The organism is Pseudoxanthomonas sp. PXM01 (assembly GCF_014851815.1).
Lineage (GTDB): Bacteria > Pseudomonadota > Gammaproteobacteria > Xanthomonadales > Xanthomonadaceae > Pseudoxanthomonas_A.
The window spans coordinates 1,351,331-1,463,658 of sequence record NZ_JACVAJ010000002.1 but is presented as its reverse complement, the minus strand read 5'-3'; the positions used below and the strand labels follow the sequence as shown (position 1 = coordinate 1,463,658).

Sequence of the window (112,328 nt, the reverse complement as noted above, 5' to 3'; positions counted from 1 at the left end):
TCCGGCGACAAGGACATGGCCCAACTGGTGCGGCCGCACGTCGTGCTGGTCAACACGATGAGCGGCAGCCGGCTGGATTCGGACGAAGCGGTGATCGAGAAGTTCGGTGTGCGCGCCGACCAGATCATAGACTACCTGGCGTTGATGGGCGACGCGGTGGACAACATTCCCGGCGTGCCCAAATGCGGGCCCAAGACCGCAGCCAAGTGGCTGGCCGAGTTCGATACGCTCGATGGCGTCATCGCCAATGCCGACAAGATCGGCGGCAAGATCGGAGAAAGCCTGCGCGAGGCGTTGCCCCGCTTGCCGCTCAATCGCGAGCTGACCACGATCAAGACGGACGTGGTGCTGGATCAGGCGATTACCGATCTTCAGCTCAGGGAGCGCCATGTCGATCAGCTGCGGGAGCTGTACGCGCGCTATGGTTTCAAGCAGGCACTGAAGGAGCTCGACGGCGGTGCGATCGATTCGTCGGTGATCGCCGAGAAGGAGCCGGGCCATGCGCGCGGTACCGGCCGGGTGGCCACGGCCGCGGTGGACGAGGGTGCGATAGATCCCGCGCTGGGCGTGGCCGGCGAGTACACGGCAGTGACGGAGCGGGCCCAGCTCGACGGACTGGTGGCTCGCCTGCAGCAGGCCGACGAGTTCGCCTTTGACACCGAAACCGACAGCCTGGATCCGATGCAGGCCACCCTGGTCGGCCTGAGCTTCTCTACCGAGCCGGGCCAGGCCGTGTACATACCGGTCGGACACGACTATCCGGGCGCCCCGCCACAACTCGACCGCGACGACGTCCTTGCGGCGCTCACGCCGGCGCTGGCGGACCCCGCCAAGCGCAAGCTGGGCCAGCACGGCAAGTACGACCTGCATGTACTGCGCCGCCACGGTGTGGACGTGCAGGGCTACGCGGACGACACGATGCTGGAGAGCTTCGTACTGAACTCGGGCAGCAACCGCCACGACATGGATAGCCTGGCCAAGCGTTTCCTCGGCTACGACACGATCAAGTACGAAGCGGTAGCCGGCAAGGGCGCCAAGCAGATCCCGTTCTCGCAGGTGGCAGTCGACGATGCCATCCGCTATGCGGCCGAGGATGCCGACATCACGCTGCGACTGCACCGCGCCATCGCACCGAAGCTGGCGGCCGAGCCGGGTCTCGAAAGCGTATACCGCGACATCGAGATGCCGCTGGTGCCAGTGCTGGCGCGCGTCGAAGCCAACGGCGTCAAGATCGATGGCGACGAACTGCGCCGGCAGAGCGCCGACCTGTCCAAGCGCATGCTGGCCGCACAGCAGACGGCCACCGAGCTGGCTGGCCGCACCTTCAACCTCGACTCGCCGAAGCAGCTTCAAGCGCTTCTGTTCGACGAGCTGAAGCTGCCGGCGCTGGTGAAGACGCCGACCGGCCAACCGAGCACCAACGAGGAGGCGCTGGAAGCGATCGCCGATCAGCATGAGCTGCCGCGCGTGATCCTCGAGTACCGCGGCCTGGCCAAGTTGCGCAGTACCTATACCGACAAACTGCCGGAGATGGTCAATCCCACCACCGGCCGCGTGCACACCAGTTATCACCAGGCGGGTGCGGCGACCGGGCGGCTGTCGTCGACCGATCCCAACCTGCAGAACATCCCGATCCGCACCGACGATGGCCGGCGGATCCGCAAGGCGTTCGTCGCGCCCGCGGGCCGCAAGCTGGTCGCCTGCGACTACTCGCAGATCGAGCTGCGCATCATGGCGCACCTGTCGCAGGATCCCGGCCTGGTGCGTGCGTTCGAATCCGGCGCCGACATCCACAAGGCCACTGCGGCGGAAGTCTTCGGCAGGGCGCTGGAGGACGTCACCGGCAACGAGCGTCGCGCGGCGAAGGCCATCAACTTCGGCCTGATGTACGGCATGAGCGCCTTCGGCCTCGCGCGCCAGCTGGGCATCGCGCGTGGAGAAGCGCAGGACTACATCGCGCTCTACTTCAGCCGGTACCCTGGCGTGCGCGATTACATGGAGAGCACCCGCCAGCAGGCGCGCGAGCACGGCTACGTTGAGACCGTGTTCGGCCGCCGCCTGTACCTGGAATACATCAACAAGGGGACGCAGGGACAGCGTGCCGGTGCCGAGCGCGCGGCGATCAACGCGCCGATGCAGGGCACGGCGGCGGACATCATCAAGCGCGCGATGATAGGCGTCGATGCGTGGCTGGCCGGCCACCGCGAACGCGCAATGATGATCCTGCAGGTGCACGACGAACTGGTGTTCGAAGCCGAGGTCGATTTCGTGCCGACGTTGCTGAAAGAGGCGACGGCCCGGATGGCCGCCGCGGCGCAACTGAGCGTTCCGCTGGTGGTCGACAGCGGCGTCGGCGACAACTGGGAAGAGGCCCATTGAGCGGGCCTGAAAACGGTTTCCCTTCCGGAACATAGACTTGCGGAAGGTTCAGGAAAACCCTGTCAGGTATATTTGTATACCGAGCAGTTCAATAAAATGAATTCCTCCTGAATCTTACGGTTTTTTAACCGGAATCTTCACGAACCATCCATGTGCGGAGTGGTCATATAGCCCGTGACAGATGCAACGTCTGTCACTGATCTCTCCCATCCCCTGGAGCGATCTCCCCCGGAGCGACGACCCCTCCCCAGGTCCCGCTCCCCTGGCCCCGCCGATCTCCCCCTGGTCTGCGGGGCTTTTTATTGCCTGTCGTTTGCCGCGGTGCGTGCGCTACCGTGCGCGCATTGCTCTCCGTGGGGTAGCGCATGAACGCGACGTTTGCCGAGATGTTCGAGCTGGCCATGCCCTGGTGGGCCTTCGTGCTCCGGGCCTGCGTGGTGTACTTCATCCTGCTGGCGATGATCCGCATGACGGGCAAGCGCACGATGGGCCAGTTCACGCCCTTCGACATGCTGCTGGTCGTGTTGTTGGGCAATGCCGTGCAGAACGCGCTGCTGGGCGAGGACACGTCGGTCGGCGGCGGCCTGTTGCTCGCAGCCACCCTGATCGCGCTGAACTGGCTCGTCGGTCTGGTGTCGGCGCGGTCGCCGAAGGTGGAGCGCTGGGTGGAAGGTTCGCCGGTACTGCTCGCGCGCGAAGGCCAGGTCTATCGCGACGTGCTGCGCCGCGAGTTGATCAGCCGCGAAGATTTCGAGAAGGCCATGCGCGAGGCAGGCTGCCTGGACATGGCCGACATCCGACTGGCCGTGTTGGAGAACAACGGGCATATCACGGTGGTCCCGCGACAGTCCTAGCCGCCCTCCGGTCGACCTCAGGCCAGTTCGGTCAGCCAGTCGCGCGGACGCAGGTAGTCCGCGAGCCGCTGTTCGTCGCTGCCTGCCTCGGGCGCATAGCCGTACTCCCAGCGCACCAGGGGAGGCAGGCTCATCAGGATGGACTCGGCGCGTCCGCCGCTCTGCAGGCCGAACAGCGTGCCGCGGTCGTAGACCAGGTTGAACTCGACGTAGCGCCCACGGCGATAGAGCTGGAACTGCCGCTCCTGCTCGCCGTACGGCGCGTCCTTACGACGCGCGACGATCGGCAGGTACGCATCCAGGAAGCCGTCGCCCACCGCGCGCAGATAGGCGAAGTCGCGGTCGAAGTCCTCGCTCAGGTCGTCGAAGAACAGGCCACCGACGCCGCGCGTCTCATTGCGGTGCTTGAGAAAGAAGTACTCGTCGCACCAGCGCTTGTGCGCGTCATAGCGCGCCTGACCGCCGAATGGCGCGCAGAGATCCCGTGCGATCCGGTGCCAGTGATGGACGTCCTCATCGATTGGGTAGAAGGGCGTCAGGTCGAAGCCGCCGCCGAACCACCATGCCACGGTCTCGCCGTCGCGCTCGGCGCGGAAATGGCGGACGTTGGCGTGCGTGGTCGGCAGGTGGGGGTTGCGGGGGTGGAAGACCAGCGACACGCCGATGGCGCGCCAGGACGCGCCGGCCAGCTCCGGGCGATGTGCGGAAGCGGAGGGCGGCAGCCGGTCGCCGGACACATCGGAGAATCCGATGCCGGCCTGCTCGAACACCGCGCCATCGCGCAGCACGCGCGTGCGGCCGCCGCCTCGGATCGGCGATGCGTCGCCCGGTGGACGCACCCAGGCATCTTCGTGGAAGCGCGCGCTGCCGTCAGCGGTTTCGATGGCGGCGCAGATGCGGTCCTGCAGGTCGGTCAGATAATCGCGGACGGGCGTGATGTCGTTCATGCCGACATTCTAGCGGGGCGAGCGGGGCATCCCGAATTCCGACCGCACGGTAGGCTTGCACAATTGCCAGACCACCAGGCCGTGCAGCACTGCGAACACGATCGCGGTCGCCCAAAGCGTGGCCAGCGTCAGCACCCGCAGCGCGGCGAGTTCGGTCCGCAACTGCTCCGTCTCGGGCTGGTGCGGCAGGGCCTGCACCAGGGCAAACGCGGCATCCATCGCCGCAATGCCGGCGAAATTGGCTGCTGCGCCCATGACCATGAACAGCACGAAGCCCCACCAGCCCCATGCGTGGCGGCGTAGCAGCCCGACCGACACCGCCAGGAACGCAATGCAGATCGCCAGGAAGGCGACGGCGATCGTCGTCAGGTGCGTGAGCACCCACACCACGGGCGCAGGAACCGACTGCGCCGACAGGAAGCCGAGGACCGCATCGATGTCCACATGGCCCAGCAGGAGCACCGCCGCGATGACCTGCATCGCGGCGTAGAGTGCAGCGAAGACGCCGATCACGATCGACACCTTCGCCGTGACGGTGACGAAGGCCGAACCTAGGGTGCTGGCCTGGATGGAGGCCATCGTCCTACTTCAGGTTCTGCTCGAACAGCTTGAGGACGCGCTTGTATTCGTCCAGCCACGAGTCCGAACGCGTGAAGCCATGGCGCTCCAGCGGATACGCCGCCAGCTCCCAGTTGTCCTTGCGCAGTTCGATCAGCTTCTGCGTCAGCACCACCGAATCCTTGAAGAACACGTTGTCGTCGATCATGCCGTGCGCGATCAGCAGGTGGTCCTGCAGGCCGGCGGCGTACTCGATGGGCGACGAGGCGCGGTAGGCCTCGGGATCCAGCTCGGGCGTGTTGAGGATGTTGCTGGTGTATTCGTGGTTGTACTGCGTCCAGTCCACGACCGGACGCAGCGCCGCGCCCGCCTTGAACTTGCCGGGTTCGCGGAACAGCGCCATGAACGTCATGAAGCCACCGTAGCTGCCGCCGTAGATGCCGGCGCGGTCGCGGTCGCCCTGCTTCTGCTCGACCAGCCAGTCGAGGCCGTCCAGGTAGTCCTCGAGTTCCGGGTGGCCCATGTTGCGGTAGATCGCCGTACGCCAGTCGCGGCCGTAGCCTTCGCTGGCGCGGAAGTCCAGGTCGAGCACGATGTAGCCGCGCTCCACCAGCAGGTGATGGAACATCTGCTCGCGGAAGTAGTTGGGATAGCGCGCGGTGACGTTCTGCAGGTAGCCGGCGCCGTGCACGAACATCACGATGGGGTAGCGCTTGCCCGGCTCCATCGTCTTCGGGCCGTAGTACTTGCCCCACACCACACCCGCACCATGCTTCGACGGCACCTGCACGTACTGCGGCTCGACCCACTCGCGCGCCTTGAACGCGGCGCTGCGGGTATCCGTCAGCTGCTTCGCGTCGCCACCGTCGATGCCCAGCACCGACAGCTGCACCGGCGTGTAGCTGCGCGAGTGGCGGACCAGCAACTGGCGCCCGTCGGGCGACGTGCTGAAGCTCTCCACGCCGTCCAGCGAAGTCACTTCGCGCAACGCATTGTTGGCCAGGTCGAGTTTGCAGACCTCGTAGTCGCCCGGCCAGTCGCGGTTGCACAGAAACAGGAAGCCGTTGCCGTCCGGCGTGATCTCCGGCTCGGAGACTTCCCACTTGCCGGAGGTGCGCGCACGGAACTTCTCTGTGCCGGTCGCGGTGTAGAGATGCGAGTAGCCCGACTCTTCCGACAGCAGCCACAGCGTGCGGTTGTCCGGCAGCCAGCCGAATTCGTTGAAGCCCCAGTTGATCCAGGCGGCATCGGTCAGGCGATGGCGTGGCTGCAGGCGTGCGCCCGGCAGGTCGACCGTGGCAATCCAGCGATCCTTGTTGTCCACCGCATGGAGCTGTACGGCGACCTGCGTGCCGTCGTTGGTCCAGGCCATGGCGTCACCCTCGCGGCCACCTTCCACGCGCACGTCGCGGTTGCCCTTCAGCGGATCCTTGCCGGCGGCCTTGCGTAGCGCAGCCAGCGGGTCCTTGTCGATGCCGGGCAGCGGATCGAAGGCGAGCGGCTTCACGCTGCCATCGGCCAGGTCCACGCGCCATAGCGCATGCGGCAGGGGCGCATTGCGGCCCACGCGGGTGCGGACGTCCTGGAATTCCTCGTAGCCGGACTCGGTCACGTACTTGGGCATCTTGCCGCCCTGTCCGGCATCGGCGCCCTTCCTGCGCGTCACCACCAGCAGCCAGCGCCCGTTTGGCGACAGCGAGCTGGATTCGATTTCCACCTCCGTGCCCAGGTAGACCGGTGCCGGTGCCCGGGTGGGATCGGCCTTGCGCCAGGCTTCGGCCTGCTTCTGCGCGGCTTCGCGCAGGGCGCGGTCATCGGCGAGCGTGCGGATCGTGCGCAGCTGCTGCTCGCGCAGGGCGTCGGCCTTCGGCGGTGCCAGCGGATCGCGCTCGGTCTTGAGTTCGGCAACGGTCGACGTGCCGCCGCCTGCGCTCCAGCGATACCAGGTGGCGCCAGTGCGCCAGATCACCGCGCCGTCCTGGGCGAAGCGGGCCTGCTGTTCCGCTTCGTTGGTGCGGGTGATCTGGGTCAGCGCACCGTTGCGCAGGTCGCGCACGAACAGGTCACCGTTGCGCGACAGCAGCATGCGCTGGCGGGTGGCATCGTAGACCGGGCTTGCCGCATCCAGTCCTGCGCGCTGGTCGTCGCCGATGCGTCGCGCAGCGCTGCCATCCAGTCCCTGTTCGAAGGTGTCGCGCACGACGCTGCTGTCGCGCTTGAGCTCGTACTGCACCTGCTTGCCGTCCCACGTCCACCAGGCGCGCTCGACCGGCGGGCCGATCCAGTCCGGTTCCGCCATCGCCTGTTCGATCGTGAGCGGCACGGAGGTCTGGGCGTGCACCGAAGGCGCAAGGGCGAGCGGCAGCAGCAAGGCGAGCAGGGCAGGGCGCATGGGCATCCGTTAGTGCGAGGTGAAGAGGCCAAGAGTACCAGTCCGGCCGCGCTGTTCCGGCCGCCGATGGTCATGCCCGGCGTGAACGGGTGCGGGTTTCGCGCATACCGCATTTCACGCACAATCTCCGCTTGTCCACACGCGGGGCGCGATACGCGCGGATGCAAGCCTACGTCTACAAGAGCCAGCGCAAGGCCGACACGTTCGTCTACCTGGCGAAGCGCGACGACTTCACCCTCGTGCCCGAACCGCTGCGCACCCAGTTGGGCGACCTGGCGTTCGTGCTGGAAGTGGCGCTGACCCCCGAGCGGAAACTGGCGCGCGAAGACGCTGCCGTCGTGCGCGGGAACCTGTCGGCGCGCGGCTTCCATATCCAGTTCCCGCCGCAGCCCGATCCGCGCGTCCGTGCCGATGCCTGAGTCGCGCCTGCAGCCCCGTCCCGTCGCTGTTGCCGCGTTGCTGGCCGGCGTGCTGCTGGCCGGCGCGGGGGGCTGGGCCGGTGGCGTGGTCGCGGCGGTCGCCGCATGCCTGGCGCAGCCTGCGATCGCGCTGGGCGTGTCGTGGCTGCGCGGGACCCGGGTGCTGGCGCCTGCGCGCGCATGGCGAGAAGACCTGCCCGCGCTGCTGCTGGCCTGGGCGGTCGCCTTCGCCGGTAGCGCGGCGCTGCTGGCCTGGCCGCTGGCCTCGCTGCACGACAGCGGCAGCCTGCCGGCGGCGCTGGGCGTCAGCGCAGTGGTGGGTGCGGTGATCGTCGGGCTGTGGCGGACGTGGCCGCTATGGCATGGGCTGGAGCGCGATGGCGGGTCGCTCGCCGCGCACTGGCGAGGCCTGGTCGAGCGCGACTTCCATGCCTGGCGCGGCCTGGCCGTGGCGACGCTGCTGGCGCTCGCGGTCGGCGGTGGGCTGTGCCTGGCCTGGGCTGGACTGGTGCCGGAGGCGGCACGTGCCGGCGCGGCAGTGGCCTATGCGTTGCTGCTGCCGGTGCTGCACCTGGGAGTGCAGAGACTCGACGGCGCAGGCGTGCTGCCCGTGGTGGAGATGCCGGACAGCGACGATGACGACGTCGATACCGCGACGGCCGGCGAACACCCGGCACAGGACCTGGATCTGGAGCGGGCGCTGTTCGATGCCGCCCGCTCCGGTCGTGTGGACCGCGCGCTGGAGCTCATCGAGGCCGGCGCAGACACGCATGCCCTGCCGGCGGAAGGCGCGCGCGACCAGCGCAGTCTCGGCGTGCTGGCGGCGGTGCTTCCCGATCTGCGCCTGCTGCGCACGCTGATCGCGCACGGTGTCGACCTCAATCACGCGCATGCCGGCGTCACCCCGCTGCTGGCGGCGACCCGCGACAGCTGGCATGGCCGGCCCGATGCCGTCACCACGCTGCTGGCGAATGGCGCCGATTCGCGTATCGCCGATGCCGACGGCAACACGCCGCTGCATCATGCCGCCCGCAGTTCCGATCCGGGCGTCGTTGCGTTGCTGCGCGATGCCGCAGCGGAACTGGATGCGCTGAACCACGATGGCCTCACGCCGCTGGGCGTGGCCTGCGTGGCCGGCAACTGGCGACTGGCGAAGTTCCTGCTTGAGCGTGGCGCACGGCCCGATCCGCAGGGTGGGCAGCCGGTGCTGCTGGCGGCCGCCTCGACGGAAGAGGACGATCCCGCCGGCGTCCAGTTGCTGCTCAAGCACAAGGCCAAGGTGGATGCGCGCGACGCGCAACGCCGCAGTGCGCTGCACGAAGCCGCTTACGCCGGCCATGCGGAAATCGCCACCACGCTGCTCGCGGCCGGTGCCGACGTGCACGCACGCGACGCACAGCAGCGCACGCCGTGGCTGGATGCGGCGCGTGGTGCGCACCTGCAGGTGCTGGAGAAGCTGGCCGATGCCGGCGCCGACCGCCATGCGCTGGATGCCGGGCGCCGCAGTGCGCTGATGCTGGCCTGCACGGCCGAGAACGCCTCGCCTGCGCTGGTGCGCCGTTTGCTGGACTGGGGCGTGGATCCTGCCCTGGCCGATGCGCAGGATCGCCGTGCGGTCGATGTCGCGGCCGAAGCCGGCCGCTGGGCGCTGGTCTCGGCGCTGGACCCGGGGTACGCGCTGCCCACGGCCGTCGCTGCCGCGGACGACGAGACGCCGCCCGATCGCGCGCCGGCGGTACTGCTGCGCGAGGGATTGGCGAGCGGCCAGTTCGACGGTCTTGATGCGCTGGCACGATTGAGTTCGCGCGAGGAGCTCGGTGCGCTGTTGCACGACACCGACATGCAGCGCCCGGCACGGCTGACGTGGCTGCTGCGCCACGGCGCGGATGCGGAAAGCCGGAATGCGGATGGCGACACGCTGCTGTTCGCGCTGCTCGCGCAGGGCCCGACCGGGCAGCCGGCGCTGGCGACCTTGCTGGCGCGCGGCATCCCGCCCGCAGGCGCTGGCGGACTGGCGCGCTTCATGGCGGCGTGCGCGGCGGACGACCAGGCGGCGCGCGCGCTGGAATCCTGCGCGCTGGACCTGCTGGAACGCGGCGCCGATCCGTTCGCGCCGTCACCGCAGGGCGACCCGGCGCTGTCGCTGGCGGTGCGTCTGGGATGGCAGCGCGTGCTCGACCGCCTGCTCGACATCGGCGTGGATCGCGAGGCGCGCGACAGCCATGGCATGACCGCCCTGCATCTGGCGGCGGTGCTGGGTCGCGAAACCGCACTGAAGCAGCTCGTCGCGAAGGGCGCCTCGCCCGACGCGCGCGCCGCCGACGGGCAGACGCCGCTCGGCGTCGCCCTGGCGTGCGGCCGCCGCGATCTGGCCGACTGGCTCGACTGGCGCATCTGGTCGTTGCCACGCCGTGCGCTGCGTCCGGCCGACCTGCCGGCCGCCGCGATGGCCGGCGACCGCGATGCCGTGCGGCGCCTGCTGGACTTGGGCTTCGACGTCGATTCGCCGGATGCCCAGGGCTGCACGGCGCTGCTGCGCGCGGCGGGCGGCGGCTTCGCGTCCACGGTCGAGTTGCTGCTGGCGCGCGGTGCCGATCCGCAGCGCGCCGCCAATACCGGCGCCACGCCGTTGTCGGCCGCGGTCAGCATGCGCCAGGTCGAGATCGTGGGTGCCCTGCTCGCGGCCGGCACGGACATCGAGCACCGCCTGCCCGGTGGCGTCACCGTGCTGATGCTGGCGGCGGCCCTGGGGCTGCCGGAGATCGCCGCACGCCTGATCACGGCGGGAGCCAACGTGCACGCCGGCGATGCGCAAGGGCTGACGCCCCTGCACTGCGCCGCCCTCTACGGGTTCACCGCCCGCGAAAAGCCGCGGCTGGTGGCGTTGCTGGATACGCTGCTGCTGTCCGGTGCGGAGTTCGAACAGGCGGCGGCCGGCGCGGTGACGCCGTTGCTGCTGCTGCTCGGCGCGCGTGCCGAACCCGGAACCGCCTGCGACGAGGAAGTCGTGCTCGCCGGCCTGGAGCGTCTGCTCGATGAGGGCGTGTCGCTGGACGTGCAGGACCCGCGCGGCTTCGGTCCGTTGCACCTGGCGTCGCTGCACGGCCTGCTGCGCGTGGTCAGCCGCCTGCTGCGGGCCGGCGCGGATCCGGAGCTGCGCGACGCACTGAACCGCACGCCGCGCGAGATCGCGGTGATGCGCGGTTTCATCGACGTGGCGGCGGAGTTCGTGCCCGCCACGCCCGGCGCGGGCGCATCGATGGCGCGTTTCCTGCGCGACCGCGGCTGACCCGGATCCGCCTCAGCGCGCCGGCGGTGCGTCCTCTCCGGTCGCATCGGCTTCGAACAACTGCTCAAGGTCGCTGACGGCATTGCGTGCCGTCTGGATCACTGCGCCATCGTCGTCGTAGACCAGGTATTGCGCGCGCAGCAGCTTCTCGTCGTGCTGGCGGAAACGCCGGGTGTGCTCGGCCGCGGTTTCGGGTGGCAGGCCCAGTTCCACCAGCACCTGCTGCGCCATCTCCAGGCTGGAGCCCAGCGTCTCGCGATACGCCTCCGCGCTCAGGTCCATCAACCGCCAGGCGTGCTGGCGGTTGCGCGCGCGCGCCAGCACGCGGGCCTCCGGATACATGCGGCGGATCAGTCGCGTCGCCTTGATGTTCGTGTCGGGGTCGTCCATTGCGATCACGAACACCTTCACATGCTGCGCGCCGGCGGACCTCAGCAGGTCAGGCCGGGTCGGGTCGCCGTAGTACAGCCGGATGTTGCCGAACCGCCGCAACGTGTCGACGGTCTCGGGGCTGTGCTCCAGTGCGACGAAGGAAATCCGCTGTGCGGTGAGCAGGCGCGCGACGATTTGGCCGAACCTGCCCATGCCCGCGATCAGCACCTGCGGCTGCTCGTCCGGAATCTCATCGAACGTGCGCGGCGCGGCGGCAGGCGCGTGCTTCACCTCGGCCAGCAGGCGATGCAGGCCCAGGAGCAGCAAGGGGGTCAGTGCCATCGATACGCCGACGATCGCGGTCAGCTGGTTGCGTAGTTCGACGTCCATGAGCTTCACGCGCGACGCTTCGCTGAAGACCACGAACGCGAACTCACCCCCCAGCCACAGCGTGCCGGCCAGCATCAGCGCCCCCCGGGGCTGCAGGCGGCCCGGCCAGCGGCCGATGCCGAACAGCAGCGAGAATTTCACCGCCAGCAGGATCGCGACACCGGCCGTGACCACCTCGGGCGCCTTGGCCACGGCATCCAGGTCGATGTCCATGCCGACCGCGATGAAGAACAGGCCCAGCAGCAGCCCCTTGAACGGATCGATCTGCGATTCCAGTTCGTGGCGGAATTCCGAATCCGACAGCAGCACGCCGGCCAGGAACGCGCCCAGGCCGGCGCTCAGGCCGGCCAGTTGCATGAACCAGGCGATGCCCAGCACCACCAGCAAGGCCGTGGCGGTGAACACTTCGGGCATGCGCGTACGCGCGACGATGCGGAACAGCTGCCGCAACACCAGCCGCCCGCCGAGGATCACGATCGCGATGGCGCCGACGGCATGGAACACCATGGTCCAGGTCAGCGTTTCGTTCTTCGCGCCGCCGAGCAGCGGGATGGCAGCCAGCAGCGGGATGGCCACCAGATCCTGGAACAGCAGGATCGCGAAACCCAGCCGGCCGTGCTCGCTGGTCAGTTCCTTGTTTTCGGCGAGCAGCTGCAGGCTGACCGCGGTGGACGAGAGCGCCAGGCCCAGGCCGATCACGAGCGCGGTCTTCCAGTGGTGCTCGAAGGCCAGCGCGATCCCGCCCAGCACCAGCGCGCTCAGCAGGACCTGCAGGCCGCCCGCCCCGAACACCGGCTTGCGCATCACACGCAGGCGCGACGGTGACAGTTCCAGGCCGATGACGAACAGCATCATCACCACGCCGATCTCGGCCGCGTCGAGGATGCGATCCGCATCCCGAACCAGCGCCAGCCCGTCCGGGCCCAGCACTACGCCAGCCACCAGGTAGGCCAGCACCGCCCCCAACCCGAAGCGCTTGAACACCGGCACCGCGATCACCGCGGCCAGCAGGAACACCAGCGCTAACTCCAGACCACTACCGTGCATGTATCACCTCGCGGGGATAGTATGCGGCGCACGGGCCCGGGCCGGGCTCACTTCCAGGGATATGGGGGGGCGCAATGAGGCGGACGGTCGGTTTCGCGGTCCTGTTCGCGACATGCCTGCTGGCATGGACGCAGGGCGTATACGCGCAAGGGGTCGGCGCGATGCGCAAGCAGATCGAAATGAGCATGGCGGTGACGGGCGAGATCACCGTCAGCGAGCATGGTGGCGTCATCGCACACACGCTGGATAGGACGGACGAGCTTCCGCCTGGTGTCGTTGCGTTCCTGCAGCAGCAGATCCCGGCGTGGGAGTTCAAGCCATTGCAGCACGAAGGCCGCCCGGTACGTGCCCGCAACAAGATGCGTGTCCTGCTGGTGGCCAGGAAACAGGAGGCGGGGGGCTACGAGATGCGCGTGCAGGCGGCGTCCTTCTATGCCTTCAGTACGGTGGAAGAGAGCTCTTCCGACAACGGCAGGATGATGCCGCCGCGTTATCCGGCCGCGATGGCGCGGGCGGGCGCGTCCGGCAGCGTCTACCTGATCCTGAAGGTCGGCCGGGATGGCCGCGTCGAGGAGGCCTTCGCCGAACAGGTCAACCTGCGCATCCTGGCCACTGCACCCGAGATGGAGCGCATGCGCCAGTCGTTCGCCGCCTCCGCGGTGCAGGCGGCGCGGGGCTGGTCCTTCACTCCGCCAAGCCAGGTCGACTCGGGTGCTGCCGATTACTGGACGATGCGGGTACCGGTGGACTACACGATGGGTCGCATGGAGTCCCGCTACGGGCGCTGGGTGGCTTATGTTCCCGGACCGCGCACGACGGCGGACTGGGTCGACGCAGAACTGACGCAGAGTTCGCCGGAAGCGTTGGCAAACGGCATGGTGGGGGTGCTGGACAGGCACGCCCTCCGTCTCCTGACGCCGCTCGCCGGCGAAGGATGACGGTGCGCTCGTCAGGGGATGATGGCGTACACCCGGTCGGAGAACGGGGCGGACGGAAGCGATGGATGCCGATGGGCGTCGACGGCTCGCGTATCACTACGAAGGAGCGAATGATGAAGATGCGTCTGGGGCTGGGCCTGTTGCTGGTACTGCTCTGCATGCCGGCGCTGGCGGGCAGTTCACGCGCCGTCCGCAAGCAGATCGAGGCCAGCATGCTGGTCACCGGATCGATCCTGATCGAGCGCGATGGCAGCGTCAGCACGCTGGAGGTCGACCAGCGCGACAAGTTGCCGGACGTGGTGACCACGCTCGTGGAAGGTTCCGGGCCGGCCTGGAAGTTCGAGCCCGTGCTCGTGGACGGCGTGGCGAGACGAGCCAAGGCGCGCATGAGCCTGCTGGTGGTGGCCAAGAAGCTGGATGACGGCAGCTACAGGGTGGGCATCCGCAGCGGCTACTTCGGCAAGGAGGCGATGACGCCGGAGGAGCGCCAGCAGGAACCCGATGCGATCAAGCCGATCTCCATGCAGCCGCCCAACTATCCGATGGCGGCCCTGGAAATGAACGCGCGCGGCACGGTCTACCTGGTAGTGAAGGTCGGACCGGAAGGCCTGGTGCAGGATGTCGCTGTCGAGCAGGTCAACCTGAGAACGGTGGGCAGCGAGAGCGAGATGAAACGGATGCGGGGAACGCTGTCCCGCGCTGCCGTTGTCGCGGCCAGGAAGTGGTCCTTCTCCGTATCGGCAAGCGAGGAGCTGCGGCAGGCCGGGTTCCTGTCCGTGCGCGTGCCGGTCGACTACGAGTTCTTCGGCGCCAAGCAGCCCGGTTACGGGGAATGGCTCGCTTACGTTCCCGGACCGCGGGAGCCGATCCCGTGGGCGCAGGAGGGTCAGCAAGGTGCGGACGAAAGCCCCGAGGCCCTGTTGGCGGGCGGGCTCTATCCGTTGGGCAAGGGATTGCGCCTGCTGACGCCACTGGGCGGCGACTCCTGAATCACCGCGAGGCAGCGGTCGGGATATCCGTGCCAGCGCCTGGCCACTACGGTGCATGTACCACCACGCGGGGCTAGTATGCGGCGGACGGGCCCGGGGCGGGCTTGCTTCCAGGGATGCAGGAGGACGTATGGGACAGCGGAACACGTGGGTGATGTGGCTTCTGGTGCTGGCGCTGGCATGGGCTCCCGGGGCAGGGGCGCAGAACGCCGGCGCCGTCCGCAAGCAGGCGGAAGCCAGCATGCGGGTGACCGGATCGATCAGCATCGCGGTCGACGGAAGCGTCGAAAGCGTGGAACTGGATACGCCGGAAAAATTGCCCGATGGCATTCCTGCCTTCGTCGGCCGCAATGTCGCGACCTGGCGCTTCGAGCCGGTGATGGTGGATGGACAGCCGCGCCGCGCGCTGACGCGCATGAGTGCGCTGCTGGTGGGCAGGTCCTTGGGTGATGGCCAGATGGAGATATCGATTCGCGGCGCCGACTTCGGCGACTATGAAGCGATGCCGGAGGCAGAGCGCGTCAGCGCGAAGCAGATGAGGCCGCCGGGGTACCCGATGGCGGCGGCGCAGGGGGGCGTGCAAGGGACGGCCTATCTTCTGCTCAAGATCGAGCGCGACGGCACCGTCGGCGACGTGATCGCCGAACAGGTCAACCTGCGGATCGTCGCCAACGAGTCCCAGATGAACCAGCATCGCGACCGCTTTGCCCGTGCAGCGATGGCGGCAGCCCGAAAGTGGACCTTCGCTCCGCCCACCGTGGGCGCCCAGGCCACGCAGCCCTACTGGGTCGTGCGCGTGCCGGTGGACTTCAATTTCGGCGAAGCGCGGCGCTATGGAAAATGGGCGGTCTACATTCCCGGCCCGCGCATGAGCCCGGCGTGGGCTCCCGCGGATGAGGCGCCAGGCTTCTCGCCGGAGGCGCTGGCCGATGGCGGTGTGCACCTCGCAGGCAATACGCGTGGCCCGAAGCTGCTGACACCACTGGATGGCGCTTGAAGAGATCCCGCATCCGTACCTTGGGACTGCTTGCGTGCCTAGCGATGGGAATGGCAGCGCAGGCAGCGGAGGGCGATCCGATCCGCCTGGAAGCATCGGGCACGCTGCACATCGGGGCGGACGGAGCGAAGGTGGGATTCACGCCGGACCCGGCGCTGAACGCACAGGTTGCAGCGCAGGTGCAGCGCGGTGTGGCCGCGTGGCGGTTCGCCGCGACGGGGTCGCACGGGCGACCGGTTGACGGAGATACCGACGTGCGGCTGGCGCTGGAGGCGGTGCCGTTGTCGGGAGGCTACGGTCTGCGGTTGACGCAGGCGTGGTTCGGCACGCCGACGCTCACGCCCGGCGCAGTACCGCCGGACTATCCGCGCATGCTGCTGGAGGCGCGCGCGGGCGCGCGCGTCCTGCTGCAACTCCGGCTGGATGCGCAAGGGCATGTGGAGGATGCATCGATCACGGATGCCACCGTGCTGACGCACATCAAGGATGCAGGCATCCGTGCGACATGGCGTGAGCGCTTCGAGCAGACCAGTATCGCCGCCGCACGGCGCTGGAGCTTCGTTGCCGGCTCGACGCAGGCGGGTGTCGCCACCTACCCGCGCGAGGTGCGCGTGCTGGTGACGTTCTGGCCTCGCGACATGAAGGGCGACACCGACTATCGCCATATCGGCTGGCCGATGGAAACCTCGCCCTGGGCCATCACGAACAAGACCACGCTGCCACCGGGCAGCGTCCTGATCGACCCGCGTGTCGTGCCGGTGGATTCCGTCCTGTCGCTCGGCTCGGACGTCGTCGGCTCGATGTTGTAAGCGAGCAGCGCTCGCCTTGTCGGCATGCGCGGTGCGGGTGCCGTCGACCCGAGGGGGCAGGTGCGAAGCGCGTGACTTCCGATACGCAGGCGCGTTGCCCCGGCGTCCGGTCGGGTGTTCACTCGCTTGTCACTTTCTCCGTTTCTGTTCATACTTTCCGCCGAAGCCAGCATTCGGCCGTCTCTCCCGGTCCCGCCAGCGATTCACCGCCTGACAGGACCCGCACATGAGACTGGCGCCCCTCTTCGCCGGCATTTTCGCCTGCGCATTCGCCGCAACCGCTTCCGCCCACACGCCCTATCTCGCGCCGAGCACCTTCGCACCGCGCGCGGGCGACACCGTCGCGCTGGATGCTGCGTTCGCCGAAACCTTCTTCGTTCCCGAAACGGTGTTCGACAACAGCCGGTTCACCGTCATCGGCCCCGATGGCAAGGAAGCCGCGCTGGACGCCGTGCAGCTGCTGAAGGTCCGCGCCGTCGCCGAGCACACACTGCCGAAAGGCGCGACGGGCACCTACCGCTTCAGCACCGGACCACGCCTGGGCGCGCTGTTCCGTACCTGGGAACTCAACGGCAAGCAGGAAAGCTCACGCGACCCGGCGGCGAAGATCCCGGCGGGTGCCAAGGTGATCTCCAACTTCCAGTCGCTGACGCTGGCGGAAACCTTCGTCACCGTCGGCGAGCCCGGCGGCAAGGCGCTGCAGGCGCGCGGCAAGGGCATCGAACTCGTGCCGACCACCCATCCCAATGATCTGTTCGTCGGCGAGACGTTCGATTTCACCGTGCAGTACGACGGCGCACCGCTGGCCGACCAGAAGGTCGAGATCACCGAAGCGGTGTGGACCTCGGACCGCAAGCCGCAGGTGGTGACGGTGCTGACCGATGCGCAGGGCAAGGCCAGCGTCAAGCTGGAACGCGCCGGCACCTGGCTCGCGCTGACGCGCCATCGCACCAAGGCGCCCGCCGGCGCGCCGGTCGACGAGTACAGCAACAGCTACACGCTGACGTTCCGCGTGCTCGAACAGTAATTCCCCCACTTCTCCGGAGATGTCCATGAAACCTGGCCTGCTTGCCGGCGCGTGCCTCTGCGCGCTGCTGTCCGCTCCCGCCGTCGCCCAGCAATCGCCCGCCCCGCGCCCGCTGGTCGGCGGTCATGGCAACAACATCACAGCCTTCATCGCGCAGCATGACGCGAATGCCGATGGCCGCCTGACGTGGGAGGAATTCGACGCCTTCCGCCGTGCACGCTTCGATGCGACCGACGCCAACGGCGACGGCACGGTCGACGTGGAAGAGTACGTGCAGGAGTTCGAAGACCGCATGCGCGAGGAGATGGAGCAGGGGCGCGGCGAACAGGTCGAACAGACCAGGCGCCGCTTCACCGCGCTGGACACGGACAAGGACGGGCACGTCTCGCGCGCCGAGTTCGATGCGTCCGGCGAACGCGTCTGGAGCGAAGGACAGAAAGCCCTCGCCGGCAAGGCGGAAGGAAAGGACGGCGGCGAGAAGACGACGGAAGCTGCTGCGCGTTTCGATCGCCGGCCCAGTCGCCTGGCGTTGCCCAGCAGCCACACGGCCGAGGGCTTCCTGGCGCTGTACGACGGCAATGGCGACGGCAAGGTGGAGCGTGGCGAGTTCGACCACGCGCGCGCCGCCCAGTTCACGCGCACGGATGCCAACAACGACGGTCGCCTGACCCAGGACGAATACCTGGCCGAGTACGAGGACCGTCTCGATCGCCATATCGCCACCCAGACCGGCGGTTCGGACAAGCAGACGCGCGTGCGCTTCGGCGCGCTGGACACCGACAAGGACGGCAAGATGACGTTCGCCGAGTACCAGGTGTCGGGCAAGCGGACCTTCGATGCGGCCGACCGCAACCACGATGGCGTGGTGGACCCCGCGGACGCCAAGCTGCCGCCGCCTGCGCGGACCGAACGGCCCGCCGCGAACTGAGCAGAGGGATCGCGTGGGGATGCGACCGTCGACGATGTGCCGGGGGATCGGCCTGTGGCTGGCGTTGGCCAGTTGCGGGCTGGCCGCCGCGCCCGTACAGGTGCAGCGCGAAGGCGTGCTGGGCACGTCGTTCGAGATGCGGATCGATGGCGATGGCACGCGCGCGTCGCGCGCCGTCGACGCTGCGCTGCACGAAATCGCCCGTCTCGAATCGCAGCTCAGCACCTGGCGCGGAGACAGCGCCTTGTCCCGCTACAACGACGGCCATCTTCCTGCCGAACGCCTGCCCGAGGCCGTGGTCGAGGTGCTGGCGCGTTGCGAACACTGGCGCGCTGAAACCAACGGGGCCTTCAGCTGCCGTCTCGGTGCGCTGATCGCGCAATGGCGGCAGGCGGATGCCGACGATCGCCTGCCCGAACGAGCAGGCCTGCGCCGACAGGCGCGCGCACTGGCGACCTTGCCGGTACCGGCGAAGGGCGCGCTCGATCCGGCGCTCGGCCTGCGCTTCGACGTCGACGGCATCGCCAAGGGCTACATCCTGGATCGCGCGCTCGCGAGCGCGCGCCGCACCGCGCCCAAGGCGACCGGCATCCGCATCGATATCGGCGGCGATGCCGTCTACTGGGGTCGTCCGGAGGGGAGCGACGTCTGGCACGTCGACGTCGCCGATCCGAAGCGGCCGATCGACAACCAGCCCGGTGTCGCGCGCGTGAGGCTCGCGTCGCAGGCGATCGCGGCCAGTGGTCATCACAGTCGCGGCTACACGATCGGGCGACGGCAGTTGAGCCATATTCTCGACCCGCAAGAGGGCTGGCCGTTGAGCTACGCGCCTGCCGCCACCGTCATCGCCCGGGATGCCGCCACCGCCGATGCGTTGGCGACCGCGCTCACGGTGATGCCGATCCGCGACGGCATCGCGCTGGTCGACCGCATCGAAGGCGCGGCGGCCCTGGTGGTGTCGGATGCCGGCATTCCTTTCGCGTCGGCACGCTGGCCGGCCGCACTGGACGCTGGCGTGGTGTCCGCGCCGCGTGCGTCGGTCCTGATCGATTACGAGATCCCGGTCAACGCTGTGGATCGCTACCGGAAGCCCTACCTCGCCGTGTGGATCGAGCACGAGGACGGGCGCGCCGTGCGGCAGCTGCATGTGCTCGGCGACCGCTCGCGCTGGTTGAGCGAGCTGCCACGCTGGTGGCGGCACTACGGCCGCAATGATCCGGCCGGCGCGCTCGGCATCGCGCGCCCGACGCGCGCGCCTGGCCAGTACACACTGGCATGGGACGGTCGCGACGACCGTGGGCAGGCGATGCCCGCCGGGCGTTACGTGTTGCGCGTGGAAGCCGCACGCGAGCACGGCGGCCACGAAGACATCGCGCTACCGTTCCCGCTGGGCGACGCCACCGCGCCCCTGCAGCACCAGGGTCAGACCGAGATTGGTCGCCTGGTTCTCCGCTACGACAAGACGTAGCGCCTTTCCTGCCCAACGGCGCGAACCCGCGCCATCCCAGCGACGTACTTCCGCCCTCGCGGCCGCAGCCAGGATTGGAGCGCTCCCATCGAAGCGCATGTTCTTTCCTGACTGTGGAGTCACACCATGAAGTTGTCCCCCCACCTGCTGGCGCTGGCCATCGCGTCCGTCATCGCCCTGCCTGCACAGGCTGAAACCCCCGCCGATCCGAACGGTGCACAGACGCTGGATACGATCGAGGTCAAGGCGCAGCGCGAGCGACAGCAGTCCACCAACCAGAATGTCACCACCCTGAGCAGCAAGGATCTGCAGCAGCAGGGCGCGCAGAGCATGGAAGATGCGATCCGCTACGTGCCGGGCGTCGAAATGGTCGATCTAGGACGTGCCGGTTTCAACGGCTTCAACATCCGTGGCCTGGAAGCCGACCGCGTGTCCATCACGCTGGATGGCCTGAGCTTCCCGCAGAGCATGGACCCTGGCACCTACCAACCGTACGAGTTCTTCCGCTCCGGACGTGGCAGTGTCGACATGGAAGCGGTCAAGACCGTGGAGATCATCAAGGGAGCCGATGCGATCACCGCCGGCAGCGGTGCGCTCAGCGGCGCGGTGATGTTCACCACCAAGGACCCATCCGACTTCCTGGAACCGACCGGAAACGACACCACCGGTGCGCTCAAGTACGCGTACACCGGCAGCAACGACGAGAACGCCGGCACGCTGACGTTCGCCAACCGCACGGGTCGGGTCGAGTCGCTGCTGGTCTACACCAAGCGCGAAGGGCACGAGACCGAATCCTGGTACGACACCACGATCAACTGGATCGGCCCCGGCCGTCGCACGCCAGACCCCATCGATCGCGAGAGCGACAACCTGCTGGCGAAGGTCAATTTCCTGATCAGCGACACCCAGACGTTCGGACTGATCTACGAACGCGCGCGCAGCACCGGCCACGTCGACAACTGGACCCGGACCGATGGCACCGGCTCGTACTATGAGCGCTCCGCGGTAGACCGCAGCGACCGCGACCGTTACGGCCTGAAGTACACATGGAAGGCGGATGTCGCCGCCTTCGACACGCTGGAAGCGACAGTCGACCGACAGGAGAACTACATCCAGGGCCAGACCAACGTGCTGGTCGCCAGCGGCACGTCGGGCGGCACCCGATGCTCGGTGGCGGCACTCTGTTCGCGACAGGAATTCCGCTGGGATACCCAGGATCGCGATCGCGCCGCGATCGACCTGGACAAGTCGTTCGAAAGCGGCGGCCTGCGCCATGCGCTGGTCTACGGCGCGGCCTGGCAGCAGGCGGATATCGACTGGAACTCGATCGACTCGCGCTGGAACAACGCGGGCCAGCTGGTCAGCCGCGACACCGATCCGTCGCTGTGGCCGAACACCCGCGAGACGTCGTGGACGGTCTACGCCCGCGACAAGGTACGTCTGCTGGAGGATCGCCTGACCCTGACCGGCGGCCTGCGCTACGACAGCTACAAGTACACGCCGAAGGTGCGTGCGACCTCCAGTGGCGATTCCGGCTATACCGATGGCGGCGGCAGTGTGGGCGTCTCCGAGTTCCGTTCGCCGACATGGAACCTGGGCGCCGACTTCCGCATCACCGATACGCAGTCGTTGTGGGCGCAGGTCGGCCGCGGCTTCCGCGCGCCGAGCGTCAACGACATGTACGGCACGTCGTCGACCACGCAGGTCACGCGCGTGTCCGATGGCGCCCTCGTCACCGTGTCCGATGGCAAGAGCAATCCGGATCTCGACGCCGAGCGCAGCCTCAACCTCGAGCTGGGCTGGCGCTACAGCAGCGATCGCCTGCGCCTGGGCGTGTCGGCCTTCCACGACACCTACAGCGACTTCATCGACAGCGCGGACTTCGTTGGCGATCCGACCGTGCAGTACAGCACCGTCGTGGGCGGCCAGACCGTCATCACGAACGGCTACATCTACACCATGCCGATCAACCGCGGCGAGGTGAAGGTCAAGGGCGTCGAGGTGGAAGGCATGTGGCTGCTGGCCGATGACTGGATGGCGCGCCTTGCCTACTCGTACAACGAGGGCGAGGACAACGATGGCGAACCGCTGGGCAGCATCGTGCCGGCCAAGCTGGTGGCGGGACTGAACTACGTCGCGCCGTCGCGCCGCTGGAACCTGACCGCCAACGTCACCCACCAGGAAGACAAGGATCCGTCGGACTACGGCCGGAGCATCACCAACGGCAGTTACGGCGCGGAAGTCGTGCCGGTGTACGCCTACAAGGCGCGTGCGTACACGCTGCTGGACCTGTTCGGCAGCTACGACATCACCAAGAACCTGCACCTCACCGCCGGCATCTACAACGTGTTCGACAAGGAGTACTACCTGTGGAACCGCGTGCGTACCGCCGGCGCGGGCAACGCGGTGTTCTCGGGCTCCACCAGCGCGGCCGGCATCGGTCGCTGGTCGCAGCCGGGTCGCAATGCCCGCGTGACGCTCAGCTGGTCGTTCTGAGCCCGTGAAGGGGGCGGATCGGTCATGTCGGCCGACCGCCCATCGGCATCCGCTGATGGTGTTCCCTTCGCCCACGAAAAAGCCCTGCTGTCATCCTTGAGCTTCAAGGTTCCAGCAGGGCTTTCTTTTTCCGATCCGGCGACGCCGGACCTTCTGGTGCTTAGCGCTTCATCGAGCTGAAGAACTCGTCGTTTGACTTGGTGTTCTTCATCTTGTCCAGCAGGAACTCCATCGCGGCGATTTCGTCCATCGGATGCAGCAGCTTGCGCAGGATCCAGATCTTCTGCAGCAGCTCCGGCTCGATCAGCAGGTCCTCGCGACGCGTGCCCGAACGGTTGATGTCGATGGCCGGATAGACGCGCTTCTCGGTGATACGGCGGTTCAGGTGCACTTCGCTGTTGCCGGTGCCCTTGAACTCTTCGTAGATCACCTCGTCCATCTTGCTGCCGGTCTCGACCAGCGCGGTGGCGATGATGGTCAGCGAGCCGCCTTCCTCCACGTTGCGCGCGGCGCCGAAGAAGCGCTTCGGACGGTGCAGGGCGTTGGCGTCCACGCCGCCGGTCAGCACCTTGCCGGAGCTGGGCACGACGTTGTTGTAGGCGCGGGCCAGGCGGGTGATCGAGTCCAGCATGATCACCACGTCCTTCTTGTGCTCGACCAGGCGCTTGGCGCGCTCGATCACCATTTCGGCGACCTGCACGTGGCGCGCGGCGGGCTCGTCGAAGGTCGAGGAGACCACTTCGCCGCGCACGGTGCGCTGCATTTCGGTCACTTCTTCCGGACGCTCGTCCACCAGCAGCACGATCAGGTGCACGTCCGGGTGGTTGGTCGTAATGGCGGTGGCGATCTGCTGCATCATGATCGTCTTACCGGCCTTCGGCGGCGACACGATCAGCGCGCGCTGACCCTTGCCCTGCGGCGCCATCAGATCGAGGATGCGGCCGGCGATGTCTTCCGACGAACCGTTGCCGCGCTCCAGGGTGAAGCGGCGACGCGGGAACAGCGGCGTCAGGTTCTCGAACAGGACCTTGTTCTTCGATGCTTCCAGCGGCTCGCCATTGATGGTGTCGATGGTCGACAGCGCGAAGTAGCGCTCGCCATCCTTCGGCCAGCGGATGCGGCCGGCCAGGTGGTCGCCGGTACGCAGGTTGAAGCGGCGGATCTGGCTGGGGCTGATGTACACGTCGTCCGGGCCGGCCAGGTAGCTGGCCTCGGCGGCGCGCAGGAAGCCGAAGCCGTCCGGCAGGATTTCCAGCACGCCATCGGCGGCGACGCCTTCACCGTGGCGGGTCAGCACCTTCAGCAGCGCGAAGATCACGTCCTGCTTGCGGGCGCGGGCGACGCCTTCCTGGATGTTCAGTTGCTCGGCGATATCGAGCAGGCGCGGGGCGGGCATGCGCTTGAGGTCGCCCAGCGAATACTGCGGGAAGCCCTCCGGCACGTTCGGCTGCTGGCGAGGCACGAAAGCCTCCTGGCCGCCGCCATTGCCGTCCTGCGGCATGCCGTCGTGGCCCTGGCGGTCGCGGTCGCGGTTGCGTTCGCGGCGGTTGCGGAAGCGGTCGCGGCGATTGTTGTTGAAGCGGTTGCCGTCGCGCTGGTCGCCGCCTTCCTGCTGGCCGCCGCCTTCCTGCTGGCCGCCACCTTCGTGTTGCTGACCGCCGCCCCCTTGCGCCTGCGGGGCGGACGCATCGCCACCGCCGTCATGGGACGGTGCGGGCGCTGCGGGGGCGGGTGCGCGTTCGGCCGCAACGGGCGGCGGAAGCGGAAGCTGGGGTGCCGGGTCGGACGCGCGCTCGGTGGGCGCGGCGGCGGTATCGGCGGACGGGGCTTTGGGAGCACGGGTTTTACGCACGCGCTTCTCGGCGGGGGCGCCGGTTTCGTTGCTGCTGTCGGACAAGTTGCGAATCCTCGCTAGGTGGCGAGCGCCGGCGTTGCGGCGGCGGGGTGAAATGAAGAAAGGAGATTCAGATGGGTGCGGCGCATCCCCTGCGCCGGATTTCGGGGCCGACACTACCACCGGGTCCGGGGTAGCGGCAAGCCGCGCGGAGCGGCGGGTTCAAGCAGATTCAGCCTGCGCCCCCGCCGTGGCGGGGGCGGGGCGAGGGGTCAGGCGGCCTGGGAGCCCAGGGCCTTGTCGATCATCTGGGTCAGCTGCCCCTTGCCCACGGCGCCGATCTGGGTGGCCTGGATCTGGCCATCCTTGAACAGCAGCAGCATCGGGATCGAGCGGACGTGGTACTTGATGGCGGTGGCACGGTTCTCGTCCACGTTCACCTTGGCGACCTTCAGCTTGCCACCGTAGGTCTCGGCCAGCTCGTCGAGGACCGGCGAGATCATCTTGCAGGGGCCGCACCATTCGGCCCAGAAGTCCACCAGTACCGGCTCGCCGGACTGCAGCACGGCAGCATCGAAATCGGCATCGCCGACGTGGGTCACTTTGTCGCTCACGGGGATCTCCTGCGGGGTCCGCGGGCGGGCGCGGACGGGTTCGGGCCGGGACGGCCACCACGATTGGGGTAAACTGGGGCGTTCCGCGACCTTTATCAAGGGTTCCCAGGTGGTCGCGCAACCCGGCACAGGGGGCGCAGTGTGCGACGCCGGTCAGGCCGTTGCAAGCACACCCACCGCATTCATAAGAGACGCGCGCGGAACACAGCGACGCAAAGAAGAAGGCATGAGCGACAAACCGTTAACCGACATAACTTTCTCCTCGTTCGACCTGCATCCGGCGCTGCTTGCCGGGCTGGAAGGCGCAGGTTTCTCCCGTTGCACGCCGATCCAGGCGATGACGCTGCCGGTCGCCCTGAAGGGCGGCGATGTCGCCGGCCAGGCGCAGACCGGCACCGGCAAGACGCTGGCCTTCCTGGTCGCGGTGATGAATCGCCTGTTGACCCGCCCCGCGCTGGCCGAGCGCAAGCCGGAAGATCCGCGCGCGCTGATCCTGGCGCCGACCCGCGAACTCGCCATCCAGATCCACAAGGATGCGGTGAAGTTCGGCGCCGACCTCGGCTTGCGTTTCGCGCTGGTCTACGGCGGCGTGGACTACGACAAGCAGCGCGAACTGCTGCAGCAGGGCGTCGACGTCATCATCGCCACCCCCGGTCGCCTGATCGACTACGTCAAGCAGCACAAGGTAGTCAGCCTGCACGCCTGCGAGATGTGCGTGCTGGACGAAGCCGATCGCATGTTCGACCTCGGCTTCATCAAGGACATCCGCTTCCTGCTGCGCCGCATGCCCGAGCGCACCACGCGGCAGACGCTGCTGTTCTCGGCCACGCTGTCGCACCGCGTGCTCGAACTGGCCTACGAGCACATGAACGAGCCGGAGAAGCTCGTCGTCGAGACCGAGTTCATCACCGCGGCGAAGGTCCGGCAGAAGCTGTACTACCCGGCCGACGAAGAGAAGATCCCGCTGCTGATCGGCCTGCTGTCGCGCAGCGAAGGCGCGCGCACGATGGTGTTCGTCAACACCAAGGCGTTCGTCGAACGCGTGGCGCGCGCGCTGGAACGCGCAGGCTACCGCGTCGGCGTGCTGTCCGGCGACGTGCCGCAGAAGAAGCGCGAGTCGCTGCTGAAGCGCTTCCAGGCGGGCCAGCTGGAACTGCTGGTGGCCACCGACGTGGCCGCGCGCGGCCTGCACATCGATGGCGTGTCACACGTGTTCAACTACGACCTGCCGTTCGATGCGGAGGACTACGTGCACCGCATCGGCCGCACGGCGCGCCTCGGCGCCGAAGGCGATGCGATCAGCTTCGCCTGCGAGCGCTACGCGATGTCGCTGCCCGATATCGAGGCCTACATCGAGCAGAAGATCCCGTCCGAGCCGGTCACCGCCGAACTGCTGACCGCGCTGCCGCGCCCGGAACGTCCGAAGCCGGCCGCCGGCGAGGGCGACGAGGAAGAAGAAAGCGTCAGCCAGATCTTCCGCGAAGCCCGCGAACAGAAGGCGGCCGACGAGGAGCGTCGTGGCGGTGGCCGCAAACCGGGTGGATCCGGCGGTGCGGGTCGTCGCGACGGGGGCCGCCGCGAGGGCGGTCGCCGCGAAGGTGCGCGCTCGGCCGATGGCAAGCCGCGTCCGCCGCGCGCGCCGCGTCCGGAAGGCGAAGCGGCGAAGCCGCAGGCGCCGCGGCCGGCGAACGAGGCAGCCCGCACCGATACGGCGACGCTGCCGGAAGGCGAGCGCAAGCCGCGCAAGCGCCGTCGTCGTCGCCATGGCCGTCCGCTCGAGGGTGCCGAAGGTGCCGTGGCGAATGCCGCGCCCGTCGTCGCGAAGCCGGCCGCTGCGCCGAAGCCGGCCGACGACAATGCGGGCTTCCTGACCAAGCTGGGCCGCAAGATCCGCTCGCTGGTGTCCGGCGGCTGAGCCCTGTCATCGTGCGTATCGAGGAGAAGCCGGGCATGTCCCGGCTTTTTCTTTGCGCGGCGCCATCGCCAGCATCTCGACCGGTCCGGCATAATCGACGGACATGAGCGTCCTTCGATTCGAAAACGTCAGCAAGCAGTACCCCGGCGGCCATGCGGCGCTGGAGGACGTCAGCTTCGAGGTGGCCGAGGGCGAGATGCTGTTCGTCACCGGGCATTCCGGTGCCGGCAAGAGCACGCTGCTGAAGCTGATCCACCTGAGCGAGCGGCCCAGCCGCGGCGCCGTGCTGTTCGCCGGCAAGAACCTGTTGAAGGTCCGCGGCGGCCGCATCCCGCTGCATCGCCGCGAGGTCGGCGCGGTCTACCAGGACCATCGTCTGCTGACCGACCGCACGGTGATGGAGAACGTCTCGCTGCCGCTGATCCTGCGCGGCGATCGTCGTGGCGACATCGGCAAGCGCGTGCGCGAAGTGCTGGCACGACTGTGCCTGGGCCATCGCGAGAATGCGTTGCCCACGCAGCTGTCGGCGGGCGAGCAGCAGCGCGTCGGCATCGCGCGCGCCATCGTCGCCGAGCCGCGCCTGCTGGTGGCGGACGAGCCGACCGGCAACCTCGATCCGACGCTGGCGGCGGAAATCATGTCGCTGTTCGCGTCCATGCCCGAGCGAGGCACCAGCGTGCTGGTGGTCAGCCATGACCTGTCGCTGCTGAAGCGGATGAAGAAGCGCGTGCTGATCCTCGACCACGGCAAGCTGGCCGATGACATCTCTCCCGCGGATCTGGCCGAATGAGCGACGCGAAGAACAGTCGCGCGCAGGCGCGCTCGGGGTTCGGCATCTGGCTGGACCAGCATCTTTACAGTTTCGTTTCCAGCCTGGGCCGCACCGTGCGCCGCCCCTGGGCGACGTTGCTGACGATCGGGGTGATGGCGGTCGCGTTCGTGCTGCCCTTGGGCCTGTGGCTGGCGCTGCAGAACGTCGGCCACTTCGCCGGCGATGTGCAGCAGTCGCGCGAGATCGACCTGTTCCTCAAGCCGGAAACATCGGTCGCGCGCGCGCAGGCGTTGGCGGAATCGCTGCGCAGCCGCGACGATGTCGCTCGAGTCGAGCTGCGCACGCCCGAGCAGGGCCTGGCGGAGTTCCGCGAGCGCAGCGGCTTGGCGGGCTCGCTGGACCTGCTGGACGGCAATCCTCTACCGAGCCTGCTGGTGGTGGTGCCCGAGGGCGACGAGGCGCGGCTGGTCGCCGCGCTTGAAGCGTTGCCCGAAACCGACTTGCTGCAGCACGACGCTGCCTGGCGCGAACGCCTCACCGGCTGGATGGGATTCGGCAAGCGGCTGGTATGGGTGCTCGCGGCGCTGTTCGGCCTGGGCGCGCTGCTGGTGGTCGGCAACACCGTCCGCCTGGACATCCAGTCGCGGCGCGAGGAGATCGGCGTGCTGCAGTTGCTGGGGGCGAGCGATGGCTTCATCCGCCGGCCCTTCATCTATCTGGGCGCGTGGTACGGGCTGGCAGCCGGCGCGCTGGCGCTCGGCCTGCTGACGTTGGCGGCGCTGGCGCTGCGCGCGCCGCTGGCGGCACTGGCGCGCAGCTATGGCAGCCCATTCGTGCTGGTCGGGCTGGACCCGGCCGGCGCGACGGTCGTCGTCGTGGCGGCCACGGTGATCGGCTGGCTGGGCGCATGGCTGGTGACCGGCCACTTCTTGCGTCAGACTCGCCCGACTGCCACCTGACACCTTACGCACCTTCATGGCCCAAGAGCTCCGGCATCTGATCAGCGACGCGCCCCGCGTGATGGTGGTGGACGGGTCGAAGCTGGTCCGCAAGCTCATCGCCGATGTGCTGAAGCGCGACCTGCCCGGGGTGGAGGTGATCGGCTGTTCCAGCATCGCCGACGCGCGCAAGGCGCTGGCGGCGGGCGAGGTGCATCTGGTGACCACGGCGCTGGCGTTGCCCGATGGCGACGGCATGGAGATCGCGCACAGTGTGCGCGAGGCGGCGGGCCAGGCCTACGTGCCGGTCATCGTCGTGTCCGGCGACGCGCAGCAGCATCTGGAAGAGCGCCGCTTCACCGAGTTCGTCACCGACTATTTCGACAAGGCGCTGGGCCACGAGGCGCTGGCGACCTTCATCCGCGGCTACGTGCAGCCCGAACCGGTAGCCGGCGCCACCATCCTCTACATCGAGGACAGCCGCGTCGTCGCCGAGACCACCCGGCGCATGCTGGAGCGGCAGTCGCTCAACGTGGTGCACGTGATGAAGGCGGAGGACGCCTTCGCGCTGCTCACCGCCGAATCGCTGGGCCTGTCCACCCACAAGTTCGACCTGGTGCTGACCGACGTGGTGCTGAAGGGCGAACTGAGCGGTCGGGACATCGTGCAGCGCATTCGCGTGGATTTCGCCTACGGCAAGCGGCGCCTGCCGATCCTGGTGATGACCGGCGACAGCAACCGCGACAACCAGGCCGAACTGCTGCAGGCCGGTGCCAATGACCTGGTGCTCAAGCCCATCGCCGAACGCCTGCTGGTGACCAAGGTGCTGTTCCAGTTGCGCCTGGCGCGCATGGACGAGACGCGCAGCCTGGTCTGAGTGCATGACGGACGACGACCGCGTCAGGCTGGAACCCTCGTGGAAGGCGCGCATCGGCGACTGGCTGCTGCGACCGGACATGCAGGACCTGTCCGCCTTCCTGCGCCAGCGCAAGGCGGCGGGCGCGCGCATCTATCCGCCCGGACCGCAGATCTTCGCCGCGTTCGACGCCACGCCGTTCGATGCGGTGAAGGTGGTGATTCTGGGACAGGATCCGTACCACGGACCGGGCCAGGCGCACGGTCTGTGCTTCTCGGTGCTGCCGGGCGTGCCGGTGCCGCCGTCGCTGGTGAACATCTACAAGGAAATCAACGCCGACCTCGGCATCGCGCCGCCGGACCATGGCTGTTTGCTGCCGTGGGCGCGCCAGGGCGTGCTGCTCCTCAATGCCGTGCTGACAGTCGAGGAAGGCCGCGCCGGCGCGCACCAGGGCAAGGGCTGGGAAGGCTTCACCGACCATGCCATCGAAACGCTGGCGAGCGAGCGCGAAGGTCTCGTCTTCCTGCTGTGGGGCAGCTATGCGCAGGCCAAGGGCAAGGTGATCGACACGCGCCGCCACCGCGTGCTGCGTGCACCGCATCCGTCGCCGCTGTCGGCGCATCGCGGGTTCCTCGGGTGCGGGCATTTCTCCGCCACCAACCAGTATCTCGCGCAGCGGGGAGCGGCGCCGATCGACTGGCGGTTGCCGCCGCGGGACCAGCTGGTGGTCTGAGGGGCGCAGGTTGGTGCGGTGCATGTGGGAGCGACGTCAGTCGCGATGATCCACCGGTAACGCCTCATCGCGACTTACGTCGCTCCCACACCGAGCAAAGCTGCTTCCAGGCCTCAGCGCGTACGACGCCGCTTCTGCGGCGGCGAGACCGGTGGGGGCGGGGTGACCGGGATGTTCTTGATCTCGCCCTGCAGCTCTTCCAGCATCGGCACCATCTTCAGCTGCACGGCGCTCATGATGTTCTGCATCAGTGCGGGATTCTTGTCGAGCATGCGCTGGCCGGCGGCGCTCTCGTAGAACTTGGTGATCGCGCGCACGTCCTCGCGCGTGTAGGTCTTCTTGTAGACGTCCAGATAGACCGGGCGCATCTCTTCCCACGACAGCGCCTTGCGCACGATCTCTTGGGTCTTGGTTTGGATGCGGGCGACCTCGGCTTTCTGTTCCTCGGTCATTTCCTTGCCGGCGAAATGCTTGTCGAACTCCTGCTGCTGCACGGCTTCCATCTGCGGGACCACGCCGGCCAGCAGGCTCTCGGCGCGCGACGCCTTCAGCAGGCGGTCGATGTCGGCATCGGACGGCTCGGCCGCCAGGGCAGTGCCGGCGAACGCCAGCGCGACGGTGACGAGGAGGAGGCGGGAAAGCCGGCGGGCCGCGGTCAGCGAAGCAGCGATCATGCAGTGCGGGTGGCGTGGAACGGGGGCACAGGGTGCCTGCCGGGGAGTAAATCTGGCGTTAATTGGCGCCGATCCTGCGGCAGTACGCTACGAACCGACGCCCATCCTGACTACAATCCGCCGCATGGGGAGCACCGCACTCGAGATCACGCCGACGCTGGCGATTCCGGACGACGAACTGGTCGAGCGCTTCGTGCGCGCGAGCGGCGCGGGTGGCCAGAACGTCAACAAGGTGGCGACGGCGGTGGAGCTGCGCTTCGACGTGGCGGGCTCGCCGTCGCTGCCTGAGCCGCTTCGAGAACGCTTGCTGACCCGGCGCGACCGTCGCCTGATCGACGAAGGCGTACTCGTGATCGACGCGCAGCGCTTCCGCACGCAGGACCGCAATCGCCAGGATGCGCGCGAGCGCCTGGCCGCGATCATTGCCGCCGCGCTGGTGGTGCCGAAGAAGCGCGTCGCCACCAAGCCCTCGCGTGCGGCCAAGGCGCGTCGCCTGGATGCCAAGCGTGAGCGCAGCCAGGTCAAGCGCGGCCGTTCGCAGAAGAACCAATGGGAGTAACCGTTTGAGCCACGACATCGTTCCGCGCATTCCGCCCAACATGCCGCAGGTGCCGCCCAACCGCTTCACCCGCTGGATGGGGCGCACGTTCCTGAGGATGTTCGGCTGGAAGATCGTGGGCACATTGCCGGACATCCCCAAGCTGGTGATGATCGTGGCGCCGCACTCGTCCAACTGGGACGGCATCTGGGGCATGGCGGCGAAGATCGCGATGGGCTTCCAGGTGCGCGTGCTGGGCAAGGCGCAGCTGTTCTGGTGGCCGCTGTCGCCGCTGCTGCGCAAGCTGGGCGTGGTGCCGGTCGATCGCAGCTCGCCGCAGGGCACGGTGGAGCAGGCGGTGCGGATGATCCGCACGTCCGACAGGATGTGGTTCGCGCTGACCCCGGAAGGCACGCGCAAGCGCGTGGACAAGTGGAAGGGCGGCTTCCTGAAGATCGCCCAGCAGGCGCAGGTGCCGATCCTGATGGCGTACTTCCACTACCCCGACAAGATCGTCGGCATCGGCGATGTGTACTACCCGACCGGCGACATGGAGACGGACATGGCCGCGATCCGGGAGTGGTACCGGCCGTGGCAGGGGAAGAACCGCGGGACCGTGTGATGCCTGCGGTCCGCGGATGGCTGCTCTGTCTGCTGCCCTGTCTTGCGGCGTGCGGGGTCCATGCTCCCGATCGCGAGCAGATTGCGCGTGACGCGCAGGCGAGGCACCCCGGCTGCGCGGTGATCGATGTGGGCCCGGGGGAGGGCGACAGCGACAACGTCTACATGACCATCGACCTGCAGTGCGCGAACGGCACCATGAGGCGCTTCGAAGCGCTCTATCAACGTCCCGACGATGGATGGATCTACCGGTCGGAGCACGAAGTGGATGCCGCGTCCCGCCACCAGAACTAAAAAAAGCCCGCCTTGCGGCGGGCTTTGGTGACGATGCAGCGGGGCGCCGTTACAGCTTCTCGCCGCCGAGCTTCCAGGTGAGCTGCACGAAGTAGCTGCGGCCCATCGAGTCGAACCAGGACGTGTCGTAGTACGGATAGTTCGCCCATGTCGCATCCTTGGGCGGCATCTTGTCCATCAGGTTGGTGACGGACAGCGACAGGCGCAGATGGTCGGTGATGTCGAAGCGGGCACCGCCGTTGAAGCGCCAGGTCGATCCGGTCCACGCGTCGTTGTCGTAGTTGGCCACCTGGCCCAGGTAGTTGCCGAAGAAGCTCAGGCCCACCTTGCCATGATCCCAACTGATACCCAGGTTGCCCTTGTTGCGCGGCAGGGTGGTGGCGCTGAAGCTCACGTCCAGCATGTCTTCTTCGGGATCGCCGGGGTACTGCTGGCGGACATGGGTGTCGGTCCAGGTGTACGCGCCGGTGAAGCGGAACTCGCCGGCGGTGGCGGTCTGGAGGCGGTAGTTCGCCGTCAGGTCGACGCCGGTCGTCTCTTCGTTGGCGATGTTGATCGGGGCGAAGCGGACGCTGGTGATGTCGCCGTCCGCATCGCGGATCACGCGGGCCAGGGCGTCGACGCAGGTCGGCGAGTTCACGTCGACCGTGGCGCCGCTGTCGGTGGTGCCGAGCCGGCAGTTCGCCTCATCGATGCGCAGCTGCTCCCGGCTCTGGGTCTGCACCTGGTTCGACACGCGGATCTTGTAGTAGTCCAGGGCCAGGTCGAAGCCCGCGAACGGCGACCACACGATGCCGGCCGAGAACGACTTGCTGGTCTCGACATCGAGATCGATGTTGCCGGTGTAGACATCGAACGTGTTGATGTCCCAGGTGCCGTCGTCGTAGCACTCGCCGTCGCTGAAACCGGGCTCGTCGGTACGGCACTGGTAGTAGTCGGTCGACAGCGTGCGGTAGTAGTCGTCGCCGGCGAACAGGTAGTGCATGTCGGGCGCGCGGAAACCGGTGCCGTAGGAGCCGCGCACCAGCAGCGTGTCGACAGGACGCCATTCCAGGCCGGCGCTGTAGGTGAACTTGCTCGGGTTCTTGTTGCCGTACTCGTAGCGGTCGTAGCGGCCGGCCAGGCTGGCCTGCAGCGAGGACAGCAGCGGCAGGCGCACCTCGCCCGCGACGCTCCAGCGGTCGCGGTCGCCGCTGCCGTCGCCGTAGCGCGGGCCGTAGTACGCATCGGCGGTCAGCGCCAACGGATCGGGATTGATGTCGTAGGACTGCGTGCCGTATTCGACGGCACCCGCGAAGCCGACATCGCCCGCCGGCATCGAGAACAGCGCCGGCGTGTCGACGGTGAAGCTGAGGTTGTCGTTGTCGGCCTTCGGGCGGAACGTGGACATCGCGGCGATCGACGCGAATTCGGTTGGCGTCAGCGGCGTGAACAGGCGCGTCGGGTCAGGACTGAAGATCGCATAGCCGTCCGCGTCGTAGCCCTGCTGCTCGCCGAGGAACAGCCGGTTCGCGGCGGCGGCACGGATGCGGGGCATGCCGACATCCGCCTTGTACTGGGAGTGGTTGTACGCGGCTTCCCAGTTCCAGCTGTCGCCGAACGCGCCCTGCAGGCCCGTCGTCACCGAGAAGGTTTTCTGGGTGGTGACGTTCATGCGGTTGCCCAGGCCGCCGATTTCCTCGGGCGTGAACTGCCGCGACCAGATCTCGTAGTGGCCGGTGGCGGCGTTGTAGAAGATCTTGTCGTTGTTGTCGGTGGAGTTCGGGTCGTGGAACTCCCAGCCCATGACGTCGCTGACCACGTCGTTGCCGTTGGTGCCGGTCAGCAGCCGGACTTCCTGGCGGCCGAGCTGGACATCGGCGAACCAGGACAGGTTGTCCGAGAAGCGGTACTCGAAGGAGCCGTAGGCCGAGTAACCCTTGCGCTCGTTCTGGATCGTGCGATACGCGATGGCGCGCTCGCTGCCGCAGTAGGGTTCGCCGAAGCGGTCTTCGGCCAGCACGGTCGTGCCGTCGTTGAGGCCCGACATGGCGCGGCAATCGTCGGCCGGCGCGATGTTGACGTCGTCGTCCCAGTCGTAGAGCTGCGCGGTGAGGCGGGGCAGGCGGCGGCGCGACGTGGGTGCGTCGAGGGTGGAGTCCTGGTTCTCGCGTTCGAAGCCCCACAGCGGGCGCTTGTCCAGCAGTTCCACGCCGACGATGCCGCTGAAGTTGTCGCGCTCGAAGCCGGTGGTCAGCGTCAGCCGGTGCGATTCGCCGCCGCCGCGCTCGGTGTTGCCGTAGCGGTAGTCGAAGATGGTGCCGTCGGTGGACTTCTTGAGGATGAAGTTGATCACGCCGGCCATGGCATCGGAGCCGTACACGGCCGATGCGCTGCCGGTCAGCACTTCGATGCGTTCGATCATGCCGAGCGGGATGTTGCCGATGTCGGTGAAGTTGCTGCGGCCATTGAGCGGCAGCGGAAAGTCGGCGATGCGGCGACCATTGATCAGCACGAGCGTGTGGTTGGGGCCGAGGCCACGCAGGTCGGCCGCCTGTGCGCCGGGGGTCGACTGGGCGCTGGTGGTGTTCTGTTGTCCCTGGACGCTGCCGCTGTTCTGGCTGAGCGAGCGCAGTACTTCGGGCACGGAAGTGAAGCCCGCCGCCTGGATCTGTTCTGCCGTAACCACCGTGATCGGCGCTGGACCTTCGATCTGCGCGCGCGGGATGCGCGAGCCGGTGACCTGCAGGGTCTCCAGCTGGGTTACGGGTTCTTCTGCCTGCGCGGAGCCGCCGCCGGGAGGCGCCTCCTGGGGCGCGGGACGCGGCGCCGGTGCGCGACGCGGGGTGGCGTCGGCCTGGACGATCAGCACGGCGCCGGAGGCATCGCGCTTGGCCTGGAAGCCGCTGCCCTGCAGCAGGCGATCGAGCGCCTGGTCGGTCGACGTGGCGCCCTGCACCCCGGTGGTGCGTCGTCCCTTCAGCTGGTCGGCGCGGTACACGAGCTGCGTACCGGACTGCTTGGCCAGCGTGTTCAGCGCCGACGTCAGTTCGCCCGCAGGCAGATCGATGCGGCCGGGGGCCGCCTGGGCCTGGGCGGCGAGCGCCGCACTACAGGCTGCACTCAACAACAGCACGCGCACTGGATACCGCATCGACTCTCTCCCCGGTGGCGCTCGGAATGGCGCCTGTTGGCTATCAGGACGAACGAACCGCGCAAATCCCCCCATGACCTTCGTCGTGGCGTGCGCGGCCTAGCGTGTGTGCAGGACGATGCGGTCCGCATGCCGTTCGGCGCGCACCGGGAACCCCTGTTCGAGCAGGTGCACGAAGCCCTCGGCATTGGACCAGCGGAAGTTGCCGCCCACGCGCAGGTCGGCGACGGCGACGTCGCCCAGTTCCAGCTTGCGCGTGTTGAAGCGGTTGAACTCGGCGGCGGCGTCCGCCAGCGAGGTGTCGTCGAAGGTCAGGAAGCCGTCGCGCCACTCCAGGAAGCGTTCCGCCTCGGCGACCGGCACCGAGCGCACCAGCACGCCGCTGCGGCCGGCGGTGGCCACGCTGCCGGCCGGCAGCAGCGACACCGGCTGGGCGGTGCCGTCCGGACCGGGGCGGCTTTCCAGTCGCACCTTGCCTTCGGTCACCACCACGCGGATTTCGTCCGGATCGCGGCGCACGGAGAAGCGCGTGCCGACGGCGGCGACGCGCCGGCCTTCGGTCTCGACCACGAACGGGCGCCGGGTGTCGCGGGCCACGTCGAAGAACGCCTCGCCCTGCGTGAGCGCCACGTGCCGTTCGCCGCGGCTGATGCGCACGTCCAGCCGGCTGTCGCTGCTCAACGTGGCGGTGGAGCCGTCGGGCAGGGTGACGGTTTCGATCTGGCCGACCGTGCTGGCGTAGCTCGCCTGCGCGCGCCCGGTCAGTTGCCAGCCGCCCCAGGCCGCGGAGCCGGCCACCAGCAGCACCAGGGCCGCGGCGATGCCGTGCGGCCAACCGCGACGCCGGTGGCTCGTGCGATCCCGGGGCGCAAAGCGGAGCGTGCTCAGGTCGGGCCGGGCGTCGTTGCGCGGCGCGGTGGCGAACCCTGTCGGCTCGGTACGCGGCGGCAGCGTGCCTGCGGGCAGGCCGGCGGCCAGCGCCTGCAGGCGGCCCGCCTCCGTCCAGGCGGACTGCACGCGCAGGAAGGCGACCTTGTGCCGCGGCGATGCGGACAGCCAGGCATCGAGCGACTGCTGCTCGCCTGCGGTCCAGGTTTCCGCATCGCGTCGGGCCAGCCAGTCGGCGGCCTGCGCCTCAATCTGCCTGCTGTCGGTCATGCGCGTCGTCCTCGTCCATGATGGGCCGGGCACGGCGCCCGTCCAGCGCAGGCACGGCGTCGCCGCCGTACAGGTGGTCGGCGATCAGGCGCATCCCTTTGGCCAAATGCTTTTCCACGGTCTTCTCGCTGATGCCCAGTCGGGAGGCGACGTCCTTCTGCGGCAGTTCCTCCACGCGCCGCAGCCACACCACTTCGCGGCAACGGTCGGGGAGCCGGTCCAGGGCCTCGACCACGCGCTTGAGCGCCTGCCGGGTCCCGGTCCACCGCTCGGGCGACACCTCGTCGATCAGGTAGACGTTCGAGGACTCGAAATCACCCACTGGCTCGATCGACACCACCCGGCTGCGGCGCAGGCGGTCGGTCATCAGGTGGCGCGCGGTGGCGAACAGGAAGGCCTTCGGCGTGTCCGGCCGCGCGCGCGCCGCGGCTTCGTAGACGCGCGCGTAGACCTCCTGGCGCAGGTCGTGCCACTCGTCGCGGTGCGGCCAGCTGCGCTGCAGGAACAGCGCCAGCGCCCGTTCGTGCACGAGCACTTCGCTAACGAACCAGTCGTCGAATTCGGTGGGCATGGCCGCACTCTAGCCCAAGCACGCGCGCTTCCGCATGGGGGAACACGGCCGCCGGTTCGTCTCACTTCGTCATCGGTGCGTGGCATCCTGCCGCGACCTTCGATCTGGGAGTACTACGGCATGGTGTCTGTCTTCGGCATGTTGCAGCGCGGCGCGATCTGCGTGGTGGCGCTCGCCTTGTCCCTGCCGGCATGGGCTGCCAAGCCGGCGCACTACGTGCTCGGCGACACCACGGCGAAGACGCCGGGGCAGGTACAGCCGGGTCTGCTGCTGATGGGCGGCGGCGATCGCAACTTCGATGCGATGCACTGGTTCATGAAGAAGGCCGGCAACGGCCACATCGTCGTGCTGCGCGCCTCGCAGGCCGGCGAGATCGGCGAAGAGTTCTTCAATGAAGTCGGCGGCATCGTTTCGGTCGAAACCTATGTGTTCAGCGATCGCGAAAGCGCCAGCGATCCCGACGTGCTGCGCAGCCTGAAGCGCGCCGACGGCATCTTCCTCGCGGGCGGCGACCAGTCGCGTTATGTGCGCTACTGGCGCGGCACGCCGGTGGGCGCGGCGCTGGACGCGCATGTGCGCGCCGGCAAGCCGCTCGGTGGCACCAGCGCCGGCCTGGCGATGCAGGGCGAGTACCTGTACGGCGCGATGGACGGCGGCAGCCAGATCAGCCCGCGCGCGCTGGCCGATCCGCTCGGTGCGGACAACACCATCGAAACCGGCTTCCTGCAACTGGCCCTGCTGAAGGGCGTGCTGACCGACACGCACTTCAGCGAGCGCAACCGCCTCGGTCGCCTGATCGCGTTCGTCGCCAAGGCCGAGTCGATGGCGGGCCGTCCGATCCTGGGCCTCGGCGTGGATGAAGACGCCGCGGTCGCGGTGGAAGGCGATGGCCATGCGCGCGTGTACGCCACTGCGCCGGGCGCCGGCGCGACGGTCGTGAAGGGCGGCTTCGCGCAGAAGCAGGTCGAAGACGAGGCGATGAACCTCGATCGCGTGGACACCGTCATCGCTGGCGTCGATTCGGTGCTGCACCTGCCCAGTGGCCGCGTCGAGAAGCCGGCCGCCGAGCGTCACTACGCGGTGCGCAACGGCGTGCTGGTGGCGCTGGATTCGCCGCTGCTGGTGATCCATGGCGGCGCCGGTGTCGAGCGCGCCGGCATGACGTCGGCCGACGAAGAAGCCGCGCGCAAGGCGCTGGAAGCCGCGCTACGCGCGGGCCACGCGCAACTCACCGCCGGCAAGCCCGCGCTGGACGCAGTGACCGCCGCGATCACCGTGCTGGAGGATGCGCCGCAGTTCAACGCGGGGCGCGGTGCGGTGTTCACCCACGACGGCAAGAACGAACTCGACTCCTCGATCATGGACGGCGCCACCGGCAAGGCTGGCGCGGTCGCCGGCGTGCACCGGGTCAAGAACCCGATCACGCTGGCGCGCGCGGTGATGGACAAGTCGCGCCACGTGATGATGGTCGGCGGCGGTGCCGAAGCCTTCGCCAAGGAGCAGGGCATCACCCTGGTCAATCCTTCGTATTTCCGCACCGAGAAGCGCTGGCAGCAGCTGCAGAACGCGCTGAAGGAAGAGAAGCAGGCGCAGGCGAGCAACACGCCGCTGGAACTGCCAGGCAAGGCCTACTTCGGCACGGTCGGCGCGCTGGCGCTGGACGCGAAGGGTCAGCTGGCGGCGGGCACCTCGACCGGCGGCATGACCAACAAGCGCTACGGCCGCGTCGGCGACTCGCCGATCATCGGCGCCGGCACCTGGGCCGACGACCGCTGCGCGTTCTCCGGCACCGGCTGGGGCGAGTACTACATCCGCGCCGCCGCCGCCCATGAGGTCTGCGCCCGCGTGCGCCTGGCCGGACACAGCATTGCGCGTGCGTCCGAGGGCGTGATCAATCGCGACATCCCCAAGGCCGGCGGCGACGGTGGCGCCATTGCGCTGGGTGCCGACGGCAGCATGGCGTTCCCGTTCAATACCGAGGGCATGTACCGCGGTTGGATCGGCGCCGACGGCGTCCCGCACGTGGCGATCTACAAGGAAGACCCGCTGCCCGCGCGCTGAGGCGACGCGCGGGATATGCTTCGGCCGACTGCATCAACGGACGGAGCGGGCATGAGGGGAATCCTGGGGGCAGGACTGCTGGCGGTGGCGGCCGCGGCATCCGCAACAGACAAGGCCGAGGAGCCGGTCCGGTTCCATGCCAGCGCGCGCGTCGAGCTCGACGTCGCCGGCGTACCACGACAGGTGCAGGCGAACCCGCAGCTGCCGCCGTTCCTCCAGGACATGGTGGAAGAGCGCGTCATGCAGTGGCGTTTCGAACCTCCCCGTGTCGATGGACAGGCCAAGGCCGGCGTCACGCACGTGTTCCTGGACGCCTGCGCCGTCCCCGCACCCGAGGGGAAGATGCGGATCGCGATGGACTACCGTTCGCATGGCCCTGCGCCAGCCGACGGCACGTCGTATCCGATGCCGCCGCGTTATCCGATAAGCGCGGTGATCGCAGGCCAGCAGGGGGACTTCAAGCTGACCCTCCAGGTTGCGACCGATGGCCGGGTCCAGTTGCTGTCCCTCGAAACATTGAAGGGTTCGAAACGGCCGTTCGAGCGCGACATCAAGAAATGGGTGGCGGACATGCGCTACAGACCGGAAGAGGTCGATGGGACGCCGGTGGCGACCCAAGTGTCGTTCGCGGTGACGTTCTCCTTGGGGCCGGATGTCGGCATCAAGCGCATGCGCGAGGAGATGCGGGAGGAGGTGCGGCGTTCTCCTGAATGCGTCGCGGCGGGCGCGGGCGGGGAGCCAGAGCGCCCCGTCGTGCTGGACTCGCCGTTCAAGCCGATCACGACCAGCTGACGCGCCACCGATACAGGAGAGCCACGATGAAACCCTGGTGTGCATGGGCACTGCTGCTGGTGGCGCTGGGGGCGTCGTCGGCCGAGCCGGTACAGAAGCCGATCCATTTCCGTGCGCATGCGCGCGTCGCGCTGGATGCGCAGGGCGTTCCGCAGCGGGTCGAGGTCGACCAGAAGCTGCCGGGCGTAGTCCGGACCGCGATCGAGGAACAGGTGATGCGCTGGCGATTCGAACCTGCCCAGGTCGGCGGTCGGGCCCATGCCGGCGCGACCACCGTCTTCGTCGATGCATGCGCGGCGCCGGCAGCCGGCGGCAACATGCGACTGGCCGTGGATTACGGCTGGAACGGTCCGGGCTACGCGGATGGGCGTTACTACGCGCCGGCGCCCCGCTACCCGATCGATGCGGCCAAGCGGGGCAAGGTGGGCATGTTCCGCGTCTTGATGAAGATCGGCACGGATGGTCGCGCCAGCGTGGACACGATCGAGGTCCAGAAGGGCGAGTTGCGGCTGTTCGACGCGGCGCTGCGCACGTGGGCCGCTTCGCTGCGCTACATCCCGGAGGAGGTCGACGGTGCGCCTGTCGCAACCCGTGTCGCCATTCCCGTGGATTTCTCGATGGAAGGGGGCGCACTCAGCTGGCGGCAACAGGCGCGCCAGGAGCGCGAAGCCGGGCGTCGCTCGCCGGAGTGCATGGCGGCGATGGGCGGAGACCAGGACGAAGCGCCTCGTCCGGTCGTGCTGGACTCGCCGTTCAAACCGATCACGACGAGTTGATTCCGGATCGAACGCTTGCCTGGGGGAAGGTCATGAAGACATGGAGCGTGTGGGGACTTCTGCTGTGCGCGGGTGCGACGCAGGCGGAGGGCACGAAGGAACCGGTGCTTTTCCCGGCTACGGCCCGGATCACACTGGATGCCGAGGGTGTTCCGCAGGCGGTGCAGGCCAGCGCCCGGCTGCCCGTACCGGTACGTGAAGCGGTCGAGGCGCGCGTGAAGCAGTGGCGCTTCGAGCCCGCGATGGTCGATGGCGTGGCCAGGCCGGGCATCACTCACGTCCGGCTGCAGGCCTGTGCGATCCCGCAGTCGGATGGCGGCCTGCGGGTCGGGATGGATTACCAGGGCAACGGCCCCGGCTATGCGAACGATGCCGTGCGGTTACCCAGGCTGCCGTACCCACCGGCCGCGATGCGGTCGGGCGCGCAGGCCGAGATCGACCTCAACGTGCTGATCGGGGAGGACGGTCTGGCCACGGTGCAGTCGATGAAGGCCACGCGAGGCTCCGTGAAGGACTTCAAGGCGGTCCTGGAAGCCTGGGTGGCGGTCATGCGGTATGTACCCGAAGAGGTGGATGGCCGGCGCATCGCGACCCGGATGCGGATTCCGGTCGCGTTCTCGTTCGAAGAACGCTCCGCACGACGGGAGCGTCAAACCGCGGCGGCGCGGACGCGTGAATGCATGGCCGCCGCCGGGCAGCCGGAAAACCCGACGGATCCGGTCGCGCTGGACTCACCGTTCAGGCCACGCGAGACCGGCTAGTGGCGGACTGCGCGCTCGCGGCCCGGCCCCTTGGCTTCCGCCATCGCAGTGAAGGCGGCCCGATCCGGTAGCCCCGAGTTGCCACTGTGACCCAGGTCGCAAATGTGACGACTGTAAGTTACGATACGCGTCACACTTTCGGTCGACCCCTCCTTGCCTGGAAGGCGTCTTGGGTCGGCTTGCCACAGGGGGCAAGCGGTAAGGGTCCGTTGTCGGATGGACCTGGGGAGCGCCTCTTCCACAGAAGCGTCAGGGGATCCGTTCGTCGATGTCGTACCGCGCTATTGATGCCTTGCGCCCGCGAGGCGCACGTTCCGCACGTCTGCCTCTTTCCTCCGTCTCCCGCACCGCCACGTCGTCCGCTGGCTGGCGCCGCCGCATCTCGCAGGCGGTGCTGCTGTCCGCGGGCCTGCTGCTCGCCGGATCGGCGCTGGCGCTGATCACCAATGGATGGACCTTCAATGGGAACGCCTGGGCCAGCGCCAACGTCAATGGCATCACCGTGACGTTCACCGGGACGGCGGACGAGGCCTATTCGAGCGGCACCTTCAACACCACCAACCGGTGGACCGACCCGTACGGCGCCACCGTGAGCGGTGGCACGTCGTTGACCATGGTCTTCGACAGCGGCAGCGCGCGGAGTTACGTGGTCACCTTCAGCAAGCCCGTCGACAACCCCGTGTTGCATGTCGACCGTATCGGCGGCTTCTATGACAACAACCGGCCGAACAGCACGCGCTGGGAGCTGACGTCGTTCAACGCACAGAGCGGTGCGGTGGCGCTGGAGCGCCTGAACGGCAACCCCCAGTTCGTCGTCGATGCGGCACAGAATCGTTTTTACCGGTCCTCCACCGGCACCTTCAGCGGCACTGGCAGTTCCGAGTGCCTCGGTACCACCAACGGCACCGGCTGCGGTTCGGTCCGGTTCAACGGCACCGGCATCACCAGCCTGACCTTCCGGGTCGACATGATCGGCTCGCGCGGCGATGGCGACGAACTGGAGCTGCGCTGGAGCTTTCCTGGTTCCAGCCTCATCGTGCGCAAACAGTCCGTGGGCGGCACCGGCACGTTCCCGTTCACCACCAGCGGCGCGGTGACACCGTCGTTCAGCCTGACGACCACGGCCCAGAACACGCCCGTATCGTCCACGACGTATCCGATCACCAACCACGCCGCGGCGATCACGCTGAGCGAATCCACGCCGCCGGCCGGCTACGTGATGACGGCCGGCAGCTGCGTCGACCAGACCGGCACGGCGGTGCCGGCCACGGTCAACACCACGACGAGGCAGATCGCCATCGGCGCCGCCAACTACGGCACCAGCCAGACCATCACCTGCACGTTCACCAACAGCGCGACGGCGACGCTGGCGCTGGCGAAGACGTGGGTGAACGCGGCCGTCAACGACACCGCGGCACTGTCGGCGACCGGCGGCGCGAACAACGCCACGCTGGCATCCACCGCCAACACGGCGTCGGAAACCGATACCGGCGTCGCCGTGCAGGTCGTGCCGGGCAACGTCATCACGCTGGCCGAGACGCTGGGTGCGGGCAACGCGCGGACCTACACGGCGAGCGCATGGTCGTGCAGTGGCGGCAGCCTGAGCGGCAACACGCTGACGCTGACCGGTGCGCATGCGGGGCAGGCCATCGTCTGCACGATCACCAACAGCGCACGCGTCACCGACGTGTCGGTGGTGAAGTCGACGGCCCCGGGTGCCGCCGTCAGCGGGCAGGTGAGGAACTTCAGCGTGGTCGTGTCGAATGCGGGACCCGCCGCGGCCGATGGTGCGGTGGTCACCGACACGCCGGGCGCGGGCCTGACGTGCCCGGTGTCGGGCAATCCGATCAGCTGCGTCGCCAGTGGTGGCGCGGCGTGCCCGGGTGCGGGCGCATTGCCCAGCCTGGTCAGTGGTGGCGTGGCCGTACCCACGCTGCCGGCCGGCGGCGCGGTGACGTTCACCGTGCCCTGCCAGGTGACGGCGACCGGCTTCTGAGGCCGGCGCCGCGGCGCGCTTCCCAAGCGCGCCACGAGTCTCCATGATGCGGCTCCGTTCTTCGCCGCATCGATGCAATGAGCCGTACTGTCTGGCTGTGGGTGGTGGTGGTCCTGACCGCCATCGCCCTGGCCGCGACCTTCCTGGTCACGCCGCGTTTCCCCGTTCCCGTCCCTGAAGCAGGTCCGCCGGTCACGCCGTTCGGCTGGACGGGCCAGCTGTCGCTGGCCGCCGGCGATGGCGTGCGCGGCGTACGCGACGGGGCCGGTGTGCAGGCCCGCTTCGACGACCCGTGGGGCATCGTGGTGATGGAGGACGGCACGCGCTACGTTGCCGACGCCGGCGATGCCAACCGCATCCGCCGCATCGCGCGGGACGGCACGGTGTCCACGCTCGCCGGCGGCAACGAGGGCTTTGCCGACGGCATCGGCACGGCGGCGGCGTTCCATACACCGTCCGCGCTCGCGCGGGACGTCCACGACAACCTGTACGTGGCCGACACCGGCAACCATGCCATCCGCAGGATCACGCCGGACGGCGTGGTGACCACCGTCGCCGGGACGGGTGAAGCCGGTTTCCGCGATGGTCCGGCGACGCAGGCGCAGTTCAACGGGCCCATCGGCGTCGCTGTGGATGGTACGGGGCGCGTCTATGTGGCCGACACCTACAACGACCGCATCCGCATGATCGACCGCGATGGCCAGGTCACCACCCTCGCGGGTGGCGATGCGCCGGGCTTCTTCGACGGCACCGGTAGCGAAGCGCGCTTCGACACGCCCACCGGCATCGCCGTGGATGCCACCGGCGTGGTGTGGGTTGCGGACCTGCGCAATGACGCGATCCGTCGCATCGATTCCCACGGGGGCGTCAGCACGCTGCCCGTGCAGGCGGACCTGCCGACGCAGGCCGGTCCGCGCCGGCCGCTGTCGCTGGCACTGACGCACGACGGCCATCTGTATGTCGGTGAGCTGTTCAGCGGCCAGGTGATGCAGGTGATGCGCGATGGTCGCTGGCAGGCCCTGGCGGGCCACATGTCGGGACAGCGCCTGTCGCGCACGGCGGGCCTGGCTGTCGACGCCGCCGGGGATGTGCACTTCACCGACGCGGGCAGCCATCGGGTGCATCGCATCGCGCCGCTGGCGGCGGGAGCAGCGCCCGTCCCTGCGGTGGTCGGTCCGTCGCAGGACGATCCGCTGCCGCAGACGGCGGGACGCTGGCCATTGCAGCCGCAGGAGGGCTGGCACGAGGTGGTCGGCACGCTGGGCGAAGTGCGCGGCGACTACCAGGGCGAGAGCCGCCATCACCTGCATGGCGGGCTCGACATCCGTGGCGATGTCGGGGCCACCGTGCTCGCCATCGCCGACGGCAAGGTCAGCAGTCCTTCCGCCGCATGGAACTTCAACGGCCTCAGCGAAGGGCTGGGCGTAGGGTCGCTGGACTACATCCACATGCGTGTCGGCCGCACACCGCGCGGCGATCTGCTCGATCCTGCACGTTTCCAACTGTTGCGCGACCTGAGCGGCGATCCCAGCCGCATCCGCGTGCGCCGTGGCACCCGCTTCGCCGCGGGCGACGCGCTGGGCACGGTCAACCGCATGGCGCACGTGCACCTGTCGATCGGGCCCTCGGGCTACGAACGCAATGCCATCTCGCTGGGCTTCACCGGCTTCACCGACGCGTACCCGCCGCGCATCGACGAGGTCGCCCTGTTCGATACGCTGGACCAGCCGATCGACCAGCGCCAGGACGGCCGCGTACTGGTACCGCGCGACCTGCAGGGCGTGCGCATCGTCGTGGATGCGTGGGACCAGGTGGACCGCAATCTGCCGCGTCGCCGTCTTGGCCTGTACGCGCTGGGCTACCAGGTGCTGCACGACGACGGGACGCCGGTCGCCGGCTTCGACACCCCGCGCATGACCATCGACTTCCATCGCCTTCCGTCCGATGAGGCGGTGCAGGTCGCCTATGCACCCGGCAGCGGCATCACCGTGCACGGCAGTGCGGTCACCCGCTTCAAGTACAGCGTGACCAACACGGTCCGTGACGGCACGTGGGCCGAGGGCACGTGGCAGGTGGGCGACCTGCCGCCCGGCGATTACACCCTGCGCATCACCGCCCGCGACTACAGCGGCAACGACGCCCAGGGCCGCCGCGACCTGAAGCTGCGGCTGCAATAGGGCGCCCCCCTTTTTTTTGGCGGGCGCATGTCGATTCGGGCCTCACCGGTCCGTCGCTATCCTGAAAGCGGCCGGAGCGACCGGTCCGCACGACAGGAGATCGCAATGCGCGTCATGGTCATCGTGAAGGCCAGTGCCGATTCGGAAGCCGGGAAGATGCCGAGCACCGGCCAGCTGGAAGAGATGGGCAAGTTCAACGAGGCGCTGGTCAAGGCCGGCATCATGCTGGCCGGCGAAGGCCTGCACCCCACCGCGCGCGGCGCGCGTGTCCGCTTCGATGGCAAGCAGCGCACCGTCATCGACGGTCCCTTCAGCGAGGCGAAGGAACTGATCGCCGGTTTCTGGCTCTGGCAGGTGCGCAACTTCGACGAGGCGATCGAGTGGATCAAGCGCGCACCCTTCGATGGCGGCGAGGAGATCGAACTGCGCCCGGTGTTCGAAGCCGAAGACTTCGGCGACGAACTGACGCCGGAACTGCGCGAGCAGGAAGCGCGTCTTGCCGAACGGATCCAGTCGCAGACCCAACGTTGAGGCCCCCGCCATGAGCACCCAGATCTTCGTCAACCTGCCGGTCCGCGACCTGGAGAAATCCAAGGCGTTCTTCACGGCCCTCGGCTATGCGAACAATCCGCAGTTCACCGACGAGAACGCCGCCTGCATCGTCATCAGCGACACCATCTACGTGATGCTGCTGGTCGAGCCGTTCTTCCAGGGCTTCACGCGCAAGACGATCTGCGATGCGCGCACGCACACGGAAGCGATCATCTGCCTGTCGGCCGAGTCGCGCGCCGGCGTCGACGCGCTGGCGGACAAGGCGCTCGCCGCGGGCGGCAGCGAGACGCTGGAAGCGAAGGACTACGGCTTCATGTACCAGCGCAGTTTCCAGGACCTCGATGGCCACCAGTGGGAGGTCGTGCACATGGACGAGGGCGCGATGCCGTCCGACTGATGTACCTGCTGTGGCCGGGAGAGCCGCTGCACGGGGCTCTGCGGAAGCGGCAGGTCACTCTGTCGCGCGCGGCCCCGCCGGTCGAACGCCGGCAGGAACCGGCCGCGCCCACGCGCCGAGCCGGTGCGCGCCATGCCTCGGACCGCCGTGCTTGCCGGTCCCGATGGCCCTGCGCTCTAATCCGCCCGGGGACACGCGATGCCACGGGAGGCGTCCATGGGGTGGGGAACACGGAGTGCGGGCATCCTGCTGGGATGCCTGGTGGCGGCGAGCGCGCACGCACAGGTCGATCTGGAGCCGTTCCTGAAGAAGGACGTGCTGGAGACGCTGAAGATCTCGCCGGATGGCACGTACTACGCCATGACCGTGCCGATGGAAAACGAGACCGTACTGGGCATCGTCCGCCGCTCTGACGGCAAGGCGATGACCCGGATCGGTGGCGGCGCCGATTCGGTGATCGACGATTTCTGGTGGATCAGCGACGATCGCGTGGTCGTGTCGAAGGCGGTGAAATACGGTTCGCGCGATGCGCCGTATGCGACCGGCGAACTGTATGCCGTCAATGCCGATGGCAGTGCGCGCCGGCAGATCTTCGCGCGCTACGGCCTGGATGGCAGCGGGCTGCAACCCTATGCGGCCTATGTCATCGGCACGCTGCCGGACGAACCGCGCAAGGTGCTGGTGAGCGTCTTCGCGCTGGATACCAGCGTGCCCAATACGCGGGTGGAACTGCTGGATACCTTCACCGGGCGCCGCGACACGTTGGCCTCCGCCCCGGTCAAGCGGGCGCGCTTCGTGTCCGATCCCGCCGGACAGGTGCGATTCGCAGTGGGCGCCGGCGACGACAACGTCAGCAAGCTCTACCACCGTCCCAGCCGCGGCGAGTCGTGGCAACTGGTCAACGACGAGGCCAAGAGCCGTCGCGTCGAATGGCCCCTGGGCCTGTCGGAAGACGGCGCCACCGCCTACCTGCGCGTCGAGCAACCGCAGGGCCCGGACACGATCGTCGCGCTCGACACCGTGAGCGGAAAGCGCAGCGACGTGCTGCGCGACAAGGTGGTGGACCCGTACCTCGTCATCCACGGCGGCGAGGCAGGACGCACACCGCAGGGCGCGTTCTTCATGCACGACCGGCTGCGCACCGCCTTCTTCGACGAGACGTCGGACACGGCGCGGATGTACCGCAAGCTGGAGCGTTCGTTCCGTGGGCTGTCGATCGCGATCACCTCGGGCACCCGCGATGGCCGCCTGAAGGTCGTGCATGCGTGGAGCGATACCAACCCCGGCGACTTCTTCCTGTTCGACACCACCACCAACGCCGCCGAGCTCATCTTCAGCCGGCGCCGCTGGTTCGATCCGGCAACGCTGTCGCCCAGCGAGCCGGTCACCGTGCAGGCGCGCGACGGCTTGCCGCTGCACGGTTACCTGACCCGGCCGCTGGACCATGGCGGCAAGGCGCTGCCCCTGGTGGTGATGCCGCATGGCGGACCTTTCGGCGTCTCGGACGGATGGGAGGTCAACGACGAGGCGCAGATGCTGGCGCGTGCGGGCTACGCCGTGCTGCGCATCAACTACCGCGGCTCCGGCAACTACGGTCGCGCGTTCCAGCAGGCGGGCGCCCGCCAGTGGGGGCGCACCATGCAGGACGACATCACCGATGCGACGCGCTGGGCGATCGCGCAGAAGATCGCCGATCCGCAGCGCATCTGCCTGTACGGCGCCAGCTACGGCGCCTACGCCTCGCTGATGGGGGTGGCCAGGGAGCCCGATCTCTACCGCTGCGCGGCGGGCTACGTGGGCGTGTACGACCTGGCGCTGATGCACAAGCAGGATTCGCGCGACAGCAGGGCCAGTCGGACCTGGGTGGAGGATTGGGTCAGCGACGATCGCGCGAACCTGGCGGAGGTGTCGCCCACCACGCTCGCATCGCGCATCCGGGTTCCGGTGTTCCTGGCCGCGGGCGGCAAGGACGAGATCGCGCCGCAGGCGCACAGCGAGCGCATGGAGAAGGCGCTGAAGGCGGCCAACGTGCCGGTGGAGACGCTGTACGTGCGCACCGAAGGCCATGGCTTCTACGCCGAGGCGAACCGCCGGATCTACTACACGCGGTTGCTGGACTTCCTGTCGCGCCATCTCGGCGGCGCGAAGGCGAAGTAGTCAGGCGCCGACGCGGCGCCGTACTTCGTCGAAGTCGCGCACCGGCCGCACTTCGATGCTGCCGGTGCCGATCCACGGGAACGCCTGCGCGATCCGCACCGCCTCGTCGAGGCTGTCGGCTTCGATCAGGTTGTAGCCGCCGAGGATTTCCTTCGTCTCGGCGAAGGGGCCGTCGACGATGCTGGTCTTGCCGTTGCGCACGCGCACGGTGCGCGCGGTGCTGCCGTGTTCGAGCTGCTGCGATTCGATCAGCGTGCCCTGCGCCTTCAGTTCGTCGGCGTGGGTGATGCAGCCATGCATCATGCGGTCGAACGCGCCATCGGGCAGCGCTTCGAGCAGGGAATCGTCCGTATAGATCATCAACAGGAACTTCATGCGCCCTCCCGGCCTACGTGCAGGCCGGGATTGTGCCACGCGGTCGTGTTCACGCCGCGTGCCGCGGCATCCCGCCGCTTACTCGGCCGCAGGCGAGCGGTACCACGCTTCCACGGTGCCCTTGACCTTCATGGTCATCGGGTTGCCGCGGCGGTCCTTCGACTTGCCGACCGGCACGCGCACCCAACCCTCGCTGATGCAGTACTCCTCCACATTGTCGCGTTCCACGCCGTTGAAACGGATGCCCACGCCGCGATCCATCGCCTCGGCGTCATGGAACGGGCTGCGCGGATCGGAGGACAGGCGGTCGGGAGGCGTATCGGACATGGGCGGGCGGTGTACGGAGAACGGGTGCGCAAGGATACCCGAAGCGACCGGGTCACCAGGCCACGCGGTTGCGGCTGCAGGCGAGCGTGGCTCGCAGCGTCAGCCTTCCGCGACGCGGATCGGCGCTGAGCCGGACCGGGTCGGCGATGGCGGGTGCGCGGAAGGCGCCGCCATCGTGGACCAGCAGGCGATTCCAGCGCGCCGGCACGGTCAGCGCATGGGTGAAGCTGGCACTGGATGCCTGCGGAAACCCGGCGGCGATCGCATGGCGCAGGGAAAACTCCTCCGCCGGCAAGGCCTCGGCGTCATGTTCGAGCTGTTCGACCTGCTGCGGCGAAACCCGGGGCAGGAAGAAATGGGTGCCGCCCAGGCTGGGGTCCTGGAAGAGGAACAGTTCCGCCAGCACCAGGCATTGATCCTGCTCGAACGCGCGCTGTCGACGCGGCAGCCAATGCGCCGGCGCGAGCGGTGGCGGCGGCGCGATCATCAGCGAAAGGCGGCTGGCGCTGCGCAGTACGCGCCGTACGCCGAGAGCATGGCGTGCGTGGTCGCGGAGGACGTCGTGCAGCAGCGCCGTGAAGTCCTCGGGCATGGGCAGGTGCAGGCCAGGGAACACGGCGGCGGGCGCCGGCTGGAAGTCCTCGCGATAGGCTTCCGCGAACGCCGGCAGCCGCTCCGGCGCCAGCAGCGCATCGTCGATTACGACGCAGACATGGCCGTGGCCGATGGGCATCTGCTGTACCACGGGACGCGGGTTGAACATGGCGCGGCCTCCCCGCAGGCCGGCGCGGGCCTGCGCCGCCACGATAGACCCGCCCGGGGCGCAATACAAAACCCGGTGGACGCCGTGACGGACACGGACGTGGTCGGCGCGTACCATGGCGCCGCCTTTCCGCTCCCACGGCATCCGCCATGCTCCCCGACCACGAGTTCGACCCCGACGACAACTTCCGCCATGCCTTCGACGACGAAGACGACATGGACCTGGACGACACCGAGGCGCTGGTCTGGAACCTGCTGGTGCTGATCAACCCCGGCGACGAGGAAACCGCGCTGCGCCAGTTCGCCGCCTACCGCGACGCCAGCGGCGAGGAGGGAGCCGAACCGGACCAGGTGCTGTGGACGCTGAAGGACGCGATCGACTGGACGTCGGGCTTCTACGTCGACTGGAAGGATACCGAGTCGTTCATCGACTGCGTCAACCAGCTGGCTGCACGCTACGCCCTGGAGATCGACTGGGGTGGCGACACCAGCGACGAGGATTTCCTCGAGGGCACCGACGTGCCCGCGCTGATGGCGGTCGCCTACGACCGCCTGCGCGAGCACGGCTACACGCTGTGGAACTGGAACACCGGCAGCGATGCGTATGCCGGCTGGATGGCGTTGCGCCGCGACGACGACGGCATGCAGCAACTGGCCGCGGTGATGGGCGTGGAGATCCGGCCGGGCAGTGACGCGTTCTGACGACGTCGCCCTGACGAGGCGCACGATAGACTCGGCGTCTTCCATCGCGTCGGGAATGCCTGTCATGCGCGTGCTGCTGGCCTGTCTTGCCTGCCTGATGATGTTGGTGGCATCCGCCGTGCGAGCACAGGATGCGACCACGTTGCTGTCGCCGACGAAGCCGAAAGCGCCGGAAGCCATCCCGCTGGCGGGGATCCCCGCGCGTGCGGATGCGGACGAGCGCTATGCCGAAGAGGTGTCGCTGCGTGCGGCGCAGGCCGATCCGTCGGGAAGGCTGGTGGCCCGGCTGGCCGCCATCGAGCGGTCGGTAGCGGAGAAGAACGGCCTGTTCGCCTACGACGAGCTGCGCACGTTGCCGGTGGTGCGGCTGGAGAGCATGGAACGCCACTGGAAGTTCGACGCGCGACAGTACGCGCGCTGGCGTGCCGACCTGCAGGGGGTGGTGGCGCCCTATGCCGAGGACGCCGCCGAACTGGCGTTGCGCCGTGCGGACTGGGACCTGACGCAGAAGGAGATGGCGGCCGACAGCACGCCGGCCGCGCTGCGGGCGCGGGTGCAGACGGTCTCCGAGCGCCTGCAGCAGGCCGAACAGGCGCTGTCGTCGCCGCTGGCCGGCCAGATCGGGCTGGGGCGGCGCGCCAACCTGCTGGATGCGCGCATCCGGGCGGGACAGCGCGCGGTGGCGGGCGCCATCGCCTACACCGACCGCCGCCTGCTGCGGCTGGACGCGCCGCCGCTGTGGCGCGTGAGCAACACGGGCGCCGTGCGCGACGACGTGGTGGGCAGGCTGGCGCGCGATATCCAGTCGGAGGGCAACTTCGTCACCCAGTACGCGGCGGCGGACAGCGGCAACCAGCGGTTGTTGCAGGCCGTGCAGGTGCTGCTGTTGCCGGTGCTGCTGTGGGTGGCGTGGCGCCATCGCCGCCGCGGCATGGATCCCACGGTGCCGCAGGCGAGCGATGCCGAATCGCGTGTCATCCGCCGACCGTTCTCGACCTGGGTGCTGCTGTCGATGATCGGCGTGCTGGTGCTGGAGCCGAACGCGCCGCTGTTCGTCCACCAGGTCGCCATGCTGGTGGCCCTGGTGCCGGTGCTGCGGCTGATGCCGCAGCAGGGGCGCCGCCTGCTGGGTCCTTGGCCCTACCTGGCTACCGCGTTCTACCTGCTGCAACGGCTGTCCGTGCTGTTGATGGCCAGCGACTACCTGTACCGGATGTACTACCTGCTGCTGGCCGTGCTGGCGCTGGCCGCCACCGGCTGGCTGCTGTGGCGCTCGCGCGGCCAGCGCTTCGCCGGCCTTGCGGGCCGCGCCGGCAAGCTGGTGCATGCGCTGGCGTGGGTGGGCGTCGCGGTGCTGCTGGTGTCGATCGGCGCCAACATCGTGGGCAATGTCTCGCTGGCCGAGATGCTGGCCTCCGGCATCATCGAGAGCGGGTACTTCGCGCTGGTGCTGTATGCGGCGGTGACCGTGTTCGAGGCCCTGTTGCGCCGGTTGGGTGCGCGCAGCGCGGTGCGCCGGCTGTGGCTGATGCGCCGGCATGGCGGCACCCTGCTGGAGTCGGTGGCGCGCTGGGCGAGGATCGCGGCAGTGATCGGCTGGGTCGCCTACACGATGAGCCGCTTCCGCATCTTCAGGCCGGTGTACGACACCGCGAAGGCGATCGTGACGCACCGGTTCGAGTACGGCGAACTCGCGATCAGCCTGGGCCACGTGCTGGTGTTCTGCATCGGCGTGGTGCTCGCCGTGTGGGTTGCGAGGACGCTGCGCGCGCTGCTGCGCGAGGAGGTGCTGCCGCGCATGTCGCTGCCGCGCGGCGTCGGCAACAGCGTGGCCTCGCTCAGTTACTACGCGCTGCTGATGCTGGGGCTGGTCGCGGCGCTGTCGGCGGCCGGCTTCAAGCTCGGGCAGCTGGCCTTCCTGTTCGGTGCGCTCGGCGTCGGCATCGGCCTTGGCCTGCAGGACGTGGTGAAGAACTTCGTGTCCGGCCTGATCCTGATGTTCGAGCGGCCGGTGCAGCCCGGCGACGTGGTGGACATCAGCGGCACCAGTGGCCGCGTGCGCGCCATCGGCATGCGCGCGACCACCGTGCGCACGTTCGAAGGCGCCGACGTGGTGGTGCCGAACGGCATGCTGCTGTCCGACAAGGTGACCAACTGGACCTTGAACGACCAGGCGCGCCGCGTCGACGTGGACCTGGGCGTGGCCTACGGCTCGGACGTCACCCGCGTCATGCAACTGCTGACCGAGGTCACGCATGCTACGCCGGGCGTGGCCGAGGATCCGGCGCCGACGGTGTTGTTCACCGGCTTCGGAGCGAGTTCGCTGGATTTCGCCATCCGCGCGTGGACGCCGGATGGCGACAACGCCTCGTCGATACGCAGCCTGCTGCTGGAGCGCCTGCATGCCGCCCTGGTGGAGGCGGGCATCGATATCCCGCACCCGCAGCAGGACGTGCACCTGCGCACCGTGTCCGACGACGTGCTGCGCTCGCTGGCGGCGCGTCCGGCATCACCGGGAAGTGCGACGCAGGCGTGAACGCGAGGCCTGTCGATCCGCGGCACGGCGGTTCGTCGTGAGGGAAAGGCCAGGAGTTTTCCGATGACACGTCCCTTCGATGTCCAGCGCATCGACCACCTCGTCCTCCGCGTCGGCGACCTGGCGCGCAGCATCGCGTTCTACGGCGACGTACTCGGTTGCCACGTCGAGCGGCGACGCGACCATCTCGGACTCGTGCACCTGCGGGCCGGTGCGTCGATGATCGACCTGGTCGCCATCGACGGGAAACTCGGTGCGCGCGGCGGTGCGCCAGCGGGCGCCGAAGGTCGCAACGTCGATCACCTGTGCCTGCGCATCGAACCGTTCGACGAGTCCGCCCTGGTCGCGCACCTTGCCGCCTTCGGCGTGGTGCCGGACGGTCCGGCGGACGTGAACTTCGGAGCGGAGGGCGACGGTCCGTCGCTCTACTTCCGCGACCCGGACGGCAATACCGTCGAACTGAAAGGACCGATCGACGGCGCCTGACGCGTCAGGGCGCGGCGGTGGTCTGCGGGGCGACGGGCGCGGACAGCGACGCAGGCGCAGCGGCCTCCACGGCCATCTCGGGCATCGCCGTATCCGCATCCGGCAACGGTGCGCCGGGGGCCAACAATTTGCCTTCGCCCTGCAGCGCGTCTTCCGCGGCCTTCGTCATGACGACGATGCTGATCCGACGGTTGATCGGATTCTGCGGGTTCTGCTTGTCGAACAGCACCGCCGACGACAGGCCCACCACGCGCGACACCTTGTCCTCCTGCATGCCGCCGGCCACCAGGGCACGGCGCGCGGCGTTGGCGCGCTCGGCGCTGAGTTCCCAGTTGGTGTAGCCGCGGTTGCTCGCGTACTGCGTGGTGTCGGTGTGGCCGGTGATGCTGATGTGGTTGGGCACCTGGTTCACGAAGCCGGCCAGCTCGGCCAGGATCGCCTGCGTGTAGGGTTTCAGTACGGTGCCGCCGAGGTCGAACATCGGCCGGTTCTGCTGGTCGACGATCTGGATGCGCAGACCTTCCGGCGTCAGGTCGAGCAGCAACTGGTCCTTGAACGGCTCCAGCGCCTGGCTCTTGCCGATCGCTTCCTGCAGCGCCTGCATCAGCGTCTCCAGACGCTGCTTCTCCTGCGCCTTCTGCTGCTCCTCGCTGGCTTCCTGGCCCTGGCCCGGTGGCTTGGTGAACGGGTCGTCGCTGTCGCCCTTGGGCAGGTCCATCGTGCCGCCGAGCTTGATCATTGACGTGCTCGCGCCGCCCGGTCCGTTCGGGCCCGGCGCCGGCGAAAAGCTCTTGCCGCTCAGCGGGCTGGGATTGCGGAAGTATTCCGAGATCGCTGCGCGTTCCTTGTTGGTGGTGGCGCCCATCAGCCACATCACCAGGAAGAACGCCATCATCGCGGTGACGAAGTCCGCATAGGCGACCTTCCACGAGCCGCCGTGATGGCCGCCGCCGGCGACCTTCTTGACCCGGCGGACGATGATGGTGGGACGCTGCTCGCTCATCGCCGTGGCTTACTTGTTGGCCTTGAGGTGGGCTTCGAACTCGGCGAACGGCGGGCGCACGTCCGAGGGCAGCGTCTTGCGGGCGAACTCCAGCGCGACGGCCGGGTTGTAGCCGCGCAGGCAGGCGAGCAGGGCGGTCTTCACCGATTCGTACATGCGGCTGTCCTGTTCGACCTGCGCCTCGATGGCGGCCGCCAGCGGCGACACGAAGCCGTACGCCAGCAGGATGCCCAGGAAGGTACCGACCAGCGCGGCGGCGACGTGCGCGCCGACCGCGGCGATGTCGCCGCCGATCGAGCCCATCGTCACGATGATGCCGAGCACGGCTGCCACGATGCCGAAGCCGGGCAGGCCGTCGGACACCTTCTGCAGCGCGTGCGCCGGGGCCATCGCTTCGTGGTGGTGCTTCTCCAGCTCCAGCTCGAGCAGCGGTTCCAGCTCGTGCGGTTCGATGTTGCTGCCGACCATCAGGCGCAGGCACTCGGTCAGGAAGTCGAGCAGGTGGTGGTCGGCGAGGATCTTGGGATACTTCTGGAACAGCGGGCTGTTGGCCGGGTTCTCGATGTGCTCTTCCAGCGACATGAAGCCGTCGCGGCGCGCCTTGTTGAGCATCTCGTGGATCAGCGTCAGTACGTCCAGGTAGTCGGACGACTTGTACTTGGCGCCCTTGAACACCGACAGCGTGGCCGCGATCGTGCTCTTCACCACCTTGGTCGGATTGCTGGCCATGAACGCGCCCAGTGCGGCGCCGCCGATGATGACCAGCTCGAACGGCTGCCACAGCGCGCCCAGCTTGCCGTGCGAGCCGAGGTAGCCGCCGATTACGCTGAGCGTGACGATGATGAAGCCGACGATGATGAGCATGGTGACGCAGCCGCAGGGTGGGGTCACCCAAGGATCGGCCCGGTCGGCGGTTTCTTGAGCGGCGACCGTTCGTCGGCCGCTGGTCCGGAGTGACCTTCGGCAGGGTTGACTACAGTTGTCGTCACGGGCATGTTGACGACAACTGTAGTCACCAGGCGAACCCATGTCCGGCAAGGCCCGCAAGTCCATTGGCGACCAGGAACTGGCGCTGCTCCAACATCTGTCCGAACACGGCGAAGCCAGCGTCGGCGAAGTCGCCGCCGCCTTCGGCGAGACCCGAGGGCTGGCCCGTTCCACCGTACTCACCATGATGGAACGGCTGCGCGCCAAGGCCTTCCTGCGCCGCCGGCAGGTGGACGGGGTGTACCGCTACGCCCCGGTCGCCCAGCACGACGACGTGATGCGCAGCGCGGTCGGCAGCTTCGTCGAGAAGACGCTGCAGGGCTCGCTGTCGCCGTTCGTGGCGTGGATGTCGCAGCGCACCGAGGTCAGCGACGACGAACTAGCCGAACTGGAAGCGCTGGTCGCCAACCTGCAGTCCAAGCGCAAGGAGGGCTGAGATGGATGTCATCGCGCTCGCCGACGCCGTGATCGACCGCCTACTCGCGGTCGGCCTGCAGTCGCTGATCCTCGCCGCCCTGGTCTGGGCCCTGTGCCGCTACCTGCCACGCCTGGATGCGCGCACGCGTGCCTGGCTGTGGTGGCTGGTGGCCACGCAGATGGTCGTCGGTCTGGTCTGGCATGCGCCGGTCGCGTTGCCGTTGTTGCCGGCAACGCCTGACGTCGCGCCAGTCGTGGTGGCGATGGCCGCAGAATCGTCCGCGCCCGCCGCCGCCACGATGACGGTCGCGCCGCTGGCGGCCACGCAGGCATCGCGGATCGACACCGGCGTCCTGCTGCTCGCCGCCTGGCTGGCGGGCGTGGCGGTGATGCTGGCGAACACGTTGCGCCACGCCTGGCGGTTGCGGGGACAGATCGCTCGCGCCCGTCCGTGCCGCGATCGCCGTGCACGTGCGGTGTATCTGACGTTGGCGGACCGTATCGGCGTCGCCCGCGTGCCTGCGCTGCTGGTCAGCGACGACATCGATTCGCCGATGCTGGCGCGCCCTTGGCGCCCCGTCCTGATGCTGCCGGCCGCCAATGTCGCGGCCATGAGCGACGACGACCTGCACATGGTGCTGCACCACGAACTGGCGCACCTGCAGCGTCGCGACCTGTGGTGGGCATGGATGCCGGCGCTGGCGCAGCACCTGTTCTTCTTCCACCCCGTCGCGCACCTCGCTGCGCGCGAGTACGGCTTCGCCCGTGAGGTCGCCTGCGACGCCATCGTGCTCGCCGACGAGCACCACGCCGCCCACGATTACGGGCGCTTGCTGGTGAAGCTGGGCGTCTCTTCCGCTTCCGCACCCGCACTGGCGGGTGCCTCCCCCACGTTCCGCATCCTCAAGAGGAGACTGATGATGTTGCAGTCCACGGATTCCCCCGTTCGCGAAGGCGCGCTGGTGCTGATCATCGGCATCATGGCGCTGGCCGTCATTCCCTACCGCGTGACCGCGCGCACGGCGCCAGTGGCCCCTCCGGTGGTGGCGCCCGCAGCGGTGCCCGCACCTGCTCCCGTCGCCGACCCCGTCATCGCGCCCATACCGTCGGCTGCACCGCGGCCCGTCCTCGTCGCTGCCGCGGCTGACATGCCTGCGCCGCCCGCGCCTCCCGCACCGCCGAAGGTCGCACCGCCCGCGCCGCCACCGAAGCCGAACGTCGCTCCGCCGGCACCGCCGCCGCCGCCCGCGGCGCCCCGGGTCACCGGCATGCTGAGCCTCAGTGACTCGCGCAACGGGGATGCCTATGTGCTGATCGACGGCGATGACGTGACGATGGCCGGCCACAGCGACGACATCCGCACGGCCCAGCGCCTGAAGCAGGGCAGCGCGCCGGTGATGTGGGTGCGCCAGGATGGCAAGCAGTACGTCGTGCGCGATGCGGCCACCCTGCAGCGCGTGAAAGCCGCGCATCTGCCGGTCCAGCAACTGGGCGAACAGCAGGGCAAGCTGGGAGAGCAGCAGGGTGCACTGGGCGAACGCCAGGGCAATCTGGGCGCGAAGCAGGGCGAGCTCGGCGGGAAAATGGCCGCCATCGCGGCCGAACAGGCCAACGCCGCCGTGCAGGGCAAGGCCGCACGCCAGGCGGAGATCGATCGCCGCATGGATGCGCTCGCGGACGAACAGGAGCAGCTTGCGCGCCAGCAGGAAGTCCTGGCCCGCCAGCAGGAGCCGCTTGCGCGGCAGCAGGAAGCGCTGGCGCGCAAGCAGATGGCAGCGACCGACAAGATGCAGCGCGACGTCGACCGTCTGCTGGGCGAGGCCATCCGCAGCGGCAAGGCCCAGCAGCTCTAAAGGATGGGGGCGCCGCGAGCCGTGGTTCCCGCGACGCGCCGATCAGGCCGCGCCCGCGTCGGGCCCGCTCCATCGCGTCGCATAGGAAGCCTCCGCGATTATCGGCGGGTCTGCGCGGTAGTCTAGTGCATCGATTGCCGCGCCGATTGCATCCGCCCGGTTAGCATCAGGGTGGCGACTTCTGGCGACGTGCTTCCAATCTACCCATGTCCTACATTCTGATGTTCAATCAGGGCCTGCCCCAAGTCGGAATTCTTGGCGTATGGAATGGCTCCGATGAGTAACCAGTGGAAATCCTTCTGGGATGGATATCGGACTGGAGAGGCTCGGTCAGAGAGTGATCTGTTCGTCCAGGTGGGCAAGACGGTCGCGCGTCAGCGGATCCCTATCGGTGTGTTCGCGCGCATGGTGGAACGAGTTGTTGAGCGCTTGGAGATAGGGAGCGCAGACCACGTGCTTGATATGTGTTGCGGCAATGGTCTCATCAGCTACGAGCTCGCAATGACCGCTGGATACGTGACCGCCGTCGATTTTGCCGAGCACCTGATTGGTGCTGCCAGGATCTTCAAGGCATCTCCGAACATCGACTACCGAGTCGGCGATGTCACTCTTCCAGTAGCGCGGCTGATTGGTGATACAGCAGATTCCGGGTTGCCAGAGCCTGAAAAGTTTCTCATGAATGACGCACTCGCGTACTTTGAGCCGGAATCGCTGGATACGATCCTAGGCAACATACTGGTTGCGCGAGGTAAGAAGCCTTTCAGCTTTTATCTGACGGGAATTCCGAACGCTGCTCTGAAGTGGAATTTCTACGACACGGATGAGCGCAGGCGTAGCCATCTGGAAAACGTGAGAAATGGAGACATCACCAATGAGGGGATCGGTCGATGGTGGAGTGCTGCCGAGATCGAAGAGATATGCAAAAAAAGGGGTTTGCTCGTAAGCATCGAGGATCAACCCCTCCCCCTATCCAACTACAGGATGGATGCATTGATCTGGCGTCGCTAGGCTCGTCTGGATCAATGGGAGGGTCGCGCAGTCCCTTGGTGCCGTCCTTCATTGCTCGCCGGCGCGAGCGCTAAATTCCCTTCGCCAGTCCGCTCCACTGCGATCGCGCGATGCGGATGATCGCGCGGACCTGCTCGCGATCGCGGTGGCGGGAGATGGCGACGGCGCCCAACCGCAGTGCGTTTTCGCGCAAGGCTTCGTTCACGTCGTAATGCGCGCCGCTGCGCTTGTCCTGGAACGCGCGCCGCGGCATGCCCAGCCGGGCCGCCATCGCGTGCAGTTCCTCCAGCGTGTCGGCCATCAGGTGCGCCCAGCGCTGTCCGCGCCAGAGCGTCACCGGGTCGTCCACGTAGACGCTCATCGCGGCGCGGTAGCCTTCGGCGGCCGCACCATGCGGTCCATCAGGTGCTCCAGCGTCGCCGGCAGGTCGCCGCAGCGGCCCATGTGCACCGGCGAGGTCTGGATGATGGAGCTGCGCTTGGCGGTGAGCCAGTGGAAGCGCGCGCGCGGCGCCAGCAGGCCGATCGGCGCGGCGGCTTCGCCACCGCGGCAGATCGCCGGAATGGTGTCCAGGTGGCGACGCAACGATTCGATGTCCAGCGTGGGATCGAGCGTGCGCAGGCGGGCTTCGTCCACTTCGATGCGGGCTTCGAGGAAACCTGCGCGCTCGCATGACAGGATGATGCCGACATTGACGAATTCCTCGCGCTCTACGCGTGGCACCACGCGGATCACCGCGTAGTCGTAGGTGTCATGCGCGCGCACGGATCGCCTCCTGCACGAAGGCGTCGCGCTGCGCCAGGCGCTGCGTCAGGTAGTCCACGTACGCCGCGCGCTGCGCCACCGGTTCGCCGAACGCATCCGGCCCCTGCAGCCACGCATCGGGAACGTCGGCGACAATGCCGGCGATCGTGTCGCCGGACAGGCGCGACGCCAGTTCCGCATCGACCTCGGCCAAACGCGATGCCCAGCGCAGCAGTACGTGGTCGCGGATCAGCGGGAACGGCTTGCCTGCACCGGAGGTGTCGCCGTCCCAGCCATGATGGAAGTACAGCGCCGCACCGTGGTCGATCAGGTACAGGCGGCGGTGCCACATCAGCAGATTCGTATTGCGGGCGGTGCGGTCGACGTTGCTGATGAAGGCATCGAACCAGACGATGCGCGAAGCGAGGTCGGCGTCCGGCTGCTCTGCAACGGGATCGAAGTTCACCGCGCCGGGCAGGTAATCCATCGCCAGGTTGAGCCCGGCGCTGGCCTTGATCAGGTCCTGGATCTCGGGATCGCCTTCGGTGCGCGCGAGGTCGGCATCCAGTTCCATCACCGCCAGATCGGGCATCGGCAGGTCCAATGCCTTTGCGAGTCCGCCGCAGATCAGCTCGGCGACCAGCGCTTTCGGGCCCTGGCCGGCGCCGCGGAACTTGAGGACATACAGGCCGTCGTCGTCGGCTTCGACCACGGCGGGCATCGAGCCGCCTTCGCGCAGCGGGGTGACGTAACGGGTGGCGGTGCGGAGAGGGAGCGTCATCAGGCCGTCAGGATACCCGACCGGGTCGATGGCTCAGGTGGAACGCGATACGCCCATGCGCCGCAGCACCAGGAAGACCACCACGCTCGACGCCGCGCCGAGCAGAAGGGCGAACGCCAGCCCGTGCGTGCTGTGGGCGAACGGCAGCCCGGGCAGGTTCATGCCGAACAGGCCGGCCACCAGGCTGGGCGGCAGCAGCAACGCGGTGACCATCGACAGCACGTACAGGTGCCGGTTGGTGCGTTCGGCCAGCTTCGCCGCGACCTCGTCCTGCAACAGGCGCGCGCGTTCCTGCAGCGTGGCGACATCGCCATCGAGATCGTCGAAGCGCTGGTTGAGGCGCGACACCGCGGGCAGCAGGTCGTGTTCGCTGTCGCCCGGTTGACGCTGTTCGAACTGCTTCAGCACACGCCGCATCGCGGTGAGCGGGCGATGCAGGCGCACCGTCTGGTGGCGCAGCTGCGCGAGGTCGCGTCGTTCTTCGCCGATGCTGTCCGCCAGCACGCGGTCCTCGATGCGGTCCAGCCGCACCGACAACCCATCGCTGCTGCGCTCGACGGTATCGGCGAAGCGCCCGGCGATCAGTTCCAGCAACCGCACCGGCGAATCCGCGACAGCGCCCTTGCAGACCGCGCGCCGCGCCGCTTCCACGGACCGCAACGCTTGCCGCCGCGCAGTGACCAGGAGGCCGGGCGTCAGTGCGAAATGCAGCCAGCCGATGCCGTCGTCGCCATGCAGCTGGCCTTCCGCGGCGAGGTCGACGCCACGCTGGTGGGTCCAGTCGACGAACACACCGTGCACGGCATCGTCTTCCAGTTGGAGATTGACGTGCGAGTCCGGCGACAGCAGCGTGGCGCCCGCGTCCTCGGGAAGGGGCAGCTTCGCCACGACCTGCGCGCTGCGGGCATCGCTCAGGTCCAGGTGCAGCCAATGCCAGTGGTCGGCGTCCATCGTATCGACGCCGTGCTGCCCGGCGTCCAGTACCTGCGCGCGCCCCATTGCATCGAAGCGATACAGCCACAGGGCGCCGGGCAGGCCTGAGAACGGCGAGGCGTGCGGTTCGGAGTCGACGGGGATCGCCATGTGTTGCAGCCGCGCGGCAACCGGAAGACGGTGGGGTGACGGTCAGGCTACCGTCGTCATGTGCCGGTCTTATGACAGCACGGACGCATGCCTACCCGGCTGGCTGCGCTTCCGCGCCGCCGCGCTGCAGCGGATCCGGCAGCGGCTCGTCGTTGGGCGTGAACGCCAGCGACACCGAATTCAGGCAGTGGCGCTCGCCGGTCGGCGGCGGACCATCGGGAAACACGTGGCCCAAGTGCGACTGGCAGCGCGCGCAGACGATCTCGGTGCGGACCATGCCGTAGCTGCTGTCGCGGATGCGGCCGACATGCGCTTCATCGACGGGCTGGAAGAAGCTCGGCCAACCGGTACCCGAATCGAATTTGGCGCTGGAGCGGAACAGCGGCAGCCCGCACAGGCGGCAGGTGTAGACGCCGTCCTGCTTGTTGTCGAGGAACACGCCGCAGAACGGGGCCTCGGTACCGTGGTGCAGCAGCACGCGGCGTTCCTCTTCGCTCAGTCCCGCGACCAGGGTATCGCGCTGCGCGTCGGTGGGCGGGCTCAGGTCGAAGGCGGTCATGGCAGGACTCCGTGGGGAATGCAGGGGATATGGTGCCGCGCGCATCGCCCTGCAAGGCTGGACTATGATCCGCGCTCACGCCAGCCCTGAGGCACGGATGCGCCTGATCCCACCGTTCATCGTCCTGATGCTCGCCACGCCGATGGCGGCCGCGCAGTCGCAGGACGTCTCTCCGTCGGCCTGCCTCGATGCGCGGCAGGTCGCCGAGCTGCAGCAGGCCTCGCCACGGCAGCTGGCGGCACTGGACCGCAGCGGACAGCGTTTCCGCATCGACTTGGGCGAGGACTGTCCCGGCAGTCAGGGCGCCAAGGCGCAGTTGCTGGCGCGCGGCGGTCGCGTCTGCGGTACCGGCGGTGAGGCGGTGCGTATCGGCGCCGCGACCTGCCCGATCGTCTCCGTCGCCCTGGTCGATGCCCGCGAGTACGCCGGACTGGCGCGCGCGGCGGCTGCACTCGCCAACGACGCGGCGGCCACCACGCTGGAGACGGTCGAAGTGCGTGGCGAACGCCGTCGTGGCTTCGGCGGTTCGTCCAGTTACTGTTTCGACACGCGCTACCTGCGTTCATGGTCGGAAGACGGCAAGGGCATGCTGGTCGAAGTGGCGCCGAAGCGTTCCGGCGGCCATCGCTACTATCGCGTCGAGCTGCCGCAGAGCTGCCCCGACCTGGATGCTGCGCCCGCCATCAGTTTCCGTTCCGGGGTCGGCATCAGTCTGATCTGTGGCAATCCCGGCGACCGCGTCGTCGCGGAAGGGACCGGCGACGGCGTGTCGTTCGACGTGGCCGAACGTTTGCCGATCAGCGACGACGTCCGCCAGTCGCGATTCCGTCCGGGCATGCGCTTCCAGTGCACGGTGTCGGCGGTCTACCCGCACGAATCCGAAGACGGAAACGGACAGGCCCCGCGTTGAGCGGGGCCTGCAGGTGTCGATACCGTGGCGTCGATCAGGGCGTCGCGGTCAGCGCCGCACCGCTGCGGAACTCCTTGCGCAGCCAGTCGTCGATCAGCCGTTTCTCGTAGCGCAGGTTGTCGGTGTTGTTGATCTGCGTCCCCATCAGGAACGCATGGTCGACCAGCTTGCGTTCTCCCTCCGCCACGACCTGGCCGTCCGCCCCCTTCAGGGTGAAGGTGAGCGTCATCCGCGGCGGATAGAGATCCTTCACGATGCGGATGTCGTTCATGCCCGAACGCACGGTGGGCTCGTAGCGGCCGGCGCGATCGATGTCGGAGATGGTGACGTCCAGGGTCTGGCCGCGGGCAAGGCGCTGGCCTGCCTCATCACGGAGATAGGTGGCCAACTGGGTGACCCATGTGCCGCGCTCGGATTCCCAGCGGTTGCCGCTGTACTTGATCTCGCTGAACTGCGCCGGGTCGGTCCAGCTGACGCTGACGGCGCCGCCATCCGCCGGCACGCTACGCGGCAGGCCCGGATCGGTGACGTTCTTGGGCGCCGCCATGCCGGGGGCGGCGGTGGCGAGCGCGACGAGGGCGGTAAGCAACAGGGCAGGCGCCTTCATGGCGGATCCTCCGTGGGTGTCACATAGAGTGTGCGCCCGGTGGCAGGGCCGGACAACCGCGTGGGCGTGCGCCGTCGTGAGGCATTCAGTCGCGGTTTCCCGCCGGTTCAGAGGCTGCGCAGTCGCTCCACGTCGCGTACCGGTGGCGCGCCGAACATGCGGCTGTATTCGCGGCTGAACTGGGACGGGCTTTCGTAGCCCACCCGGTGGCCGGCGCTCGCGGCGTCCAGCACCTCGCTGAGCATCAGCCGGCGCGCTTCCTGCAGGCGCAGCTGCTTCTGGTACTGCAGCGGGCTCATCGCCGTCACCGCCTTGAAGTGGTGGTGCAGCGCCGAGGCGCTCATGTGCACCTCGCGGGCGATGTGGTCGATCCGCAGCGGTTTGGCGTAGTGCTCGCGCAGCCAGTGGATCGCCTTCGCCACGCGCTGGCCCTGGCTGTCGGCGATGCCGATGTGGCGCAGCATCGCGCCCTGCGGGCTGCACAGCACGCGGTAGAGGATTTCGCGCTCCACCAGCGGCGCCAGCAGCGGGATGTCGCGCGGCGTGTCGAGCAGCTTCACCAGCCGGATCGCGGCATCCAGCATCTCCACGCTGCTCGGCTGCAGGAACAGGCCGCGCGAAGGCGGCGGAAGCGGTGCTTTCGCCGATTCGGCCTCGGTGACCATCTCGGCGATGGTGGCGGCCGAGAGCTTCAGGACCAGACACAGGTAGGGCGCCTCGGCGGAGGCCTGGGTGACCTGGCCGGTCACCGGCAGGTCCACGGAGGCGACCACGAAGCGGCTGGCGTCGTACTCGTAGACCTCGTCGGCGAGGATCGCGCGCTTCGCCCCCTGCACGATCAGGCAAAGCGCGGCTTCCTGCACGCCGCGCATCGGCAGTTCCATCGGTGCGCTCAGTCGCGAGAAATTCAGCGCCGGAATGGCCGTGGTGTGGAAGCCGTCCTTGCCGGTGGATCGTTCAATCAGCCGTGCCAGTTCGCGGACGCGCTCGTCGAGCTGAGGTTGGGTGTCGGGCATGGAGGAGTGCCTGTGGGGCGGGCGAAGAGGATGGAAACGAGTCTACGCAGCGGGGCGCAGGATGGAATGGCTCGCGGGCGGCCCCCGCAGGATCGGGCAAGAATCGAAGAGGAACCGGATATCGACGCACCCGCGGCGGCGCCCAGACTGCGCACCGTCCCGGCACAGCCCGTGCCGCGCTTCCCCCAACGAGGTGTCCCATGTCCGGAATCGAAGGAAAAGTCATCGCCATCACCGGTGCCAGCAGCGGCATCGGCGAAGCCGCCGCACGCGAACTCGCCCGCCGTGGCGCGAAGGTCGTGCTGGGCGCGCGCCGCACCGACCGGCTCGAGAAGCTGGTCGCCGAGATCGGGGCCGCCGGTGGTGCCGCCCGCCAGCGCGCGCTCGACGTCACCCGCCTCGACGACGTGCAGGCCTTCGTCGACTTCGCCCGCAGCGAGTTCGGTCGTCTCGACGTGATCGTCAACAACGCCGGCGTGATGCCGCTGTCGCCGCTGGCCGCGCTGAAGATCGACGAGTGGAACGCGATGATCGACGTCAACATCCGTGGCGTGCTGCACGGTATCGCGGCCGCATTGCCGGTGATGCAGGCGCAGGGCGGCGGACAGGTCATCAACGTGTCGTCCATCGGCGGCCATGCGGTCTATCCCACGGCGGCGGTCTACTGCGCCACCAAGTACGCGGTGGTCGCGATTTCCGAAGGCCTGCGCCAGGAACACCAGGACATCCGCGTCACCGTCATCTCGCCCGGCGTGACCACCAGCGAGCTGGCCAGCACCATCACCGACCCCGATGCGAAGGCGGGCATGGAGCAGTTCCGCCAGATCGCGATCCCGGCCGATGCCATCGCCCGTGCGATGGCATACGCGATCGAGCAGCCTGGCGACGTCGATGTCAGCGAGATCATCGTGCGCCCGACCGCCAGCGCGTACTGATCTGATCGTTCCATCGACCGGCAACGAAGTTTTCCATCGCCGGGGTTGCCGTCGCGGCGGCGGGGGAGTGCAATGACGCACTCCCCCGCTTCAGGATCTCCCCCATGGAATACCGCTATCTCGGCGCGTCCGGCTTCCGCGTGCCCGTCCTGTCCTTCGGTACCGGCACGTTCGGCGGGCAGGGCGCGCTGTTCAGTGCGTGGGGCAGCACCGATGTCGCCGAAGCACGGCGCCTGGTCGACGTCTGCCTCGATGCCGGCCTGAACATGTTCGACAGCGCCGATGTCTACTCGAAGGGCGCCGCGGAAGAAATCCTCGGCGAAGCCATCAAGGGCAAGCCGCGCGATGCGCTGATCATTTCCACCAAGGCGACGTTCCGCTTCGGCGAAGGCGAGAACCAGGTCGGTTCCTCGCGCCACCACCTGATCAACGCCGTCGATGCCGCGCTCAAGCGCCTCGGTACCGACTACATCGACCTGTTCCAGTTGCACGGCTTCGATGCGCGTCCACCGGTGGAAGAAGTGCTGTCCACGCTCGACACGCTGGTGAAGGCCGGCAAGATCCGCTACCTGGGCGTGTCCAACTTCTCCGGTTGGCACCTGATGAAGTCGCTTGCGGCCGCAGACCGTCATGGCTGGTCGCGCTATGTCGCGCACCAGGCGTACTACTCGCTGGTCGGCCGCGATTACGAGTGGGAGCTGATGCCGCTGGCCGCCGACCAGGGTGTCGGCGCGGTGGTGTGGAGCCCGCTGGGCTGGGGCCGCCTGACCGGCAAGATCCGCCGTGGGCAACCACTGCCGGAGAACAGCCGCCTGCAGTCGCAGACCGCGCAGGACGCCGGCCCGCAGGTCGAGCTCGAGTACCTGTACGACGTGGTTGATGCCCTGGACGAAGTCGCACAGGAAACCGGCAAGACGATCCCGCAGGTCGCCCTGAACTGGCTGCTGCAGCGTCCCACTGTCAGCACCGTGGTGATCGGCGCGCGCAACGAGGAGCAGTTGAAGCAGAACCTCGGCGCCGTGGGCTGGAACCTCACCGCCAAACAGATCGCGAAGCTCGATGCGGCCAGCCAGCGCCCGAAGCCGTATCCGTACTGGCACCAGGCCGGCTTCGCCTACCGCAATCCGACACCGGTCTGATGGCCCTGTAGAGCGGAGCTTGCTCCGCTGCTTTTGTGTTGCCTTGCGATGGTCGTGCTCGCGGTCGGCGTACGCAGCCGAGCAAGCTCGGCTCTACAGCGCCGGTTGCGGCCTGCTAGAGTCGCGCGGTCCCCGTTCCCGCCCCTGGAGTTCCGATGCGCCTGCGTGTGCTTGCTGTCGTCCTGTCCGTCGCCTGCGCGCCCGCGTTCGCCGCGACCACCTATGTCAAGGCGGGGCGATTGCTGGATGTCGAATCCGGTCGCGTGCTGACCGACCAGGCCATCGTCATCGAGGACGCGCGCATCACCGCCATCGGTCCCGCGGCGAGCACGCCGGTACCCGCGGGCGCGACGGTCCACGACCTGTCGACGAAGACCGTGCTGCCCGGCCTGATGGACGCGCACGTGCACCTGCACGGCGATGCCGACCTGCAGGGCTATCGTCGTCTGGCGATCTCGCTGCCGGCGGCCGCCATCAAGGGCGCGAAGAATGCGCGCACCACGCTGCTGGCCGGCTTCACCACCGTGCGCGTACCCGGTTCGCCTGGTTATGCCGACGTGGCGCTGCGCGATGCGATCGCCGCGGGCGAGGTCGACGGCCCGCGCATCCTCGCCGGCGGTGTCTCCATCGGCATCACCGGCGGGCACTGCAGCGACAACAACCTGCTGCCGGCCGAGTACAAGGCGGTGGGCGAGGGCGTCGCCGATGGTCCGTGGGCCGCGCGCCAGAAGGTGCGGCAGAACGTCAAGTTCGGTGCCGACTTCATCAAGACCTGTTCCACCGGCGGCGTGCTGTCCAAGGGCACCGAGGTCGGCGCGCCGCAGTATTCGCTGGAAGAACTGAAGGCGCTGGTGGACGAAGCGCACGCGCTGGGTCGCAAGGTCGCCTCGCACGCGCACGGCGCCACCGGCATCCGCAACGCGCTGCTGGCCGGTGTGGATTCCATCGAGCACGCCAGCTTCATCGACGACGACGGCATCGCGCTGGCGAAGAAGAACGGCACGGTGCTGGTGATGGACATCTACAACACCGAATACATCCTCGGTGAGGGCGAGAAGGCCGGCTTCCTGCCGGAATCGCTGGAGAAGGAGCGCCGCGTCGGCGCCACCCAGCGCGAGAACTTCCGCAAGGCGCACCAGGCCGGCGTCACCATGGGCTTCGGTACCGACGGTGGTGTCTACCCGCACGGGCTCAATGGGCGCCAGTTCTCGCGCATGGTGCAGTTCGGCATGACGCCGCTGCAGGCGATCCGTTCCGCCACGGTGATCAATGCGCGCCTGTTCGGCATCGACAAGGACGCCGGTGTGCTGAAGCCGGGGTACTACGCCGACCTGATCGCCGTCGATGGCGATCCGCTGCAGGACGTGGCCGTGCTGGAGAACGTCGGCTTCGTGATGAAGCAGGGCCGCGTCTACAAGAACACCGCGAGCGAGTGAGGCCCAGCGCATGTCCAAGCCCGTGAAGATCGATTTCGTTTCCGACGTCGCCTGTCCGTGGTGCGCCATCGGCCTGGCCGCGCTGGAGCACGCGATGGCGAACGTCGGTGGCGACCTGCAGGTCGAGCTGCACTTCCAGCCGTTCGAACTGAATCCCGACATGGGGCCGCAGGGCGAGTCCATCGCCGAGCATCTCGCCAAGAAGTACGGGATGAGCGCGGAACAGCTGGCGCAGAACGGCGAAGCGCTGCGTCAGCGCGGCGAAACGCTCGGCGTGCGCATCGACCTGCATAAGCGCGACCACATCTACAACACCTTCGACGCGCACCGCCTGCTGTACTGGGCGGGCGAGCTCGGTGCCACGCAGCAGCACGCGCTCAAGCGCGAGCTATTGCAGGCTTACCACGGTGAAGGACGCAACGTGTCCGAGCGCGACACGCTGGTGGCGATCGCCAACGAGGCGGGGCTCGATGCCGTCGAGGCGCGACGCATCCTGGCGTCGGACACGTTCGCGGCGCAGGTCCGCGAACGCGAACACTTCTACCAGCAGCACGGCATCCGCGCCGTGCCCTCGGTGATCTTCAACGACCGTCACCTGGTGCAGGGCGGCCAGCCAGTCGAGGTGTTCGAACAGGCCTTGCGGCAGCTGTCGGGTCTCGCTGCCTGAGGATCTCAGCCGTGGCGGGCCAGCAGGATGGCTTCGTTGCTCGGCATCTCGACGACCACGGCGGTCTGGATGCCATGGTGCTGGTGCAGGGTGGCGGCAAGCAGCTTGGCGCTCTCGCGCGCATCACCCAGGTTGTCGAACCAGTCGCGGCCGTATTGGCCTTCGTAGAGTTGCCAGCCCTGGTCGTTGGCGGCAATGGTGAACAGCAGGCGGGGCATGACGGACTCCAGTCAACACGCCGGGCAGGGAACCGGCGTGCGAACTGTGCGCGAATGTGTCAGTTATCACATTCGGCGGACGCCCCGAATGCGCGTAGGAAAACTCCTACACGAACGTAGGGATGATCCGTGGCTTCAGCGCAGCAGTGGCTCCAGCGCCTTCCAGACGTGATCACGCAGCTTGGGTTGCGCGCTGGCGACAGGATGCAGGTTGTCCGCCTGGTAGGCGCTGCGGTCGAGTGCGATGGGCTCGAGCAGGAACGGCAGCAGGGCCGTCTTGTACTGGGTGGACAGCGCGCTGAAGTTCTGTTCGAAACCGCGCGTGTAGTCGGGGCCGTAATTCGGCGGCATGCGCATGCCGACCAGCAGCACCTTCGCCTTCGAGGCCTGGGCCGCCTTGATCATCTTCTCGAGGTTGGCGCGGGTCTGCACGAGCGGCAGGCCGCGCAGACCATCGTTGGCGCCGAGCGCGATGACGACGACGGCAGGCTTGTGGCGCTGCAGTTCCGACGCGATGCGCGCCGCACCGCCGGCGCTGGTCTCGCCGCTGATGCTGGCGTTGACGATGCGCCAGCCCGGCTTCGTCTTGCCGATGCGGTCTCCGGTCAGCGCGACCCACCCCTGCGCCGGGGCCAGGCCGTAGGCGGCGGACAGCGAATCGCCCATCACCAGGATGGTGCGTGCGCCCTTCGCCGGGGCGGCGGCCGTGCTCTGTGCTGCGACGGGCCGTGCGAATAATGCGACGAGCAGCAGGAACGACAGGCTCGCCACCCATTGCATGCGTGCGCGGCGGGCCCCATACCTGTTCAAATTAAGAAACATTTAATCCGTGCTCCCGATGATTCACGAAATGACCGACGAGACGATCATGGCCGACGCCAGCAGACTCCACACTGAAGCCGCCACCCGCCACGCCGTTCTGGACGTGCAGGGCCTGGGCAAGCATGTCGCACTGCCCGACGGCGCGCTGACGATACTCGACGACATCGGCTTCCGCATCGAGCACGGCGATACGGTCGCGATCGTGGGTGCCTCGGGCTCGGGCAAGAGCACGCTGCTGTCGCTGCTGGCCGGCCTCGATGTGCCTAGTACCGGTGCGGTGACGCTGGATGGCGAGCGCCTGTCCGACATGGATGAGGACGGTCGGGCACGCGTGCGTGGCGACAAGGTCGGCTTCGTGTTCCAGAGCTTCCAACTGCTGCCCTCGCTGACCGCACTGGAGAACGTCATGCTGCCGCTGGAATTGCGCGGCGACAGCGACGTCGAAGGGCCGGCCCGGCAGATCCTGGAAAAGGTCGGCCTGGGCCAGCGCCTGGGCCATTACCCGCGCCAGCTGTCGGGGGGCGAGCAGCAACGCGTTGCGCTGGCGCGCGCCTTCGTCACGCGGCCGTCGCTGCTGTTCGCCGACGAGCCGACCGGCAACCTCGATACGCATACCGGACAGGCGATCATCGAGCTGCTGTTCGCGCTGAACGCCGATGCCGGCACCACCCTGGTGCTGGTCACGCACGACGATCATCTCGCGGCGCGCTGCCATCGCCTCATCCGGTTGGATGCCGGCCGCCTGCAAGGTGCCGCTGCATGAGGACGCTGGCGCTGGCATGGCGCCAGCTGCGGCGTGATCTCGCCGCGGGCGATATCCGCATCCTGTTCGCGGCGCTGGTGCTCGCGGTCGTCGCGGTCACGTCGGTCGGCTTCGTCACCGATCGTGCCGAGCGCGCGCTGGCGATCGAAGCGAACCGCCTGCTGGGCGGTGACGTCGTTGTGCGCGGCGATGCGCCGCCAACCGACGCCCTGCGTGCGCTGGCCGCCGCGCCGGGCCTGCGCGTGACCGAGACGCAGGAACTGCAGAGCATGATCCGCGCGGGCGAGTCGCTGTCGCTGGGCGATCTGCGTGCGCTGGGCGAAGGCTTCCCGCTGCGCGGCAGCTTCCGCGTGGTCGACCGCACCGGGGGCACCGAGCGCGATGCAGATGGCATTCCTGTGCCGGGCACGCTGTGGATCAGCCAGGCCGGCGCGGAAACGCTGGGCGCGAAGCCGGGCGACGAGATCGGCATCGGCACGCGCACGCTGAAGCTCGCGGCGCTGGTGACGCAGGAGCCGGATGCGGCGCTGGACTACTTCAATGTCGCGCCGAAGGTGTTCCTCAACCTGGCCGACCTGCCGTCGACCGGACTGGTGCAGGAAGGCAGCCGCCTTCGTTATCGGCTGGTCGTCGCCGGTGATGCCGCAGCGGTCGAGACTTTCACTGCGGCGGTGAAGCCACAGCTCGCGCGCGGCCAGCGGATGGAGACCATCCAGGACGCACGCCCGGAAGTACGTTCCGCGCTGGATCGTGCCAGCCGCTTCCTTGGCCTCGCTGCGCTCGTGTCCGTCGTGCTGGCGGCGGTCGCGGTCGCGATGGCGGCGCGCCGGCACAGCGAACGCCATCTGTCGGGCACGGCGGTGATGCGCTGCCTGGGTGCGCAACAGCGCACGCTGGTCGGCATCCATGTCGGTGAACTGGTCCTGCTGGGGCTGGCGGCCTGCACGGTCGGTGTCTTGATCGCGTTCGGTCTGCAGTGGGGCATCGGCAGCTGGTTGCAGCAGTCGCTGAAGATCGACATCCCACCGGCGGGCGTGCTGCCGGCGGTGCAGGGTTATGGCGTCGGCATGATCGTACTGCTCGCCTTCGGCGCGCCGCCGGTGCTGGCGTTGCGTCGCGTACCGGCCTTGCGCGTGCTGCGGCGCGATCTCGACCGTACCGAACCGAGTGCCTGGCTGGTCGCGCTGACCGGCTTCGTCGGCCTGGGTGCACTGCTGTGGTGGAAGGCGGGTTCGCCGACGCTCGGTACCGCGATGCTGGTCGGCATCGTCGGCACGCTCGCCGTCCTCGCGCTGCTGGCGTGGGCACTGATCGTGCTGGTGCGCCGGTTGCGTTCGCGGCTGCGGGGCAGCCTGCGTTACGGGCTGGCCAATGTCAGTCGGCGCGCGGGCACGTCGATCGCGCAGGTGTCGGCGCTGGGCCTGGGCCTGATGGCGCTGCTGTTGCTGACCTTCGTGCGCACCGATCTGCTCGACCGCTGGCAGCTGGCGCTGTCCGCCAACGCGCCGAACCGCTTCATCATCAACGTGCAGCCGGACCAGGTGGATCCGGTGAAGACCTTCATGCAGGGGCGGGGCCTGTCGACAGTGGATCTCTACCCGATGATCCGCGGCCGCCTGGTGGAGCTCAACGGCAAGCCCACCAGCGGCGCCGACTACGAAGAGGCCGACGAGCGTACCCAGCGTCGCGCCGACCGCGAGTTCAACCTGTCGATGGCGGCGACGCTACGCGACGACAACAAGGTCACCGCAGGCGAGTTCTGGACCGGGCGTACACCGTCTTCGCCGGAGCTGTCGGTGGAGGAGGAGTTCGCCGAGGGGCTGGGCTGGAAACTCGGCGACCAAGTTGCGTTCGACATCGCCGGCCAGCATTTCGAGGGTCGCATCACCAGCCTGCGCAGCGTGGACTGGGAAAGCTTCCGTCCGAACTTCTTCGTGGTCGCCTCGCCGGGCGCGCTCGATGGCTACTCGGCCAGCTACATCACCGCAGTCAGCGTGCCGTCGGGCGATGCCGCGTTCACCCGCGAACTGGTCAACCAGTTCCCCAACCTGTCGGTGATCGACGTGGAGGCGGTGCTCAACCAGGTGCGCAGCACGGCGGAGCAGGTGTCGCAGGTCGTGCAGGTGGTGTTCTGGTTCTCGCTGGCGGCCGGTCTGCTGGTGCTGATGGCGGCGGTGAGCGCGAGCCAGGACGAGCGGCTGCTGGAAGGCGGGGTGATGCGCGTGCTCGGCGGCAGCCGGCGCCAGCTGCGGCTGGCGCAGGCATCGGAGTTCGCGGCCATCGGCCTGCTCGCGGGCCTGGTCGCGGCGATCGCGGCCTCCGTGCTGTCCGGCGTGGTCGCCACACAGGTGTTCGACCTGCCGTGGAAGGCCAACTGGCAGCTGGCCGCCATCGGCGGCGGCCTCGGCATGCTGGCCGCGCTCGGCGCGGGCCTGTTCGCGACGCGCAAGGTACTGGATGCGCCACCGTCGGTGACGCTGCGCGAACTGCAGGGATGATGCGAAGAATCAGTGGCGACGACCGTCGCCGCTCCCCTCGCGCGTGAGATCCTCGGCCCGCACCGGGGTCGCGTCAAAGCGGCGGCCGTAGGCGCGCTCCTCGATCACGCGCTCGACCTCTTCCTCCGGCAGGTCGGGTGCGCCGTACACCGCGTAAGCGATGCTGCCGTCGTCGCGTTCGCCGACCTGGTGCAGGCGGTAGCGCGCATGGCCGCCGCCGCTGTTCTCGGGATAGTGGACCGGCGGACGTCCGCCTTCCAGGTCCATCTCGCTGTTGTCCACCACGCCACCCACGAACAACGCTCTCATCTTCCACTCTCCTGCAGGACGATGATCGCGAGTCTGGCAGTCGCGATGTTCGCGCAAGGTCAAGCAAACATGGTGCAGGCGCAAACGAGACGCTTGGCAAAGCTGAACAAAAAGAAGGGGCGAGCCGAAGCTCACCCCTTGATGCACACCACCTGGCGCAGCGTATGGACCACCTCCACCAGGTCGGACTGCGCGGCCATGACCGCATCGATGTCCTTGTAGGCGGCCGGCGATTCGTCGATCACGCCGGCGTCCTTGCGGCATTCGACGTGCGCCGTGGCCTCGCGGTGCTGCGACAGCGTGATCTGCTGGCGCGCGGCGGTACGGCTCATCACGCGGCCTGCGCCGTGGCTGCAGCTGTGGAAGCTGTCGCCATTGCCCTTGCCGCGCACGATGAAGCTCTTCGCGCCCATGCTGCCGGGGATGATCCCCAGCTCGCCGGCACGCGCGCTCACCGCGCCCTTGCGGGTGACCAGCAGCTCCTCGCCGCCGTGCTTTTCCTTCTGCACGTAGTTGTGGTGGCAGTTGACCACCATCTTCTCCAACTGGAACTTCGGCAGGCGGTGACGCATCTCGGCCAGCACGCGCGACATCATCGCCTCGCGGTTCTCCCGGGCGTAGTCCTGCGCCCACGACACGGCCTCCACGTAGTCATCGAACAGCGGCTCGCCCTGCATGAAGAACGCGAGGTCCTTGTCCGGCAGGTGGAAGCCGAGCACGCGGTGCTCGAGCTGCCTGCGCGCCTGCTCGATGAAGTAGGTGCCGATCAGGTTGCCGGTGCCGCGCGAACCGCTGTGCAGCATCACCCAGACGGCGTCGCTTTCGTCGAGACAGAGCTCGATGAAGTGGTTGCCACCGCCCAGCGTGCCGATCTGGCAGCCGAGCTTGTCGGTACGGATCCTGCGGTGCTTCTGCTTGATCGTGTCCAGGCGCTGTTCGAGCCCCGACTGCGCGATGCGGGTTGCGATGCCGTCGGGCAGCTTCCAGTGTTCGCCGCCGCGGCCGTTGCCGACCGGCACGCTGCGCTCGATGCTGGAACGCAGCTGCGCCAGACTGTCGGGCAGGTCCTTCGCGCGCAGCGTGGTACGCACCGCGGCCATGCCGCAGCCGATGTCCACGCCGACCGCGGCCGGGATGATCGCGCCACGGGTCGGGATGACCGAACCCACGGTCGCGCCCTTGCCCAGGTGCACGTCGGGCATCACTGCGACCCACGGCCCCACGAACGGGATGGACGCGATGTTGCGCAGCTGCTCGTGGGCTTGCTGTTCCAGCGGCACACCGCGCACCCAGCCCTTGATCGGCGTGGTGCTGCCCTCGGCGTGCAGCAGTTCGAATTGACTACTCATTTCAATCTCCTTATGCCCGCCGCGCTTCGTTGCGCGGCGGGCTGCGTTCTTTCATTCCGTGTTGCACAGCCCGTGTGCGCGCAGTTCACGCGCGCCGAGCTGTCGTTTCGATCGGGCGTACACATCGCGACATCCATAGAGCACATGATCGCCGTGGTAGACCACGCGCCCGGCACCCCGATGGCCATGGGCCACCACGATGCAGCGACGGACTACGTCGGCGACTCCGGGGCCGAAGCCCGCCGCGGGGATCGCCGCGAGATCCACGTCGTACCAGATGCCGTGCAGGCGATGCAGCTGCCGCAGCGGCGTCAGTTCGACTCGGTCCGGCGTCAGCACCTTCGCAGCCTGCAGCACCTTCTCCTGCCGCCGCGCTTGCTCGCGTTCGCGATTGGTGCGCAGCAGCCCGGTTGATGGATCCACGTAGAGCGCCGGCGCCCACCGGTCCGCGAGTGGCGTGGGCTCGCCCCACCTCTTCTGCCAGTGCAGCCGTCCGTCGATGACGGACACGCGCACCGCGACGAAGTCGACGAGGTGCTGATGGATGTGCTGCTGCACCGTGCTGCGCCGATCGATGCCGGCGCAGATCTCCGAGTACACGGCGTCCCAGGGTCTGCCGACCTGCCGGTGCAGGTAGCGTTCCAGGGGCCGCAGGTTCTCGTTGAGATGCCTCCGGTGCTGATGGCGCGACCGCAAGCCTTCCTGCATCGGCGAGCCTTCGTCGAGTGCGTGTGGCGCCCGCTCACGCGCGTAGCTTCCGCCACGCCGGGGGCGCTCCACGATGACCTTGAACATGTCGTTCCGCATGGGTTGTCCTTCGTCCTTGGGGGCCGTGGCAGCCGCGTCCCTGCGGCCACCCCGGCTTGCTACTTCAATGTCACCAGCTGCTTCAGCACGCCATCCAGGCCGCCGAACACGGTGAGCTTGTCGATCTTCTCGGTGACCTTCTCCAGCGCCTCGAGCTCCTTCAGGCGCATCAGCACCGGCGACTCGTCGATCAGCTTCGCGGTGTTGAGCAGGGAACGCGTGGCGTTCGCCTCCTCGCGACGACGGATCACGTTGGCTTGCGCCTGCTTCTCCGCCTGCACCACCGCGTTGAGGATCTCCTTCATCTCGCCCGGCAGGATCACGTCCTTCACGCCCACGCCCAGCACCTCCACGCCGAGGCCGTTCAACTGGCCGCGCACGTACGCAAAGATGTCGGCGTCGAGCGAGGCCTTGTCGCCCAGCAGCTCGTCCAGCGTCTTGGCGGAGACCGCCCTGCGCAGGCCGTACTGCAGCTCGCGGTAGACGAAGTCGCCGACCTTGGCGACCTTGGTGCGCGAGGCCACCACGTCGGTGACGCGGGTGCTCGCGGCCAGGTTCACGCGCAGGCTGACCTTGTCGCGGGTCAACAGTTCCTGGCCCGATACCTCGATCGTCTGCACGCGCAGGTCGACCACATCCACCACCACGTTCTTCCGGAAGTTCCAGAAGGCGTAGCTGCCTGCCGCAAGCGTGCGCTCGAGCTTGCCGTCGATGAACACCAGACCGGCGGACTCCGCCGGCACCTCGGCCACGACCGCCAGCTTCGACAGCGTGCCCAACTGGCGCAGACGACGCGCGACGGCGGCATCCACCTCCAGCGAGGCGAGGGTCACCGCCTGCACCTCGACCTTCACCAGGCCGATCCAGTACAGGCGCCGCGTGCCGGGCGGCAGCACGTCTTCCAGCTTGCCGTTCTTCAGCACCAGGCCGACCTGGTCCACCCCGATATCGGCGCAGACGAAGGTCTCGCCCAGGCGCTCGCCCAGGCCGACGATCAGTGCGTCAACGTCGTGGCCGGCGTATTCCGGCGCGGCGATGTTGAAGGTGCGTACCTCGGTGCGACCCATCGGGTCGAACCAGCGGTACACGCCGGGTGCGAGCACGCGCTCGAACCGACGGTTGCGATACACCAGGCCGCGCTCGCCGTCACCGATCACGACCCTCTTGGTCCAGAACATGGCGTTGTTCTCCTTGTTGGCTCTGGTGGTTCGATCCGGCTTGTCGGCATCGCCGCGGTGGATCGAATCCCGCGACGATGGAAGCCGGCCGCGACATGCGGCTGGCGGAAGAAGGTGGAAACGTCCCTGGACGGAGGCGGTGCGGACAGCCGGCGCTGTCGGCGGAAGCCTCGTGGCGGCGACGCGATCCTGGGATCGCATCGAACGTCTCGCGCATCCGCGTCGAGGGCGCGGTGCCGGCACCGTCCCCGCTGCGGTGTTCCGTCTTCCTGCACTCCATCGCGGGAAGCCGGCACGCCGCACGAGGCGTTTCCTGGGTGGGACTTGCGTCCCGGTGTCATGACGTGACAGGTCAAGTGCCCTTGCAGGCGTTGGAGCGGGAGTCGAACCCGCGACACTCGGTATCTGAAACCGATGCTCTAACCGTCTGAGCTATCCAGAGGTGACGTACCGGAATCGAACCGGCTTGCCCAGCTTTCGCTGGTGCCTAACCATTCGGCCATCGTCATGGGGAACACCATGTCCCACGCTTCGGCATACGCCACGGCAGCGCCGCGCGCACCGGACGGGATACAAACCCGTACCGCTGTAGCGTGTTCGATCGATGCTCCGCATTGCCGGCTGTCGCCAACCGGCAATTCGTGCAGGCGCAGAGCGCCCGTGTGTGGTGTCCATTCCCCGCGCCGCTCGCGTCGAAGCATCACAACGCAGCGCACATGCGCCGGTCGCAGCCGCGCCCCTGCCTCGGGGCGCGCGGACGCGCTACCCGGATGCTCCAGGGCGGAAAGAAACTTCCGTGGTGGAATGGATGGAACCTGGTCGATGCATGCGCATCCTCCGCGAACGCTGAAAACAAAACGCCCCCGGGACGTGCGACCCGAGGGCGTTCGCGTTCCTCGGGAGATCGGGGTGGCCGATCTCCCTGGGAGTCAGCCGGATGTCAGAAGATCAGGTGCCGCGCGCGTTCTATATCGCGCAGGTCGCACCCATTCGCGTGCAGCGCCATGCCGCAGCGCGATGGCTGCAGGGCAAGCTTGCTGTCGAAGGAATAGGCGGGCTTCATGATGAAAAATCTTCTGGTGAAAAAACGGCCACGGGGCCGACGGGCGCGCACGATACGCCGCTTGAATGTGGAGCGCAACACTTTTTTCACTTTTTTTCGAAAGGCCGACAGGCGGCATCAACGAATGGAGCGAAGGGCGTGTCGCTAGAATGGCGTCCTCTTTCTCGTTGCGTGCATGCCGTGGCCTCCCGATTCTCCGATCCCGCCCTTGATGCGTTGATGCTGCCCTTCGCGCAGGGCCAGCTCGCTTGGCCTTCCGGGCCGGTGCTGTTCCTGCGCGCACGCGATGGCGCGGCGCTGAGGCAGTTTCCGCTTGCATCGCTTGTGTGCGAACAGAGTTTCCGTCCCGATGCCGAACTGTTGGAGCGCGCGGGCTTGCGCGTGGTCGCGGATGCCGCGGAAGACGGTGTGCGTTATCCCCTCGTACTGGTGCTGCCGCCGCGACAGCGCGAGGAAGCGCGCGCACTGCTGGCGCGCGCCGTGCAGCTCGCTGCGCCCGGCGGTATCGTCGTTGCGGCGATGACCAACAACGAAGGCGCGAAGTCGGGCGAGGCGGACCTGAAGCAGCTCACGGGTATCGCCGGCACGCTGACCAAGTTCCACTGTCGCACGTTCTGGACGCGGCCGTTGGGCGAGGGCACGGGCGAAGCGCTGCTGAAGCAGTGGTCGTCACTCGATGCGCCACGCCGCATCGAAGGCGGCCGTTTCCTGAGTCGGCCCGGTGTGTTCGCCTGGAATCGCATCGATCCTGCCTCCGCGCTGCTAGTCGAATGCCTGCCGGCCGATATCGCCGGCCATGGCGCCGATCTCGGTGCCGGCTGGGGCTTCCTGTCGCTGGCCCTGCTCGAACGCTGCCCGGGTATCACCGCACTCGATCTCTACGAGGCAGAGGCACGTGCCTTGTCCCTGGCGAAGGAGAACCTGGGCGCGGCGGCCTCCTCCGTACGCATCGATTTCCGCTGGCACGACGTGACCGGGGGTTTGCCGGAGCGTTACGACTTCATCGTCAGCAATCCGCCATTCCACACGCAAAGCCGCGCGGACCGTCCCGACATCGGCCAGCGCTTCATCACGGCCGCCGCGGCCGCACTGAAGCCGGGTGGCCGGCTGTGGCTGGTCGCCAACCGCCACCTGCCGTACGAGCAGACCTTGAACGACAGTTTCGGCGAGATCCGGGTGGCCGGCGAACGCGATGGCTTCAAGGTGATCGCAGCCACCAAGGCGAGGCGCTGAGCGCATGAAGATCGTCAAGCACATCGCCAACCTCGGCTACGGCAGCCGCAAGCAGGTGCAGTGGATGTTCCGCGAGGGCCGCATCACCGATGCCGACGGCGAGGTGTTGTATGCCGACGATCCGGTCGACCACGACGCCATCCGCATCGATGGCGAGCCGCTCGATCCCGCACCTGGACTGGCCATCCTGTTGCACAAGCCGGTGGGCTACACCTGTTCGACCAAGGACACCGGCCGCATCGTCTATGACCTGTTTCCTTCGCGTTTCCGCGATCGTTCGCCGGTGCTGTCCACGGTGGGGCGACTCGATCGCGAGACGAGCGGTCTGCTGTTGCTCACCGACGATGGTGGGCTGCTGCACCGGATCATCTCGCCGAAGGCCAATCTGCCGAAGGTATACGACGCCACGCTGGCGCAGGACCTGCGCGGCGACGAGGGCGCGATCTTCGCCAGCGGCACACTGATGCTGGAATCCGAGCAGACGCCGCTGGCACCCGCCGGTCTGGAGGTGGTGGATCCGCGTCATGCCCACCTGACGCTGACGGAAGGTCGCTACCACCAGGTACGCCGCATGTTCGCGGCGGTCGGCAATCATGTCGAGGCGTTGCATCGCAGCCGTGTCGGCGGGTTGACGCTGGATGGTCTGGCCCCGGGCGAGTGGCGGATCCTCGACGAAGACGATCTGCAGCGGCTGTTCGGAACGGCGGCATGACGACGCCCGTGTCGCTGCTGTTCACGCCGGTGGCGGTGATCTTCGACATGGACGGACTGATGCTGGACAGCGAGCGCGCCATCATCGGCTGCCTGGCGGACGCGGCGCGCGAGCTCGGCCATGACCTGCCCGACGTGCTGTGGCTGTCGATGGTTGGCCACAGCGAAGCGGTGTGCCGGCATCTGCTGGACGAAGCGGTCGGCGAGACGCAGCGCGACCTCATCCTGCAGCGCTCGCACGTGCTCTACGACGCGGTAGTCGCAGCCGGCGTGCCGCATCGCCCGGGTATCCTCGCGATGCTGGATTTCCTGCAGGCTCGCGGCATTCCGCGAGCCGTCGCCACCTCGACGCGACGACCGCTGGCGTTGAAGAAGCTGGAGGCTTCGGGCCTGCTGTCTCGCTTCGATGCCGTGTGCACCAGCAGCGATGTCGAACACCCGAAGCCTGCGCCCGATGTCTATCTGCTGGCCGCCCGTTCGCTCGGCGCCGACCCGACGCGATGCCTGGTGCTGGAGGATTCACCGACCGGCGTGCGCGCTGCGCTGGCCGCCGGCATGTACCCGATCCAGATCCCCGACCTGCTCGAGCCCGATGACGCCGTGCGCGCGTTGGGTCATCTGATCCTGCCATCGCTGGACGATGCACGTTTGCTGCTGGAGCAGCGGCTGGCAGCGCACGCGGATATCTGATGTGGTAGCGACGTAAGTCGCGAAGCCTTTGGCCAGAACTCCGAGGTGTCTCCGGGTAAATCGCTGATGGCGATCGCTCTAGCGCTTGCCATGCTTACCTCTCTCACGGGAGCGTCGGCATGTCGGGATACTCGGAGCTTGGGAAAGGCCGCTTCTCGATGCCGGGTCAGGCCTACCTGGTGACATTCACCACGGTGGATCGCCGTCGGCTGTTCGATCAATCGGATAGGGCAAGCGACGCTTGTCGCGCCATCACGGCAGCTCGGCTCTGGTACCGGTCTCGGCTGTTGTGCTGGGTGTTGATGCCGGACCATTGGCATGGCGTGATCGAGCTTGGGACGATGGACGACCTATCGACCACCGTGCAGCGGTTGAAATCCAATAGCGCCAGGATGATCCGTCGGCACCATCCCGATGCCGGGAGCATATGGGAGAAGGGATTTCATGATCGCTCGTTGCGGAACGGGCCTGCGGTGTTGGCGGCGGCACGTTACATCGTGGCCAATCCGTTGCGTGCCGGTCTTGCGCGAAGCGTGGGGCAATATCCGTGGTGGGATGCGGTCTGGCTTTGATTCTTCCCGCGATGGAGAAGCAAAAGCATCGCGACTCACGTCGCTCCCACGCCCGACATCCCCACACCCGACATCACGGGCTGCTTCGCTACTCGGCGAACAGCTTCTCCCACCCCGCATGCCCCAGCGCATCCAGTGTTTTCACGTTGCGCTCGACGATCACGTCGGGGTCCGGGAAGGCCTCCACTGCGCGGTCGATGCTGGCTTCGCGCAGCAGGTGCAGGGTGGGGTAGGGCGAGCGGTTGGTGTAGTTGCTGATGTCGTCCGGCATGGTGCCGGCGAACTGGTAGTTCGGGTGGAAGCTGGCGACCTGGATCTCGCCCTGCAGGTCGAGCGCCTCGACGGCCGCGTCGGCGTTCTCGAGGAAATCGTTGTAGTCCAGGAAGTCGGCCAGCACGTCCGGATGCACGATCAGCGTGGTGTCGATCTGCTCGGGATCGGTGTCGCGCAACAGCACGAGTTCTTCCGCCAGTTCCTCCAGCAGCGCTTCCGGAGTGCTGGCATCGCTCAGCACGAAGCGGACCTGCTGCTTCACGTACACCGCCTTGGCGAACGGGCACAGGTTCAGGCCGATCACGGCGCGCTCCACCCAGCGGCGTGTCGCGTCGATCGGGTCTTCGGTCGGTGGGATAGGGTCAGCCATGGAGATGCATGAAGAGCGGGGCGGGAAGTCTAAAGGTCGGGAGGCTGGCGTGCTTCTGAAATGCCTGCACCGGATAGTTTTGTTATAGAATAACAGTCGATATGAGCATCGTTGTTTCATGACTGCCCCGCCAGCGCCATCCGCGCGCCTCACCTCGATCGATCAATTGCGCGGGCTGGTCATGCTGTTGATGCTGCTCGATCACGTGCGCGAGACCTTCTTCCTGCACATGCAGGTCTCCGATCCGGTCGACGTCGACAGTGTCTCGCCCCTGTTGTTCGTCTTCCGCCTGGGCGCCCATCTCTGTGCGCCGGCGTTCGTCTTCCTCACCGGCCTGTCCGCGTGGCTGTATGGCCAGCGGCAGCCACGGCCACGCGTGGCGACGGCCGCCTTCCTGGCCAAGCGCGGCGTGTTCCTGCTCGTGCTGGAACTGACACTGGTCAATTTCGCGTGGACGTTCGAGTTGCCGCCGCAGACGGTGTATCTGCAGGTGATCTGGGCCATCGGGCTGTCGATGCTGGCGCTGGCCGCACTGCTCTGGTTGCCCCGGGGCGTGCTGGTGGCGGCCGGATTGGGGGTGATCGCGGGCCACAACCTGCTCGACGACGTCCGTCTTGAGGGTCCCTTCGGGCACGCGCTGTGGTCGATCCTGCATCAGCGCGACTGGATCGTGATTTCCGACGGCGCGCTCAGGCTGCGCACGTCGTACCCGGTGCTGCCGTGGATTGGCGTGATCGCGCTGGGCTATGCCGCCGGGCCCTGGTTCGGGACGACGATGGCGCCGTCATTGCGCCATCGCCGCCTGCTTGCCTGGGGTGCCGCGTCGCTGGCGGTCTTCTTCGTGCTGCGGGCGCTCGATGTCTACGGCGATGCGCCGTGGCACGTGGCTGCCGATCGTGTCCGCACGCTGATGGCGTACTTCAATGTCACCAAGTATCCGCCGTCGCTGCTGTTCCTGGCGTTGACGCTGGGCACGTCGTTGTTGCTGCTGAGGTTGTTCGAGCAGCGGCAGTGGGCGGCGAGGCTGGTGCCCTTGGCGACACTCGGCGGTGCGCCGATGTTCTTCTACCTGCTGCACCTGTACGTGCTCAAGCTGCTGTACGTGGCGGCGGTTGCGACGTGGGGTGCGAACCAGGGCGAGCATTTCGGCTTCGGCCACGCCGGCTGGCTGTTGCCGGTGGCCGTCGCCCTGGCCTTGGCGCTGTATCCGGCGACCCGCGCCTTCGCCCGATTGAAGGCCCGTCGCCGCGACCTGGCGTGGCTGCGCTATCTCTGAGCCGACGGCCTGCCGTCAGTCGCGGAAGTTGTCGAACTGCAGCGGCAGCTCGAATTCGGTCTTCTTCAGCAGTGCGATGACGTCCTGCAGGTCGTCGCGCTTCTTGCCGGTGACGCGCAGCTTGTCGCCGTTGATCTGCGCTTCGACCTTCAGCTTGGCGTCCTTGATGGTGCCGACGATCTTCTTGGCCAGCTTCTGCTCGATGCCCTGCTGGACGGTGATCTTCTGGCGGGCGCCGGCGAGATTGGTCTCCACGTCGCCGAAGTCCAGGCAGCGGGCGTCGATCTGCCGCGCGATCAGGCGCGCGCGCAGGATGTCGGTCATCTGCTTGAGCTGGAAATCGCTGGGCGCGGACTGGGTGATCAGTTTCTCTTCCAGCACGAACTTGGCGTCCACGCCCTTGAAGTCGAAGCGGGTAGACAGTTCGCGGTTGGCCTGGTCCACGGCGTTGGTCAGTTCGTGGACGTTGACTTCGGACACGACGTCGAATGAGGGCATGGGGGAGATCCTGTAGCGGGGCGCGGAATTCTACCGTGTGTCGGGAAGCGGCATCCCGTCTGGCGAGATCTGCCGGCGCGAGGAGCGCGCCACCTGGGCGAGGCGACGGACGCTCTCGCAGATCAGCAGCGGGACGATCCAGCTGCACCACAGCAGGGTCGCGATCAGGGTGGGCGACGGCGCCAGGCCGCCCGCAATGGCGACGGGCAGCGACAGGCGGAAGATGACCGGGGCCAGCGTCACCGCGTAGTTGCGCGTCATCCAGCGCTGGTGCCGGTCCACCGCGCCACGGCGGATCGCGATGAGGCCGGTCAATCCGGTGGTGAGCCAGGCCAGTGCGGTAGCGGCGAAGGCCAGGCGGATCGCGAACGGCGCCGGCGAGGTGGCGATCAGTCCTGTGGCACCGGCCGCGGCCACCAGCATGCCAACCAGGTAGGCGCGGCCGGTCAGGCGATGCAGGCGCGGATGGCGCCTGCGCCATTGGGTCAGGAACTGCACCGGCCCAAGCAGCACGGTGGTGAGGCCCCCGGCGAGATGCATCCACAACCAGCCTCGGCGTGTCATGAACATGCCGTAGGCGTCCGAATCGAGATGCCGGTACTTGCCGTAGGCGGCGAGCAGGAACTCGAGACTGGCGATCGCGAGCAGCAGCCACAGCACGGCCCAGGCCAGGCGGACGGCGAGGCGCGCGCGCGGCGACGCACTGCGAGGAGCGATTCCGGTCATCGGCCTGCCTGAGGGTGGGTGCGTGCAGCGTAACGCACGCCGGCGGAGGCGATAATGGCGCATGCCCACTGCCCGTCCCTCGCTCGCCTCCGCCGTCCTGCTGATGCTGGCTGCCGTGCTCATGTTCGCGCTGATGGATGCAGGCCTGAAGCTGCTGTCCGCGCACTATCCGCCGCTGCAGGTGGCGGCCCTGCGCGGCCTGTCCTCGCTGCCGCTGGTGACGCTGTGGGTGCTGGCGACGGTACCGGCGCGCACGCTGCTGCAGGTGCACTGGCCGTTGCATCTGTTCCGCGGCGCGCTGGGCGTGGCCATGATGGCCGGCTTCGTCTATGGCCTGCGCACCATGCCGCTGTCCACGGCGTACGCGATCACCTTCGTCGCGCCGCTGCTGGTCACCGCGATGGCCGGGCCGCTGCTGAAGGAAAAGGTGGGTGCGGCGCGCTGGATCGCCATCGGCATCGGCCTGGTCGGGGTGCTGGTGATCCTTCGGCCGACCGGCGAAGGCATGCTGACGGGCGGCGGCCTGGCGATCCTGATCGCCGCCGTCTGCTATGCGATGGGCGCGGTCACCGTGCGCATGCTGGCGCAGCGCGACAGTACCCAGGCGATGGTGTTCTGGTTCGTCGTGCTCCTGTCGCTGGGGGCATGGCTGCTGGCGCTGCCGACGTGGAAGTCGTTGCAGGCCGCGCATGTCTGGATCATCGCCGGCGTCGGCATCTCCGGTTCGCTGGCGCAGGTGGCGCTGACCGAAGCCTTCCGCCGTGGCGAGGCCTCGCTGATCGCGCCGCTGGAGTACACCGCGTTGCTGTGGGGCGTGCTGCTGGACGTGGCGTTGTGGTCGGTACTGCCGGACGGCGTCACCTGGATCGGCGCCGGCATCATCGTGGCGAGCGGCCTGTACCTGTTGCGGCGCGAAAAGGTCCACGTCGAAGCCGAGCATCCCTGACGCGCGTTACGGCATGATGCAGGTATGCCCATCGTCCTTGTCCTGCTGTTCGTCTTCCTGTTGCTCGCCCTGTGGGCACTGCTGCTGCCGCTCTCGTTGTGGCAGCGGTATCGCTACGGCCGCGCACGACGCATGGCACGGCCCTGGCTGCTGACGTTCAACGCCTGGAGTCTGCTGGTCTCGGTGGCGATCTTCGTCGCGGTCAGCGCGTTCGGCCTGTTCTGGTGGCCGGACAGCCTGGTCGGTGCGGGTGCGGGTCTGCTGGCGGGCAGCGTGCTCGGTCTGCTCGGCGTGTGGCTGACGCGCTGGGAGGTGGCGCCGCAGGGCGTGTTCTACCAGCCCAATGCCTGGCTGGCGCTGCTGCTGGTGGCCATCGTCGCCGGCCGCATCGTGTGGGGGACGGTGCAGATGGTGCAGTACTGGCAGTCGGAGCGTGTGCCGGCGACGCATGCGCTGCTGAGCGGACATGGCAGCCTGCTGGCGGTGGGTGGCCTGTTGCTGGGCTACTACCTGGTCTATGCGTGGTGCGTGAAATGGCGCGTCGCCCGTCTTGGGCGGCTGCGCGGCTACAGCGCGCGCTGATCGCCTGCGACCGGACAAAGAGGCGGCGGACCCGGAGGCCCGCCGCCGTATCGACGCGCTGACGCGATGGATCAGAAGCGCGCGCCGATACCCACACCCACGACCCACGGGTCGATCGTCAGTTCTTCGCCAGTGCCCTGGCCGCCGACGCGCACGCCGGCGTCACCCTTCATGTAGCGCGCATCGGCACGGGCAAACCACGTCGGGTTGATGTTGAAGTCCATGCCTGCCGTGGCCATGGCGCCCTTGGCGGTCTCCAGACCCACGTGGGCACCATCACCGCCGATGCTCTCGTTGCTGAAGTTGGATTCGTAATAGCCCAGGCCCACGAACGGGCGCATCACCCTGTCGGGCGTGCCGAAGTGGTACTGGCCGCTCAGCGCGATCGGCTGCTGGTCGACGGTGCCGATCTTGCCCGGACCATCGGCCTTGACGCGGTGGTTGAACTTGTCGGCGGCACCCCACAGTTCCACCGCCACGTTGTCGGTGGCGTACCAGCTGGCGCTGATCACGGGGGCGACATCGCCATCGATCTTCAGGCCAGGCGCCGGATCGCGATCGGGCTTGAGGATGGCGGCGCCGCCGACGACGGCGAAACGCTTGCCGGAAGCATCGGATGCCGTATCCGCGCTCGCGTCCTGCGCAAAGGCCGGAACGGCGATGAGGGAAGCCAGGGCAATCGTGAGGGTTCGAATGGACGTCATGCAGGAATCTCCTGTTCTGTTTTCTTATATCCCTGACGGATGATGCGATGCGTGATGCGTCGTGGCCGTCAGGGCGAGCGCACCGTAACCAGCCGCGCATGAATGCCCACTACGCCGCGACGTGAACCGATCGACAATGCAGCGGAATCGATGGGTCAGCAGGTGCGCATTTCACGGTGTCTGCATGACGCTGAGCGCGATGGCCGCAATCGTTCAGCGGCGTGTACCCCGTGCGCGGGCATCGCAATGCATGACGCGGCCACGCGGCTGCGCTACTGTTCGCGTAACACGGGGTGGTGACCATGGCGAGCAGCAAGGCGAAGACGGTCGACGAGTACCTGGCGGAGCTGCCGGACGACCGGCGCGCGGTCGTGTCGGCCGTTCGCGACCTGGTCAACCGGCACATGCCCGAGGGGTATGTCGAAACGATGAGCTGGGGCATGGTCAGCTGGGAGATCCCGCTGACGCGCTACCCGACCACCTATAACAAGCAGCCGCTGTCGTACGTCGCGCTTGCGGCGCAGAAGCAGTACTACGCGTTGTACCTGACGACGTGCTACGCGAACTCCGTGCAGGACGTGGTATTGCGCAACGCCTACGCGGATGCCGGGAAAAGGCTGGACATCGGCAAGAGCTGCCTGCGGTTCAAGGCGCTGGACGACCTGCTGCCCGACGTGATCGGCAGCGTGATCGCATCGACGCCGGTGGACGCGCATATTGCACACTACGAAGCCAGCCGCGCACGGACGTGACCCGCATGCCCCCTGCCAAACGCAAGCCGCGCACCGGACGCGCCCAGACGGAGCTGCCTGTCCCCGGCAGCCATCTGACGATGGCGGACCTGGCGAAGGTGGCCGGCGTCTCCGCGATCACCGTCTCGCGCGCGCTGCGCGACAGTCCGCTGGTCAATGCCGAGACCCGAGAGCGGGTGCGGCAGGTGGCGCAGCAATACGGCTATGCGTTCAACGTGAGCGCACGCAACCTCAAGCTCCGCCGCAGCATGACGGTGGCGGTGGTGGTGGAAATGAAGCCGACCGTGGAGCGGCAGATGTCCGGCCCGTATCCGCTCGACCTGCTGGGCGGCATCACCCAGGAGCTCACCTCCACCGGCTACAGCGTGCTGCTGACGTCGCTGCAGGGCGGCTCGTTGCCGAACGTGCAGGCGGCCGACGGCGTCATCCTGCTCGGCCAGGGCGCGCACGAGGACGCCATGCACGCCGTGCAGCGCTGGGGGCGGCCGATGGTGGTCTGGGGCGCGGTGAGCCGGCACGAATCGCAGGTTGTGGTGGGCAGCGACAACCAGCGCGGTGGCGCCCTGGCGGCGGAGCGTTTCATTGCGCTCGGCCGGCGGCGTCCCGCCTTCCTCGGTGATCCGGCGCACGGCGAGTTTGCCGAGCGGCTGGAAGGCTTCGCGGGCGCATTGGCGCGGCATGGCATCACCCCGCTGACGCCGACCGTCGGCAGCTTCACCGTCGGCGCCGGTGCGGAAGCCGTGCACGCACTGCTGGAAGCACATCCGCAGGTCGATGCCCTGTTCGCCGCCAGCGACCTGCTGGCCATCGGCGCGATCCGTGCGCTGATCGAGCGCGGCCGTCGCGTGCCGGAAGACGTCTCGGTGATCGGCTACGACGACACCCCGCTGGGGGCCACCTACGTACCGCCGCTGACCTCGGTGCACCAGAACTTCATCGATGCGGGCGTGCTGCTGGCACGCAAGGTCCGGGCCCTGATCGAGGGCGAGGCGGCCGCCTCTGAGACCCTGCCGACCCACCTGGTGGTCCGCGCGACCTGAGCGCTGGAGGGTGCTGCATCGCAGCGTCCACCCGGTGGACAGTCGTGGCCACCGCGTGCCGGCGATTCCGAAGCAAGTCATTGAACAGCATGATCTTTCCGCGCGGACGGAAAGGCGTCCGACCGTGCATTCGCTGAGTCCGAGCGTGACCTGACATCGATAACTTGACATCGATAACAACGACTTCTAGCTTGCCTCCGCCCCGGGCTGCCCGCCCGGGAAGGATTGGGCCAGCACGGGGATGTCGGTGGAAGATCGTTCGGAAAAGGCAGGAGCAATGGCTGCGCAGGAGCGTCAGGGTCCGATGGACCCGTGGCGGCTCACGCAGCGGGGCTTCGACGCGGCACGCGCCGCGCATGACGAGACCCTGTTCGCGCTGGCGAACGGCACCCTGGGCGTGCGCGGTGCGCTGGAGGAGGGCGACAGCGCCAGCGACGGCACGTTCCTGTCGAGCGTGTACGAACGGAACCCGATCCATTACCACGAGCGCTTCCCGGGGTTCACCCGCAGCACCGACACCCGCGTGCCGGTGGCCGAGGGCAAGCACATCCGGCTGCAGCTCGGCGACCGGCCGCTTCGCCTGTCCGAAGCCGAATGGCTCGACTTCGAGCGCACGCTGGATCTCGAGGCCGGCGCCCTGCATCGCCGCCTGCGCCTGAAGACGCCGCAAGGCCACACGCTGGAGATCACCGCGCAGCGCGTGGTGCCCTTGGCGGAACGCGCACTGCTGGCGATCCGTTTCGAAGTGGCCTCCATCGACTACGCAGGTCCGCTGACGCTGGCTTCGTCCATCGAGACCGGGCGCCAAGCGGTTGAGCAGGGCGACGATCCGCGTATCGGCGTGCACGGTGGCCAGGACCTGCTGGCGTCGGACGAACACGCCGATGCCGACGGCGCGCGGCTCGCGCAGCGCACGCACCACAGCGCCATGACGCTGGTCTGCGCGCAGCATCATTCTCTGTCCGACGGCCTCGTCTTCGAAGGTGCGGCAACCGGAGCAGGCCGCGTCGAGCAGCGCTTCGTCGCCACGCTGCAACCGGGCGCGTCGGTGGTGATCGAGAAATTCGTTGCGTACGACGATGGCAACGGCACCGCCGCCGATGGCGTGGATGTGGTCCTGACGCGCGCAACATCGGCTGGTTTCGAAGCCATCGCCGCGGCCCAGGCCGAGACGATGCAGGCCTTCTGGCAACGTGCCGGCCTATCGGTGGACGGCGATCCCGCGGCGGAACTCGCGCTGCGCTTCAACCTGTTCCACCTGCTGCAGTCTGCGGGTCGCGACGGCATCACCGGCACCGCCGCCAAGGGCATCACCGGCGAAGGCTACGAAGGCCACTGCTTCTGGGATACCGAGGCGTTTGTGCTGCCGGTGATGGCGTTCACCGCGCCGGACGTGGCCCGCGCGATGCTGATGTACCGCTACCGCACGCTGGACGGCGCGCGCGACACTGCGCGTGCGATGAACCATCCGCGTGGTGCGCTGTATCCGTGGCGCACCATCGCCGGTCGCGAGTGTTCCGCGCACTATCCCAGCGGCTCGGCGGCGTACCACATCAACGCCGCCATCGCGTACGGGATCGGGCTTTATCTCGACGCCAGCGATGATCTCGACTTCCTCAGCGAGGCTGGCGCCGAGATTCTTTTCGAGACCGCGCGCATCTGGCCGCAGGCCGGGCATTTCAATCCGCGGCTCGGCGGTGCGTTCTGCATCCATGAAGTCACCGGGCCGGACGAATACACCACCCTGGTCAACAACAACTGGTACACCAACCGCATGGCGCAGCGGCATCTGCAGCGCGCCGTGGACGCGTGGTCGAGGCTGTCCGCCGAGCGGCCGCAGGCGCTGGACGCGCTGGCGTCGCGCATCGGGCTGGACGCGGACGAAGTCGCGCTATGGCAGCGCGCCGCCGACGCCATGTACCTGCCGGTCGACGCGGTGCTGGGCATCCATCCGCAGGACGACGATTTCCTGGGGAAGCCGCGCTGGCCGTTCGCCAAACGCGAAGGGCCGCACCGTCCGCTGCTGCTCGACTACCACCCGCTCACGCTGTACCGGCATCAGGTCTGCAAGCAGGCCGACGTGGCGATGGCGCTGGTGCTGGCCGGCGACGGCATCGACGCGGGTACCAAGCGACGCGACTTCGACTACTACGAAGCGGTGACGACGCACGATTCCACGCTGTCGGCGCCGGTGTTCGGGATTCTCGCCAGCGAAGTGGGCCAGGACGAAAAGGCATGGCGCTACTTCGACGCCAGCCTGCGCGTGGACCTCGATGATCTGCATGGCAACACCGACCACGGCGTGCACATGGCCGCAATGGCAGGTAGCTGGCTGGGTCTGGTGCAAGGCTTTGGTGGCCTGCGCGTGGCGGCGGGTCGGCTGCACTTCGCGCCCACGCTGCCGGCCGCATGGACCGGTTACGGTTTCAACCTGCGCTGGCGCGGCTGCGCGCTGCGGGTGGACGTAGAGGCGCGAGGCGTGCGCTACCGGCTGGACGAGGGCGACGTGCTTACCTTCCGTCACGGCGGCAGCGACGTGATGCTGACGCGCGAGCGCGAAACCGTGCTGCCGCTGGCCGTACCCGCGCCGCCGAAGGCGACGTTCCCGCGGGCCTGCGATGCGCTGGTCTTCGACTTGGACGGCGTGCTGACCGATACCGCGCACACGCATTACCGCGCGTGGAAGCGGCTGGCCGACGAGATCGGCGTGCCGTTCGACCTGCAGGTCAACGAGCGGTTGAAGGGCGTGGACCGCATGGCGTCGCTGGAGATCATCCTCGAGCGTGCATCGCGTACGTATTCCGCCGACGAGAAGCGCGCGCTGGCCGATACCAAGAACGGCTACTACGTGCAGGAAATCGCCAGCGTCGGTCCGCAGGACCTGTTCGACGGCGTGCGCGAGGTGCTCGACGCCGCCCGCGCAGCCGGCCTGAAGCTGGGGCTCGCCTCGGCCAGCCGCAACGCGCCGGCATTGCTCGACAAGCTGGGCATCGCCGACTGCTTCGACTACATCGCCGACGCCGGCCGCATCGTCCGCGCCAAGCCTGATCCGGCGATCTTCTTGGATGTCGCCGCCGCACTGGGCGTGCCGCCGCACCGCTGCATCGGCGTGGAAGATGCAGCCGCCGGCATCGAAGCCATCCATGCCGCCGGCATGGCGGCCATCGGCATCGGCGATGCGCGCGTACTGCGCCACGCGGATGCCGTGATTCCCCGCATCGCCGATTTCGATCTGAGGACGTTCGTTTCGCCTTGACCGCACGAGGCCACAGAAGCCGCGGCGTCAGCCTGTCACTACAACAACAAACGCATTACGTGGAGGGAGAGACCATGAAACACAGCAAGCACCCGATGCGCTACGCCCTGTCGGCCGCCATCGCGATGGCGCTCGCGCCGACGCTGGCCGCCGCCCAGGACGCCGCTCCGGCGGCGGCGAAGGACGACGCGACCACGCTGGACGCCGTCGTCGTCAGCGGCACGGCCAAGTTCAAGGGCCTGCGCAAGCGTGACGCCAGCTTCTCGATCAGCACCGCGACGCCCGAACAGATCCAGGAAACCGCGCCCACCAGCACCGCCGACCTGCTGAAGATCGTGCCCGGCGTCTGGGCCGAGGCCAGCGGCGGCGGCACCGGCGCCAACGTCTTCGTGCGCGGCATGCCGTCCGAAGGCGATGCGCCGTTCTTCACCCTGCAACTGGACGGCTCGCCGATCTTCCCGCCGCCGACGCTGTCGTTCCTCGAGAACACCACGCTGTTCCGCATCGACGACACCATCGCGCGCGTCGAAGGCCTGCGTGGCGGCCCCAGCCCGATCTACTCGAACGGCCAGCCGGGCGTCACCGTCAATTTCATCCAGAAGAAGGGCGAGGACACGCCGGAGGGCCTGGTACGCATGACGCTGGGCACCGACAGCCTGCGCCGCGTCGACTTCTACAGCGGCGGCCCGCTGAGCGCCGACAGCGGCTGGTACTACAGCGTCGGTGGCTTCTACCGCGAGACCGACGGCGTGCGCCAGACCGGCTTCCCGGTGGAGAAGGGCGGCCAGCTGAGCGCGACGCTGACCAAGCGCTGGGCCGAGGGCGAGTTCAATTTCTACGCGCGCCACACCGACGACAAGAACACCTTCTACACCGCGGTGCCGCTGGTCTCGCGCAACAACGGTGAGGACATTTCCAGCTTCCCCGGCCTGGACGCCACCACCGGCACGCTGGTCGGCGACGATTTCCGTCGCGTGACGCTGCCGACCGGTGTGGGCAACCAGACGATGACGCGCGACCTGGCCGATGGTCGCGGCGTGGACATCGACGTGTTCGGCGGTTCGCTGGACTGGTACGTGGGCAACTGGACCATCAGCGACAAGTTCAATTACATCAAGGGCGACGCGCCGACCTATGCGCTGTTCACCGGCGCCAATCCGCAGACGCTATCGTCCTACATCACCGACACGTACGGCGCGGGTGTGACCGGCACCGGTACGTTCGTCAATGGCGGCGGCGCGGTCGATCCGAACCAGCAGGTGCTGACGGCAGGCTTCTGGGTGGTGGAGAAGGAGATCAGCTCGTTCACCAACGACCTGCGCTTCAGCGTCGATCTGACCGACAGCAACTCCCTGACCTTCGGCGTGTACTACGCCGACTACTCGTCCAAAGACCGCTGGTGGCTGGGCAACAACATGCTGCTGACGGCACAGGACAACGCCCGCCGGGTGAACCTGGCGCTGTCGGACGGTCGCGTGGCGACGCGCGATGGTTTTGTCGGCAACGCGTTCTACAACATCCGTGGCGACTATGACGGCCAGAACACCGCCTTCTTCGTCGCGGACGAGTGGACGGTCAACGATCGCATCCGTCTGGATGCGGGCGTGCGCTACGAGCGGCAGGAAGTGAACGGCACGGTGTGGGATCCGATCACGGTCGACCTGGACGGCAATCCGAACACGCTGTATGACAACGCCACGTCGGTTTCGACCACGCCGCGCAGCATCGACCAGAACGACAGCGACGTGTCGTGGACGGCGGGCCTGAACTACACGCTCAACGACAACGTCAGCCTGTTTGGCCGGGTCAACTCGGGCTTCACCTTCCCGCAGTTCGACAACCTGCGCGACGGCGCCAACAACAAGACGGAGATCGACCAGTACGAGCTGGGCCTGAAGGCCGGCGGCGAGACGTACGAGATGTACCTGACCGCGTTCTTCAACGATTTCACCGGCCTGCGCTACCAGGCGTTCGACAATAACGGCAACAACGTCGTGATCATCGGCGACTCGAAGGCGCGCGGCCTGGAGTTCGAGGGTGCGTGGCGTCCCGCCGGCGGCTTCGAACTGGCGTGGAACGCGACCTGGCTGCGCGCCAAGTACGGAGATTTCGCCACCTACGACGGCAACCAGGTGGTGCGCCAGCCGAAGTTCCGCGCGCGGCTGACGCCCAGCTACTACTGGTCGCTGCCGTGGGGTGATCTGAAGGCGTTCGCCACCTACACGCACGTCGGCGACCGGTACTCCGATCCCGCGAACGGCCAGGTGCTGCCGTCGTACGACACCTGGGACATCGGTGCCAGCGCGCACGTGGGCGACCACTGGGAGTTCACCTTCTCCGGCCGCAACGTGACCGACGAGATCGCGCTGACCGAGGGCAATGCGCGCGTGCTGGGCAACGCGACCAGCGGCGGTGTGTTCATGGGCCGTCCGCTGGAAGGTACGTCGTACCAGGCGTCCGTCGCCTACCGCTGGTGAGGTACCGCGGCCCACGCCTGCGTGGGCCGTCGTCCGCCGTCGCGCCGTCTCTCCCGGCGCGGTGGCGGATACTCTTTCCGATATGGATGGAGGCGCCGCGGGACGGCGACTCCATCTCCCGCGAGCCGACCGGTACCGCCCATGACGCGCACCCGCATGATCCTGGCGATGATCCTGACCTACATGATCTTCGCCATGCTGTTGAACTCCGTGGGCACGGTGATCCTGCAGTCCATCCAAGGCTTCGGCATCAGCAAGACCGACGCCAGCCTGCTGGAGGCGTTCAAGGATCTGCCGATCGCGATCACCTCGTTCCTGATCGCCTCGTTCCTGCCGCGGCTCGGCTACCGCCGCGCGATGATGCTCGGCCTGCTGCTGGTCGCCGCCGCCTGCGCGGCGATGCCGCTGCTGCAGGCGTTCTGGGCGACCAAGCTGCTGTTCACCACGGTGGGCATCGCGTTCGCGCTGGTGAAGGTGTCGGTCTACTCCAGCATCGGGCTGCTGACCGACGGGCCCAAAGCGCACGCCGCGCTGACCAGCACGGTGGAAGGCTGGTTCATGGTCGGCATCCTCGGCAGCGCCTGGCTGTTCGCGGCCTTCATCAATCCCGACATGCCGGGCGATCCGGTCTGGCTCGACGTCTACTGGGTGCTGGCGGCGATGTGCGTCGCTGTCGTCGTGCTGCTGGCCACCTGCACGCTGGACGAGCGGGCGGCGCAGGATGGTCATGCCGCCAGTGAGTCGTTCATCGACATGTTCCGCCTGCTGGCGTTGCCGCTGGTGGTGGTGTTCCTGGTGTCGGCCTTCCTCTATGTGTTGATGGAGCAGGCGATCAACACCTGGCTGCCCACCTTCAACCGCGAAATCCTGCACCTGCCCACCACGCTCAGCGTGCAGGCGGCCAGCATCTTCGCCGGTTCGCTGGCGCTGGGACGGCTGGGCGGCGGCGTGCTGCTGCGGCGCGTTCCCTGGTTCTGGCTGCTGTCGGGCTGCGTGGTGGCGATGGCGGTGCTGGTGCTGCTGGCCCTGCCGCTGGCGGCGAACGTGCAGGCGCGTGAGGGCATGACGTGGTGGAATGCACCGGCCGCCGCGTACGTGTTCCCGATGATCGGCCTGCTGATGGCGCCGATCTATCCGGCGATCAACTCGGTGGTGCTCAGTGCGCTGCCGAAGTCGCGGCATGCGGCGATGACGGGCCTGATCGTGGTGTTCTCCGCGCTGGGCGGCACCACCGGTTCGTATGTCACCGGCCAGCTGTTCGCGCATTTCGACGGGTCGCGGGCGTTCTACCTGCTGCTGGCGCCGATGGCGATGCTGCTGGTGTCGATGGCGCTGCTGCAGCGCGCGGTGTCGAGGCGTCCGGGGGTTCCGCAGGCGGCGTGATGCACGCGCGTTGACGCCGCCTCGCCGGTGGGGTGGCGTATCGTGTCGGCCCCCGAACACGAGACGACGCATGAACGCGACCGGCGTGGCCCTGGCCCTCTTCATCGGCATGCTGTTGCCGCTGCAGGCACTGATCAACGCGTCGCTCGGTCGGCAGAGCTTCGGGCCGCTGTTCGCCTCGCTGTCGTCCTTCCTGGTCGGTACCGGCGTGCTGCTGGCGTGGTGGCTGCTGACACGGCCGGTGTTCGTGCCTGCCGCACTGGCCAAAGTGCCGTGGTGGGCCTGGACGGGCGGGGTGATCGGTGCGGTGTTCGTCGCTTCCGCGACATTGCTGGTGCCGCGATTGGGCGCGGCATCGCTGATCTGCCTGGTGGTCGCCGGGCAGCTGGTGGGTTCGGTGGTGCTGGACCACTACGGCGTGTTGCATGCACGGCAGCCGGTGGACGCCGTGCGCGTCGTCGGCCTGTTGCTGGTGGTCGCCGGTGCGCTGCTGGTGGTGAAGCCCTGGCAGTCCGCGGGCGGCTGAGGCATGGGTGATCTGCTGACCGGCCTGCCGCCGAGCGTCGGCGCGGAATGCCGCGTGCTGGTGCTGGGCTCGATGCCGGGCGATGCCTCTTTGCAGGCGGCCCACTACTACGCGCATCCCCGCAACCGGTTCTGGCCGCTGATGGCGGCATTGGGCGGATTTTCCGCGGACCTTCCGTACGAGGTTCGCATGCAGGCGTTGCATGACGCCGGTGTCGGCTTGTGGGATGTCCTCGGCCAGTGCGAACGTCGTGGCAGCCTGGATGCCCGCATCGTGCGCGGCAGCGAGGTCGCCAATCCGGTGGCCGACCTGCTGGTGGCGCATCGCAGCATCGTGGCGATCGCATTGAACGGCAGCAAGGCTGCGGAGTCGTTCCGTCGCCATGTCGAGCCACAGTTGCCGCAGGCGCATCGGCCGACCCTGTTGGCACTGCCCTCCACCAGTCCCGCCAATGCCGCCTTCCAGCACGCGCGACTGAGCGCAGCTTGGGACGCGATTGCGCCATTCCTGCGTACCCGCGGCTGACAATGCGGCGGCGTATCGTGCCGCGCGAGTGTCGAACCAAAGCGATACCACTGTGTCGGTCGCGGCCCGCAATGTCCCGCCATGGACAGCAAATAACACCAAGGAATGGTTGGCGCATCGCGCCGTGGCGGCCACAATAGGGGTTCCCCTCTTCACGCCCCCACCGGAGTAACGCCATGTCCGACATCAAGGAAGCCAAAGTCCCCGACATCGGTGACTACGACGGCGTACCGGTGATCGAGATCCTGGTGGCCGTGGGCGACACGGTGAAGAAGGACCAGGGCCTGGTGACGCTGGAGTCGGACAAGGCGACGATGGAAGTGCCGTCGCCGTTCGCCGGCGTGGTGAAGGAGATCAAGGTCAAGCTGGGCGACGAGATCGCCGAAGGCGCCGTCGTCGCGCTGATCGAAGCCAGCGAGGGCGCCGCCGAGACCAAGCCGGCCGCCGCCGCGCCGGCCCCGACGCCCGCCGCCGAGACCGGCGCGAAGGTCGAACCGGTCGCCGTGGCGCCGACGCCGGACAAGATCGCCCAGCGCGAGATCGCGCAAGAGCGCGCCGCCCCGGCCGTCGCACCCGCCGCCTCGCGCGTGCTGGACGACAAGCCGGGTATCGATCCCGAAGCGTCGCCGCCGCGTACCCCGCCGGTCGAGTTCAATGCGGACCGCGTGCTGCCGGAGAAGGTCGCCTACGCCAGCCCCGCGGTGCGCCTGTTCGCGCGCGAACTGGGTGTGGACCTCCATCAGGTGACGGGCACCGAGCGCGGTGGCCGCATCAGCAAGGAAGACGTGCAGAAGTACGTCAAGGGCGCGCTGGCGGGCGGCGTGGCCGCGCCTGCCGCAGCGGGCGCACCGGCAGCCGCCGGTGGCGGCCTGAACCTGCTGCCGTGGCCGAAGGTGGACTTCAGCAAGTTCGGCGAGACCGAAGTCGTCCAGCTGTCGCGCATCAAGAAGATTTCCGGCGCCAACCTCGCGCGCAACTGGGCGATGATCCCGCACGTCACCCAGCACGACCACGCCGACATCACCGACCTGGAAGCGCTGCGCGTGGCGTTGAACAAGGAAAACGAGAAGGCCGGCATCAAGCTGACCATGCTCGCCTTCCTGATGAAGGCCAGCGTCTCGGCGCTGAAGAAGTTCCCCGATTTCAATGCGTCGCTCGACGCCAGCGGCGAGAACCTCACGCTGAAGAAGTATTTCCACGTCGGCTTCGCCGCCGACACGCCGAACGGCCTGGTCGTGCCGGTGATCCGCGACGTCGACAAGAAGGGCGTCAACGAGATCGCACAGGAAAGCGGCGAACTGGCGAAGAAGGCGCGCGAAGGCAAGCTGGGTCCGGCCGAGATGTCGGGCGGCTGCTTCTCGATTTCCTCGCTGGGCGGCATCGGTGGCGTGGCGTTCACGCCCATCGTCAATGCACCGGAAGTCGCCATCCTCGGCGTGTCCAAGTCGTCGATCCAGCCGGTCTGGGACGGCAAGCAGTTCCAGCCGCGCCTGATGCTGCCGCTGTCGCTGAGCTACGACCACCGCGTGATCGACGGCGCCGCCGCCGCGCGCTTCACCGCCTATCTCGCCCAGCTGCTCGGCGACATGCGCCGCGTGCTGCTGTAAGGAGACCGAGACCATGGCGAACACGATCGAAGTCAAAGTCCCCGACATCGGCGATTACAGCGATGTGCCGGTCATCGAAATCCTGGTCGCTGTCGGCGACACGGTGAAGAAGGACCAGGGCCTGGTGACGCTGGAATCCGACAAGGCCACGCTGGAAGTGCCGTCCTCGGCCGCCGGCGTGGTGAAGGAACTCAAGGTCAAGCTGGGCGACGCGCTGTCCGAGGGCAGCGTGGTGGCCGTGCTGGAAGCCGAAGGCGCTGCGGCGTCCGCACCGGCATCGGCCGCGCCGGCGGCTCCCGCCGCGCCCGCGCCGACACCTGCTGCTGCTCCCGCGCCTGTCGCGGCAGCGCCGGCTGCACCTGCGGCGGCCGGTGGCGGTGGCCTGATCGAAGCCAAGGTCCCCGACATCGGCGACTACGACGGCGTGCCGGTCATCGAGATCCTGGTCGCCGTGGGCGACACGGTGAAGAAGGACCAGGGCCTGGTGACGCTGGAGTCCGACAAGGCGACGATGGAAGTGCCGTCGCCCGCCGCCGGCGTGGTGAAGGAAATCAAGGTCAAGCTCGGCGACGAGTTGGCCGAAGGCAGCCTGGTCGCGATCCTGGAAGGTGAGGGCGCTGCGGCGGCGCCGGCCAAGGCTGCGCCGGTGGCCCCGTCCCCGGCGCCTGCCGCACCGGCGACCTCGGCACCGAAGCCGGCGCTGGGTACCGGCAAGCCCGCCGACATCGAGTGCCGCATCGTCGTCATCGGTTCCGGTCCCGGTGGTTACACCGCCGCGTTCCGCGCCGCCGACCTCGGCCTGGATACCGTGCTGATCGAGCGTTACGAAACGCTCGGCGGCGTCTGCCTCAATGTCGGCTGCATTCCGTCGAAGGCGCTGCTGCACGCGGCGGCGCTGATCGAGGAAGCCTCGCACTCCGAGGACATCGGCATCAGCTTCGGCAAGCCGAAGATCGACATCGACAAGCTGCGCGGCTTCAAGCAGGACAAGGTGGTCGGCCAGTTCACCAAGGGTCTGGCCGGCATGGCCAAGCAGCGCAAGGTGCGCACGGTCACCGGTGTGGCGAAGTTCGTCTCGCCGAACGAGCTGGAGATCGTCGGCAGCGACGGCAAGACGCAGCTGCTGCGCTTCGAGCAGTGCATCATCGCCGCCGGTTCGCAGGCGGTGAAGCTGCCGAATTTCCCGTGGGACGACCCGCGCGTGATGGATTCCACCGACGCGCTGCAGCTGGCCGACGTGCCGAAGAAGCTGCTCGTCGTCGGTGGCGGCATCATCGGCCTGGAGATGGCGACGGTGTATCGCGCGCTGGGCGCTGAGGTCACCGTGGTCGAGTTCATGGACCAGCTGATGCCGGGCGCCGACAAGGACCTGGTGAAGCCGCTCGCCGACCGCCTGAAGAAGCAGGGCGTGGCCGTGCACCTGAAGACCAAGGCCGCCAAGGTGGAGGCCTCGAAGAAGGGCATCACCGTCGGCTTCGAAAGCGCGACCGAAGGCCAGAAGCCGGAGCTCGAGTCGGGCACGTGGGATCGCGTACTGGTCGCCGTGGGCCGCTCGCCGAACGGCGGCAAGCTCGATGCCGACAAGGCCGGCGTCACCGTCACCGATCGCGGCTTCGTGCCGGTCGATGCGCAGATGCGCACCAACGTGCCGCACATCTTCGCCATTGGCGACCTGGTCGGCCAGCCGATGCTGGCGCACAAGGCGACGCACGAGGGCAAGCTGGCGGCGGAAGTCGCGGCCGGCGAGAAGAAGGAATGGGTCGCCCGCGTGATCCCGTCGGTGGCCTACACCGATCCGGAGATCGCGTGGGTTGGCGTGACCGAAACCGAGGCCAAGGCCAAGGGCCTGAAGATCGGCGTGGGCAAGTTCCCGTGGGTGGCGTCCGCGCGCGCGGTCGGTATCGGTCGCGGCGAGGGTTCGACCAAGCTGATCTTCGACGAGCACACCCACCGCATCATCGGTGCCGGCATCGTCGGTGTGCATGCGGGTGACCTGATCAGCGAACTCGCGCTGGCCATCGAGATGGGCGCGGAGGCCGGCGACATCGGCGCGACCATCCATCCGCACCCGACGCTCAGCGAATCGGTGGCGATGGCGGCCGAAGTCTACGAAGGCACCATCACCGATCTGTATATCCCGAAGAAGAAGTGATCCGTCTGCTGGCCCGCGTCTGGTTGGCGGGGGCCTTGTTGGCCTCCAGCGCTGCCGCGCTGGCGTGTACCTGTGGCCCGGTGGGCTCGCGTGACCTTGATGATCTGGCGGCGCGGAATGCCTACGTCGCGTTGGTCCGGGTTTCCGCTGTTGAACTGGTGCGAGAGTCCGCTCTGCGCGACTTTCTTGGCGACACTCCCTCGTCGGCCAGGTTGTACGGAATCCCGTATCAAATCGGGGGAGCCGTTGCTCGTTATGTCCTGGTGGAGCAGATCAAGGGCAAGGCGCTCGTAGGGATTCCCCGGTTGGAATACGAGTTGGCAACCGGTTGCACGAGGGGCGTCGCGGCGGGAGATTTCCTGCTGCTGTTCTGGGATCAGCCGGGCACGGTGCTTAAGCCGACGGCATGCGAGTCGCGGATCGTGAATCTGGGGGCGTACCTGGGCTTCGATCACCTGCTGTTGGCAGGCCTGCGCGAAAACGTCGCGTCAGGTCGCCCCATGCATCCCTGTGACTTGGATTCGGGGCCGTCTTCCGACGATGCGACATGCATCCAGCGCAGACGTCAGTCCCGGGCGTTGGACAAGGCCCAGGGCAATCCGTAGAACAGACGCTCTATTCGTACTCTTTCGTTATGTGATTCAGGCGGGCAAGGGCATCGCTTTCGCCGCGCGCCGCGCCTCGATCCGCTTCCACACCTTTTCATGGAAGTGGAAGACCACCGTATTGGTGGCCGGCTCGATCAGTGCCAGCGCGCCACCGACCAGCAGGCTGCCGGTAAACAGGTAGCCCAAGGTGAAGGCCACCGCGAAATGCAGGATGGCGAAGCTCAGGGTCTTGTTCACGGCGGGGCTCCAGATGAGAACTGGTCTCAAGTATGGGCGCCCCGCGTGTGTCGTCCAATGAAACGTTCTGCTCGGGTCGATAGTCAATGTCTATCGATCAGAAGCGGAACGTCACGCCCGCCATCGGCCCATGCACCTTGAACTGTCCGGTCACCTTGCCCGCGACATCGACCGTGCCGACACCCGATTCGGGCGGCGCATCGAACGAGCCGGTGTAATCGTTGCTGAGCTTCAGACGGAACCAGTCATAGCCCACGTGAATGCCCAGGCGCTCGGTGACCAGGTACTCGACCAGCAGGCCGCCGCGTTCGAAGTGGCCGCGCTCGTCCACGAAGTCGCCCCAGCGGGTATCCAGGTACTGCGCCTGCGCCTCGACCCGGAGTCGCGGGGTCGGCGCCCAGCTCACCCGCGTATGCAGGTTGGGCGAGGTGCCGTCCTTCTTCCAGCGGAACGACTCCCACTGCGGGTCGACGTCGCCGGTGCCCGTGCTGGTGCCGGTGCCGCGGGCTTCCAGCACGGCGTGGGTGACGCCGGCGCCGAGGCCCCACTGGAACCGCGGCGTGTCCACGACCGCGAACTCGTAATTGAGGCTGGCCAGCTCGAAGCTGAGGCGGCCATCGATGTCCACCGCCGGGACTTCCACCGGCTCGCCGGGGATGTCGACCTCGTTGAAGAGGTTGCCGGGATCGATCCAGTCGCCGTCGAAGTTCCAGGACTGGTTGCGGCGGTAGTCGTAATAGTTCAGGCGCAGCGACTGCCGCGGAGTCATGTTGAAGGCGAACTCGCCGCGCGGCCGCCAGCGCCCGTCCGAGTCGATGCCGCCGGAGGCCGACAGGTCTTCCGTCTGCTCCCCATCGGTGGCGACACCCGTGCCGTCGAGGCGGATGTTGGCTTCGGGATTGAAAGCCGACAGACGGACTTCGAAGCGGGCGTCATCGGCGAAATCCTGCGCGAAGGCGGCGCCTGCGAGGCAGGTCAGCGGCAGGCAGGCGAGGACCGCAGCGAAGACGGGCGTGCGGTGGGGGCGAGGGCGGTTCATGGGCGCTCCATGCGTCGAGGGGGGAACCCAACCCTCACGGCACGGGGGTCGTCATGGAGTGAATTGGATGAACGACGAAGGCCTGGATCCGCCTGCCTGCGCGATCCGGACGCCACAAAAAGTGAAGCCCCGGGGGCAGCCGGGGCTTCGTGGAAGGCCTGTGGCGGAGCATCGGACGAGGAAGTTGAGCAGCAGGCCTTGAAGGGACTGACAGGCGGTTTCCGGCAAAGTTCCGAAAAATTTCCGGGAAAATTCTGAATAGGGAAACGGTTACACCCAGACAGGGCAGGGGCTGCGGCCCGATCGTGCCCGGAGGCCAGCTTTCGACCTTTGGCGGTTGTCCCGGAAATTGTCCCGCTGCTATACTTTTGCGGCTCGGCGAGGCGCATTACCGCCTCGTACCCCGCCAATTCCGTAGGGCTTTCGTGTGCTGAATTCCGTCGCTGCGGGTCGGCGGCTGGTGTTGCGCGCCGCTGTCTGGCAGACGGGGGCGGTACTGCTGGTCGCGCTGCTGTTCCTGCTGTGGGGCGTGCCCCAGGCGGTTGCGGCGGCCGTCGGAGGGTTGGCGATCGTGGTTGGCGCACTGCTGGCGGCCTGGATGGCCTTCGGCGGTGGTGTCCTCGGGGCGGTCTCGGCGGTATTGAGGCTGGTCGCGGGGATGGTGGTGAAGTGGGTCGTGGTGATTGGCGTGCTGGTGATGGGCGCGGGGCTGTACAAGTTGCCCCCGCTGCCGTTGCTGGCAGGCGTGATCACCGGACTGGTGGCACAGGTGCTGGTCGCGACCGGCAAGCAGCGATAACCCAATCTAGACGAAAGGTTTCCGACTCATGGCGGGCGAAGCTCTCACTCCCACCAGCTACATCCAGCACCACCTTAAGAACCTCACGGCCCAGGTGGGCGGTGAAGGTCCGTTCTGGACGATCAACGTCGACACCTTCGTGACCGCCGTGCTGATGGGCCTGGTCATCGTGTTCGCCTTCTGGATGGCGACCCGCAGGCCGACCGCCGGCGTGCCGGGCAAGTGGCAGGCCTTCGTCGAGATCATGCTCGAGTTCGTCGACAAGCAGGCCCGAGACACCTACCACGGGACCAGCAAGCTGGTGACGCCGATCGCGATCACCATCTTCTTCTGGATCCTGATGATGAACCTGCTGAAGATGATTCCGGCAGACTTCATCGCCAAGCCGCTCGAACTGATGGGCGTGCACTACTGGAAGCCGGTCCCGACCGCCGACGTCAACGCCACTCTCGGCATGTCGATCAGCGTGTTCTTCCTGATGCTGGTTTTCGCGTTCCGCTCGAAGGGCCTGGGCGGCTTCGCGCACGAATTCCTGACGGCGCCGTTCGGCAAGTGGATGATGCCGTTCAACCTGATCCTCAACATCGTCGAATGGGTCAGCAAGCCCATCTCGCTGGCGATGCGACTGTTCGGCAACATGTTCGGCGGCGAGATCGTCTTCCTGCTGATCTGGGTGCTGGGCGGCGCGGGCATCGTGGGCATGCTCGGCGGCGCCGCGTTCGGCCTCGGCTGGATGCTGTTCCACCTGCTCGTCATCCCGCTGCAGGCCTTCATCTTCATGATGCTGTCGATCGTTTACCTGAGCCTGTCGGAAGACAGCCACTGAGTTTCCGCTTCACCGTTTCGCCTTTTACCATCCACCTTCAAGTACTTAAGTTCCGGAGATCACCATGGAAAGCATCCTCACCAACCTCGCCCAGGTCCAGGCTTCGACCGCCCTCGCCATCGGCATCATGATCGGCCTGGCCGCGCTGGGCGCCGGTCTGGGTCTGGCCATCATGGCCGGCAAGTTCCTGGAATCGGCTGCCCGTCAGCCGGAACTGATCCCGGTCCTGCAGGTGCGCATGTTCATCACCGCCGGCCTGATCGACGCCGCGTTCATCATCTCGGTCGCCGTCGGCCTGCTGTTCGCCTTCGCCAGCCCGTTCATCACGATCTTCACCGAGCAGCTGGCCAAGCTGGCGGGCTGATCCGTCGCGTGCACGCCTGATCGTGGGCCCTTCGTCCACGATCAGTCATCAGGCGTAGCTGGGCCGGCGCGTTGAGCGCGGGCCCTTCATCACCGGCAGGTTTACGATGAATATCAATCTCACTCTGTTCGCCCAGGCGCTGGCCTTCGCCGGTCTGATCTGGATCATTGCGACCAAAATCTGGCCGCCGCTGCTGGCTGCCATCGAAGAACGCCAGCAGAAGATCGCGGAAGGTCTCGCTGCGGCCGACCGCAGCCAGAAGGATCTGGCGCAGGCCCAGGAAAAGGTCAACGAGGCGTTGAAGGAAGCTCGCGTCAAGGCCAACGAGATCATCGACCAGGCCCACGCGCGCGCCAATCAGATCGTCGACGCGGCCAAGAACGAAGCGATCACCGAAGCCAACCGCCAGAAGGCGCTGGCCGAAGCCGAGATCGACGCCGCCGCCACGCGTGCCCGTGAGGATCTGCGCAAGCAGGTGTCCGCGCTGGCCGTCAGTGGTGCCGAGAAGCTGCTGAAGCGCGAGATCGATGCCAACGCCCACAAGGCGCTGCTAGACGAACTCGCTGCCGAAATCTGATCCGGACGATCTGATCGATGAGCCAGGCCCTTACCGTCGCCCGTCCCTACGCCCGCGCCGCTTTCGCGACCGCGCAAGGCGAAGGTGCTCTCGCTGCCTGGTCGCAGGCGCTGGGTTTCGCCGCGCATGCCGCGGCGGACCCGCGCGTGGCCGCGCTGCTGCCCAACCCGCGCCTGCTGCCCGCCGAAGCGGTGACGCTGCTGGCGCCGGAAGGCGCGAGCGAGTCGTTCTCGCGTTTCCTCGCCGTGCTTGCCGACGCGCGTCGCCTGGCGCAGCTGCCGGAGATCGCGGGCCTGTTCGAGGAGCTGCGGGCCGAGGCCGAGCACATCGTGAAGGCCAAGGTCACCTCGGCGACGGCGCTGCCGTCCGCCGAGCTCGACCAGATCAAGGTCGCGCTGAAGAAGCGTTTCGGCCGCGAGGTCGAGGTCGAGACGGCGGTCGACGCATCGCTGATCGGCGGCGCCGTGATCGATGCCGGCAGCGTGGTGATCGACGGCTCGCTGAAGGGCAAGCTGGCGCGCCTGCAGTCCGCGTTGACGCACTGAATTCCCATTGAACCGCCGCGCGCAAGCCGGCACACAGGACTTACCCATGGCTACCACGCTCAACCCCTCTGAAATCAGCGACCTGATCAAGACCCGCATCGAGAAGGTCAAGCTGGCCGCGGAGTCGCGCAACGAAGGCACGGTCACCTCCGTGTCGGACGGCATCGTGCGCATCTTCGGCCTGGCCGACGTCATGCAGGGCGAAATGATCGAGCTGCCCAACAGCACCTACGCACTGGCGCTGAACCTGGAGCGCGACTCGGTGGGCGCCGTGGTCCTGGGCGACTACGAGCACCTGCGCGAAGGCGACGTGGCCAAGACCACCGGCCGCATCCTGGAAGTGCCGGTCGGTCCGGAAATGCTCGGCCGCGTGGTGAACGCGCTGGGTGAGCCGATCGACGGCAAGGGCCCGCTGGGCACCTCGCTGACCGCGCCGGTGGAGCGCGTGGCCCCGGGCGTGATCTGGCGCAAGTCGGTCGACCAGCCGGTGCAGACCGGTTACAAGACCGTCGACGCCATGATCCCGATCGGCCGTGGCCAGCGCGAGCTGATCATCGGCGACCGCCAGACCGGCAAGACCGCGCTGGCGATCGACGCCGTGATCAACCAGAAGGGCACCGGCATCAAGTGCGTGTACGTCGCGATCGGCCAGAAGGCTTCGACCGTCGCCAACATCGTGCGCAAGCTGGAAGAGAACGGCGCGCTGGCCCACACCGTGGTCGTCGCCGCCACCGCCTCCGAGTCGGCCGCGATGCAGTACATCAGCGCCTACTCCGGCTGCACCATGGGCGAGTACTTCATGGACCGCGGCCAGGACGCCCTGATCGTGTACGACGACCTGTCCAAGCAGGCCGTGGCCTACCGCCAGATCTCGCTGCTGCTGAAGCGTCCGCCGGGCCGCGAAGCCTATCCGGGCGACGTGTTCTACCTGCACTCCCGTCTGCTCGAGCGCGCTGCCCGTGTCTCCGAGGAGTACGTGGAGAAGTTCACCGAGGGCAAGGTCACCGGCAAGACCGGCTCGCTGACGGCGCTGCCGGTCATCGAAACGCAGGCCGGCGACGTGTCCGCGTTCGTGCCGACCAACGTGATCTCGATCACCGACGGCCAGATCTTCCTGGAAACCGACCTGTTCAACGCCGGCATCCGTCCGGCCGTGAACGCCGGTATCTCGGTGTCGCGCGTCGGTGGCGCCGCCCAGACCAAGATCATCAAGAAGCTCTCGGGCGGCATCCGCATCGCGCTCGCCCAGTACCGTGAGCTGGCCGCGTTCGCGCAGTTCGCCTCGGACCTGGACGAAGCCACCCGCAAGCAGCTGGAGCGCGGCCAGCGCGTCACCGAGCTGATGAAGCAGAAGCAGTACGCGCCGATGTCGATCGCGCTGCAGGCGCTGTCCATCTACGCCGTCAACGAAGGCTACCTGGACGACGTGCCGGTCAACAAGGTCCTGGCGTTCGAAGAGGCGCTGCACGCGCACTTCACCAACACCCAGGGCGCGCTGGTCGACACGATCAACAGCACCGGCAACTGGAACGACGAGATCGAAGGTACCTTCAAGAAGGGCATCTCCGAGTTCAAGCAGACCGGTACCTGGTAATACGACGTGTAGAGCGGAGCTTGCTCCGCTGATCGGACACAAAGCGGAGCAAGCTCCGCTCTACGGGAAGAAGAGATGGCAGGCGGACGCGAAATCAAAACCAAGATCAAGAGCGTGCAGAACACCCGCAAGGTGACGCGCGCGCTCGAGATGGTCTCTGCCTCCAAGATCCGCAAGGCGCAGGAGCGCATGAAGACCTCGCGCCCGTACGCGCGCGCGATGAAGCAGGTGATCGGCCACCTGGCCCAGGCCAACACCGATTACCAGCATCCCTTCATGGTGGAGCGCAAGGACGTCAAGCGCGTCGGCTTCATCATCGTGTCGTCCGACCGCGGCCTGGCCGGCGGCCTGAACAACAACCTGTTCCGCAAGATGCTGGGCGAGATCCGCCAGTGGAACGAGAAGGGCGTCGAGGTCGACGTGGTCACCATCGGCCAGAAGGCCTCGGTGTACTTCCGTCGGGTCAAGGTCAACATGCTGGCCAGCGTGTCGCACCTGGGCGATGCGCCCAAGCTCGACCAGCTGATCGGCGTGATCAAGGTGATGCTGGACGCCTATACCGAAGGCAATCTGGACCGCGTGTTCGTCGTCTACAACGACTTCGTCAACACGATGACCCAGCGTGCGGCGTTCGACCAGCTGCTGCCGCTGCCGGCGTCGGAGACGCAGGTCGCGCACCACGACTGGGACTACATCTACGAACCTGATGCCGAGACCGTGCTCGACCACGTGATCACGCGCTACATCGAGTCGCTGGTGTACCAGGCCGTCCTGGAGAACATCGCGTCCGAGCACGCGGCGCGCATGGTGGCCATGAAGGCCGCCAGCGACAACGCCAACAAGCTCATCGGTACCCTGCAGCTGGTCTACAACAAGGCCCGCCAGGCGGCGATCACCCAGGAAATTTCCGAAATCGTCGGCGGCGCGGCGGCAGTCTGACGCGCTTCGTCACAAGAATTCATCTAGAGGAATGCAGCAATGAGTCAGGGCAAGATCGTTCAGATCATCGGCGCGGTGGTTGACGTCGAATTCGCGCGCAACGAAGTGCCGAAGGTGTACGACGCGCTGAAGGTGGAAAACACCGCCATCACGCTCGAAGTGCAGCAGCAGCTCGGCGACGGCGTCGTGCGCACCATCGCCCTCGGTTCCACCGACGGCCTGAAGCGCAACCTGGTCGCCGTGAACACCGATCGCGCCATCTCGGTGCCGGTCGGCGCGGGCACGCTGGGCCGCATCATGGACGTGCTGGGCAACCCGATCGACGAAGCCGGCCCGGTGCAGGCGTCCGACCATTGGGAAATCCACCGCGCCGCCCCGTCGTACGAGGACCAGTCCTCGGCCAACGACCTGCTGGAAACCGGCATCAAGGTCATCGACCTGATGTGCCCGTTCGCCAAGGGCGGCAAGGTCGGCCTGTTCGGCGGCGCCGGCGTCGGCAAGACCGTCAACATGATGGAACTGATCAACAACATCGCCAAGGCGCACTCGGGTCTGTCCGTGTTCGCCGGCGTGGGCGAGCGTACCCGCGAGGGCAACGACTTCTACCACGAGATGAAGGACTCCAACGTCCTCGACAAGGTCGCGATGGTGTACGGCCAGATGAACGAGCCGCCGGGCAACCGCCTGCGCGTCGCGCTGACCGGCCTGACCATGGCCGAGTACTTCCGCGACGAGAAGGACGCGTCCGGCAAGGGCAAGGACGTGCTGCTGTTCGTCGACAACATCTACCGCTACACGCTGGCCGGTACCGAAGTGTCGGCACTGCTCGGCCGCATGCCTTCGGCCGTGGGCTACCAGCCGACGCTGGCCGAGGAAATGGGCGTGCTGCAGGAGCGCATCACGTCGACCAAGACCGGTTCGATCACCTCGATCCAGGCCGTGTACGTGCCCGCGGACGACCTGACCGACCCGTCGCCGGCCACCACGTTCGCCCACCTGGACGCGACCGTCGTGCTGAGCCGTAACATCGCTTCGCTGGGTATCTACCCGGCCGTGGATCCGCTCGACTCGACCAGCCGCCAGCTGGACCCGAACGTCATCGGCCACGAGCACTACGACACCGCGCGCCGCGTGCAGGCCACGCTGCAGAAGTACAAGGAACTGAAGGACATCATCGCCATCCTCGGCATGGACGAACTGTCCGAAGAAGACAAGCAGGCCGTGTCGCGCGCCCGCAAGATCGAGCGCTTCTTCAGCCAGCCGTTCCACGTGGCGGAAGTGTTCACCGGCTCGCCGGGCAAGTACGTCTCGCTGAAGGACACGATCCGCGGCTTCAAGGCCATCGTCGACGGTGAGTACGACCACCTGCCGGAGCAGGCGTTCTACATGGTCGGCGGCATCGAAGAAGCGGTCGAGAAGGCCAAGAAGCTCGCCGAGAAGGCGTAAGCGACGCGCGGCGGGCCCGTCCCGCCATCGCGTGAACGTCCGGCGGGCTTCGGCCCGCCCCACGAGCCAAAGAGAGTTCCATGAGCACCATCCGTTGCGACATCGTCAGCGCCGAGCAGGAGATCTTCCACGGTGAAGCCACCCTGGTCGTCGCCACCGGCGAGCTGGGCGAACTCGGCATCGCGCCGAAGCACGCGCCGCTGATCACCCGCCTGAAGCCGGGCAAGGTGGTGGTGACGCTGGCCTCCGGCGAGCAGCTGGACTTCGCCATCTCCGGCGGCATCCTTGAGGTGCAGCCGCAGGTCGTCACCGTGCTGGCCGACACCGCGATCCGCGCGCAGGACATCGACGAAGCCTCGGTCCGCAAGGCCAAGGAAGAAGCCGAGCGCATCCTGTCCAAGCAGGATCCGAAGATGAGCGTGGAAGAAGCCCAGGCCCAGCTGGCGATGAGCATCGCCCAGCTCAGCGCGCTGGAGCGCCTGCGCAAGAACCTCAAGCACTGAGGTCGATCGCCATCGCGTCATCGGAACGCCGGCCTCGTGCCGGCGTTTTCGTTTCCACCGTCAGCGGTACACCACGTGCCGCCACAGGAAGAATGCGACCACGGCGAGCGCACCTTCCACCAGCGGCTTGGCCAGCCACGCATGCGCGAGCCCCAGCGTCCCGGCGACCCAGGTCACCGCCAGCGTGCTGACGACGGTCAACGGGATCCAGACCAGCAGGAACTTGCCGAAGCGCCACCAGCCCAGTCGCGCGTCGCCCGCCTGCGCGAACGTCACCCGCCCGTTCAACCAGAAGCCCAGCAAGGCGCCGCCGATGCGGCCGGCGAGGTTGGCGGGTGCCGCCGCGATGCCCAGCACGGTCAGCGCGACGAACAGCAGCCAGTCCAACAGCAGTTGCAGCAGGCCGACCACGACGTAGCTGCCGCCTTGGCGGAACAAGGTGTGGCGAGGGGGGGGGAGGGTCATGGCCGCATGTTACCTGCGGTCCTCCGTTCTGGTGGCACGATCCCGCTGCGATCTGCGTTCAAGAAGGGACTTGTTACCATGCGGTCTCTTCGCGCCACGCACTTACTCAGGGAAGTCCAGATGAAGCCACTGCACGTCGTGATCCTCGCCGCCGGCGAAGGCAAGCGCATGAAGTCCGCGCTGCCCAAGGTGCTGCAGCCCATCGCCGGACGGCCGATGCTCGGGCACGTGATCGATGCGGCGCGCGCGCTGGCGCCGGCCGGCGTGCATGTGGTGTACGGGCACGGCGGCGATCAGGTGCAGGCGGCGCTCGCCGACCAGGGCGACCTGCACTGGGCGCATCAGGCGCAGCAGCTGGGTACCGGCCATGCGGTGGCGCAGGCGATGCCGGAGATTCCCGACGGTGCACGTGTGCTGGTGCTGTACGGCGACGTGCCGCTGACCCGCAGTGAGACGTTGCAGCGCTTGCTGGACGCACCCGGGCGGCTGGCGGTGCTGGTCGCCGAGCCGGTCGATCCCACCGGATACGGACGCATCGTGCGCGACGAAGCGGGCCGTGTGGCGGCGATCGTCGAACACAAGGATGCGGACGAGGAACAGCGCCGCATCCGTACCATCAACACCGGCATCATCGCCGCAGACGGCAGCGCGCTGAAGGGCTGGCTGGCGCGCCTGTCCAACGAGAACGCGCAGGGCGAGTACTACCTGACCGACGTGTTCGCGATGGCGGCGGAGGAATTCACGCCGGCCGAAATGGTGCTGGTCGGTGAACCGATCGAGGCCGAAGGCGCGAACGATCCCTGGCAGCTGTCGCAGCTCGAGCGCGCCTACCAGCTGCGTGCCGCGCGCGCGTTGTGCACGCAGGGCGCACGCCTGATCGATCCCGCGCGTTTCGACCAGCGCGGTACCGTCAAGGTCGGTCGCGACGTGCAGATCGATGTGGACGTGGTGCTGGAAGGCGAGATCGAACTGGGCGACGGCGTCATCGTCGGTCCGTTCTCGCGTCTCAAGGACGTGAAGCTGGGCGCCGGCACGCAGGTGCGTGCGCACTGCGATCTCGAGGGCGTCGTCAGCGAAGGCGCTGCATTGATCGGCCCGTATGCGCGCCTGCGTCCCGGTACGCAGCTGGCCGACGGCGTGCACGTCGGCAACTTCGTCGAGACGAAGAACGCGCGCATCGGCGTCGGCAGCAAGGCCAACCACCTGACCTATCTCGGCGACACCGTGATCGGCAGCGGCACCAACATCGGCGCCGGCACCATCACCTGCAACTACGACGGTGTGAACAAGTTCGTGACGACGATCGGCGACCGCGTCTTCGTTGGCTCCAACTCCTCGCTGGTCGCGCCGGTGACGCTGGCCGATGGCGCGACCATCGGCGCAGGCTCGGTGATCTCGAAGAATGCGCCGGCCGATACGCTCACCGTCGCGCGTGCGCGTCAGGTCAGCATCGAAGGCTGGCGGCGGCCAGTGAAGAAGCCGAAGTGATGCGGGGCGGGCCTTGGCCCGCCACACTTTCCGGATCTAATCGGATCGGATCGACGGCGGCGGGCCAAGGCCCGCCCTACGCGGTCTCCGGTAGCTGTATCGACACGCACAAGCCGCCGCCTTCGCGGTTGTGCAGCGACAACCGCCCGCCGTGGGCCTCGATGATCTCGCGGGTCAGCGCGAGGCCCAGCCCGGTGCCGTTGCGCTTGGTCGAATAGAACGGTACCAGCGCGTTCTGCAGCACCGATTCGTTCATGCCGGTGCCGCGGTCCATCACCTCGATGCGCAGCCAGCCGGGCAGGCGGGTCAGGCGCACCGACACGCCGTCGGCCGTCGTGCCCGATTCGTGCGCATTCTTGAGCAGGTTGAGCAGCGCCTGCTCCAGCTGCGCGATGTCGATGCGGCCATCGATCTCGGTCTCCGTCATGTTCAGCTCGAAGCCGATCTGCCGCTGCAGGCCTTCGAAGAACGCGCGCCAGTGCACCGTCTGCAGTTGCGGCGAAGGCAGCTTGGCGAAGCGGGCATAACCGCGGATGAAACCTTCCAGGTGGCGTGCGCGGTCCTCGATGGTGCCGAAGACCTCTTCCAGCCGCTCATGGCGCCCACGGCGCACCAGCTCCGCGCCAGAATGCGCGAGCGA

The 112,328-nt window shown here is 67.8% G+C and carries 107 protein-coding genes, 1 tRNA gene and 1 pseudogene (2 of these 109 running past the window's edge); 71 read left to right on the top strand and 38 right to left on the bottom strand.

What is annotated here, in order from left to right; all coding sequences use genetic code 11:
- Both polA and IB230_RS16290 read left to right on the top strand, forming a co-directional pair.
- A protein-coding gene (polA, locus tag IB230_RS16295; RefSeq protein WP_192273826.1) for a DNA polymerase I crosses the window boundary here: on the top strand, positions 1–2,379 show its 3' portion. 399 nt of this gene lie to the left of the window's left edge; 2,379 of the gene's 2,778 nt are visible here — the last part of the coding sequence; its start codon lies beyond the left edge, outside the window; it ends in the stop codon at positions 2,377–2,379.
- Between the two features lie 365 nt (positions 2,380–2,744).
- The gene (locus IB230_RS16290; protein WP_192273825.1) at positions 2,745–3,233 is read left to right on the top strand and encodes a YetF domain-containing protein; all 489 of its coding nucleotides are present in this window, start codon (positions 2,745–2,747) and stop codon (positions 3,231–3,233) included.
- Between the two features lie 17 nt (positions 3,234–3,250).
- Here IB230_RS16290 and hemF read toward each other — a convergent pair whose 3' ends face one another.
- From hemF to IB230_RS16275, 3 genes are read right to left on the bottom strand one after another with little or no spacing between them, the layout of a single operon-like run.
- Positions 3,251–4,180 carry an oxygen-dependent coproporphyrinogen oxidase gene (gene hemF, locus IB230_RS16285; RefSeq protein ID WP_192273824.1) on the bottom strand — a complete coding sequence of 310 codons (930 nt, stop codon included), beginning with the start codon at positions 4,178–4,180 and terminating at the stop codon, positions 3,251–3,253.
- A 9-nt stretch (positions 4,181–4,189) separates the two neighbouring features.
- Positions 4,190–4,759, bottom strand: coding sequence for a hypothetical protein (locus IB230_RS16280; protein WP_192273823.1), 570 nt, complete (start codon positions 4,757–4,759; stop codon positions 4,190–4,192).
- A 4-nt stretch (positions 4,760–4,763) separates the two neighbouring features.
- A complete protein-coding gene (locus tag IB230_RS16275) occupies positions 4,764–7,130 on the bottom strand; it encodes a S9 family peptidase (protein ID WP_192273822.1) in 2,367 nt (788 codons plus the stop codon).
- A 161-nt stretch (positions 7,131–7,291) separates the two neighbouring features.
- Here IB230_RS16275 and IB230_RS16270 point away from each other — a divergent pair, with 161 nt between their 5' ends.
- The gene (locus IB230_RS16270) at positions 7,292–7,549 is read left to right on the top strand and encodes a YcgL domain-containing protein (protein ID WP_192273821.1); all 258 of its coding nucleotides are present in this window, start codon (positions 7,292–7,294) and stop codon (positions 7,547–7,549) included.
- A complete protein-coding gene (locus IB230_RS16265; RefSeq protein ID WP_192273820.1) occupies positions 7,542–10,838 on the top strand; it encodes an ankyrin repeat domain-containing protein in 3,297 nt (1,098 codons plus the stop codon). The genes IB230_RS16270 and IB230_RS16265 overlap by 8 nt, the downstream gene beginning before the upstream one ends.
- A 12-nt stretch (positions 10,839–10,850) precedes the next feature.
- On the opposite strand, the gene IB230_RS16260 is transcribed toward IB230_RS16265, so the two are convergent.
- On the bottom strand, positions 10,851–12,647 hold the full coding sequence (locus IB230_RS16260) for a monovalent cation:proton antiporter-2 (CPA2) family protein (protein ID WP_192273819.1): 1,797 nt from the start codon (positions 12,645–12,647) through the stop codon (positions 10,851–10,853).
- A gap of 74 nt (positions 12,648–12,721) precedes the next feature.
- On the opposite strand from IB230_RS16260, the gene IB230_RS16255 reads away from it, so the two are divergent.
- From IB230_RS16255 to IB230_RS16215, 9 genes are all read left to right on the top strand, one after another.
- A complete protein-coding gene (locus IB230_RS16255) occupies positions 12,722–13,585 on the top strand; it encodes an energy transducer TonB (protein WP_192273818.1) in 864 nt (287 codons plus the stop codon).
- A 113-nt stretch (positions 13,586–13,698) separates the two neighbouring features.
- Positions 13,699–14,574, top strand: coding sequence for a hypothetical protein (locus IB230_RS16250; protein ID WP_192273817.1), 876 nt, complete (start codon positions 13,699–13,701; stop codon positions 14,572–14,574).
- A 130-nt stretch (positions 14,575–14,704) separates the two neighbouring features.
- The gene (locus tag IB230_RS16245; RefSeq protein ID WP_192273816.1) at positions 14,705–15,571 is read left to right on the top strand and encodes a TonB family protein; all 867 of its coding nucleotides are present in this window, start codon (positions 14,705–14,707) and stop codon (positions 15,569–15,571) included.
- A 50-nt stretch (positions 15,572–15,621) separates the two neighbouring features.
- On the top strand, positions 15,622–16,380 hold the full coding sequence (locus IB230_RS16240) for a hypothetical protein (protein WP_192273815.1): 759 nt from the start codon (positions 15,622–15,624) through the stop codon (positions 16,378–16,380).
- 226 nt (positions 16,381–16,606) lie between these two features.
- The gene (locus tag IB230_RS16235; RefSeq protein WP_192273814.1) at positions 16,607–17,407 is read left to right on the top strand and encodes a DUF4198 domain-containing protein; all 801 of its coding nucleotides are present in this window, start codon (positions 16,607–16,609) and stop codon (positions 17,405–17,407) included.
- Positions 17,408–17,432: 25 nt separating this feature from the next.
- Positions 17,433–18,335, top strand: a complete 903-nt coding sequence (locus IB230_RS16230) for an EF-hand domain-containing protein (RefSeq protein WP_192273813.1) — start codon at positions 17,433–17,435, stop codon at positions 18,333–18,335.
- A 34-nt stretch (positions 18,336–18,369) separates the two neighbouring features.
- Positions 18,370–19,803 carry a DUF2271 domain-containing protein gene (locus IB230_RS16225; protein ID WP_192273812.1) on the top strand — a complete coding sequence of 478 codons (1,434 nt, stop codon included), beginning with the start codon at positions 18,370–18,372 and terminating at the stop codon, positions 19,801–19,803.
- Positions 19,804–19,929: 126 nt separating this feature from the next.
- Positions 19,930–22,299, top strand: coding sequence for a TonB-dependent hemoglobin/transferrin/lactoferrin family receptor (locus IB230_RS16220; protein ID WP_192273811.1), 2,370 nt, complete (start codon positions 19,930–19,932; stop codon positions 22,297–22,299).
- Positions 22,300–22,323: 24 nt separating this feature from the next.
- Positions 22,324–22,479, top strand: a complete 156-nt coding sequence (locus IB230_RS16215) for a hypothetical protein (protein ID WP_192273810.1) — start codon at positions 22,324–22,326, stop codon at positions 22,477–22,479.
- Here the strand turns inward: IB230_RS16215 and rho are convergent.
- Together rho and trxA are read right to left on the bottom strand one after the other, a co-directional pair.
- A complete protein-coding gene (rho, locus tag IB230_RS16210; protein ID WP_192273809.1) occupies positions 22,460–24,196 on the bottom strand; it encodes a transcription termination factor Rho in 1,737 nt (578 codons plus the stop codon). The two genes, IB230_RS16215 and rho, sit on opposite strands and share 20 nt — an antisense overlap.
- Before the next feature lie 209 nt (positions 24,197–24,405).
- Positions 24,406–24,747, bottom strand: a complete 342-nt coding sequence (gene trxA, locus IB230_RS16205; RefSeq protein ID WP_062350453.1) for a thioredoxin TrxA — start codon at positions 24,745–24,747, stop codon at positions 24,406–24,408.
- A 226-nt stretch (positions 24,748–24,973) separates the two neighbouring features.
- Here trxA and rhlB point away from each other — a divergent pair, with 226 nt between their 5' ends.
- The 5 genes from rhlB (at position 24,974) to ung (ending at position 29,961) form a co-directional block, all read left to right on the top strand.
- Complete coding sequence (gene rhlB / locus IB230_RS16200; RefSeq protein ID WP_192273808.1) at positions 24,974–26,662, top strand: ATP-dependent RNA helicase RhlB; 1,689 nt, start codon at positions 24,974–24,976, stop codon at positions 26,660–26,662.
- Between the two features lie 103 nt (positions 26,663–26,765).
- A complete protein-coding gene (gene ftsE, locus IB230_RS16195; RefSeq protein WP_192273807.1) occupies positions 26,766–27,452 on the top strand; it encodes a cell division ATP-binding protein FtsE in 687 nt (228 codons plus the stop codon).
- Positions 27,449–28,393 (top strand): permease-like cell division protein FtsX, encoded by a 945-nt coding sequence (ftsX, locus tag IB230_RS16190; protein ID WP_192273806.1) that lies wholly within the window; start codon positions 27,449–27,451, stop codon positions 28,391–28,393. Before ftsE ends, ftsX begins: the two co-directional genes overlap by 4 nt.
- Before the next feature lie 16 nt (positions 28,394–28,409).
- Positions 28,410–29,249, top strand: a complete 840-nt coding sequence (locus IB230_RS16185) for a response regulator (protein WP_192273805.1) — start codon at positions 28,410–28,412, stop codon at positions 29,247–29,249.
- Between the two features lie 4 nt (positions 29,250–29,253).
- The gene (gene ung, locus IB230_RS16180) at positions 29,254–29,961 is read left to right on the top strand and encodes a uracil-DNA glycosylase (RefSeq protein WP_192273804.1); all 708 of its coding nucleotides are present in this window, start codon (positions 29,254–29,256) and stop codon (positions 29,959–29,961) included.
- A gap of 113 nt (positions 29,962–30,074) precedes the next feature.
- Here the strand turns inward: ung and IB230_RS16175 are convergent, their stop codons facing one another.
- A complete protein-coding gene (locus IB230_RS16175; protein WP_192273803.1) occupies positions 30,075–30,635 on the bottom strand; it encodes a DUF2059 domain-containing protein in 561 nt (186 codons plus the stop codon).
- A gap of 124 nt (positions 30,636–30,759) precedes the next feature.
- On the opposite strand from IB230_RS16175, the gene arfB reads away from it, so the two are divergent.
- From arfB to IB230_RS16160, 3 genes are read left to right on the top strand one after another with little or no spacing between them, the layout of a single operon-like run.
- On the top strand, positions 30,760–31,194 hold the full coding sequence (arfB, locus tag IB230_RS16170; RefSeq protein WP_192273802.1) for an alternative ribosome rescue aminoacyl-tRNA hydrolase ArfB: 435 nt from the start codon (positions 30,760–30,762) through the stop codon (positions 31,192–31,194).
- Positions 31,195–31,234: 40 nt separating this feature from the next.
- Positions 31,235–31,795: a lysophospholipid acyltransferase family protein gene (locus tag IB230_RS16165; RefSeq protein ID WP_192273971.1), complete on the top strand. Its 561-nt coding sequence runs from the start codon at positions 31,235–31,237 to the stop codon at positions 31,793–31,795.
- Entirely contained in the window at positions 31,795–32,088 is a 294-nt protein-coding gene (locus IB230_RS16160; RefSeq protein ID WP_192273801.1) for a hypothetical protein, read from the top strand. The genes IB230_RS16165 and IB230_RS16160 overlap by 1 nt, the downstream gene beginning before the upstream one ends.
- Before the next feature lie 49 nt (positions 32,089–32,137).
- Here IB230_RS16160 and IB230_RS16155 read toward each other — a convergent pair whose 3' ends face one another.
- From IB230_RS16155 to IB230_RS16145, 3 genes are all read right to left on the bottom strand, one after another.
- Positions 32,138–35,221, bottom strand: coding sequence for a TonB-dependent receptor (locus tag IB230_RS16155; RefSeq protein WP_192273800.1), 3,084 nt, complete (start codon positions 35,219–35,221; stop codon positions 32,138–32,140).
- Between the two features lie 99 nt (positions 35,222–35,320).
- Complete coding sequence (locus IB230_RS16150) at positions 35,321–36,379, bottom strand: FecR domain-containing protein (RefSeq protein ID WP_192273799.1); 1,059 nt, start codon at positions 36,377–36,379, stop codon at positions 35,321–35,323.
- The gene (locus tag IB230_RS16145; RefSeq protein WP_192273798.1) at positions 36,357–36,950 is read right to left on the bottom strand and encodes a sigma-70 family RNA polymerase sigma factor; all 594 of its coding nucleotides are present in this window, start codon (positions 36,948–36,950) and stop codon (positions 36,357–36,359) included. The genes IB230_RS16150 and IB230_RS16145 overlap by 23 nt, the downstream gene beginning before the upstream one ends.
- A 120-nt stretch (positions 36,951–37,070) precedes the next feature.
- On the opposite strand from IB230_RS16145, the pseudogene IB230_RS19780 reads away from it, so the two are divergent.
- The 10 genes and pseudogenes from IB230_RS19780 to IB230_RS16100 form a co-directional block, all read left to right on the top strand.
- Positions 37,071–37,829, top strand: a pseudogene (locus IB230_RS19780) (cyanophycinase); the annotation flags it as partial.
- Positions 37,830–38,030: 201 nt separating this feature from the next.
- Positions 38,031–39,011 carry an isoaspartyl peptidase/L-asparaginase gene (locus IB230_RS19775; RefSeq protein WP_343227349.1) on the top strand — a complete coding sequence of 327 codons (981 nt, stop codon included), beginning with the start codon at positions 38,031–38,033 and terminating at the stop codon, positions 39,009–39,011.
- A 51-nt stretch (positions 39,012–39,062) separates the two neighbouring features.
- Entirely contained in the window at positions 39,063–39,803 is a 741-nt protein-coding gene (locus IB230_RS16135) for an energy transducer TonB (protein ID WP_192273797.1), read from the top strand.
- Between the two features lie 26 nt (positions 39,804–39,829).
- On the top strand, positions 39,830–40,579 hold the full coding sequence (locus IB230_RS16130) for a TonB family protein (protein WP_192273796.1): 750 nt from the start codon (positions 39,830–39,832) through the stop codon (positions 40,577–40,579).
- Positions 40,580–40,611: 32 nt separating this feature from the next.
- Positions 40,612–41,340, top strand: coding sequence for an energy transducer TonB (locus tag IB230_RS16125; RefSeq protein WP_192273795.1), 729 nt, complete (start codon positions 40,612–40,614; stop codon positions 41,338–41,340).
- 268 nt (positions 41,341–41,608) lie between these two features.
- The gene (locus tag IB230_RS16120; RefSeq protein ID WP_192273794.1) at positions 41,609–43,336 is read left to right on the top strand and encodes a DUF11 domain-containing protein; all 1,728 of its coding nucleotides are present in this window, start codon (positions 41,609–41,611) and stop codon (positions 43,334–43,336) included.
- Between the two features lie 77 nt (positions 43,337–43,413).
- The gene (locus IB230_RS16115) at positions 43,414–45,513 is read left to right on the top strand and encodes an SMP-30/gluconolactonase/LRE family protein (RefSeq protein WP_192273793.1); all 2,100 of its coding nucleotides are present in this window, start codon (positions 43,414–43,416) and stop codon (positions 45,511–45,513) included.
- A 105-nt stretch (positions 45,514–45,618) separates the two neighbouring features.
- Entirely contained in the window at positions 45,619–46,044 is a 426-nt protein-coding gene (locus IB230_RS16110; protein WP_192273792.1) for a YciI family protein, read from the top strand.
- 10 nt (positions 46,045–46,054) lie between these two features.
- On the top strand, positions 46,055–46,462 hold the full coding sequence (locus tag IB230_RS16105) for a VOC family protein (RefSeq protein ID WP_192273791.1): 408 nt from the start codon (positions 46,055–46,057) through the stop codon (positions 46,460–46,462).
- A gap of 216 nt (positions 46,463–46,678) precedes the next feature.
- Positions 46,679–48,619, top strand: coding sequence for a prolyl oligopeptidase family serine peptidase (locus IB230_RS16100; RefSeq protein WP_192273790.1), 1,941 nt, complete (start codon positions 46,679–46,681; stop codon positions 48,617–48,619).
- Here the strand turns inward: IB230_RS16100 and IB230_RS16095 are convergent, their stop codons facing one another.
- The 3 genes from IB230_RS16095 to IB230_RS16085 all read right to left on the bottom strand — a co-directional run bounded on the left by IB230_RS16095 (position 48,620) and on the right by IB230_RS16085 (position 50,084).
- Positions 48,620–48,994, bottom strand: coding sequence for a YciI family protein (locus tag IB230_RS16095; protein ID WP_192273789.1), 375 nt, complete (start codon positions 48,992–48,994; stop codon positions 48,620–48,622).
- A gap of 78 nt (positions 48,995–49,072) precedes the next feature.
- Entirely contained in the window at positions 49,073–49,321 is a 249-nt protein-coding gene (locus IB230_RS16090) for a DUF3297 family protein (RefSeq protein ID WP_192273788.1), read from the bottom strand.
- A 52-nt stretch (positions 49,322–49,373) separates the two neighbouring features.
- The gene (locus IB230_RS16085; protein ID WP_192273787.1) at positions 49,374–50,084 is read right to left on the bottom strand and encodes a DUF6445 family protein; all 711 of its coding nucleotides are present in this window, start codon (positions 50,082–50,084) and stop codon (positions 49,374–49,376) included.
- Between the two features lie 149 nt (positions 50,085–50,233).
- Here IB230_RS16085 and IB230_RS16080 point away from each other — a divergent pair, with 149 nt between their 5' ends.
- The 3 genes from IB230_RS16080 (at position 50,234) to IB230_RS16070 (ending at position 53,807) form a co-directional block, all read left to right on the top strand.
- Positions 50,234–50,785 (top strand): hypothetical protein, encoded by a 552-nt coding sequence (locus IB230_RS16080; protein ID WP_192273786.1) that lies wholly within the window; start codon positions 50,234–50,236, stop codon positions 50,783–50,785.
- A 64-nt stretch (positions 50,786–50,849) separates the two neighbouring features.
- Positions 50,850–53,321, top strand: coding sequence for a mechanosensitive ion channel domain-containing protein (locus tag IB230_RS16075; RefSeq protein ID WP_225589539.1), 2,472 nt, complete (start codon positions 50,850–50,852; stop codon positions 53,319–53,321).
- Between the two features lie 63 nt (positions 53,322–53,384).
- Complete coding sequence (locus tag IB230_RS16070) at positions 53,385–53,807, top strand: VOC family protein (RefSeq protein WP_192273784.1); 423 nt, start codon at positions 53,385–53,387, stop codon at positions 53,805–53,807.
- Between the two features lie 4 nt (positions 53,808–53,811).
- Here the strand turns inward: IB230_RS16070 and motB are convergent, their stop codons facing one another.
- Both motB and motA read right to left on the bottom strand, forming a co-directional pair.
- On the bottom strand, positions 53,812–54,810 hold the full coding sequence (motB, locus tag IB230_RS16065; RefSeq protein WP_192273783.1) for a flagellar motor protein MotB: 999 nt from the start codon (positions 54,808–54,810) through the stop codon (positions 53,812–53,814).
- 9 nt (positions 54,811–54,819) lie between these two features.
- Positions 54,820–55,674 carry a flagellar motor stator protein MotA gene (motA, locus tag IB230_RS16060; protein WP_192273782.1) on the bottom strand — a complete coding sequence of 285 codons (855 nt, stop codon included), beginning with the start codon at positions 55,672–55,674 and terminating at the stop codon, positions 54,820–54,822.
- A gap of 163 nt (positions 55,675–55,837) precedes the next feature.
- On the opposite strand from motA, the gene IB230_RS16055 reads away from it, so the two are divergent.
- The 3 genes from IB230_RS16055 to IB230_RS16045 all read left to right on the top strand — a co-directional run bounded on the left by IB230_RS16055 (position 55,838) and on the right by IB230_RS16045 (position 59,075).
- A complete protein-coding gene (locus tag IB230_RS16055) occupies positions 55,838–56,233 on the top strand; it encodes a BlaI/MecI/CopY family transcriptional regulator (RefSeq protein ID WP_192273781.1) in 396 nt (131 codons plus the stop codon).
- A gap of 1 nt (position 56,234) precedes the next feature.
- A complete protein-coding gene (locus tag IB230_RS16050) occupies positions 56,235–58,067 on the top strand; it encodes a M56 family metallopeptidase (RefSeq protein WP_192273780.1) in 1,833 nt (610 codons plus the stop codon).
- A gap of 276 nt (positions 58,068–58,343) precedes the next feature.
- Positions 58,344–59,075: a class I SAM-dependent methyltransferase gene (locus tag IB230_RS16045; RefSeq protein ID WP_192273779.1), complete on the top strand. Its 732-nt coding sequence runs from the start codon at positions 58,344–58,346 to the stop codon at positions 59,073–59,075.
- Positions 59,076–59,145: 70 nt separating this feature from the next.
- On the opposite strand, the gene IB230_RS16040 is transcribed toward IB230_RS16045, so the two are convergent.
- The 5 genes from IB230_RS16040 to msrB all read right to left on the bottom strand — a co-directional run bounded on the left by IB230_RS16040 (position 59,146) and on the right by msrB (position 62,242).
- Positions 59,146–59,436, bottom strand: a complete 291-nt coding sequence (locus tag IB230_RS16040; RefSeq protein ID WP_192273778.1) for a DUF4031 domain-containing protein — start codon at positions 59,434–59,436, stop codon at positions 59,146–59,148.
- Positions 59,433–59,840, bottom strand: a complete 408-nt coding sequence (locus IB230_RS16035; RefSeq protein WP_192273777.1) for a DUF3037 domain-containing protein — start codon at positions 59,838–59,840, stop codon at positions 59,433–59,435. Before IB230_RS16035 ends, IB230_RS16040 begins: the two co-directional genes overlap by 4 nt.
- Entirely contained in the window at positions 59,827–60,600 is a 774-nt protein-coding gene (locus IB230_RS16030; protein WP_192273776.1) for a HipA family kinase, read from the bottom strand. Before IB230_RS16030 ends, IB230_RS16035 begins: the two co-directional genes overlap by 14 nt.
- Before the next feature lie 33 nt (positions 60,601–60,633).
- Entirely contained in the window at positions 60,634–61,683 is a 1,050-nt protein-coding gene (locus IB230_RS16025) for a CorA family divalent cation transporter (protein ID WP_192273775.1), read from the bottom strand.
- Between the two features lie 91 nt (positions 61,684–61,774).
- Entirely contained in the window at positions 61,775–62,242 is a 468-nt protein-coding gene (gene msrB / locus IB230_RS16020; RefSeq protein WP_192273774.1) for a peptide-methionine (R)-S-oxide reductase MsrB, read from the bottom strand.
- Positions 62,243–62,339: 97 nt separating this feature from the next.
- On the opposite strand from msrB, the gene IB230_RS16015 reads away from it, so the two are divergent.
- On the top strand, positions 62,340–63,152 hold the full coding sequence (locus IB230_RS16015; RefSeq protein WP_192273773.1) for a hypothetical protein: 813 nt from the start codon (positions 62,340–62,342) through the stop codon (positions 63,150–63,152).
- A 34-nt stretch (positions 63,153–63,186) separates the two neighbouring features.
- Here IB230_RS16015 and IB230_RS16010 read toward each other — a convergent pair whose 3' ends face one another.
- Both IB230_RS16010 and IB230_RS16005 read right to left on the bottom strand, forming a co-directional pair.
- Positions 63,187–63,759: a DUF3016 domain-containing protein gene (locus tag IB230_RS16010; protein ID WP_192273772.1), complete on the bottom strand. Its 573-nt coding sequence runs from the start codon at positions 63,757–63,759 to the stop codon at positions 63,187–63,189.
- A 107-nt stretch (positions 63,760–63,866) separates the two neighbouring features.
- On the bottom strand, positions 63,867–64,775 hold the full coding sequence (locus tag IB230_RS16005) for an AraC family transcriptional regulator (protein WP_192273771.1): 909 nt from the start codon (positions 64,773–64,775) through the stop codon (positions 63,867–63,869).
- A 200-nt stretch (positions 64,776–64,975) separates the two neighbouring features.
- Here IB230_RS16005 and IB230_RS16000 point away from each other — a divergent pair, with 200 nt between their 5' ends.
- From IB230_RS16000 to IB230_RS15985, 4 genes are all read left to right on the top strand, one after another.
- A complete protein-coding gene (locus IB230_RS16000) occupies positions 64,976–65,710 on the top strand; it encodes an SDR family oxidoreductase (protein ID WP_192273770.1) in 735 nt (244 codons plus the stop codon).
- 104 nt (positions 65,711–65,814) lie between these two features.
- Entirely contained in the window at positions 65,815–66,849 is a 1,035-nt protein-coding gene (locus IB230_RS15995) for an aldo/keto reductase (RefSeq protein ID WP_192273769.1), read from the top strand.
- A 155-nt stretch (positions 66,850–67,004) separates the two neighbouring features.
- Positions 67,005–68,285 (top strand): amidohydrolase family protein, encoded by a 1,281-nt coding sequence (locus tag IB230_RS15990; protein ID WP_192273768.1) that lies wholly within the window; start codon positions 67,005–67,007, stop codon positions 68,283–68,285.
- A gap of 10 nt (positions 68,286–68,295) precedes the next feature.
- On the top strand, positions 68,296–68,952 hold the full coding sequence (locus IB230_RS15985) for a DsbA family oxidoreductase (protein ID WP_192273767.1): 657 nt from the start codon (positions 68,296–68,298) through the stop codon (positions 68,950–68,952).
- A gap of 5 nt (positions 68,953–68,957) precedes the next feature.
- Here IB230_RS15985 and IB230_RS15980 read toward each other — a convergent pair whose 3' ends face one another.
- Both IB230_RS15980 and IB230_RS15975 read right to left on the bottom strand, forming a co-directional pair.
- Positions 68,958–69,170, bottom strand: coding sequence for a hypothetical protein (locus tag IB230_RS15980; protein ID WP_192273766.1), 213 nt, complete (start codon positions 69,168–69,170; stop codon positions 68,958–68,960).
- 135 nt (positions 69,171–69,305) lie between these two features.
- Positions 69,306–69,950: an arylesterase gene (locus IB230_RS15975; protein ID WP_192273765.1), complete on the bottom strand. Its 645-nt coding sequence runs from the start codon at positions 69,948–69,950 to the stop codon at positions 69,306–69,308.
- Positions 69,951–70,038: 88 nt separating this feature from the next.
- Between IB230_RS15975 and IB230_RS15970 the strand changes: the two genes are divergently transcribed.
- Positions 70,039–70,755 (top strand): ABC transporter ATP-binding protein, encoded by a 717-nt coding sequence (locus IB230_RS15970; RefSeq protein ID WP_192273969.1) that lies wholly within the window; start codon positions 70,039–70,041, stop codon positions 70,753–70,755.
- The gene (locus IB230_RS15965) at positions 70,752–73,253 is read left to right on the top strand and encodes an FtsX-like permease family protein (RefSeq protein ID WP_192273764.1); all 2,502 of its coding nucleotides are present in this window, start codon (positions 70,752–70,754) and stop codon (positions 73,251–73,253) included. The genes IB230_RS15970 and IB230_RS15965 overlap by 4 nt, the downstream gene beginning before the upstream one ends.
- Positions 73,254–73,262: 9 nt before the next feature.
- Here IB230_RS15965 and IB230_RS15960 read toward each other — a convergent pair whose 3' ends face one another.
- The 6 genes from IB230_RS15960 to IB230_RS15935 all read right to left on the bottom strand — a co-directional run bounded on the left by IB230_RS15960 (position 73,263) and on the right by IB230_RS15935 (position 78,049).
- Positions 73,263–73,562 (bottom strand): hypothetical protein, encoded by a 300-nt coding sequence (locus tag IB230_RS15960; RefSeq protein ID WP_192273763.1) that lies wholly within the window; start codon positions 73,560–73,562, stop codon positions 73,263–73,265.
- Positions 73,563–73,693: 131 nt separating this feature from the next.
- Positions 73,694–74,911, bottom strand: coding sequence for an RtcB family protein (locus tag IB230_RS15955; RefSeq protein ID WP_192273762.1), 1,218 nt, complete (start codon positions 74,909–74,911; stop codon positions 73,694–73,696).
- Positions 74,912–74,962: 51 nt separating this feature from the next.
- Positions 74,963–75,718 (bottom strand): hypothetical protein, encoded by a 756-nt coding sequence (locus IB230_RS15950; protein WP_192273761.1) that lies wholly within the window; start codon positions 75,716–75,718, stop codon positions 74,963–74,965.
- Positions 75,719–75,777: 59 nt separating this feature from the next.
- Positions 75,778–76,896 (bottom strand): slipin family protein, encoded by a 1,119-nt coding sequence (locus IB230_RS15945; protein WP_192273760.1) that lies wholly within the window; start codon positions 76,894–76,896, stop codon positions 75,778–75,780.
- A gap of 372 nt (positions 76,897–77,268) precedes the next feature.
- A tRNA-Leu gene (locus tag IB230_RS15940) sits at positions 77,269–77,334 on the bottom strand.
- 502 nt (positions 77,335–77,836) lie between these two features.
- Entirely contained in the window at positions 77,837–78,049 is a 213-nt protein-coding gene (locus IB230_RS15935) for a hypothetical protein (protein WP_192273759.1), read from the bottom strand.
- Positions 78,050–78,178: 129 nt separating this feature from the next.
- Between IB230_RS15935 and IB230_RS15930 the strand changes: the two genes are divergently transcribed.
- From IB230_RS15930 to IB230_RS15915, 4 genes are all read left to right on the top strand, one after another.
- Positions 78,179–79,192 (top strand): class I SAM-dependent methyltransferase, encoded by a 1,014-nt coding sequence (locus tag IB230_RS15930; RefSeq protein WP_192273758.1) that lies wholly within the window; start codon positions 78,179–78,181, stop codon positions 79,190–79,192.
- Positions 79,193–79,196: 4 nt separating this feature from the next.
- Positions 79,197–79,904, top strand: coding sequence for a pseudouridine synthase (locus IB230_RS15925; RefSeq protein WP_192273757.1), 708 nt, complete (start codon positions 79,197–79,199; stop codon positions 79,902–79,904).
- The gene (locus IB230_RS15920) at positions 79,901–80,593 is read left to right on the top strand and encodes an HAD family phosphatase (protein ID WP_192273756.1); all 693 of its coding nucleotides are present in this window, start codon (positions 79,901–79,903) and stop codon (positions 80,591–80,593) included. Before IB230_RS15925 ends, IB230_RS15920 begins: the two co-directional genes overlap by 4 nt.
- A 119-nt stretch (positions 80,594–80,712) precedes the next feature.
- Positions 80,713–81,165, top strand: a complete 453-nt coding sequence (locus tag IB230_RS15915) for a transposase (RefSeq protein WP_192273755.1) — start codon at positions 80,713–80,715, stop codon at positions 81,163–81,165.
- A gap of 88 nt (positions 81,166–81,253) precedes the next feature.
- Here the strand turns inward: IB230_RS15915 and IB230_RS15910 are convergent, their stop codons facing one another.
- Positions 81,254–81,808, bottom strand: coding sequence for a DUF1415 domain-containing protein (locus tag IB230_RS15910; protein WP_192273754.1), 555 nt, complete (start codon positions 81,806–81,808; stop codon positions 81,254–81,256).
- 118 nt (positions 81,809–81,926) lie between these two features.
- Here IB230_RS15910 and IB230_RS15905 point away from each other — a divergent pair, with 118 nt between their 5' ends.
- Positions 81,927–83,084, top strand: a complete 1,158-nt coding sequence (locus IB230_RS15905; RefSeq protein WP_192273753.1) for a heparan-alpha-glucosaminide N-acetyltransferase domain-containing protein — start codon at positions 81,927–81,929, stop codon at positions 83,082–83,084.
- 15 nt (positions 83,085–83,099) lie between these two features.
- On the opposite strand, the gene IB230_RS15900 is transcribed toward IB230_RS15905, so the two are convergent.
- Positions 83,100–83,582 carry a YajQ family cyclic di-GMP-binding protein gene (locus IB230_RS15900; protein WP_192273752.1) on the bottom strand — a complete coding sequence of 161 codons (483 nt, stop codon included), beginning with the start codon at positions 83,580–83,582 and terminating at the stop codon, positions 83,100–83,102.
- Between the two features lie 30 nt (positions 83,583–83,612).
- Entirely contained in the window at positions 83,613–84,308 is a 696-nt protein-coding gene (locus IB230_RS15895; protein WP_192273751.1) for a DUF2306 domain-containing protein, read from the bottom strand.
- Positions 84,309–84,369: 61 nt separating this feature from the next.
- Between IB230_RS15895 and IB230_RS15890 the strand changes: the two genes are divergently transcribed.
- Both IB230_RS15890 and IB230_RS15885 read left to right on the top strand, forming a co-directional pair.
- The gene (locus IB230_RS15890; RefSeq protein WP_192273750.1) at positions 84,370–85,254 is read left to right on the top strand and encodes a DMT family transporter; all 885 of its coding nucleotides are present in this window, start codon (positions 84,370–84,372) and stop codon (positions 85,252–85,254) included.
- A gap of 24 nt (positions 85,255–85,278) precedes the next feature.
- Positions 85,279–85,836 carry a DUF1453 domain-containing protein gene (locus tag IB230_RS15885; RefSeq protein ID WP_192273749.1) on the top strand — a complete coding sequence of 186 codons (558 nt, stop codon included), beginning with the start codon at positions 85,279–85,281 and terminating at the stop codon, positions 85,834–85,836.
- 71 nt (positions 85,837–85,907) lie between these two features.
- Here the strand turns inward: IB230_RS15885 and IB230_RS15880 are convergent, their stop codons facing one another.
- Positions 85,908–86,540 carry an OmpW family outer membrane protein gene (locus IB230_RS15880; RefSeq protein WP_192273748.1) on the bottom strand — a complete coding sequence of 211 codons (633 nt, stop codon included), beginning with the start codon at positions 86,538–86,540 and terminating at the stop codon, positions 85,908–85,910.
- Positions 86,541–86,842: 302 nt separating this feature from the next.
- Between IB230_RS15880 and IB230_RS15875 the strand changes: the two genes are divergently transcribed.
- From IB230_RS15875 to IB230_RS15830, 10 genes are all read left to right on the top strand, one after another.
- The gene (locus tag IB230_RS15875; RefSeq protein ID WP_192273747.1) at positions 86,843–87,292 is read left to right on the top strand and encodes a DUF1801 domain-containing protein; all 450 of its coding nucleotides are present in this window, start codon (positions 86,843–86,845) and stop codon (positions 87,290–87,292) included.
- A gap of 5 nt (positions 87,293–87,297) precedes the next feature.
- Complete coding sequence (locus IB230_RS15870; RefSeq protein ID WP_343227336.1) at positions 87,298–88,332, top strand: LacI family DNA-binding transcriptional regulator; 1,035 nt, start codon at positions 87,298–87,300, stop codon at positions 88,330–88,332.
- A gap of 304 nt (positions 88,333–88,636) precedes the next feature.
- A complete protein-coding gene (gene pgmB, locus IB230_RS15865; RefSeq protein ID WP_225589538.1) occupies positions 88,637–91,588 on the top strand; it encodes a beta-phosphoglucomutase in 2,952 nt (983 codons plus the stop codon).
- 74 nt (positions 91,589–91,662) lie between these two features.
- Positions 91,663–94,065, top strand: a complete 2,403-nt coding sequence (locus IB230_RS15860; protein WP_192273746.1) for a TonB-dependent receptor — start codon at positions 91,663–91,665, stop codon at positions 94,063–94,065.
- Positions 94,066–94,206: 141 nt separating this feature from the next.
- Positions 94,207–95,448, top strand: coding sequence for an MFS transporter (locus tag IB230_RS15855; protein WP_192273745.1), 1,242 nt, complete (start codon positions 94,207–94,209; stop codon positions 95,446–95,448).
- A 70-nt stretch (positions 95,449–95,518) separates the two neighbouring features.
- Positions 95,519–95,974, top strand: coding sequence for a DMT family transporter (locus IB230_RS15850; RefSeq protein WP_192273744.1), 456 nt, complete (start codon positions 95,519–95,521; stop codon positions 95,972–95,974).
- A gap of 3 nt (positions 95,975–95,977) precedes the next feature.
- Complete coding sequence (locus IB230_RS15845) at positions 95,978–96,499, top strand: DNA-deoxyinosine glycosylase (protein WP_192273743.1); 522 nt, start codon at positions 95,978–95,980, stop codon at positions 96,497–96,499.
- Positions 96,500–96,675: 176 nt separating this feature from the next.
- Complete coding sequence (locus IB230_RS15840) at positions 96,676–98,106, top strand: dihydrolipoyllysine-residue acetyltransferase (protein WP_192273742.1); 1,431 nt, start codon at positions 96,676–96,678, stop codon at positions 98,104–98,106.
- Positions 98,107–98,119: 13 nt separating this feature from the next.
- Entirely contained in the window at positions 98,120–100,258 is a 2,139-nt protein-coding gene (lpdA, locus tag IB230_RS15835; protein WP_192273741.1) for a dihydrolipoyl dehydrogenase, read from the top strand.
- Entirely contained in the window at positions 100,255–100,863 is a 609-nt protein-coding gene (locus tag IB230_RS15830; RefSeq protein WP_192273740.1) for a hypothetical protein, read from the top strand. The genes lpdA and IB230_RS15830 overlap by 4 nt, the downstream gene beginning before the upstream one ends.
- 36 nt (positions 100,864–100,899) lie before the next feature.
- Here IB230_RS15830 and IB230_RS15825 read toward each other — a convergent pair whose 3' ends face one another.
- Together IB230_RS15825 and IB230_RS15820 are read right to left on the bottom strand one after the other, a co-directional pair.
- Positions 100,900–101,103: a DUF2061 domain-containing protein gene (locus tag IB230_RS15825; RefSeq protein WP_192273739.1), complete on the bottom strand. Its 204-nt coding sequence runs from the start codon at positions 101,101–101,103 to the stop codon at positions 100,900–100,902.
- A 97-nt stretch (positions 101,104–101,200) separates the two neighbouring features.
- Entirely contained in the window at positions 101,201–102,142 is a 942-nt protein-coding gene (locus IB230_RS15820; RefSeq protein ID WP_192273738.1) for a hypothetical protein, read from the bottom strand.
- Positions 102,143–102,569: 427 nt separating this feature from the next.
- Here IB230_RS15820 and IB230_RS15815 point away from each other — a divergent pair, with 427 nt between their 5' ends.
- The 9 genes from IB230_RS15815 to IB230_RS15775 all read left to right on the top strand — a co-directional run bounded on the left by IB230_RS15815 (position 102,570) and on the right by IB230_RS15775 (position 109,735).
- Positions 102,570–102,941: a hypothetical protein gene (locus IB230_RS15815; protein ID WP_192273737.1), complete on the top strand. Its 372-nt coding sequence runs from the start codon at positions 102,570–102,572 to the stop codon at positions 102,939–102,941.
- Between the two features lie 28 nt (positions 102,942–102,969).
- Positions 102,970–103,767, top strand: a complete 798-nt coding sequence (atpB, locus tag IB230_RS15810) for a F0F1 ATP synthase subunit A (protein ID WP_192273736.1) — start codon at positions 102,970–102,972, stop codon at positions 103,765–103,767.
- 64 nt (positions 103,768–103,831) lie between these two features.
- A complete protein-coding gene (gene atpE, locus IB230_RS15805; protein WP_055939490.1) occupies positions 103,832–104,131 on the top strand; it encodes a F0F1 ATP synthase subunit C in 300 nt (99 codons plus the stop codon).
- Positions 104,132–104,237: 106 nt separating this feature from the next.
- Entirely contained in the window at positions 104,238–104,708 is a 471-nt protein-coding gene (locus tag IB230_RS15800) for a F0F1 ATP synthase subunit B (protein WP_192273735.1), read from the top strand.
- A 17-nt stretch (positions 104,709–104,725) separates the two neighbouring features.
- The gene (locus tag IB230_RS15795) at positions 104,726–105,253 is read left to right on the top strand and encodes a F0F1 ATP synthase subunit delta (RefSeq protein WP_192273734.1); all 528 of its coding nucleotides are present in this window, start codon (positions 104,726–104,728) and stop codon (positions 105,251–105,253) included.
- 46 nt (positions 105,254–105,299) lie between these two features.
- On the top strand, positions 105,300–106,847 hold the full coding sequence (gene atpA / locus IB230_RS15790) for a F0F1 ATP synthase subunit alpha (protein WP_192273733.1): 1,548 nt from the start codon (positions 105,300–105,302) through the stop codon (positions 106,845–106,847).
- A gap of 75 nt (positions 106,848–106,922) precedes the next feature.
- A complete protein-coding gene (gene atpG / locus IB230_RS15785; RefSeq protein ID WP_192273732.1) occupies positions 106,923–107,786 on the top strand; it encodes a F0F1 ATP synthase subunit gamma in 864 nt (287 codons plus the stop codon).
- 39 nt (positions 107,787–107,825) lie between these two features.
- Positions 107,826–109,232: a F0F1 ATP synthase subunit beta gene (gene atpD / locus IB230_RS15780; protein WP_192273731.1), complete on the top strand. Its 1,407-nt coding sequence runs from the start codon at positions 107,826–107,828 to the stop codon at positions 109,230–109,232.
- A gap of 80 nt (positions 109,233–109,312) precedes the next feature.
- A complete protein-coding gene (locus IB230_RS15775; protein ID WP_062357065.1) occupies positions 109,313–109,735 on the top strand; it encodes a F0F1 ATP synthase subunit epsilon in 423 nt (140 codons plus the stop codon).
- Positions 109,736–109,795: 60 nt separating this feature from the next.
- On the opposite strand, the gene IB230_RS15770 is transcribed toward IB230_RS15775, so the two are convergent.
- Positions 109,796–110,200, bottom strand: a complete 405-nt coding sequence (locus IB230_RS15770) for a GtrA family protein (protein ID WP_192273730.1) — start codon at positions 110,198–110,200, stop codon at positions 109,796–109,798.
- 120 nt (positions 110,201–110,320) lie between these two features.
- Here IB230_RS15770 and glmU point away from each other — a divergent pair, with 120 nt between their 5' ends.
- Positions 110,321–111,688, top strand: coding sequence for a bifunctional UDP-N-acetylglucosamine diphosphorylase/glucosamine-1-phosphate N-acetyltransferase GlmU (gene glmU, locus IB230_RS15765; protein ID WP_192273729.1), 1,368 nt, complete (start codon positions 110,321–110,323; stop codon positions 111,686–111,688).
- A gap of 76 nt (positions 111,689–111,764) precedes the next feature.
- Here the strand turns inward: glmU and IB230_RS15760 are convergent, their stop codons facing one another.
- Positions 111,765–112,328 carry the 3' portion of a sensor histidine kinase gene (locus IB230_RS15760; RefSeq protein WP_192273728.1) on the bottom strand. 768 nt of this gene lie beyond the right edge of the window, so 564 of the gene's 1,332 nt are visible here — the last part of the coding sequence; its start codon lies off the right edge, out of view; the stop codon is at positions 111,765–111,767.

Excerpts from the sequence above, each read along its gene's own strand:
- ftsE (WP_192273807.1), top strand. The coding sequence starts at position 26,766 with ATGAGCGTCCTTCGATTCGAAAACGTCAGCAAGCAGTACCCCGGCGGC.
- IB230_RS16245 (WP_192273816.1), top strand. The coding sequence starts at position 14,705 with ATGGGACAGCGGAACACGTGGGTGATGTGGCTTCTGGTGCTGGCGCTG.
- IB230_RS15975 (WP_192273765.1), bottom strand. The coding sequence starts at position 69,950 with ATGCAATGGGTGGCGAGCCTGTCGTTCCTGCTGCTCGTCGCATTATTC.
- IB230_RS16005 (WP_192273771.1), bottom strand. The coding sequence starts at position 64,775 with ATGCCCGACACCCAACCTCAGCTCGACGAGCGCGTCCGCGAACTGGCA.
- IB230_RS15960 (WP_192273763.1), bottom strand. The coding sequence starts at position 73,562 with ATGAGAGCGTTGTTCGTGGGTGGCGTGGTGGACAACAGCGAGATGGAC.
- IB230_RS16270 (WP_192273821.1), top strand. The coding sequence starts at position 7,292 with ATGCAAGCCTACGTCTACAAGAGCCAGCGCAAGGCCGACACGTTCGTC.
- IB230_RS16070 (WP_192273784.1), top strand. The coding sequence starts at position 53,385 with ATGACACGTCCCTTCGATGTCCAGCGCATCGACCACCTCGTCCTCCGC.
- IB230_RS16075 (WP_225589539.1), top strand. The coding sequence starts at position 50,850 with ATGCGCGTGCTGCTGGCCTGTCTTGCCTGCCTGATGATGTTGGTGGCA.
- IB230_RS16220 (WP_192273811.1), top strand. The coding sequence starts at position 19,930 with ATGAAGTTGTCCCCCCACCTGCTGGCGCTGGCCATCGCGTCCGTCATC.
- atpA (WP_192273733.1), top strand. The coding sequence starts at position 105,300 with ATGGCTACCACGCTCAACCCCTCTGAAATCAGCGACCTGATCAAGACC.
- IB230_RS16135 (WP_192273797.1), top strand. The coding sequence starts at position 39,063 with ATGAGGGGAATCCTGGGGGCAGGACTGCTGGCGGTGGCGGCCGCGGCA.
- IB230_RS15925 (WP_192273757.1), top strand. The coding sequence starts at position 79,197 with ATGAAGATCGTCAAGCACATCGCCAACCTCGGCTACGGCAGCCGCAAG.
- IB230_RS15875 (WP_192273747.1), top strand. The coding sequence starts at position 86,843 with ATGGCGAGCAGCAAGGCGAAGACGGTCGACGAGTACCTGGCGGAGCTG.
- ung (WP_192273804.1), top strand. The coding sequence starts at position 29,254 with ATGACGGACGACGACCGCGTCAGGCTGGAACCCTCGTGGAAGGCGCGC.
- IB230_RS16185 (WP_192273805.1), top strand. The coding sequence starts at position 28,410 with ATGGCCCAAGAGCTCCGGCATCTGATCAGCGACGCGCCCCGCGTGATG.
- hemF (WP_192273824.1), bottom strand. The coding sequence starts at position 4,180 with ATGAACGACATCACGCCCGTCCGCGATTATCTGACCGACCTGCAGGAC.
- IB230_RS15915 (WP_192273755.1), top strand. The coding sequence starts at position 80,713 with ATGTCGGGATACTCGGAGCTTGGGAAAGGCCGCTTCTCGATGCCGGGT.
- IB230_RS15860 (WP_192273746.1), top strand. The coding sequence starts at position 91,663 with ATGAAACACAGCAAGCACCCGATGCGCTACGCCCTGTCGGCCGCCATC.
- IB230_RS15895 (WP_192273751.1), bottom strand. The coding sequence starts at position 84,308 with ATGACCGGAATCGCTCCTCGCAGTGCGTCGCCGCGCGCGCGCCTCGCC.
- ftsX (WP_192273806.1), top strand. The coding sequence starts at position 27,449 with ATGAGCGACGCGAAGAACAGTCGCGCGCAGGCGCGCTCGGGGTTCGGC.
- IB230_RS15890 (WP_192273750.1), top strand. The coding sequence starts at position 84,370 with ATGCCCACTGCCCGTCCCTCGCTCGCCTCCGCCGTCCTGCTGATGCTG.
- lpdA (WP_192273741.1), top strand. The coding sequence starts at position 98,120 with ATGGCGAACACGATCGAAGTCAAAGTCCCCGACATCGGCGATTACAGC.
- IB230_RS16225 (WP_192273812.1), top strand. The coding sequence starts at position 18,370 with ATGTGCCGGGGGATCGGCCTGTGGCTGGCGTTGGCCAGTTGCGGGCTG.
- IB230_RS16130 (WP_192273796.1), top strand. The coding sequence starts at position 39,830 with ATGAAACCCTGGTGTGCATGGGCACTGCTGCTGGTGGCGCTGGGGGCG.
- glmU (WP_192273729.1), top strand. The coding sequence starts at position 110,321 with ATGAAGCCACTGCACGTCGTGATCCTCGCCGCCGGCGAAGGCAAGCGC.
- IB230_RS16125 (WP_192273795.1), top strand. The coding sequence starts at position 40,612 with ATGAAGACATGGAGCGTGTGGGGACTTCTGCTGTGCGCGGGTGCGACG.
- IB230_RS15855 (WP_192273745.1), top strand. The coding sequence starts at position 94,207 with ATGACGCGCACCCGCATGATCCTGGCGATGATCCTGACCTACATGATC.
- IB230_RS15800 (WP_192273735.1), top strand. The coding sequence starts at position 104,238 with ATGAATATCAATCTCACTCTGTTCGCCCAGGCGCTGGCCTTCGCCGGT.
- IB230_RS16275 (WP_192273822.1), bottom strand. The coding sequence starts at position 7,130 with ATGCGCCCTGCCCTGCTCGCCTTGCTGCTGCCGCTCGCCCTTGCGCCT.
- IB230_RS15885 (WP_192273749.1), top strand. The coding sequence starts at position 85,279 with ATGCCCATCGTCCTTGTCCTGCTGTTCGTCTTCCTGTTGCTCGCCCTG.
- IB230_RS15920 (WP_192273756.1), top strand. The coding sequence starts at position 79,901 with ATGACGACGCCCGTGTCGCTGCTGTTCACGCCGGTGGCGGTGATCTTC.
- IB230_RS15900 (WP_192273752.1), bottom strand. The coding sequence starts at position 83,582 with ATGCCCTCATTCGACGTCGTGTCCGAAGTCAACGTCCACGAACTGACC.
- IB230_RS16030 (WP_192273776.1), bottom strand. The coding sequence starts at position 60,600 with ATGACGCTCCCTCTCCGCACCGCCACCCGTTACGTCACCCCGCTGCGC.
- IB230_RS16040 (WP_192273778.1), bottom strand. The coding sequence starts at position 59,436 with ATGAGCGTCTACGTGGACGACCCGGTGACGCTCTGGCGCGGACAGCGC.
- IB230_RS15905 (WP_192273753.1), top strand. The coding sequence starts at position 81,927 with ATGACTGCCCCGCCAGCGCCATCCGCGCGCCTCACCTCGATCGATCAA.
- IB230_RS16280 (WP_192273823.1), bottom strand. The coding sequence starts at position 4,759 with ATGGCCTCCATCCAGGCCAGCACCCTAGGTTCGGCCTTCGTCACCGTC.
- IB230_RS16265 (WP_192273820.1), top strand. The coding sequence starts at position 7,542 with ATGCCTGAGTCGCGCCTGCAGCCCCGTCCCGTCGCTGTTGCCGCGTTG.
- IB230_RS16045 (WP_192273779.1), top strand. The coding sequence starts at position 58,344 with ATGAGTAACCAGTGGAAATCCTTCTGGGATGGATATCGGACTGGAGAG.
- IB230_RS16115 (WP_192273793.1), top strand. The coding sequence starts at position 43,414 with ATGAGCCGTACTGTCTGGCTGTGGGTGGTGGTGGTCCTGACCGCCATC.
- atpD (WP_192273731.1), top strand. The coding sequence starts at position 107,826 with ATGAGTCAGGGCAAGATCGTTCAGATCATCGGCGCGGTGGTTGACGTC.
- IB230_RS16080 (WP_192273786.1), top strand. The coding sequence starts at position 50,234 with ATGCTCCCCGACCACGAGTTCGACCCCGACGACAACTTCCGCCATGCC.
- IB230_RS16055 (WP_192273781.1), top strand. The coding sequence starts at position 55,838 with ATGTCCGGCAAGGCCCGCAAGTCCATTGGCGACCAGGAACTGGCGCTG.
- IB230_RS16165 (WP_192273971.1), top strand. The coding sequence starts at position 31,235 with ATGCCGCAGGTGCCGCCCAACCGCTTCACCCGCTGGATGGGGCGCACG.
- IB230_RS15775 (WP_062357065.1), top strand. The coding sequence starts at position 109,313 with ATGAGCACCATCCGTTGCGACATCGTCAGCGCCGAGCAGGAGATCTTC.
- IB230_RS16090 (WP_192273788.1), bottom strand. The coding sequence starts at position 49,321 with ATGTCCGATACGCCTCCCGACCGCCTGTCCTCCGATCCGCGCAGCCCG.
- arfB (WP_192273802.1), top strand. The coding sequence starts at position 30,760 with ATGGGGAGCACCGCACTCGAGATCACGCCGACGCTGGCGATTCCGGAC.
- IB230_RS15945 (WP_192273760.1), bottom strand. The coding sequence starts at position 76,896 with ATGTTCTGGACCAAGAGGGTCGTGATCGGTGACGGCGAGCGCGGCCTG.
- IB230_RS16175 (WP_192273803.1), bottom strand. The coding sequence starts at position 30,635 with ATGATCGCTGCTTCGCTGACCGCGGCCCGCCGGCTTTCCCGCCTCCTC.
- IB230_RS15955 (WP_192273762.1), bottom strand. The coding sequence starts at position 74,911 with ATGAGTAGTCAATTCGAACTGCTGCACGCCGAGGGCAGCACCACGCCG.
- IB230_RS16050 (WP_192273780.1), top strand. The coding sequence starts at position 56,235 with ATGGATGTCATCGCGCTCGCCGACGCCGTGATCGACCGCCTACTCGCG.
- IB230_RS16240 (WP_192273815.1), top strand. The coding sequence starts at position 15,622 with ATGGCAGCGCAGGCAGCGGAGGGCGATCCGATCCGCCTGGAAGCATCG.
- IB230_RS16015 (WP_192273773.1), top strand. The coding sequence starts at position 62,340 with ATGCGCCTGATCCCACCGTTCATCGTCCTGATGCTCGCCACGCCGATG.
- IB230_RS16160 (WP_192273801.1), top strand. The coding sequence starts at position 31,795 with ATGCCTGCGGTCCGCGGATGGCTGCTCTGTCTGCTGCCCTGTCTTGCG.
- IB230_RS16255 (WP_192273818.1), top strand. The coding sequence starts at position 12,722 with ATGAGGCGGACGGTCGGTTTCGCGGTCCTGTTCGCGACATGCCTGCTG.
- atpG (WP_192273732.1), top strand. The coding sequence starts at position 106,923 with ATGGCAGGCGGACGCGAAATCAAAACCAAGATCAAGAGCGTGCAGAAC.
- IB230_RS15820 (WP_192273738.1), bottom strand. The coding sequence starts at position 102,142 with ATGAACCGCCCTCGCCCCCACCGCACGCCCGTCTTCGCTGCGGTCCTC.
- IB230_RS16155 (WP_192273800.1), bottom strand. The coding sequence starts at position 35,221 with ATGCGGTATCCAGTGCGCGTGCTGTTGTTGAGTGCAGCCTGTAGTGCG.
- IB230_RS16230 (WP_192273813.1), top strand. The coding sequence starts at position 17,433 with ATGAAACCTGGCCTGCTTGCCGGCGCGTGCCTCTGCGCGCTGCTGTCC.
- IB230_RS16010 (WP_192273772.1), bottom strand. The coding sequence starts at position 63,759 with ATGAAGGCGCCTGCCCTGTTGCTTACCGCCCTCGTCGCGCTCGCCACC.
- IB230_RS15985 (WP_192273767.1), top strand. The coding sequence starts at position 68,296 with ATGTCCAAGCCCGTGAAGATCGATTTCGTTTCCGACGTCGCCTGTCCG.
- IB230_RS16145 (WP_192273798.1), bottom strand. The coding sequence starts at position 36,950 with ATGCCCACCGAATTCGACGACTGGTTCGTTAGCGAAGTGCTCGTGCAC.
- IB230_RS16150 (WP_192273799.1), bottom strand. The coding sequence starts at position 36,379 with ATGACCGACAGCAGGCAGATTGAGGCGCAGGCCGCCGACTGGCTGGCC.
- IB230_RS16290 (WP_192273825.1), top strand. The coding sequence starts at position 2,745 with ATGAACGCGACGTTTGCCGAGATGTTCGAGCTGGCCATGCCCTGGTGG.
- IB230_RS16250 (WP_192273817.1), top strand. The coding sequence starts at position 13,699 with ATGAAGATGCGTCTGGGGCTGGGCCTGTTGCTGGTACTGCTCTGCATG.
- IB230_RS15840 (WP_192273742.1), top strand. The coding sequence starts at position 96,676 with ATGTCCGACATCAAGGAAGCCAAAGTCCCCGACATCGGTGACTACGAC.
- IB230_RS15910 (WP_192273754.1), bottom strand. The coding sequence starts at position 81,808 with ATGGCTGACCCTATCCCACCGACCGAAGACCCGATCGACGCGACACGC.
- atpE (WP_055939490.1), top strand. The coding sequence starts at position 103,832 with ATGGAAAGCATCCTCACCAACCTCGCCCAGGTCCAGGCTTCGACCGCC.
- IB230_RS16100 (WP_192273790.1), top strand. The coding sequence starts at position 46,679 with ATGGGGTGGGGAACACGGAGTGCGGGCATCCTGCTGGGATGCCTGGTG.
- IB230_RS15990 (WP_192273768.1), top strand. The coding sequence starts at position 67,005 with ATGCGCCTGCGTGTGCTTGCTGTCGTCCTGTCCGTCGCCTGCGCGCCC.
- IB230_RS15845 (WP_192273743.1), top strand. The coding sequence starts at position 95,978 with ATGGGTGATCTGCTGACCGGCCTGCCGCCGAGCGTCGGCGCGGAATGC.
- msrB (WP_192273774.1), bottom strand. The coding sequence starts at position 62,242 with ATGACCGCCTTCGACCTGAGCCCGCCCACCGACGCGCAGCGCGATACC.
- IB230_RS15770 (WP_192273730.1), bottom strand. The coding sequence starts at position 110,200 with ATGACCCTCCCCCCCCCTCGCCACACCTTGTTCCGCCAAGGCGGCAGC.
- IB230_RS16000 (WP_192273770.1), top strand. The coding sequence starts at position 64,976 with ATGTCCGGAATCGAAGGAAAAGTCATCGCCATCACCGGTGCCAGCAGC.
- IB230_RS15965 (WP_192273764.1), top strand. The coding sequence starts at position 70,752 with ATGAGGACGCTGGCGCTGGCATGGCGCCAGCTGCGGCGTGATCTCGCC.
- IB230_RS16235 (WP_192273814.1), top strand. The coding sequence starts at position 16,607 with ATGAGACTGGCGCCCCTCTTCGCCGGCATTTTCGCCTGCGCATTCGCC.
- IB230_RS16110 (WP_192273792.1), top strand. The coding sequence starts at position 45,619 with ATGCGCGTCATGGTCATCGTGAAGGCCAGTGCCGATTCGGAAGCCGGG.
- motA (WP_192273782.1), bottom strand. The coding sequence starts at position 55,674 with ATGCTCATCATCGTCGGCTTCATCATCGTCACGCTCAGCGTAATCGGC.
- pgmB (WP_225589538.1), top strand. The coding sequence starts at position 88,637 with ATGGACCCGTGGCGGCTCACGCAGCGGGGCTTCGACGCGGCACGCGCC.
- motB (WP_192273783.1), bottom strand. The coding sequence starts at position 54,810 with ATGAGCGAGCAGCGTCCCACCATCATCGTCCGCCGGGTCAAGAAGGTC.
- IB230_RS16085 (WP_192273787.1), bottom strand. The coding sequence starts at position 50,084 with ATGTTCAACCCGCGTCCCGTGGTACAGCAGATGCCCATCGGCCACGGC.
- IB230_RS15870 (WP_343227336.1), top strand. The coding sequence starts at position 87,298 with ATGCCCCCTGCCAAACGCAAGCCGCGCACCGGACGCGCCCAGACGGAG.
- rhlB (WP_192273808.1), top strand. The coding sequence starts at position 24,974 with ATGAGCGACAAACCGTTAACCGACATAACTTTCTCCTCGTTCGACCTG.
- IB230_RS16025 (WP_192273775.1), bottom strand. The coding sequence starts at position 61,683 with ATGGCGATCCCCGTCGACTCCGAACCGCACGCCTCGCCGTTCTCAGGC.
- IB230_RS15850 (WP_192273744.1), top strand. The coding sequence starts at position 95,519 with ATGAACGCGACCGGCGTGGCCCTGGCCCTCTTCATCGGCATGCTGTTG.
- IB230_RS16105 (WP_192273791.1), top strand. The coding sequence starts at position 46,055 with ATGAGCACCCAGATCTTCGTCAACCTGCCGGTCCGCGACCTGGAGAAA.
- IB230_RS15950 (WP_192273761.1), bottom strand. The coding sequence starts at position 75,718 with ATGCGGAACGACATGTTCAAGGTCATCGTGGAGCGCCCCCGGCGTGGC.
- atpB (WP_192273736.1), top strand. The coding sequence starts at position 102,970 with ATGGCGGGCGAAGCTCTCACTCCCACCAGCTACATCCAGCACCACCTT.
- IB230_RS15795 (WP_192273734.1), top strand. The coding sequence starts at position 104,726 with ATGAGCCAGGCCCTTACCGTCGCCCGTCCCTACGCCCGCGCCGCTTTC.
- IB230_RS16095 (WP_192273789.1), bottom strand. The coding sequence starts at position 48,994 with ATGAAGTTCCTGTTGATGATCTATACGGACGATTCCCTGCTCGAAGCG.
- IB230_RS15995 (WP_192273769.1), top strand. The coding sequence starts at position 65,815 with ATGGAATACCGCTATCTCGGCGCGTCCGGCTTCCGCGTGCCCGTCCTG.
- IB230_RS15980 (WP_192273766.1), bottom strand. The coding sequence starts at position 69,170 with ATGCCCCGCCTGCTGTTCACCATTGCCGCCAACGACCAGGGCTGGCAA.
- IB230_RS15970 (WP_192273969.1), top strand. The coding sequence starts at position 70,039 with ATGGCCGACGCCAGCAGACTCCACACTGAAGCCGCCACCCGCCACGCC.
- IB230_RS16120 (WP_192273794.1), top strand. The coding sequence starts at position 41,609 with ATGTCGTACCGCGCTATTGATGCCTTGCGCCCGCGAGGCGCACGTTCC.
- IB230_RS15930 (WP_192273758.1), top strand. The coding sequence starts at position 78,179 with ATGCTGCCCTTCGCGCAGGGCCAGCTCGCTTGGCCTTCCGGGCCGGTG.
- IB230_RS15880 (WP_192273748.1), bottom strand. The coding sequence starts at position 86,540 with ATGACGTCCATTCGAACCCTCACGATTGCCCTGGCTTCCCTCATCGCC.
- IB230_RS16260 (WP_192273819.1), bottom strand. The coding sequence starts at position 12,647 with ATGCACGGTAGTGGTCTGGAGTTAGCGCTGGTGTTCCTGCTGGCCGCG.
- IB230_RS16215 (WP_192273810.1), top strand. The coding sequence starts at position 22,324 with ATGTCGGCCGACCGCCCATCGGCATCCGCTGATGGTGTTCCCTTCGCC.